The sequence below is a fragment of the Cupriavidus alkaliphilus genome (assembly GCF_900094595.1).
Lineage (GTDB): Bacteria > Pseudomonadota > Gammaproteobacteria > Burkholderiales > Burkholderiaceae > Cupriavidus > Cupriavidus alkaliphilus.
Map to the genome: position 1 here is coordinate 225,166 of NZ_FMAD01000005.1, position 112,664 is coordinate 337,829.

Genomic DNA, 112,664 nt, shown 5'->3' on the forward strand with positions numbered 1-112,664 from the left:
GGCACGTTGAAGTTGCCGTTGTAGACGGTGCCGTTGGCCATGGTCACACCCGTGGTTGGCCACTTGCCGCCCTGCTTGGGACCGTACATCGTCCACGTGGTGGTGTCGAAATAGAAGTCGCCGTCCACGCCGATGTCGTCGGTCGGTGCGCCGCTGCCGTACAGGACATGGCCGCCATTGCCGACCGTGGTGCCACCGGTGCCGCCCGTGCCGCCGCTGCCGCCTGGCTGGCTGACCAGCGAGACCCCTGCCGGCCATACGCCGTCTGCCTTCGGCCCGTACAGCGTCCAGGTGCTGGTGTCGAGGTAGTAGTCGCCATTGTTGCCGAGGCTGTTCGCCGGCGCGCCGGTTCCCGACAGCACCGTGCCGCCGCTGGGTGGCGGCGTGCCGGTGGCGTTGCCGAGCGGCACGCCGGCGGGCCAGGTGCCGTTCGCCTTGGGACCGAACAGCGTCGAGGTCGAGGTGTTGATGTAGTAATCGCCGTTGTTGCCGACGCTGTCGGTCGGATCGACCGAGCCGGACAGGATGGTGCTCCCCGCCGCACCGGTGTTGCCGCCGGGACCCGCCAGCGAAACCCCGGCAGGCCACACGCCATTGGCCTTGGGCCCGAACATCATCCACGTCACGGTGTTCAGGTAGTAGTCCCCGTCCTTGCCGATCTCCGGCCCCGGATCGGTGGTGCCGGACAGCATCGCACTGCTGGTCGCAGCGGCCGGCGCGGGCGACGAAGGCGCGGCCGGTGCCGGGTTGGCGGGCGACGTGCCTGGCGAGGTGCCAGGTGAAGTGCCCGGGCTGGCGGTAGCGCTGGTGGAGGCCGGTTCGCCCCCTCCGCCACCGCCGCAGCCGGCGAGCGTGATGACAAGGCAGGCGAATGGCACGGCGGCCAGCTTGATGTGGGCGTTTTTCATGGGCTCCCCTTCCTCGGACTCTGCGGTCGTAAAGGTCGACGGCAGCGAAGGCGCCATCGATGCACCCAATCTAGTTGGCGGAAATGGAATGGAATATCGGCTCGATGGATGACCGAGGTATGTGTCCGGGATGAAACACTGCCGGCGATGGGCGCGGGCCCGCCGGTACCGCCATTGCCCCTCTCCGGCTCTCCTGGCGAGGCTCTTATTCTTGAAACAGGCTCAAAAGTATTTGACCGATACAAGGCTTACTCAACAAATATAAACCGCGCAAACTGCGGTCCATCGAAGCACGCCCGGCACCCCGCGGCCACGCAGCCGATGGCAGTGCCCTTTCTGATCGAGGTCCTCAAATGACTCTGCTGTTCAAGCCCTTCACCCTGGGCGGGCGCCAGCTCGCCAACCGGATCGCCATGGCACCGCTGACCCGTTCCCGCAACCCGGACGGGGTGCCCAACGACCTCAACGCGCTCTATTACAGCCAACGCGCCGACGCCGGACTGATCGTGACCGAAGGTACCGTGATCTCTCCCAGCGCGCAGGGCTTCCTGTTCAACCCCGGCCTTTACACCCCGCAGCAGGTGCAGGGCTGGCGCAAGGTCACGGACGCCGTCCATGCGAAGGGCGGCACCATCTTCACCCAGCTCTGGCATGTCGGCCGCGTCAGCCATGTGTCGATCCAGCCCGGCGGCATCCAGCCGGTAAGTGCCACCGGCCAGGTCGCGAAAGACACCAAGGCCTGGGGCTATACCGCCGACGGCACGCCGGGTGCGGTCGATGCCTCCGCCCCCCGTGCACTGACCACCGGGGAGGTCTATGGAGTGATCGCCGATTTTGCCGAAGCGGCGGCCAATGCGGTCGAGGCCGGCTTTGACGGGGTCGAGCTGCATGGCGCCAATGGTTACCTGATCGAACAGTTCCTGAACCCGACCGTGAACGACCGCACCGATGAATTCCGCGGCGACACGCTGGCAAGCCGCACCCGTTTCGCACTGGCCGCCATCGATGCGGTGGTGGCGCGCATCGGTGCGCATCGCACCGCCATCCGGCTGTCTCCCTATGGCGGCCTCGGCGACATGGGCAACTATGCCGAACTCGAGGACACCTACCTCCATCTGGCTGATGAACTCTCGCGGCGGAAGATTGCGTACGTCCACCTGATGGACCAGAGCACGCGCGGCAGCTCGGCCATGCCGGACGATTTCCTCGCCAAATTCCGCCGCCGCTTCAAGGGCGTGCTGATCCTTGCGGGTGGCATGACGCGCGCGCGTGCCGAGGCATTTATCGCCGATGGCGTCATCGACATGGCGGCATTCGGTGAGCCGTTCATCGCCAATCCTGACCTCGTCGCACGGCTGCGGAACGACTGGCCGCTGGCCGCGTCGATCCGCGCGCTCCACTACGGCGGCGGTGCCGAGGGCTACACCGACTATCCCACCTACGACGGCCGCGCCGCGGCCTGATCGGGAGGTCACGGCTGAAGCCTTGGAGGGGAGGTTGGTAGGGGTGGGGTAACGAGGTTGATTTGGTTCGACACTGCTGACGCTACCTGGAGGTGCCTGGCGTTCGGGGGCGGATGGACGAACCCGACTTTAGGTCGGTGGCCGCCTGCTTATCACGCAATTGGTGGGACGCCTTCGGCTGCGCTGCGCGCGCTCCCTATCTCAGCTCTACTGCTCTGGCACGGAGTGCGTCGCTGCGCTCGCACGCGTTTGTGCTGGCGATGCCAAGGACTTTCGCTCCCGCATGTTTTCTCCCCTCTCCCGCTTGCGGGAGAGGGGCGGGGGTGAGGGCCGGCGCATCAACGAAGTCGACCCCATCAATCCCTGCGCATCCACATCATCCCCCGGAATTCGACGAAGAACCCCCAAAAAAAAGCCGGCCATCGCCGATGGCCGGCACCAAGCTCACAGCAGATGGAGAATGCGGCCCCGCCGCGCATCGCCGCCGCCGGACAGCGCGAGCGCGGGGCCGAGGCTCAATTTGCATCACCGCGATGGCGACGCCTTCGTCCACCCGGACTCGTCCGTTCGGGGTATGCGGAGCGCCGGCGGGTGGCTCTAGTGTTTCCCTTCCCAATGACTTTGATGAAGGAGGAGACCATGGCCAAGGCCGAGAATCTGGTGACGTCGATCCGGGTAGAGATCGATGCGCCGGTAGCGCTGGTGTGGGAAGTGCTGACCGACTTTGCGCGCTACGGCGAATGGAATACGTTCTGTCCCGGGCTGGAAACCACCGGGCGGCTCGGCGACATGGTGCACATGCAGGTGCGCATTCCCGGCACCGAGCAGGTGATCCCGGTCAACGAGTACCTGGTGGCGTGGGAACCGGAGCAGCTGCTGTCGTGGGAGCAGCGCCCGACCGACGAGAACAAGGACGCCGCGCGGCGCGACCAGTACCTGGAAGCGATCGGCCCGGGACGCACCCGCTACTTCACCACCGACCTGTTCCTGGGCCTGAACGCCGAGACCATCATGCGCGAGCACGGCGCCTGGGTGAAGCAGGGTTTCGACCAGGTGGCACGCGACGTCAAGGCGCGCGCGGAAGCGCTGCAGGCGCAGCGGCAGGCCAGCCGCAACTGAGCAGGCGGCACGTGACCGGCCCGGGGCCCGGGCCGGTCGATACGCATTGCGTTACTGGGGAGGACGCTGGCTAAGCACCACCAGCGCCGCCGCGCCGCGACTGCGCACGCAGGCGTCGTCGCAGCGCTCCAGCGCAGCTGCCGCGGCCGGCAGCGTCACCGCGGGCCGTTCCTCCTGGCTGGCATCCACCGCCAGCCCCCAGGCCACGCCCATGGCGGCGCCAGCCCCGACCAGGCATGCCGCCCAACGCAATCCGAGCCGCTTCATCGCTGTCTCCTCCGCTTGCCCTGCTTTTATCCGGGCTATTGAGAGCATCGTAGTCAGCGGCGGGCCGGACCTCTTCGTCCGAGCAGACTAAGGGGTATCCCGCATCGGCGCGGGGTCGGAAGTGGCGTGGGATCGACAAGAAGCGCGCGCGGCGGGCAGCACCGCATGGTGCTGGTACAGCCGGGCCAGCGCCGCGGCGCTGCCGGACAGCCCGGCGGGCGCCAGGTGCATTGCATGCGCGCCCAGCAGGCCCCACAGGTGCGCCAGCAGCAGGCCGGCCAGATCCGGGCTTGGCAACAGCATGGCGAAGGTGACGCGCAGCGATTCGACGCCGCGCAGCACGCGCTCGCGCAGCGGGCACAGTTCGCAGGCTTCGCCGCACTTGTGCTGCAACAGTGCGGCAATCAGGCTGACATGGCGCGCCAGTTCGTCGCCGTGCAGGAAGGCCTGCAACGCCTGCGCCAATGCCTCCGGCGCGGCGCCACCCTGCGCCAGCGGTGCAAGCCGCGCGGCGAAGTCGGCTTCGGCGCAGGACAGCAGCGCGCCCAGCAGTTCGGCGCGGGAACGGAAGTGCCCGTAGACGGCGCCGCGCGTCATGCCGATGGCGCGCGCCACGTCGTCGACGGTGACGCAGTGCAGGCCGCGGTGGCGGATCAGCTGCTGCGCGCTGGCGAGGATACGCGCGCGCGTAACGGCGGCATCCTCGCGGGTGTGGCGGGCCATCGGCGCGGCGCGCTTACACGAAATGGACGTCGTCCGGCCCCCAGTGGGCGCGCATGCTGCGGATGCGGCCGTCGTCGCCGAAGCTCATGATGTCGGTCACGTCGATGCGCGCCGGCCGCCCTTCCAGGCGCGCATGCACGGCGAAGGTCAGCGCGGCGGCGTTGCCGTGCGAGCCGCGCGGCGGCGCCACCACCTCCAGCCGCGCACCCAGCGCGGTGGCGTGCTGGTAGAACGCCAGGATCGCGGGCTTGCCGGCGATGGGCTGCGCGCCGACCGGGTCTTCCACGGTGGCGTCGTCGGCATAGAGCGCGGCAACGCCCTGCGCGTCGCCGGCATTGAAGCGCTCCACGTAGGCGAGCAGTGTCGCCTTCATCGCGGCGCTGTCGGGATGGGGATTGGGTCCCTGGGACATGGCATGCTCCTGGTGGTGGGTTTCAGCGTGCGGTGTAGCCGCCGTCGATCACCAGCTCGGCGCCGGTGACGTAGCGCCCCGCGTCGGACACCAGGTACAGGATGCCCGCCGCGATGTCGCGCGGCTGCCCCACCTTGCCCGCGGGCGTAAGGCCGCCCAGGTAGTGGAACAGCCCCTCGCCCTGCCCCGAGGCCTGGGCCACGTGTTCCAGCATCGGCGTGCGGATAAAGCCGGGATGGATCGAATTGGCGCGGATGTTCTTGCCGGCGTACAGCAGCGCATCGGTCTTGGCCATCATCCGCACCGCCGCCTTCGACGCGTGATAAGGCGGCACGTCCGGCCCGCCGGCGATGCCGTACATCGACGACACGTTGACGATGGCGCCGCCGCCGGCGCGCTCCATGTGCGCAATGGCGTGCTTGGTGCACAGGAAGGTGCCGGTCACGTTCACCGCCATCACCTGCTGCCATTGCTCCAGCGCCAGCTCATGGGTGGGCGCATTGGGCCCTTCGATGCCGGCGTTGTTCACCAGGATGCCGAGCCCGCCGAAGCGCTCGGCGATCTCGGTGAACACGCGCGCCACCTCGTCTTCGCGGGTGACGTCGAGCTTCCAGAATGCGGCCTCGCCGCCGGCCGCGCAGATCGCTTCGGCCGTGGCCTTGCCGTCTGCTTCCAGCACGTCGAGCACGGCCACCTGGGCACCAGCGGCGGCGAGCATGCGCGCGGTCTCGGCGCCGATGCCGCGCGCGGCACCGGTGATGGCCGCCACCTTGCCACGCAGGCCGAACAGGTCATACGGGTAATCCATGATGTCTCCTTGGTATTGATCTATTGGGCGGAGGCAATTATGCCGCCCCGCCCGGGGCGGTGTCGGCCAGGAAGCCCAGGCATTCGCGGTTGAAGTACGCCGCGTGCTCGACCATCACCCAGTGGCCGCAGCGGTTGATCATGACAAAGCGCGCATCGGCGCAGCCGCTCAGGAACTTCGTGGCCCCCGAGGCGGGATTGAACCGGTCCTCGGTGCCCCAGAAGCCCAGCACCGGGCAGCGGATCTCGCCCAGCCGCGCGGTCAGGTTGGGCACCTTCATCGTCGCCAGCACCTCGCGCGGCTGCTCGCGGCATACCGCCATGCGCTCGTCGACCAGCGCGTCGGTGACCAGGCTGGCGTCGTGCACCAGCAATTGCAGCAACTGGCGCATGGTGTCGGGGTTCATGTGGCCGCCGGTGAACAGCGACACCATGCGCTGGATGCCTGGCATCTCGAAATAGGTCTCGCGCTCTTCCACGCCGCCGGGCGCCATCATCACCAGGCGGCTGACATGCTCGGGGTAATCCAGCGCGTACTGCAGCGCGATGGCGCCGCCCAGCGAATTGCCCACCAGCACGCAGCGCGGCAGTTCCAGCGCCAGCAGCTGCTCGCGCAGCGCGGCGACGAAGAAGTCCAGCGTGTATTCGACATCGTCCGGCTTGGACGACAGCCCGTAGCCCGGCAGGTCCACCACCACGGTGCGGAAACCCGCCGCGGCAAACGCCGGCACGTTGTGGCGAAAGTTGCTGTGCCCGCTCGCGCCCGGCCCGCTGCCGTGGATAAAGACCACCGGCTCGCCGGCGCCGGCATCCAGGCAGTGCAGGCGCAGGCCCTTGGCGGTGGTGATGAAGCGGCCCACCGGCAGGTTGGGGCGGAGCGAGGCGGGGGGTGTCGAGGACGTGTGCTGCGAGGTAGCGGACATGAGGGCGTCTCCCTTGGTTTGCCAGCATCTTGCGCAGCGCCACCGCCCCGGGCATCGTTCATTCGGACTACGAGCCGCCGCGCCACTTCTCCTACGATGGGCGCTCCATGCAAAACGGGGCAAGCCCATGACAGGATTCGCAGCATTCGATTACACCGGCCAGACCGTGCTGGTCACCGGCGGCATGCGCGGCATCGGCCGCGCCATCAGCGAGGCCTTCCTGCGCGCCGGCGCGCAGGTGTTCGTGTGCGGCCGCACCGCGCCCGCCGACGACAGCGAACTGCCGGCCGCAAACGGCCGCAGCGCCCGCTTCATTGCCGCGGACATCCGCGACCTGGAACAGGCCGACGCCATGCTGGCGCAGATCGCGCAGGCCAGCCCGACGCTGGACGTGGTGGTCCACAACGCCGGCGGCGCGCCGTTCGCGCTGGTGGCGGAGGCCTCGCCGCGGCTGCTCGAGTCGGTGATCCGGCTCAACCTGGTGGCGCCGCTGCAGCTGGCCCAGCGCTGCAATGCGCGCATGCAGCAACAGGCCGGCGGCGGCACCCAGCTGTTCGTCGGCAGCGTCAGTGCGCTGCGCCCATCGCCCGGCACCGCCGCCTACGGCGCCGCCAAGGCCGGCATCCTCAACGCGGTGCGCACGCTCGCGGTGGAATGGGCGCCGCGCGTGCGCGTGGCCGCGGTCAGCCCGGGCATGGTGCTGACCGATACCTCGCAGCAGCAGCACTACGGCGACCCCGCGGCGTTGCGCAACATGGCGGCGACGGTGCCGCTGGGCCGGCTGGCGCTGCCGGACGACATCGCCGACGCCTGCCTGTTCCTGGCATCGCCGCAGGCCTCGTACGTGAGCGGCGCCAATCTCGTGATCGATGGCGGCGGCGAGCGGCCGGCGTTTCTCGACGCGGCCTCGGTCAATCGCGACTGAGTCGCACCTGAGCCGCACCTGAGCCGCACCTGAGCCGCTGCCCGTAGGGAAACCGCCTAGTCCGTTCTGCCGATTTGTGCGTGGCTCCCCCTCTCTACGCTTCTCGTCCAGGCGAGCGCCGATCGAAGTGCCAGGCAATGAACCAACACCGATTCCACGGGGAGACCACCATGCACCAACCACCACGCGGGCCACAGCAGCGCCGCAACCGGCTGCGGCCCATCGCCGCGGCAGCGGCCCTGACGGCGCTGGCCGCGCTGCTTGCGCAGCCCGCGCAAGCCGGCGACACCATCGACCTCGGCAACGACACCACGCTCGATTACAGCGTCACCGCTTCCTACGGCGCGGCGCTGCGCACCGGCCGCCAGAGCGACGCGCTGCTGAGCCCGGCCAATATCAACGGCGACGACGGCGACCGCAACTTCAAGCGCGGCGACATGATCGCCAACCGCGTTTCGCTGCTGGGCGAAGCCCATCTCAAGCGCAACGCCTTTGGCGTACTGCTGCGCGGCAGCGTGTTCTATGACTGGGCCTACAGCGGCACCAACTCCAACAACGCGCCGTTCACGGTCAACCACAGCGGCCCGTTCAACCAGTTCACCAGCTCCGCGCGCGACTACCACGAGCACCGCGCGCAGCTGCTCGACGCCTACGTCTACGGCGCCACCCCGATCGGCGGCACGCAGCTGAGCTTCAAGCTGGGCAACCAGGTGGTGGCCTGGGGCGAAAGCCTGTTCTTCGCCAATATTGCCGGCGCGCAGGGCCCCGCCGATGCCACCAAGGCCTTCGTGCCCGGCGCCGAGGTCAAGGACATCCTGCTGCCGGTGCCGCAGGCGTCGCTGCAGCTGCAGGTGACGCCGTCGTTCAGCGTGATGGGGTATTACCAGTTCACCTACAAGCCGAACCAGATGTTCGCCCCGGGCAGCTATTTCAGCACCACCGACGTGGTCGGTCCCGGCGCCGAGTTCATCATCGGGCCCGGCTTCAATATCCCGCGCGCCCCGGATATCCGCCCGTCCGACTGGGGCCAGTGGGGCGTGGGCGCCCGCTTCCGCGTGTTCGAGGACACCGAGATCGGGATCTATCAGCTGCGCTACCACGACAAGAACCCGAGCGTGGTCACCTCGCTGTTCCCCACGCTGCAGTACCAGCAGAAGTTCTACGGCGGCATCAACCTGACCGGCGCGAGCTTCTCGACGCAGCTGCTGGGCGCCAACGTCGCCGGTGAAGTCAGCTACAAGGACGGCGTGCCGATGCTGGTGGACGTGGCCGGCTCCCCCACCGCCTCGCGCGGCAAGGCGCTGCAGGGCCAGCTGTCGGCGATCTATTCGGTGGGGCCGACCTTCCTGGCCGGCTCGCAGTCGCTGCTGGGCGAAGTGTCGTACCTGCATGTGCTGGACGTGGATCCGGTGATGGGCTTCAGCAAGCTGTCGAACACGCGCAACTCGGCGGCGTTCCAGGTGGGCTGGTCGCTCACCTACAACAACGTGTTCGACGGCTGGGACGTCACCGTGCCGCTGACCTACGCGCAGCAGTTCAGCGGCAGGTCGGCGGTGGCCGGTGCCTTCGGCACGCTGATGGGCTATGGCGACAAGCGCGCCAGCGTCGGGCTGACCTTCAAGTACCTGAACAACCTGGAGCTCAACCTGACCTACGCCGCGTTCATCGGCGGCGCCAACATCGTCAACCGCCCGCTGGCCGACCGCGACTACGTGGCCTTCAACGCCAAGTACTCGTTCTGACCCTCGTCCCGGTCCGCGCCGCCCGCATGGCCGCGCGGACCGCTCCTTTTTCCTGTCATGAATGCCGACCTGATCACCACGCTCAGCAACGAACTCCACCAGGCGCTGGTCACGCGCACGCCGGTGCCGCCGCTCAGCGGCCGCGGCCTGGCGCTGGATATCAGCGCTGCCTACCGCATCCAGCAGGGCTTTGTCGCCCACCGGCTGGCGGCCGGCGACCGCGTCACCGGCAAGAAGATCGGCGTGACCAGCGCCGCCGTGCAGCAGATGCTGGACGTGCACCAGCCCGACTTCGGCATTTTGCTGCAGAGCATGCACTACGCCGCCGGACAGCCCATCCCGACCGCGTCGCTGATCCAGCCGCGCGCCGAGGGCGAGATCGCCTTCTTCCTGCGGCGCGACCTGCGCGGCCCGGTCGTGACGCGCGACGACGTGCTCGACGCCACCGAGGCGGTGGCGGCCTGCTTCGAGATCGTCGATTCGCGCATCCGCGACTGGCGCATCCGCATCGAGGACACGGTGGCCGACAACGCCTCCTGCGGCGTCTATGTGCTCGGCGACGAGCGCGTCAGCCCGCATGCGCTGGACCTGGCCGCCTGCGCGATAACGCTCGACAAGAACGGCGAGTGCGTCGCCACCGGCCTGGGCAGCGCCGCGCTGGGCCACCCCGCCGACGCGGTGGCGTGGCTGGCCAACACCCTCGGCAGCTACGGCATTCCCCTGCTGGCCGGCGAGACCATCCTGTCGGGCTCGCTGGCGGCGCTGATTCCCGTGCAGGCGGGCGACCGCCTGTCCATGCATATCACCGGCATCGGCGGCTGTGCCGCCGTGTTCTCCTGACTGTCTGACCCTGCAACGCGAGACCCCATGAAGAAGATCCGATGCGCCCTGATCGGTCCCGGCAATATCGGCACCGACCTGCTCTACAAGCTGCGCCGCAGCGACATCCTGGAACCGGTCTGGATGGTCGGCGTGGAGCCGACCTCCGAAGGCCTGGCGCGTGCGCGCGAACTGGGACTGAAGACCACCAGCGACGGCATCGACGGCCTGCTGCCGCACCTGGAGGCCGACGATATCCGCATCGCCTTCGATGCCACCTCGGCCTACGTCCACGCCGAGCATTCGGCCAGGCTCACGGCCCGCGGCGTGCGCGTGATCGACCTGACGCCGGCGGCGATCGGGCCGTTCTGCGTGCCGCCGGTCAACCTCGAGGCCCATATCGGCAGCAACGAGATGAACGTCAACATGGTCACCTGCGGCGGGCAGGCCACCATCCCGATGGTCTATGCGGTGTCGCGCGTGCAGCCGGTGGCGTATGGCGAGATCGTGGCGACGGTGTCGTCGCGCTCGGTCGGGCCCGGCACGCGCCGCAATATCGACGAGTTCACGCGCACCACCGCGGGCGCGATCGAGGCCGTCGGCGGCGCGCGCCAAGGCAAGGCGATCATCGTGATCAACCCGGCCGAGCCGCCGCTGATCATGCGCGACACCATCCACTGCCTGACCGAAGACGCGCCCGACGTTGCCGCGATCACCGCGTCGGTGCGCGACATGATCGCCGAGGTGCGCAAGTACGTGCCCGGCTACACGCTGAAGAACGGCCCCGTGTTCGACGGCAAGCGCGTCTCGATCTTCCTCGAGGTCGAGGGCCTGGGCGACTACCTGCCGAAATATGCCGGCAACCTCGACATCATGACCGCCTCGGCCGCCCGCACCGCCGAATGCATCGCCGCCGCCATGCGCGCCGGCAGCCCTGAAATCGCCACTGCCTGAGGAGCCCGGCCATGGCCCAACGCATCACCCTGCACGACATGACCCTGCGCGACGGCATGCACCCGAAGCGCCACCAGATCTCGCTGGAACAGATGAAAGGCATCGCCCGCGGGCTCGATGCCGCCGGTGTGCCGCTGATCGAAGTCACCCACGGCGATGGCCTGGGCGGCGCCTCGGTCAACTACGGTTTCCCCGCGCACAGCGACGAGGAATACCTGCGCGCGGTGCTGGGCGAGCTGAAGCAGGCGCACGTGTCGGCGCTGCTGCTGCCCGGCATCGGCACCGTCGACCACCTGCGCATGGCGCACGAGATCGGCGTGCAGACCATCCGCGTGGCCACGCACTGCACCGAGGCCGACGTCTCGGAGCAGCATATCGGCATGGCGCGCAAGCTCGGCATGGATACCGTCGGGTTCCTGATGATGGCGCACATGGCACCGGTGCAGACGCTGGTGCAGCAGGCGCTGCTGATGGAAAGCTACGGCGCCAACTGCCTGTACATCACCGATTCCGCCGGCCACATGCTGCCGCACGACGTTACCGAGAAGCTCACCGCGGTGCGGCAGACGCTGCGCCCCGAGACCGAGCTGGGCTTCCATGGCCACCACAACCTGGCCATGGGCGTGGCCAATTCGCTCGCCGCGATCGCCTGCGGCGCCACCCGCATCGATGCCGCGGCGGCGGGGCTGGGCGCCGGCGCCGGCAACACGCCGATGGAAGTGCTGGTGGCCGTGTGCGAGCGCATGGGCATCGAGACCGGCGTCGACGTGTTCCGCATTGCCGACGTGGCCGAGGACCTGGTGGTGCCGATCATGGACCACCCCATCCGCATCGACCGCGACGCGCTCACGCTGGGCTATGCCGGCGTGTATTCGTCGTTCCTGCTGTTTGCCAAGCGCGCCGAGGCCAAGTACCGCATTCCCGCGCGCGAGATCCTGGTGGAGCTCGGCCGGCAGCGGCTGGTGGGCGGCCAGGAAGACATGATCGAAGACACCGCGATCACGCTGGCGCGCGCGCGCGGCCTGCCCGTCGCGTAAGCACGCTTTCGATCCGGCCCGGCACGCCGGGCACTGCTTTCATCACCCACAAAGAAAGAGGAGACAGGTACCCATGTTCAGACTTCGTGCCCGCCCGCGGCTTGCCGGCTTCGCCTTTGCTGCCATGGCACTGGCCGTCGCATCCAGCCCCGCCCACGCCCTCAATATCCTGCTGACCAATGACGACGGCTGCGCCGCGCCCGGCATCACCGCGGTGCGCAAGGCCCTGCAGGACGCCGGCCACCGCGTGATCACGGTCGGCCCCGCCACCAACCAGAGCGGCTCGGGTGCGGCCTATGCCGTGCCCGACGGCCGCACCCGGCTGGTGGTGGACCCGCTCGCCGGCAGCGCCGATACCTTCTGCGTGCACCGGGTCAAGCCCGCCTTTGTCGCGGGCAGCCCGCTCAACAGCACCAATCCGGACTACATCGGCACCGGCTCGCCGGTCGACGCCACCGCCATGGGCCTGAAGATCGTCGCGCCGGAAAGCGGCTTCACGCCGGACCTGGTGGTCTCGGGCGCCAACTTCGGCGAAAACCTGTCGGATTCCATCCCGCATTCGGGCACCGTGATGAACGTGCTGTTCGCCGCGCGCCGCGGCGTGCCGGGCATCGCGCTGAGCGTGGGGGTGGACTTTGCCGAGACACGCTCAGGCTTTCCCAGCACCATCGCCGCGTTCCCCAAGGCCGGAGCCTTCCTGGCCCGCGTGGTGGCCAGCCTGGAAGCCACCCGCGCGGCCGGCCAGCCGCTGCTGCCCGTGGCCCATCCGCTCAGCATCAACTACCCCGTCGGCGCAACCCCGGCCGGCGTACGCCTGACCGTGCCCGGCACCGTCGATTCCTTCACCACGGCGTACAAGCGAAATGCCGACAATACGGTATCGATCGAAGCCGGCCCGGCGGAGACCGAACTGGCCGCGCTTGCGCGGACGGCCGAGACGCCGGCCTTCCTGGCGAAGTACATCACCATCTCGCCGCTCGACGTCGACTTCCGCCCCACGCCGCTGGCGCGCGGCCTGTTCAACCGCTCGCGCCGCGAGCTGGCCAACCTGGCTCCGTGAGCACCGATACCATGGGCAAGCAACTTCGACACTGGCGCCACCTTGTGCTCGCATGCGGGGTCGCGGCCGTCGCGGCATGCGGGGATGACCAGGCGCAGGAAGTAAGCGGCACCGCCGCCGTCGGCGCGGCACTGGCCGGCGCGACCGTGCAGGTGCGCGACACGCAAGGGCAGGTGCGCCACGCAACGGCCGATGCCGACGGCACATTCCGCCTGTCCGGCGTGCCGGATGGGGCGCTGATGGTCCGCTGCGAAGGCGGGCTCGTAAGCGGGCTCGTAAGCGGGCGCGAAGAAGGCGAACCGAACCGGCAGCGGCTGCATGGCGTGGTGCTGGGCGGGCGCACCGTGAACTGCACGCCGCTGACCGAACTGGCGCTGTGGCAGCTGACAGGCGGCCCGCCGGCCCAGGCCTTCGACGGTTTCGGCGCGGCAACCGCCAGAGGGCTGTCAGCCGAAGCCCTGGCCGAAGCGGAAACCGCCGTGCTGGCCGCGCTGGCCGCCGGTGCCGGGGTCGACATCGACCCCGCTGCCGTGCCGCGGCGCTGGCATGACACCCCGCTGCAAGCCGGCAATGCCGGCGATCCTCACGATGCCGCGCTGGACGCGCTGCGCGAAGCCATCGCCGACCAGGCTGCGATGGACTTCATGGGCGAGATGGTGGTGCACGGGCTGTGCGTGGCGGACGGGAACTGCGGGTGAGGCAGAGGATGGGGAGAGAGACCGGGGGGAGAGGGCCGGCGATGGCAATTGCGACGGCCTTCACTTCGTTGATATTCCCGCCCTCGCCCCAACCCTCTCCCGCTTTGCGGGAGAGGGAGTACACAAGCGGAAATTGGAAAGCCCGAGGTGCCGTTAGTGCCGCTGCTGGTTTTCTCCCCTCTCCCGCTTGCGGCCGAGGGGCCGGGGGAAAGGGCCGGCGGTGGCAATAGCGACAGCCTTCACTTCGTGGAAGCTCCCCTGCCCGGCAGCTGCCGTCATCACTCCGGACGCAGCACGGTCAATTCAAGCCCCGCGCTTCCCCTGGCTTGCCGCAGCACAGCCAGCTCGCCAGGGACCTCGAACCACGCCGCGAGGCAGCCCTCCAGTTCATGCAGCAAGGCTTCTCCCTGTGCCGCATCCTTGCCGCCGTCCAGAACCCACTCGCGATAACGGCTCTGGATCGCCATCACGTCTTCGGTGATCTTCCGCTTCATGGAATGCTCCCCCCGTTGCGCTTCGTCGCGCCACGCAAGTACCCGAAGGCCGTGGCCGCTTTACACCGATGGTAGCCAGGTGCGTCTCGATGCCATATCGGGCAAAGGGATGTTTCAGAAGTGAACGGGAAGACCGGCTGGGAAGCGCCGCGCCGGCAGGGCCGCGCAGCGCCGCTTTCAAGACCCCGCCGCCGGCAACATCTCGCACACCGGCAGCCGGAACATGAATTCGCTGCCGCCGCTGCGCCGGTTGCGGACCTCCAGCGTGCCGCCATGCGCCTCGATGATGGAGCGGCAGATGGCGAGGCCCATGCCCATGCCGTCTTCCTTGGTGGTGAAGAACGGCTCGAACACCTGGCCCAGCACGTCGTCGGGGATGCCCGCGCCGTGGTCCTGCACGCTGACGACGACGTTGTCCTGCTCGCGGTACGAGGTCACGATCAGCTCGCGCTGCGCGGGCGGGGTCTGCGCCATGGCGTCGAGCGCGTTGGTGATCAGGTTCAGCACCACCTGCTGCAGCTGGACGCGATCGGCTTCGACCACGGCGGATCCCGCCGCCAGGCGAGCGACGACCCTGACGTCGTGCGCATCGATGTCCAGGCGCGCCATTTCCAGCACTTCGCGCAGGACATCGTCTGGATGCAGCGGCGCCAGCACCGCCGGCGCCTGCCTGGCCAGCGCGCGCAGCGCACGGATGATGTCGGCGGCGCGCAGCGCGTACTGCTTGATGTCGGTGAAGCCGTCGAGCGCCTCGGCCACCTCCGGCCTGGGCCGGTTCAGCCAGCGCAGGCTGGCGTCGACGGTGGCGACGATGGCGGTGAGCGGCTGGTTGACTTCATGCGCGATCGATGCGGCCAGGCCGCCCATCACGGTCAGGTGCGAGGTGCGCGCCAGTGCCGAGCTGGCGCTGCGCAACCGCATTTCGGCGGCGACGCGGCGGTTGCTTTCGTCGATCAGTTGTTCGTACAGGCGCGCGGTCTCGAGCGAGATGGCCACCTGCGGCGCCAGCACCTCGAGCTCCGCGATCCGGATGGCGTCGAACACTGCCGGCGCCAGGCTGTTCTCCAGGTAGAACACGCCGGCCAGGCTGCCGCCGCGCAACAGCGGCAGGCACAGCACCGAGCGCAGGCCACTGGCAATCGCACCCCTGGTGCCGATCGACGGCGCGTCGACCATGGCGTCGTCCAGCGCCAGCGTCTGCCGGGTGCGCAGCACGCTGTTGAGCACCGCCAGCGGCAGCGCCTGCTCGGTCGGCACCGCGCTGCCGAGCGTCACCGCCACCTTGCCATCGGCCACGCGTGCCGAGGCCTCGATCATGGGCTGCCCGCCGCGCATCAGCAGCAGCAAGCCGTACTGCGCGCCGGCATGGACCACCACATGGGTCATCAGCGTTTCGATCAGCCGGTCCATCACGATCTCGCTGGACATCGCCCGGGCCGCCTTCATGCCCAGTTCCCAGCGCTGCGCGCTGAGCTTGCCGTCGGCGCCGCCGTGGTCGTGCCCCGCGGCTTCGAGGTGCGGATGGCGCGCCTCCAGCAGCATTGCCTTGTGGTCGGCGCCCCAGCGCCGGTAGCCGGCACGGGCCAGGCGCCAGTGCTGCGCGGCCGCGGTCGGCAGGCCGCGCGCCTCGCACAGCATGCCGGCCAGCTCGTGCGCGAGCGCCGCCTCATGAACGAACCCGGCCGCGGCGGCGGCCGCCGCCGCCTGCTCGTAGCCGGCGAGCGCCTGGAGCGGATCGCCGCGCAAGCGCGCCAGCTCCGCATCGACCAGCGCCAGCTTGCCGCGGAAGGTCAGCGGGTTCAGTGCCGCCCAGCGCGCAAAGCAGTCGCGATGCGCGGCCATCGCGTCGTCCGAGGCCGCGCCGGTAGTCGCGTGGGCCAGCGCAATGGCCAGATACAGCCGGCAGTCCGCGACGTTGATATGGGCCGGCGCCGACCAGATCAGTGTCTCGGCCTCGCGCAGGCTGCGCACGGCGTGCTCCCATTCCTGCCGGAACACCGCCGCCATGCCGTCGTAGAGCCAGATCCAGAACCGGGTCGGCAGCGAGTTGGCGCGTTCCAGCCGCTGCGCCGCGCTCATCTGGTGCACGGCCTCGCCTTGCGGCGGCGCTTCGTCGCCGCTGCGCAGCCGGTGCAGGAAATGGTGCTGCGAATACAGGATCAGCTCGATATCCCGGTACTGCACCAGCCGCGTCAGCGCCAGCCCGCGCCCGATCTCTTCCTCCACCAGGCGCAGGTGCTCGCCCATGGCGAGCAGGTCGGACGCGATATGGTTGCAGGCATAGCACGCCATGCCGATATCGCCGGAGGCCCGGCCCAGCGTGACCGCGCGCTGCGCATGCGCCAGCGCGTAGGACAGCGGCCGGGTCCAGGCGCTGACCTGGTCGACCGCCACCAGCGTGGCGATGCGCTCGGCTTCGTAGCCATGGCGGTCGGCCAGGTCCATCGCCGCCAGCCCGTAGGCCAGGCCGTCCTCGTATTCCTCGTACAGGCTGGCGATAAACACGCCGAACCACGACAGCCCGTATGGCGATTCCGCGGTGGCGCCGTGTTCCAGCGTCAGCTCCACCATCTTGGCCACGTGCAGGAAGCTGATGCCGTCGCGCACGAACAGCGACGAGATCAGCGTCGACAGCAGCCCCATGATGGTCTGGATGCGTATGTCTTCGGTCGCCGGCAACCGGCCCAGGCTGTCGATGGCGCGTCCGCCCAGCGCCTGCTTCACCGCGTCACAGGCCGCGCGCATGCGCGCCGGGCTGGGCCCGCGCTCCAGGTGGATATCGAGCAGCGCCAGTCCCGACAGCGCGGCGTTGATCGCGCCCTCGTAATCGGAACGCACGGTCTGCAGGCTGGCCTTGAGCCGATGCACGGCGGCCTTGTCCACCGGCGGCAGGTCGCGCGCGAGCAGCGCGTCGATCTCCTCCGAGGCCGGCTCCAGCCGCGCCTGCGCCAGCAGGCATTCGCAGTGCAGCACGCTGGCGGCGTAGGCCAGCGCGCAGTGCGTCGTCCACCATGACGGCTGCATCAGCGCGAACGCCGCGTCGGTGTAGCGCGTCGCCTGCGCCATCGCCGCGCTGCGCCTGGCGCGCCTGGCCGCGACCAGCAGCACCTGCACGAACGCCACGCGTTGCGGCTCCGGCAGCGGCTGGCCGGCGGCGCGCTCGATCTGGTTGCCGATTTCGAAGGCATGCGCGGCCAGCTCGCCCTGCCAGTGCTCGATCATGATGCCCGCGATGCGCGCATGCGCGGCCGGGCGCTCGCGCGGCGCGATCATGGCGTACGCGGCTTCCAGCACGCGGTCGTGCTGGAACGCGTAGCTGTCCGCGGTCTGTACCAGCAGGCCGGCATCGACGAAGGGGCGCAGCCGCTCGCCGAGCTGCGCTGCGCCGAGTTGTGCCACGCATGCAAGCAGGCTTTGCTCGCAGCGTATGCCCACGCACGCCAACTGCGTGAGCAACTCCGTACCCGCTTCCGGCAGCCGCGCGAAGCGGCGGGTGATCAGGTCGGTCACGCTGTCGGTGTAGCGATGCTGCGCGGCATCGGCCTCGTCCCAGTGCCAGCCGGCGCGCTCGTCGCGGTAGGCCAGCACGCCGTCGTCGACCAGCGCGCGCAACAGCTGGTACGAGAAGAACGGATTGCCGCCGGTCTTCGCATGCACCAGCTGCGCCAGCGCCTCCACGCGCGGCGCCGGCTCGTTGAGGGCGGCCGCCACCAGTTCGGTCAGTTCCCACACGGCCAGGGGCCGCACGGCGACGCGCGTGACCGGCAGCGCGCCGGCACGGCTGGCGTGCAGCAGCCACGAGAAGCGCTGCTCGACATCGTTGCCGTGGTCGCGATAGGCGGCGATCAGCAGCAGGTTGCCCGGGCGCTGCGTGGTGAAGGCTTCGAGCAGCGCAATGGTCGACGCATCGGCCCATTGCAGGTCATCGAAGCACAGCACCAGCGGCGCGCCCTGGTCGGCAAAGGTGGCGAAGGTGGCAAGGATGGCCTGCTGCGCGCGCGCCTGCGCCTGCTGGGCCGGTACCTCGGCCAGCGGCGCGGTGCGTCCCAGCACGTGCGCGGCCTCGGGCACCAGCACGGCAATGGCCCGGCCCTGCCCCGCGAGCGCGCGCAGCCAGCGCTCGCGCACCGGCGCCAGCGCGGCTTCCGGCTCGCCCAGCAGCGGCAGCGTCAGCGCACGGATCATCTGTGCGACCGGCGCGTACGGAATGTCGAGCTGCAACTGGTCGCTCTTGCCGCTGGCAAAGCGCATGCCGTGCTGCCCCGCCTGGCACGACAGCCACGCCGCCAGCGCCGACTTGCCGGTGCCGGCGGCGCCGGCGATCAGCACCAGCTCGGACTGGCCGCTGTGGCGCACGCGCGCCAGCGCATCGGCGAGCTGCGCGGTTTCGCGGGCGCGGCCAAAGAGTTCGCCGGACACGTTCAGCGTGGAGCTCGGGCCTGCGGCATCGAGCGTGAACGGGGCGATCTCGCCGCGTTCGCGCCAGTCCGCCTGGCAGCGCAGCAGGTCGGCGAGCAGCGACATGGCGCCGGCATAGCGGCCGACCGGGTCCTTGGCCAGCAGCCGGAGCACGATCGCCCCCAGCAACGGCGCGATGCCGGGTGCGCGCGCGTGCGGCGGCACGGGTTCGACGGCGAGATGGGCGTGCTGCCACGCCGCCGGCGAATCGCCGGTGAACGGCAGCGTGCCGGTCAGCATCTGGTAGAAAGTCACGCCGAGCGAATACAGGTCCGAGCGGGCGCTGGTGCGCGCCTGGTCGGCGCGGGCGACTTCGGGCGACTGGTATGGCCACGATGCGGGGCCGGGGCGCGGCACCACGGGCGGCATCGCGTCCAGCGCGGTGGCATGGTCGAAGCCGGTCAGGCGCACCCCGGCGCTGTCGTCGGAGCTGGCATCGACGAGCAGGTTGTGTGGCCGGATATCGCCATGCAGCAGGCCGTGCGCATGCGCGGCCGCCAGCGCGCGCGCGCTGCCGATGGCCAGTTCCAGGAAGCGGGCGACGTCGAGTCGGGTATCGCCAAGCGTCGCGGCGAGGGTCGATGCGAAAGCGCCGCCATACACCACCACCATGCGTTCTGCGCTGCGCAGCGTGGCCACCGGCACCGCGGCCCAGTCCGCCTGCAGGCGCCCGGCCAGCCGGGCCTCGTCCTGCAATGCCCCGCTGTCGGCCAGCGGCGCGCTCCTGGCGAAGCAGCGCAGCCCGGTGTCGGGGTCGGACAGTTGCAGGGAATCGATGCCGTCCGACACGTGCAGCACGGTCTGCGCGGCCCGCGCCAGCCAGGCGTCGTCAAAGGCCGGTGCGGGGCTTCGCTGCGCGGGAATGCCAGGCGTCATGGGGGCGGGAATGAGGGGAGGCTCGGCGCCGCGGCGAACTCAGCCGCCGACCTTGCACAGGCCGAGCTGCTGCGCCATCAGCACCAGCTCGGCAAAGGTGCGCGCCTTCATCTTGCGCATGGCCTGGCCGCGGTGGATCTTCACCGTCACCTCGCTGATGCCGATCTGAGCGGCGATTTGCTTGTTGAGCAGGCCCGCCACCGCCAGGCCCATGACCTCGCCTTCGCGCGGCGTGAGCGACTGGTAGCAAGCGCGCAACGACTCGAGCTGGCGCAGCCCCCCGCGCCGCAGCCGGTCTTTCTCCAGCGCGGCGGCGACCGCGTCGAGCAGGTCCTGGTCGCGGAACGGCTTGGGCATGAAGTCTTCGGCGCCGGCCTTCATGGCCGCGACCGTCATGGCGATATCGCCGTAGCCGGTCATGAAGATGATGGGGATGTGCACGCCCAGCTGGCCCAGCCGCGCCTGCAGGTCGAGTCCGCTCTGCCCGCGCAGCCTGACATCGAGCAGCAGGCAGCATGGCGTATCGGGCAAGGGCGTTGCCAGCAGCTCGGCGGCCGAGGCGAACAACGCCACGTTCAGGCCGACCGAGCGGAACAGGTTGCCCAGCGCCCGGCGCAGCGCGGCATCGTCGTCGACCACCAGCACCGTCGCGTCATCGTTCGCACTGGTGTCGGCTGGCTCCAGGCTCGGTGATGTCACGGTCAGATCTCCAGTGCGCTCGGAAAGGTGTTGCGGATTATAACCAGCGGGCATGTCATCGCAAGAACCGGCACGGGGTCACGGCAGTGATGCGCCGGGCACACATACCATGGTGTTAGTCGCGGACGTGTGCGACGACGGCGTGTACGCCGCGCACGGTGCACCATCCCTGGGCATCGGCGCCGCCGCCGGGTAATACGAACATACGATTTGCGTTGGCGCCGGCACCGACTAGTCTTCCCTCCGGCAGCGCTGCGGCCACGCGACCGCGCCGCCTTGCTCCGCCCCCCTCCCGCGTTACGGCCTTGCGTTGAAGCAAGGACCGCACCCGGGCTCAACCCTGTTCCCAAGGAACGACACCATGTCCAACCCGAAGCTCGAAGTCCTTACCCCGCAGAACAGCCAGCTGATCATCATCGACCATCAGCCGCAGATGGCCTTCGGCGTGCAGTCGATGGACCGGCAGGCCATGAAGAACAACGTGGTCGGCCTGGCCAAGGCGGCCAGGATCTTCAATATCCCGACGACCATCACCACCGTCGAGAGCGAGTCGTTCTCGGGCTTCACCTATCCGGAGCTGCTCGACGTGTTCCCGGACCAGAAGACCCTGGAGCGCACCTCGATGAACTCGTGGGACGACCAGAAGGTGCGCGACGCGCTCAAGGCCAACGGCCGCAACAAGGTGATCGTCGCCGGCCTGTGGACCGAGGTCTGCAATACCACCTTCGCGCTGTGCGCGATGCTGGAGGGCAACTACGAGATCTACATGGTGGCCGATGCGTCGGGCGGCACCAGCAAGGAAGCGCACGACTACGCCATGCAGCGCATGGTGCAGGCGGGCGCCGTGCCGGTGACCTGGCAGCAGGTGCTGCTGGAATGGCAGCGCGACTGGGCCCACCGCGATACTTATGACGCCGTGATGAAACTGGTCAAGGAGCATTCGGGCGCCTACGGCATGGGCGTCGACTATGCCTACACCATGGTCCACAAGGCCCCGCAACGCACCGCCACGCCGCACGAGTCGGTCGCGCCGGTACCGGCCCGCTAAGCCTGGCGATCTCGCCGCCGCCTGTCGTCCTCCTCCATCGCAAAGGTGAACCATGAGCTTTATTACTAGCAAAGACGGTACCCGGATCTTCTACAAGGACTGGGGCTCGGGCCGCCCGGTCGTGTTCTCGCACGGCTGGCCCCTCAATGCCGACGCCTGGGATGCGCAGATGCTGTTCCTGGTGCAGCAGGGCTTCCGCGTGATCGCCCATGACCGCCGCGGCCATGGCCGCTCGGACCAGCCCGCGCAGGGCAACGACATGGACACCTATGCCGACGACCTGGCGGCGCTGCTGGACGCGCTGGACCTGCAGGATGCGACGCTGGTGGGCCACTCCACCGGCGGCGGCGAGGTGGCGCACTACATCGGCCGCCATGGCACCAGGCGCGTGGCCAGGGCGGTGCTGATCGGCGCGGTGCCGCCGCAGATGCTGAAGTCCACGGCCTACCCCCACGGCCTGCCGATGGCGGTGTTCGACGGCATCCGCAAGGGCGTCGCCGACAACCGCTCGCAGTTCTACCGGGACCTGGCGGTGCCGTTCTTCGGCTTCAACCGCGACGGCGCCAGGGTCTCGCAGGGCACCATCGACGCATTCTGGGCCCAAGGCATGGCCGGCGGCATCGTCGGCCAGTACGCCTGCATCCGGGAATTCTCGGAGGTGGACTACACCGAGGACCTGAAGAAGATCGACGTGCCGACGCTGATCCTGCATGGCGACGACGACCAGATCGTGCCGATCGGCAACTCGGCGCGCCTGTCGGCCGAAATCGTGAAGGACGCCACGCTGAAGATCTACCCCGGTGCTTCGCACGGCATGTGCGTGATCAACGCCGACCAGGTCAATGCCGACCTGCTGGCCTTCCTGAACGCCTGAGCCTTATGTCAGTTACCCGCCGGCAATTCATCGCCTCCGCCGCCGCGCTCGGCGCGGCCGCCTCCTCGGAGATCTTCGCCATGTCACCAGGCACCCCCGACCTCATCCTCGTCAACGGCAAGTTCGCCACGCTCGACAAGTCCAACCCGCAGGCCGATGCCGTGGCCGTGCGCGACGGGCGCTTTGTCGGCGTCGGCACGCGCCAGGACATCATGAAGCTGGCCGGGGCGCAGACGAAGGTCATCGACCTGAATGGCCGGCGGGCCATTCCCGGGCTGATCGACAGCCACATGCACATCATCCGCGGCGGCCTGAACTACAACATGGAGCTGCGCTGGGACGGCGTGCGTTCGCTGGCCGACGCGATGCGGATGCTGAAGGACCAGGTCGCGCGGACCCCCGCGCCGCAATGGGTGCGCGTGGTGGGCGGCTTCACCGAGCACCAGTTCGCCGAAAAGCGCCTGCCCACCGTCGAGGAACTGAACGCCGTGGCGCCCGATACGCCGGTGTTCATCCTGCACCTGTACGACCGCGCCATCCTGAACGGCGCCGCGCTGCGCGCCGTGGGCTACACCAGGGACACGCCCAACCCGCCGGGCGGCGAGATCGTGCGCGATGCGCGCGGCAACCCCACCGGCCTGCTGCTGGCCAAGCCCAATGCGACCATCCTGTACGCGACGCTGGCAAAGGGCCCGAAGCTGCCGCCGGAATACCAGAAGAACTCGACCCGCCATTTCATGCGCGAGGTGAACCGGCTTGGCGTCACCGGGGTGATCGATGCGGGTGGCGGGTACCAGAACTACCCCGAGGACTACAGCATCATCGAGGAACTGCACAAGGAAGGCCAGTTGACGGTGCGGCTCGCCTACAACCTGTTCACGCAGAAGCCCAAGGAAGAGCTCAACGACTTCAAGACCTGGACCTCCAAGGTCCGGCCCGGCCAGGGCGACGACCTCTATCGCCACAATGGCGCCGGCGAGATGCTGGTCTACACCGCCGCCGACTTCGAGGACTTCCGCGTCGAGCGACCCGACATGGCGCCGTCGATGGAGGCCGACCTGGAGCCGGTGATCCGCCTGCTGGCGGAAAAGCGCTGGCCGTGGCGGCTGCATGCCACCTATGACCAGACCATCTCGCGCGCGCTCGACGTCTACGAGAAGGTCGCCAAGGAGATCCCGTTCGATGGCCTGAACTGGTTCTTCGACCACGCCGAGACCATCTCCGACCGCAATATCGACCGCATTGCCGCGCTGGGTGGCGGCATTGCCGTGCAGCACCGCATGGCGTACCAGGGCGAGTACTTCGTCGAGCGCTACGGCGCGCGCGCGGCCGAAGCGACGCCGCCGGTGAAGAAGATGCTGGAGAAAGGCGTCAAGGTCGGCGCCGGCACCGATGCCACGCGCGTGGCCTCGTACAACCCGTGGGTGTCGCTGTACTGGCTGACCACCGGCAAGACCGTGGGCGGCATGTCGATGTACCCGCAGGCCAACCTGCTCGACCGCGAGACCGCGCTGCGGCTGTGGACCGAGGCCAATACCTGGTTCTCGTCCGAAGTGGGCAAGAAGGGCCAGATCAAGGTGGGCCAGCTCGCCGACCTGGCGGTGCTGTCGGCGGATTACTTCAGCGTGCCGGGCGACGAAATCCAGGACATCGCCTCGGTGCTGACCCTGCTCGGCGGCAAGGTGGTCTATGGCGACGGCGACTTCAGCAAGCTGTCGCCGCAGCTGCCGCCGCCGATGCCGGACTGGTCGCCGGTGCGCCATGTGGGCGGCTACCAGCCGCGGCCGCAGGCACGCACACTGGCGATGAACACCGCGTGTGGCTGCGCCAGCAGTTGCGGCGTGCACGGGCACGCGCATGCCAGGGCCTGGACCTCCAGTGTGCCAACCTCGGACGAAAGCACGTTCTGGGGCGCGCTCGGCTGCTCGTGCTGGGCGTTCTGATCCCGGACCTCACTTGCCCACACCCCGACAGGAAGACCGGCCATGCCCGACCCGACTACCACGCTGACGCCGGCTGCCTGCGGCGATTCCCCCCACCGGTTGCCGCGCTGGCTGCACTGGCTGGCGCTGTTGCTGCTGTGCGCGGCCTACCTGCAGGGCGGCCTGGTCAAGCTGACGGACTTTGGCGGCGCGGTCGCGGAGATGCAGCACTTCGGCCTGTCGCCGGCGGTGCCGATGGCGCTTGCCACCATCGTGCTGGAGCTGGGCGCCTGCGCCATGATCCTGCTCGGCTGGCGCCGCTGGCTGGGAGCCCTGGCGCTGGCGGCGTTCACGCTGGCCGCGACCTTCGTCGCCAACCGCTTCTGGCAGGCGCCGCCCGAGGCCAGGTTCATGATGGCCAATGCCTTCTTCGAACACCTGGGACTGGTGGGCGGCTTCCTGCTGGTGGCCTGGCATGACCTGCGCGAACGCGCACGGCGCACGCAAGCTGCGCAAACCAAACGGTGACCCGCATGGCCGAACAAGCAGTGCGCCCCGCGCCCTCGCCCGCCAACGGCGGCACCTTCGCGCCGCTGGCGCAGGCCACCTTCGCGGTGCTGTGGGCCGCGACCATCCTCGGCAATATCGGCAGCTTCATGCGCGACGTGGCCAGCGCGTGGCTGGCCACCGACCTGTCCACCTCCCCCGCCGCGGTCGCCACGATCCAGGCCGCGGCCACGCTGCCGGTGTTCCTGCTGGCGATTCCGGCCGGCGTGCTGTCCGACATCCTCGATCGCCGGCGCTTCCTGATCGCGGTGCAGGTGGGCCTGGCCATGGTCAGCGGCACGCTGATGGTGCTGGCCTGGCGCCAGGCGCTGACGATCGAGATCCTGATCGGCATGGCCTTCCTCGGCGGCATCGGCGCGGCGATGATGGGGCCCACCTGGCAATCGATCGTGCCGGAACTGGTGCCGCAGCAAGAGCTGAAGCGCGCGGTCGCGCTCAATGCGCTCGGCGTCAACATCGCGCGCGCGATCGGCCCTGCCGCCGGCGGCCTGCTGCTGGCGGCGTTCGGCGCCGCCACGACCTATGGCGTGGACCTGGTCAGCTATGTCTTCGTGATCGCCGCGCTGCTGTGGTGGAAACGCCCGCAGCGCCCCGCCGATCCGCTGCGCGAGCATTTCCTGGGCGCGTTCCGCGCGGGGCTGCGCTTTACCCGCGCGCATAGCAAGCTGCATGTGGTGCTGGCGCGCGCGGCGGTGCATTTCGCCTTCGGCAGCAGCATCTGGGCCTTGTTGCCGCTGGTGGCGAAGCAGCTGCTGCACGGTGGCGCCAGCCTCTATGGCGTGCTGCTGGGCGCGGTCGGCCTCGGCGCCATCCTCGGCGCGCTGGTGATGCCGCGGCTGCAGCGGCGCCTCGATGCCGACGGCATGGTGCTGCTGTCGGCCATCGTCACCGCGGTGGTGATGGCGGCGCTGTGCATCGCGCCGCCGGTGTGGCTGGCGCTGCCGCTGCTGCTTTTTCTCGGCGCCGCGTGGATCACCGCGCTGACCACGCTGGGCGGCGTGGCGCAGGCGATCCTGCCCAACTGGGTGCGCGGGCGCGCGCTGGCGGTCTACCAGATGGTGTTCAACGGCGCGATGGCTGCCGGCAGCCTGGTGTGGGGCTTCGTGGCGCAGGCGCTGGGCATCTCCGGCGGGCTGCTGGTCGCCGCCGGCGGCTTGCTGGCGGCGGCGCTGCTGCTGCACCGGCTGCGGCTGCCGCGCGGCGAGGAAGACCTTGGCCCCGCCCGGCACTGGCCTGAGCCCGAAGGCGCCGACGAGATCGCGCATGACCGCGGACCGGTGATGGTGCTGATCGAGTATTGCGTCCGTGCCGACGACCGCGATGCCTTCCTGCGCGCGGTGCACCAGCTCTCGGAAGAACGGCTGCGCGACGGCGCCTTCAACTGGGGCGTGATGGAAGACCCCGCCGATCCGGAACTGCTGACCGAGTGGTTCCTGGTCGAGTCCTGGGCCGAGCACCTGCGCCAGCACCGGCGCGTGCCGCACGCCGATGCCGACCTGCAGCGCGAAATCACGCGCTTCCACGCCCGCGAAACGCCGCCGCGCGTGCGGCACCTGCTCGGCGTCGGGATGCCGGAAGCGCCGACAGCGCCGCACTGACCTGCCAACCTCACTGGGAATCCCCATGAAGCTCTACCTTGTCTCCCTGGCCGCCGGCATCCTTGTCGGCGTCATCTACGCGCTGATGCAGGTCCGTTCACCTGCCCCGCCGGTGGTGGCGCTGGTCGGCCTGCTCGGCATGCTGATCGGCGAACAGGTGGTACCGCCGATCAAGCGCATGCTGGCCGGCGAACCGGTGACCGCCGCGTGGTTCCACGCCGAGTGCATGCCCAAGATCACCGGTACCCCCGGCCCGACGTTGAACGCCGCCAGCAAGACGCCCGCCGACGATGCCACGCACTAGCCCGGCCGTCCGCGCGCTGCTGGGTGTGTGCTGCGCAATGCTGTGGGCGCCTGCGCTGGCGACGGGCAGCGTCACCGTCTACGGCCGCCTGAACACGTCGATCGAGTACAGTCACGCCAGCACCGCGACCGACGGCACCGGGTCCGGCAGTGTGGTGCGCCTGAACAACAACCGCTCGGTATTCGGCCTGCGCGGCGAAGAAGACCTGGGCGGCGCGCTCAAGGCCGTGTGGCAGGTCGAAAGCGCGCTGTCGCTGGATTCCGGCCAGGGCCAGATCGCCAGCCGCAATTCGCGCATCGGCCTGCAGGGCGGCCATGGCCTGCTGTTCCTGGGTCACTGGCACACGCCCTACACCGAGGCCACCATGGGCTACGACCCGTACTACCCGACCACCGCCGGCTATATGGCGCTGATGGGCAACGGCTCGGCCTCGAGCACTGACAATGTCGAGAACACCAGCGCGTTCGACCGGCGCCAGAAGAACATCGTGCAGTACCGCTCGCCGCGCTGGGCCGGCGTCAGCCTGTGGCTGGGCTGGGGCCTGCCCGAGGAGAAGGCCACCGTCGCGCGCAATCCCGCGCTGTACTCGGTGGCGGCGGTCTATGAGCGCGGCCCGCTCAACGCGACGCTGGCCTGGGAGCGCCACCAGCACTACCAGGCCGCCGGCCGCAACGACGACGCGCTCAAGGCCGGCCTGGCGTGGCAGCTGCTGCCCGGCACCCGTCTTGCCGGGGTGGTCGAACACCTGCACTACCGCACCGATACCGGCGACCTGCAGCGCAACGCCTACTATGTCTCGCTGGTGCAGCAGGTAGGGGCCGGCAGCGTGCGCGTCGGCGTGGCCTACGCGGCCAACGGCACCGGATCGTCGACGGACACCATCGGCTTCTTCCGAAGCGGCGCGCAGACCCACGCCACGCAGTTCACGGTCGGCTACGACTATCCGCTGTCGCGGCGCACCGCGCTGTATGCCTACTACAGCCGCATCGACAATGCGGCCAACGCGGTCTACGACTTCGCCATCAACGACCTCGGCATCCACGCCGGCGCCGATCCGCAGACGTTTGCGCTGGGGTTGCGGCACACCTTCTAGTGCCGCCAACGCAGCAAGGGGGCGTGCGTGACCCCTGCCACCGCGCACGCCTGTTCAAGGAGTTCGCGTGAATGCCACGCCCGTGATTGCCATCGTCGACGACGACGCTGCCGTGCGGCGCGCCATGGGACGGCTGCTGCGCGCCTTCGACCTGGCCGTGGAGCTCTACCCGGGCGCGGCGGAGCTGCTGGAATCGCCGTCGCTCGACCGCATTGCCTGCGTGATCGCGGACGTGAAGATGCCGGGCATGGATGGCTTTGCGCTCAGCGCCGCGCTGCGCGCGCGCGGCCTGCGCATGCCGGTGATCTTCATGACGGCCTTCGACAAGCAGGGATATGAAGCGCGCGCGCAGGCGGCGGGGGGCGCGTGCTTTATCGGCAAGCCGTTCGAGGATACCGAGATCGTCCGGTGCATCGAACGGGCACTGGGGCTGCCGGGCAACACGCGGTAGGCGGGCCGCGGTTCCATAGCTTGCCGGGAAAGACCCGATCACGCCATCGTCACCCTCAGAAGAAATGCCGGATTCCGAGCCTGAGCACACCACGACGAGATCATCGATGCGATCGCGCGCCACGATGCCGAGGCCGCGGCGGAGATCGTCCGGTCCCATATGGACCTGTCGCGCAGGCGCATGACGGAATATGTCGCGCCGGTGCGCGTGGAGGTTCCGATCGTGCTTTAGCGAGGCGCGTTTGCCAGGCGTTGATGGGGTCGGGCCTGGCGCCCCTGCGCGTCGACCCCGGGCCAGCTGCCAGCGCGGTCGCGGGCACCGCTAGAATGCACGTAACGGCGCGGCGGTGCGCGCCGGTCTGACTCCAGGAGCCGGCATGGAACCCCTCTCTTTTGAATTCGTCACCGTCGAGCAAGCCAGGAAGATCCTGGACGGCGAGCCGCCGGTGCAGGCAGCGCCGGACTGGAAGGAGCTGCGGCGCGCGCCGTCGCCGCAAGATGCGGTGCTGTCGGACGCGGCCATGCGCTGGCTGGTGTCGCTGCCGGCGGAGGCGCGTCCGCTGGTGCTGTGCCGGCGTTACCCGCGCATCGGCAACCAGCTGGCGGCGCTGTCCGCCAATCCGGCCGCGCTGCATGCGTTCCTGGTCGAGTTACTGATCGACAAGCGCGGCGGACGGCAGGGGTTCCCGGATGGCATCGCGCTGGAACTGTCGCGCTTGCATGAATACATGGTCCGGCAGTTGCCCCGCGCCGACGATGCGCCGGGCTGGCCGGATCTGACGGACTGACACGCCGGCAATTTCCTGTTTGCCGGGACGCGCGGCGGGCGCACCTGCCCGCCGCGCCCGCGCTCAGATCACCAGTTCGATCACGAACGGCCCCTTGCGCGCGTTGGCCATGCGGAACAGGTCGGCAAAGCCTTCCATGTCGGTGGCCTGCGCCCCTTCCACGCCCATGCCGCTGGCCAGCTTGACCCAGTCCAGGTCCGGGTTGCCGATGTCGAGCATGTCGAGCGCGGTCTTGCCGGGGTTGGCGCCGACGCCAGCCAGTTCCCCCAGCAGGATGGCGTACTTGCGGTTGGCCAGCAGCACCACGGTGACGTCGAGTTGCTCGCGCGCCATGGTCCACAGCGATTGCAGCGTGTACATGGCCGAGCCGTCGGCCTGCAGCGCCACCACGCGCCGGCCCGGCGCCGCCACGGCCGCGCCGAGCGCCAGCGGCAGGCCCGCGCCGATGGCGCCACCGGTCAGCTGCAGCCAGTCGTGCGGCGCGGCGTGAACCGTGCCGGGATAGAAGGCGCGGCCGAAGCTGACGCTTTCTTCCACCACGATGGCCTGCTCGGGCAGCAGCGCGGTCAGCGTGCGCGCCACCGCCTCGGAGGTGACCGCGCCGCGCGCGGGCTCCACCGGCGCGGCGGCGGAGGCGGCGGGCAGCTGCGCGTGGCCCGCGCCCAGTTCATCAGCCAGCCGCGCCAGCGCTTCGGCAAGGTCTTCTTCCGGGCGCGCCAGCACGTGCACCGCGGCATCCTCCGGATACGGGCGCGGCGACTTGCCCGGGTACGCAAAGAAGGTTACCGGCGCCGGCGCACCCACCAGGATCACGTTGCGGATGCCGGCCAGCTTGTCGCGCGCGGCATCGCCGGAATACGGTACGCGGTCCACCGCCAGGCGGCCGCGTCCGCGCGCCACGCGCGCGTTGGACATAGGCGAGATCAGCCGCGCGCCGGTGGCGGCGGCGATACGGTGCGCGTCGGCCAGCGGCGCCTCGCGCAGCGCGCTGCCGGCCAGCACGATCAGCGTGGGCTGGCCCGAGCGCAGCACGCGCGCGGCCTGCTGCACGGCATCCGGCGAAACCGTGGGCACCGGCAGCGCCGGCAGCGGCGCCGCGACCACACCGCCCGCATCCCAGCACACGTCGGACGGCAGGATCAGGCTGGCGACGCCGCCCGGCGCGGCACAGGCGGACTGCACCGCCGCCGACGCATCGGCCCCGACCGAAGCCGCCCGCGTGGCGGTGCGCGTCCATACCGAGACCGGCCGCGCCCAGCCTTCGGTGTCGGCGGTGAGCGACGCGTCCAGCGGCCGGTGGTAGGTGGCCTGGTCGCCGATGAGGTTGACCACCGGCGTCTGCGCGCGGCGCGCGTTGTGCAGGTTGGCCAGGCCGTTGGCCAGCCCCGGCCCGCAATGCAGCAGCGTGGCGGCGGGCTTGCCGGCCATGCGCGCATAGCCGTCGGCGGCGCCGGTGACCACGCCCTCGAACAGCCCCAGCACGCAGCGCATGCCGGGAATGCGGTCCAGCGCCGCGACGAAATGCATCTCGCTGGTGCCGGGGTTGGCAAAGCAGGTGTCCACGCCGTTGGCCAGCAGGGTCTTGACCAGGCTCTCGGCGCCGTTCATCGGTTGTGCGTTGTCCATCTGGGGTCCGGTGGTTGGAGGGTTGAGGGTGGGCATAGCTTGCCGGTCAGTCATGCCGGATGCGGGCGCGCGGCCAGCAGGTCGAAATCGAGGCAGACGAACTCGGTGGGGAATTCAATGCGGGCGAAATAGGCGATGCGCTCCGCGCCGGTCGCCGTGATCGACGGCACGCAGGCATAGCGGCGCAGCTCGGCCACCGGCGCGCCGCTGGAGAGGGGATCCGGCATGCGAGGGTTGCCCGGCGGGCAGATTTAGGCACTCGGGGCCGGGGTGCGGGACAGTATAAAAAGTCTATATAGGTAGGCCACTAGGGTTTACCTTGGGGAGAGGCTGTTGCACGTGCGTGTGCGCGGATTTCATCGCTGCTGATGCGATGCTGTCGGCTTTTGAACCGTGTGGCTCCGCCCTCCTGGGCGGGTCACTTTTTGGCCGAGCGCCAAAAAGTAACCAAAAAGCGCGTTTACTGCCCTGCGGGCGGCATGTCTTATCGTAGTGTGCGTGGGGGGTTTCGAACGGGGCTGGGCTTCCTCACATAGCTGGACTGCCTGCCGCAGGGGTGCACCACGGTGGCAGGGGCGTTGAAGTGTGGGTTGAACGAGCCCAGAGCGCGGAGTGGCCCCTGCTGCCGGCTTTGTCGTAGGAACGCCTACGGCTGCGCTGCGCGCCGGCAGTATCGTAGGGCTCTGGCACAGAACGCTTCGCTGCGCTCGCTTGGCGCTTTCGGTGCGTGCGCACGATCGCGTCGCTTCCGCGCACGTGGACTCCGAGGGGCGCGTTACGCGCCGGGACAGCGCGTGCGAGCGCAGCGACGCACTCCGTGCCCGAGCCCACGACCTGAGATAGGGAGCGCGCGCAGCGCAGCCGAAGGCGTCCCACCAATAACGCCGTTAGCAGGCTGCCACCGACCTAAAGTCGGGTTCGTCCATCCGACCTCGAACGCCAGGCACCTCCAGGTAGCGTCAGCAGGTTCGAACCACCAACCGCCTGACCGCAAGTCACCACCGCTGGAACCACCAACGCCGCCTTAGCCAGCCGCTTAGGCGACGCGCTTTTTGGTTACTTTTTGGCGCTCGGCCAAAAAGTGACTCGCCGGCTACGCCGGCGAAACAGACACGCGCGCCAAGCACGAAGCCCCCCATAACACCCCCCAAAAAAAAGCGCCCGAAGGCGCTCTGCAAAAACCGTTGTGCAGCGACTTACCACCGCACATCCCGTTCCCACTCCTTCATTTCTTCCTCGGCGCGCTCCTTGGTATAGCCATAGCGCTCCTGGATACGGCCGGCGAGCTGGTCGCGCTTGCCGTTGATCTGCGTAATATCGTCGTCGGTCAGCTTGCCCCACTTCTCCTTGACCTTGCCCTTGGCTTGATCCCACTTGCCTTCGATCTGATCCCAGTTCATGTCGTGCTCCTAGCGTTGAGGCAAGGGGGCGCCGCCTGCGGCGTCCCCTTGCGAGTGGTGCGGTGGACGGCCCGCCCTTGACCGGGTCGGACCGTGCTGAAGCGGCTTACTTGCCGTACTTGGCCTTCACGTCGGCCTGGCACTTGTCCTTGGAATCGCCGGACATGGCGTCGCAGCGTTCCTTGTCGGCCTTGTAGGCGGCGTCCATGGTGTCCTTCTTCGCATCGGCGCGGGCTTCGGCCACGTCGCTGCGCGAACCGGTCGCCGCGGCCTTGTCTACCTTGGCGGCGGTCAGGGCTTTTTCATGCGCGGCCTTGGCGTCCTTCTTGCAGACGTCCTTGTCGTTGCCGGTCTTGTCGTCGCACATTTCCTTGGCGACGTCATAGTCGCGGTCGGCCTTGGTCTTCTCGGCCTTGGCCATCGACTTTTGCGTGCCGTCGCGGCGCGCTTCGGCCTGTGCCTTGGCCACGTCGCGGTCGCGCTTGGCCTCGGCCTTGCAGACGTCCTTGGCGTTGTCCTTCATGCCATCGCACTTGGCAGAGGCAGCCTTGTAATCCGCGTCGGCCTGCTTCACTGCGGCGTCATAGTCGGCCCTTGCGCCGGTTGCAGCCGTTCCGGCCGTCGTTGCCGGTGCCGTCGTCTGCGCCAGGGCGAAGCCTGCGGGTGCGGCAACCATCATCGAACACACTGCTGCGGTCAGCCATTTCTTCATCATGTCGAGCTCCTTTCCGGGTGATTGCGTAAGGGTACGCATGAGAGGCCGGCGGCTATGCTGCTGGCCATGCCGTATGTACAGAGTAGGCCCGGGTGGATAGGGTCAGCAGGCGTTGGGCTCCGAAAGGAACGTCAGACTATTCCGACATAGATCCGTGCGCAGCACATGCATGACTGCATCGGGTTGCGCAGTGCTTGTGGATTGCGCCTCGCCATGAAAAACGCCGCCCGTCAACGGGCGGCGCCAGGCATCGCCATGTCTGCGATGCCAGACAGCCGGCGCGGGGGTGTGCCCGCGCGGCGCTGTCATCAGCCTGAAATCGAAGGCGTGATCCGGTTGTCGCCAGACACGGCGGCATCCTCGTCCGGCCAGTTCCGGCCCACCATCCATTCATAGAGCGTGGGCAGCACGATCAGCGTCAGCACGGTCGCGGTGATAAGCCCGCCGATGATGACGATGGCCAGCGGCCGCTGCGTTTCCGAGCCGATGGCGCGCGAGATCGCCATCGGGAACAGCCCCAGCATGGCCAGCAGCGCGGTCATCAGCACCGTGCGCAGCCGGTCCATCGAGCCGGTCAGCACGGCCTGGCGCACCGGCATGCCCTCTTCGCGCAGCTGGTTGAAGTAGGTCACCATCACCACGCCGTTGAGCACGGCCTGGCCGAACAGCGCGATAAAGCCGATCGCCGCCGACACCGACAGCGGGATGCCGGTCAGCAGCAGCGCGAACACGCCGCCGATCAGCGCGAACGGGATGTTGGAGATGATCAGCGTGGCGCTCTTGAACGACTTGAACGCATTGAACAGCAGCAGGAAGATCACCAGCACCGACAGCGGCACCACGATCGACAGCCGCGCCATGGCGCGCTCCTGGTTCTCGAACTCGCCAGACCAGCTGATCTTGACGTCGTCGGCCCTGACGTTCTTCGCCACCAGCTTCTGCATGTCCTTGACCACGCTGCCCATGTCGCGGTCATGGATGAAGATGCCGATCGAGGTGGTGCGCTGGCCGTTCTCGCGGCTGATGTTCATCGCGCCGGAAGCGGCGCGGAAGGTCACCAGCTGCGACAGCGGCACCTGCGCGCCGTCGGCGGTCTGCATGAAGATATTGGGCAGGCTGGGCAGCGCCCGTTCCGACGGCTTCAGGCGCACCGCCACGCTGAAGTGCTTCTCGCCCTCCCACAGCTCGGTGGCGGCCTTGCCCGCGAGCGCGGTTTCCATCAGCTCCTGCACGTCGGCCACGTTGATGCCGTAGCGCGCGGCCTGGGCGCGGTCGAATTCCAGCACGTACTGCGGCAGCTCGCCGTCGCGGTCGATAAAGGCGCGCATCACGCCCTTGACCGACTGCACGTTGGCCAGGATCTGGTCGGCCACCTTCTTGTTCTGCTCCAGGCTGTCGCTCTGCACCTTGATCACGATCTGGCCCTTGATCTGCGAGATGCTCTCGAGGATGTTGTCGCGCACCGGCTGCGAGAAATTGGGCTCGATGCCGGGCAGCCGGCGCAGGTTGCGGTCGATCTCGCCGATGATGGCGCGCTTGTCGAGGCCGGCGCGCCATTGCTTCTCGGGCTTGAGGTCGACCAGGATCTCGACGGTGTTGATCAGCTTGGGGTCGGTGCCGTCGTCGGGGCGGCCCACCTTGGAGATGGTGGTGTTGACTTCCGCCGTCCGGCGGATCACGCTGCGCAGCAGCCGCGCCTGGTCGCGCGCCTCGTCGATCGAGACCGATGCCGGCAGGTCGAAGCTGACCCACATCGAGCCTTCGTCCAGCTCCGGCAGGAACTCGCTGCCGAGAAACCTGCCGGCGCCCGCGGTCACCACCAGCAGGCCCAGCGCCGCACCCACCACCAGCTTCTTGTGGTCGAGCGCCCAGGCCAGCATCGGCGCGTAGAGCCGCTTGCAGTGGCGCACCAGGAAGTTGTCGTCGTGCGCGATGTTCTTCTTCAGCAGCAGGTGGCACAGCAGCGGCACCAGCGTCAGCGACAGGATCAGCGAGCCGATCAGCGCGCCCGTCACCGTGTAGGCCATCGGCGCGAAGATCTTGCCCTCGTGCCGCTGCAGCGTAAAGATCGGGATGTGCGCCGCGATGATGATGACCATCGAGAACACGGTCGGGCGGCCCACCTCGGTGGTGGCCTGCAGGATCGCGTGCAGGCGCGCCCGGCTGTCCTGGATCTGCTGCGCTTTCAGCTCGCCCAGCCGCCTGAAGATGTTCTCGACCACGATCACCGCGCCGTCGACGATGATGCCGAAGTCCATCGCCCCCAGCGACAGCAGGTTGGCCGGGATCCCCACCCAGGTCAGGCCGATGAAGGTGGACAGCAGCGCCAGCGGGATGATCAGCGCCACGATCGCCGCGGCGCGCACGTTGGCCAGGAACAGGTACAGCACCGCCATCACCAGCAGCGCACCCTCGACCAGGTTGCCGAACACCGTGTGCAGGGTCTTGTCGATCAGCGTGGAGCGGTCGTAGTACGGCACGATCTTCACGCCCTTGGGCAGGATCTGGTCGTCCAGCAGCGCAATCTTCTGTTTCAGCGCGTCCAGCACCAGCGACGGGTTTTCGCCCTTGCGCATCACCACGATGCCCGAGACGATGTCGTCCTCGTCGTCCTGGCCCATCAGGCCCTGCGGCGGCGCGCTGCCGACGCGCACCTCGGCGATGTCCTTGACCAGGATCGGGGTGCCGTTGTTCTCGGCCACCACCACGTTGGCGATATCGGCCGAGGTGCGGAAGCTGCCCAGCGAGCGCAGCAGGAACTGCTGGCGCCCGTGCGCCACCGCGCCGCCGCCGGCATTCGAGTTGGCCCGCTGCAGCGCGGTGAACAGCTGCGACAGCGAGATCCGCGCGTCGCGCATGCGCGCCAGGTTGGGGTTGACCTCATACTGCTTGATGGTGCCGCCGATGGTGACCAGGTCGGCCACGCCCGGCACCTGGCGCAAATTCTTCTCGACCACCCAGTCCTGCAGCGTGCGCAGTTCCTGCGGCGTATAGCCCTTGCCGGTCAGGCGGAAGCGGTAGATCTCGCCGATCGCGGTGGACAGCGGCGCCAGGTCCGGATGCACGCCGTCGGGCAGGTCGACGCTGCGCAGCCGCTCCAGGATCTGCTGGCGCGCGGCCACGTCGGTGGCGCGGTCGTTGAAGGTCACCATCATGAACGACAGGCCGAACTGCGTATGCGAGAACACCCGTACCGCGTTGGGCGTGCCCGCCAGCGCGGTCTCGATCGGGATCGTGACCTGGCGCTCCACTTCTTCGGCGGCGCGGCCCGGGTACAGCGTGATGACGTTGACCTGGATGTCGGACACATCCGGGAAGGCTTCGATCGGCAGGTTCTTGAACGCGGCGATGCCTCCACCGACGAAGAGGATCAGGCCCAGCCAGACGAACAGCTTCTGGTGCAGGGCAAAGCTGACGATGCGCGAAATCATGGGCGATCGTCCTCAGTTTTTTTCCGCCGCGCGCGCCGCGTTCACCGCGGTGGCATCGCGCAGGATGTCCTGCAGGTAGAGGTTGCCTTCGCTGACCACGGTCTCGCCGTCCCGCACGCCATCGAGCAGCTCGGTGGTGCCGGGCAGCGTCACGCCCACGCGCACCAGTCGGCGTTCGAAGGTGTTGGGCGCGGTGCGCACGAACACATAGTTGCGGTTGTCGGCCAGGAACACCGCCTTGGACGGCACCGCGATGCCCTGGAACGAGGCCGCCGGCAGCCTGGCGGTGACGAACATCTCCGCCTTCAGGCGGCGTTCGGGATTGGGTACGTTCAGCCGCACCTTGATGCTGCGCGCGGTCGGGTCGACATAGTCGGCAATCTTGACCACGGTGCCGGCAAAGGTTTCGCCGGGCCAGGCGGCGGTGGCCAGCTGCACTTCGACACCGGGCTTGAACAGGCTCAGGTCGGCCTCGCCCGCATCGACCTGCGCCCACAGTGTGGTCGGGTCGGTCACCAGGAACAGCGGCGCGACCGGGGGCTGGTCGGGGCGCAGCTCCATGCCGAGATTGATGTTGCGCTCGACCACCAGGCCGTCGATCGGGCTGCGCAGCGCAAAGCGCTGGTTGACACCGCCCGCGCCTGCCGCGCCCGAGCCGTACTGCGCGAGCGCCGCCTGGGTGCGCTGCAGGTCCGCCGCGGCACGCGCGGCATCGGCCTGGGCCTGCTCCAGTTCCTTTTGCGCGATGATGCCGGCACCGTACAGCTCGCGCTGGCGCGCCAGCGCCTTGGCCGCGACCGCGCTGTCGGCGGCGGCCTTGCGCGCATCGGCCTGGGCCATGCCGAAATCCGGCGAAGTCAGCGTCGCCAGCGGCTGGCCGGCCTTGACGGTGGCGCCCGGCTGCACCAGCACCCCGGTCACGCGCCCGGCAAACGGCGTCGCCACGCGCACGGTCTTGTCCTCGTTCCACACCAGCCGGCCGGGCAGGCTCAGCATGCGTTCGCCACCGGTGGTCGCGGCGTCGCCGGCGATGCCGGGCAGCGTCTTCACGCTGGCAGGGAAGCGGATGGTATTGCCGCTGACGGTGGGATCGTCATCGGCCCGCGGGGCGTCCGACCTGCCGCACGCGGCCAGCGCCAGCGCGCACAACGACATGGCGAACAGCATGGCAACAGGTGCCGGCAAAATGGCGTGGGAGGATGACATGCGACGAGACATGGGTGACAGGAAACTCATGAGGGGATCGCGGCAACGGCGGTTCAGGGGCGCGCGGCGGTGCCGGTAGCTTGGGTGGGCGTGGTGGTCGAGGTCTGCAGCGCGGCGCGGTATGCCGACAGCGCCTTGGCGTATTCGCCCTGCGCGACCACCGCGTCCAGCCGGGTCTGGCGCAGCGCGCGGCGCGCATCGAGCAAATCGAGCACACCGGTGGCGCCCTTGCGGTAGGCAAACTCCGCGCTGCCGGCGACGCTTTCCGCGGCGGGCAGCACCTCGTCGCGCATCTGCCGCAGCGACTGGCGCGCGCTCTCGAGCTGGCTGCGCAGCCGCTCGATCTCGTTGCCGGCCTCCAGCATCACGCGGTTGCGGTCGTCGAGCGCCGCGTAGTAATCGACCTCGGCGCGGCGCGCCTCGCCGCCGTTGCTGTGGCGCACCGGCAGCGGTATCTGCAGGAACACGCCAAAGCTGTTCCCCGAGCCGCCGCTGTTGGCGGGCGAGACCGGATAGTGCTCGGCCTGCGCGCCGATGGTCACATCCGGCACGCGCCCCGCGCGTGCCAGGTCACGCGCTGCCGCGGCGGCGGCCAGGCGCGCCTCGGCCGCGGTCACGTCGGGGCGACGCTGGAGGGTATCGGGGTCCGGCGGCGGCACGGCGGCGTCGAGCGCCGGCCAGTCGGCCACCAGCCGGTTGTCGGCGAGCGTGCCGGGCACGCCCATCGCCTGCGCCAGCAGGGCCTTGTCGCGGTAATGGTCGGTGACGGCCTGGCGCAGGTCGTTCTGCGCGCGCAGCGCATCGAGCTGCAGCCTGGTCACCTCGGCGCGCGCCACGTCGCCGGCCCTGAGGCGCGTCTCGCTGGCCTGGCGGGTGCGCGCGTACAGCGCCAGCGTTTCCCGCAATACGGCGACGCGTTCCTGGCTGGCCAGGGCATCGAAGAAGGCCTGCTCCACCATGCCGGCCTGTTGTGCCACTACGGCCTGCACCGATTCGCCGGCGGCGTCGCTAGCCTTGCGCGCGGCGTCGACGCGAAGGCCGCCCTTGTTGGCGGTCTCGATCAGCTGGTCCACGCGCACCGTGGAATCCACGGTCTTGCTGCGCAGGTTGCCCGCGCCGATGCCGGCATGCGGGTTGATGTTCTCGACGCCCAGGCTCAGCACGGGGTTGGGACGCTGCGATGCAATCTGGACATCGGCCTGGCTGGCTTCCACGCCGCGGCGCGCGGCGATGACGGTGCGGTTGCAGCGCAATGCGTCAAGGCGCGCCTGCGCCAGCGTCAGCGCAGCGCCCGCGGGCGGCGGCGTGCAAGGGCCATCGGCCGGGGCGACTTGCGCGGAATCAGCGGAGGAAACCGGAGCGGCGGGACGTTCGGCGGCCAGGCTCGCCATGGCCGCCAAACCCAGCAGGGAACCTACTGTAATACGGGATAAGACAACAGGCACGGTCAGTCGGGCTCGGTTCGAAAACGGTCTGCAGCGAAACGACCGTGCCCACCGAACGGTTGCACCGCGGCGCAAGAACATCATCCTGCGCCACGGTCCGCGATGCGGTCGCGCGGCGTGGCTGTCTTGGTGCGCCCTCGCCCGCTGCCCAGATGCGGTTCACGTCATAGGGACACGATCTCCCGCCCGCATTCAAACCGAACCGTTTTACAAACGGCTTTCATTCCCCTGACAAAAACCTTTAACCGCGCGAATTTACTGAACCGTCGGAAAAAACGACAAACGGCACGGCCGTTGCCAGCCGTGCCGTCGGAACATTCCTAACTGCGTTTATGCCTTCACCCGGTCATCCAGCCCCAGGCCGCGGCCGATGATCTCCTTCATGATCTCGCTGCTGCCGGCATAGATGCGCGAGATGCGCGCATCGGCATACATGCGGCAGATGCGGTATTCCTCCATATAGCCGGCGCCGCCGTGCAGCTGCACGCCCTCGTCGACCATGCGTCCCTGCAGCTCGGAGGTCAGCAGCTTGGCCGACGCCGCGGTCTCCACCGTCAGCGTGCCGGCATTGTGTTGCAGCACGCACTGGTCGACAAAGGTCTGCAGCGCATCCAGCTGCGCGCGCAGTTCGGCCAGCTTGAAGCGCGAGTTCTGGAACGTGCCGATGGCGCGCCCGAAGGCCTTGCGCTCGCGCACGTAGTCCAGCGTGATATCGAACGCCACCTGCGCCGACGCCATGTAGCCGCAGGCCCCGATCAGGCGCTCCTCGGCCAGATGGCGGGTGAGGTAGCGGAAGGCCTGGCCGGGCTCGCCCAGCACGTTGGCCTTGGGCACCTTGACGTTGTCGAAGAACAGTTCCGAGGTGTCCTGCGAGTGCAGGCCCAGCTTGCGCAGCTTGCGTCCGCGCTCGAAGCCCGGCATGCCGCGCTCGACGATGAAGAGCGTCAGGCCATGGCTGCGCTCCGGGTCGGTGCGGGCCACCACGACCACCACGTCGGCCAGCTGGCCGTTCGAGATATAGGTCTTGGCGCCGTTCAGCACCCAGTGGTCGCCATGGTCCTCGGCGCGGGTGCGGATGCCGGCCAGGTCGGAACCGGTCTGCGGCTCGGTCATGGCCACGGCAAAGATCGACTCGCCGCGCGCGGCCGCGGGCAGCAGGCGCCGGCGCTGCTCTTCATTGCCGATGCGGCCGATGTAGGGCGCCACCAGGCGCGAGTGCAGCGTGCCGAAGAAGCCGGAGTCGCCATGGCGCGCGTTTTCCTCGATCAGGATCTGCTCGTAGCGGAAGTCCTGCACGCCGGCGCCGCCGTATTGCTCGTCGGCCCACATCAGCAGGTAGCCCTGCTCGCCGGCCTTGCGGAACACCTCGCGGTCCACGCAGCCCTGCTCGCGCCAGCGCTCGCCGTGCGGGCCGACCTCGCGCTGGTAGAAGCGGCGGGCGGATTCGCGGAAGGCGTCGTGTTCGGCTTCGAAGATCAGGCGTTGCATCGGGGTCTCCAGGTGTTTGGCGATAGACCGGGTCAGTGTCGGTCGGGCAACGCCTATGAGATTCGTCGGAACAGATGATTTTTCTTACCGTGGAGGAACGGGTCGTCTTGCAGCGAAAAGCCCGTTGAATGCAATTTTATTGATATGAAGCGCAAATAACTTTCATTTACCCGCCGGCACGCTTTGTGCCAATACTGGAATCACAGATAACGATTCGATGGAGCGGGAACCATGGAAGCCATCCTCTGGATTGGGCTTGCGCTGGCACTGGTGGCGTCGGGGATCAGCGTCACCTGGCTGATCGGCACGCGAGTGCCGGAACCTGTTTTTGCGCGCGCGCAGTTGCATGGGCGCTTTGCCGGCCTGGAACCCCGCCCGCCACGCCGGGGCGGCGGCGGCCGGACGCGGCGCGTGCGGCAGTGGCGCCTGGTGGCCGTGCCCGCGCCTTCGGGTCAACTGGTGCCGGTGCGGATCTGAGCGCCGGGCACTATTGCGGGAAGTCCCAGCGCTGCGACCAGTCGGATTCTTCCCGCACGATCTCGCGCAGGATATCCACGGCTTCCCGCGCCGGTCCGGCGGGCGCCTTGGCGCAGACCAGGAACACGGGATATGAAAACTCCGGCGCGCCGGCGACGCGCGCCAGGGCCCCGCTGTCCAGGTAGCTCTGCACTACGCGCGTACGGAAATAGCCGCTGCCGCCGTACTGCAGGATGTACTGCAGCGCCAGCGGCCCCAGGTTGAAGTACAGCGACGCGCGTGCATGCTCCGGCAACGCGCTGTCATGCTGGCGGCGGAACTCCGGGCCCCAGTCGACATAGACATAGCCGCCGTCGCGCTGGGTCGAGCGGATCAGCACCAGCTTCTCTTCCATCAGCGCTTCCACGTGCATGCCGGGCGCGTATTCCGGCTGGTACACCAGCGCGGCATCGAGCGCGCCCGACTGCAGCCTGCGCTGCAACTCCGCGCCCTCGCCCACTTCCGCCCGCACCGCCTGCGCCGGCATGCGCTGGCGCAGGCGCGTCGCCCACAGCAGCACCAGCGGATTGCCCAGGCTGATCTCGGTGCCATAGCGGAACAGGCTGGCCAGCCCCGTCGGCAACGGCAGCTCGCGGCACGCCGCCTCCCAGGTCTGCACCAGCTGGCTGGCGTAGCCGAGAAAGCGCTGCCCGTCCGGCGTCAAGCGCGCCCCAGCCTTGTTGCGCTCGAACAGCCGGCAGTTCAGCTGCGCCTCCAGGCTCTTGATGCGCGCGGTGACGGCGGTCTGGGTGACATGCAGCTTGTCGGCGGCGGCCAGCAGGCTGCCGTCGCGCACGACTTGCAGGAAGGTGTGGGCGAGTTCGATGTCCATGGCGGTGACGGTTGCATGGCGATGTGGCGTATTGTAGGCAAGGATCCCAAACTGAGAATCGGGACATACACACGAGGATGTACATCTGCTTCAATGGTGCTAAGCTTTGTACCTACAGGGATGTACATGGAACTCTCAATGCCTTTCACCCGGATCTTCCGCAACGGCAACTCCCAGGCGGTGCGCATTCCCGCAGAACTGGCCTATCCCGACACGGACATGCAGTTTGAAATCGAGCGGATCGGCGATGAGCTGCGCATCCGGCCCGCGCGACGGCGCCTGACCGGACTGCTCGAGGTATTCGCCGCCTTCCCCGACGACTTCATGGCGCAAGGGCGCGAAGACCAGACCCAGGCCGATCGGGAGGGGTTCTGATGGCCCGGTATATGTTCGACACCAACATGTGCATCTACCTGATGAAGAACCAGCCGCCGCAGGTTGCCGAGCGCCTTGCACAGTGCTTCGAAGGGGATGTGGTGTTGTCCGCTGTCAGCCTGGCCGAACTGGAATACGGCATCACCGTCTCGCGCGATCCGCAGCGAGCACGGCGCGCCTTGCAGGCGCTGATCGGGCGCGTGCCGGTGCTACCACTCAATGCGGCGGCGGTGCGCGCTTACGGTCCGGTCCGTGCCGCCACGCGCGAACGCAAGGCCGATGCGCTGGACAAGCTGATTGCCGCGCATGCCATTGCCGAAGGCCTGACTGTGGTCACGCGCAACATCCGCGACTTTGGCGCCTATCCGGGCCTGCGCGTCGAAGACTGGACCGCGCCGCGCCCGGCTACAGCCACGGGTCGATAGGTCGATAGCCCCCGCCTGTTCGGCAAACTTCACGCTTGCTCAGCGCTACGGCCGTGCCCGCCCCGCCGCCGGCATGGCAACCGGCACGGCGTCCGCCATCGGCGCCACCGGCGCGTTGCGCGCCTCGCGAGGCGGCCGCAGCGGCACGATGCCTTCCGGCTCCTGCCACGCCAGGCCGTTGTCATAGCCGGTCGCGGCGGCCTCGAGGTAGCCGGGCGCAAACTTGCGCTCCGGGGTCACGGCCTGCACGGCGGGCGCCGTGGCGGCCTGCGGCGCCTCGGACTGCGCGCAGGCGACGCTGTTGAGGCATAAGCCCAGCACGCGCAGCAGCACCATGGCCTGGCGCGAACGGCGTCGGATGGCGGACGGGCGCGACGCGGCCTGCCCGTTCTGGCATGGGGATCGAGTATTCATCGGGACTCTCCGGGAAGCCATTGCTGGCAGGTGGCACAACGAGCCGCGGCGCCGCGCTCGCTGTCCATTGCGCAATGACCGTGCCACCGGGCTAATGCCGGCCAAGGCCGGCTACGGCCTGGATTGCGTCACATTCCGGGAGTGGAGTGGTGGGACCGGGCCGACGCCGGCACCATAGGTGTCGGCCGGCATCCAACATCCCTGGCTCAGGGCTTGACCGCCGCCGCCAGCACCGCCGGCATCGGCACCTCGAAGCCGCTGCCGCGCATGTAGCCGGCAACGGTGCCCCGCAGCACGGCGCGGATTTCGTCGCGGGCCTTGGGGGTCTGGGCGCGCAGCGTGGCGGCGGCGCGCACGGTGCCCTGGGCCAGCGCATCGAACAGCTGGTCGGGCGTGGAGAAGCGCCAGACCTGCGGCACGCTGCGGCAGGTCGGCATGACAAAGCCGGCCTGCTGCAAGGCGCTGCGGCAATGGCCGGGATCGCTGAACAGGAAGAAATTCGGCCCGACCGGGATATCGACATCCATCGACCCATAGGCGCGGATCGCGGCATAGACCGCGCCGAAGCCGACCGCGCGCTCGGGCGTATCCCATACCGTGAAGGCGATGCGCCCGCCCGGGCGCAACACGCGGAAGGCCTCGGCCAGCGCCGCGTCCGGGTCGGACATATGGCACAGGCCAAAGCCGTTGACCACGGCGTCGAAGCTGGCATCGCCGAACGGCAGCGCCTGCGCGTCGGCCTGCTCGTAGTGGACCTCGGGATGCAGCTTGCGCGCCAGTTGCACTTGCGCCAGCGCGAAATCGATGCCGACCGACTCGGCCCCGCGCTGCACCGCCCCCGCCGCGACGTAGCCAGAGCCGGACGCGACATCGAGCACGCGCTGCCCGCCGGCCACATGCGCGGCGTCCAGCAGGGCCTCGACTGATTGCCGGGTCACGTGCGACAGATGCTCCTGGTACCGGCTGACGACTTCCGGGTCTTCCCAGCCAGCCAGCTCAAAGGCGCGAAACGAATCTGCGGTGTGGTCCATGCCTACTCCTCGGCGTCGATGTCCAGACGGGCGGGCGTGTATTGGTGATGTTGGTGTGCGGACGCAGCGCAGATGCGTCCTGAGAACCCGGTCAAGCCAAGTATAGACAGCGCCGCGCACAGGCAGTGGCCAGGCGCCCAGGCAAGCACCCCTGCGTGGCGCTTCACCCGTTCAGGCGAAGCGCGCTGTGGCCACGCCGGCGGCAATCAGGCAGGCTGCGACCGCCTGCCCCCGCTAAAGCGGCCTCATCTTGCGCCGCTGACCCGCCAGACCGTATTGCCGACATCGTCGGCCACCAGCAAGCCGCCGCGCTTGTCGATCGCCACGCCCACCGGTCGCCCGCGCGCCTTGCCGTCGTCGTCTACAAACCCGGTCAGCACGTCGAACGGTGCGCCCTGCGGCCGGCCCTGGCTGAACGGTACGAAGATCACCTTGTAGCCCGCCAGCGGGCGCCGGTTCCACGAACCATGCAGGCCGACGAACATGCCTTCGCTGAAGCGTGCCGGCAGGCTGTTGCCGCCGGCCGCGGCCAGGCCGAGCGCGGCGGTGTGCGCGCCCACGGCATAGTCGGGCGCGATGGCCCTGGCCACCAGGTCCGGTGCCGGCGGCTTCACGCGCTGGTCCACATGCTGGCCGTAGTAGCTGTAGGGCCAGCCGTAGAAGCCGCCGTCGCGCACCGAGGTGATGTAGTCCGGCACCAGGTCGCTGCCGATCTCGTCGCGCTCGTTGACGGCGGTCCACAGCATGCCGGTGACCGGCTCCCACGCCATGCCGTTGGGGTTGCGCAAGCCGCTGGCAAAGATGCGGTGCGAGCCTGTCTTGCGGTCGACCTCCCAGATCGCGGCGCGGCCGACTTCCTTGTCCATGCCGTTCTCGCCCACGTTGCTGTTCGAGCCCACGGTCACGTACAGCTTGCTGCCATCGCGGCTGGCGATCAGGCTCTTGGTCCAGTGATGGTTGAGCGGACCGCCGGGCAGGTCGACCACCTTCTGCGGCGCGGCGGAGATTTCGGTCTGGCCGGGCTGGTAGGGGAAGCGCAGCAGCGCATCGGTGGCGGCGACGTAGAAGTCATTGCCGACCAGCGCCATGCCGAAGGGCGAATTCACATCCTTCAGGAACACCGAGCGCTGGTCGGCGACGCCGTCGCCGTTGCTGTCGCGCAGCAGCGTGATGCGGTTGGCGCTGGGCGTGCCGGCCCCGGCGCGCTTCATCACCATCTTCATGATCCAGCCCTTGAGGCCCTTGCCGTCGTCGGGCTTGGGCGGCGCGTTGCTCTCGGCCACCAGCACGTCGCCATTGGGCAGCACATAAACCCAGCGCGGATGGTCGAGCTTGTCGGCGAAGGCCGTCACCGCCATGCCTTCGGCCGGCACCGGGCGCTGGCCCGGGGCCCAGCCGATGGCCGGCGCGATCTTGACGGTGGGGATGGCAGTCTCGTGGGGCGGCGGCAGCTGCGGCGTGGGTCCGAAGCCGGCTTCGGAGGGCAGCTTGGCGGATTCGCCGCAGGCGGCGAGCGTGGCGATCACGGGCACGGCGCCCGCCAGCATGGCGGTGCGCAACAAGCGCAAGGGGGTCGGCATCGGCATGGTCCGGGCTCCTCAGGCCACGCAGGGCCGCGCGCCTGTGCCTGGACTATAGGACGTAGAGCGACCGGCGCTCTGTAGGCGCCGCGGAAGGCACCGTGTAGGACGATGCCCGACCCCGGCGCGCTCAGCCCCGATGCGGCGTATCCAGCCCCGTCACCACCGCCGGACGCTGCACGAACGCATCCAGCACGCGCCGCACATTGACGAAGTCCTTGAAGCCGACCAGGTCGCCAGCCTCGTAGAAGCCAACCAGGTTGCGCACCCACGGCAAGGTCGCGATGTCGGCAATGGTGTACTCGTCGCCCATGATCCAGGCGCGGCCTTCCAGGCGCTGCTCGAGCACCTTGAGCAGGCGCCGGCTCTCTGCTGCGTAGCGGTCGCGCGGGCGCTTGTCCTCATAGTCCTTGCCGGCAAACTTGTGGAAGAAGCCCAGCTGGCCGAACATCGGGCCAATGCCGCCCATCTGGAACATCACCCACTGGATGGTCTCGTAGCGACGCGCCGGATCGGCGGGAATCAGCTTGCCCGACTTGTCGGCCAGGTACAGCAGGATCGCGCCCGACTCGAACAGCGCCAGCGGCTTGCCGCCCGGACCCTGCGGGTCGAGGATGGCCGGGATCTTGTTGTTCGGGTTCAGCGACAGGAATTCCGGCGACAGCTGGTCGTCGGTGTCGAAGCTCACCAGGTGCGGCTCGTACGGCAGGCCGGTCTCTTCCAGCATGATCGACACCTTGACGCCGTTGGGCGTCGGCAGCGAATACAGCTGGATGCGGTCGGGATGCTGCGCCGGCCATTTGCGGGTGATAGGAAAAGCGGACAGATCGGGCACACGGGCTCCTGGTTCGGGCACTTCCACGCCATGGGGAAGCTGCCGGACAACGAAAGAGCCCGATCATAAACCGGTGTCGCCGCGCTTGCAGGGCACCCGGACCTGCAGGGTCCTGCAAAACAAAAGGGGCCCCGCGGGGCCCCTTCCTCATGCCAGCTTGCTGCGGCAGCTTACACCGTCACGCCGTCGGCCACTTCCTTGAAGTCCTCGATCTGGTCGAAGTTCATGTACTTGTAGATCTTGTCGCCATTCTGGTTGATGACGCCAATATCGGCCATGTACTCGTCCTTGGTCGGGATGCGGCCCAGGCGCGAGCAGATTGCCGCCAGTTCGGCGGAACCCAGGTACACGTTGGTGTTCTTGCCCAGGCGGTTCGGGAAGTTGCGGGTGCTGGTCGACATCACCGTGGCGCCTTCGCGCACCTGTGCCTGGTTGCCCATGCACAGCGAGCAGCCCGGCATTTCGGTGCGGGCACCGGCGGTGCCGAACACGCCGTAGTGGCCTTCCTCGGTCAGCTGCTTCTGGTCCATCTTGGTCGGCGGGGCCACCCACAGCTTGACCGGGATGTCGCGCTTGCCTTCCAGCAGCTTGGACGCTGCGCGGAAGTGGCCGATGTTGGTCATGCACGAACCGATGAAGACTTCGTCGATCTTGGCGCCAGCCACGTCGGACAGGGTCTTGACGTCGTCCGGGTCGTTCGGGCAGGCCACGATCGGCTCATGCACGTCGGCCAGGTCGATCTCGATCACGGCGGCGTATTCGGCGTCGGCGTCCGGCTCCAGCAGCTTCGGATCGGCCAGCCATGCTTCCATGGCCTTGATGCGGCGCTGCAGGCTGCGCGGGTCTTGATAGCCCTGGGCGATCATCCACTTCAGCAGCGTGATGTTGCTGTTGATGTATTCGATGATCGGGTCCTTGTTCAGGCGCACCGTGCAACCGGCGGCCGAACGCTCTGCCGACGCATCCGACAGCTCGAACGCTTGCTCGACCTTCAGGTCAGGCAGGCCTTCGATTTCCAGGATGCGGCCCGAGAAGATGTTCTTCTTGCCTTGCTTGGCCACGGTCAGCAGGCCTTGCTTGATCGCGTACAGCGGGATCGCGTTGACCAGGTCGCGCAGGGTCACGCCCGGCTGCATCTGGCCCTTGAAGCGGACCAGCACCGATTCCGGCATGTCCAGCGGCATCACGCCGGTGGCGGCGGCAAAGGCGACCAGGCCCGAACCGGCCGGGAAGCTGATGCCGATCGGGAAGCGGGTGTGCGAGTCGCCGCCGGTGCCGACGGTGTCGGGCAGCAGCATGCGGTTCAGCCACGAGTGGATCACGCCGTCGCCCGGGCGCAGCGAGATGCCGCCGCGGGTGCTGATGAACTCGGGCAGCGTATGGTGCGTCTTGACGTCGACCGGCTTCGGGTAGGCGGCGGTGTGGCAGAACGACTGCATCACCAGGTCGGCAGAGAAGCCCAGGCAAGCCAGGTCCTTCAGCTCGTCGCGGGTCATCGGGCCGGTGGTGTCCTGCGAGCCCACCGAAGTCATCTTCGGCTCGCAGTACGTGCCCGGGCGGATGCCCTTGCCTTCGGCCAGGCCACAGGCGCGGCCAACCATCTTCTGCGCCAGCGTGAAGCCCTTGCCGGTATCGGCCGGGTTCTGCGGCAGGCGGAACAGCGTCGACGGGGCCAGGCCCAGCGCCTCGCGCGCCTTGGCGGTCAGGCCACGGCCGACGATCAGCGGAATACGGCCGCCGGCGCGGACTTCGTCGAACAGCACGTCCGACTTGACCTTGAACTCGGCGATCACGGCGCCGTTCTTCAGGGCCTTGCCTTCGTACGGGCGCAGTTCGACCACGTCGCCCATTTCCATCTGCGACACGTCCAGTTCGATCGGCAGCGCGCCGGCGTCTTCCATGGTGTTGTAGAAGATCGGGGCAATCTTGTTGCCCAGGCACACGCCGCCGAAGCGCTTGTTCGGGATGAACGGGATGTCTTCACCGGTGAACCACAGCACCGAGTTGGTGGCGGACTTGCGCGAGGAACCGGTACCGACCACGTCGCCCACGTAGGCGACCAGGTGGCCCTTTTCCTTCAGCGATTCGATGAACTTGATCGGGCCGCGCTTGCCGTCTTCTTCCGGCTGGAACGCCGCGCCCTCGCGCTTGTTCTTCAGCATCGCCAGCGCGTGCATCGGGATGTCCGGGCGGGTGGTGGCGTCCGGCGCCGGCGACAGGTCGTCGGTGTTGGTTTCGCCGGGCACCTTGAACACGGTGATGGTCAGGCTTTGCGGCACTTCCGGACGGCTGGTGAACCACTCGGCGTCGGCCCAGCTCTGCAGCACGGCCTTGGCGTTGGCGTTGCCCTTGTCCGCCTTCTCCTTCACGTCGTGGAAGGCGTCGAACATCAGCAGGGTCTTCTTCAGCGCGTCGGCGGCGACGGTGCCGACTTCGGCATCGTCCAGCAGCTCGATCAGCGGCGAGATGTTGTAGCCGCCCAGCATGGTGCCCAGCAGCTCGGTGGCCTTGGCACGCGAGATCAGCGCGCACTGTTCCTTGCCCAGCGCCACGGCGGCCAGGTACGAGGCCTTGACCTTGGCGGCGTCGTCGACGCCGGCGGGAACGCGGTTGGAGATCAGCTCAACCAGGTTCTGTTCTTCGCCGGCGGGCGGGTTCTTCAGCAGTTCGATCAGCTCGGCCGTCTGCTTGGCGGTCAGGGGCAGAGGGGGGATGCCAAGCGCGGCGCGCTCGGCCACATGTGCGCGATAGTTTTCAAGCATGGGAACCTGCTGAGTAATTAGGTTTAGAAAGACTCGGTACGTCGCGATTGTAGTCCGAAGCGGCTCCTGGGTCAAATGTCTTATATCTTATATAAGAGTGTTGGAACCAAATCCCATATCAAACAATGGCTTGGAGAATGGATGAGTTGTTGTTTTGCATGGACGGCTACCCGAGTAGCGTAGTAGGGAATGCGCAAGCCTGGGCGCCGGCCAGCCGCCGCAGGGCCGGCCATAGCGTGCACCCAGACCGGCGATGTTGTGCGTCATCGCGCCGTCCCCTGCCCCGCCGCCCTCAAGTTCCCCGACCAAGCTGCGTTAACCAGCCTGCAGGCGCGCAACACAAAGGCGCCCGCTCGCTTTAGCGCCCTGCTCCCTTTCCGCTCAAATGGCCAAGCTGAAAGGGTTTCCCCCTTTTTTTCGGCCCTTTGCTGGCCTGCGATTCCGGAAGAATGGCAGGCATTCCGATACAGGCTTCTCATGGCGAACACGGCTTCCCCTCCCCGGACTGGCAACACAGGCAAGCGCGGCCGGCTGCTGCTGATCGGCGCCGGCGTGCTGGTTGTGGCACTGGGTGCCGGAGGCTTCGTGCTGGGCAGCGTGCTGAGCAACCGCCAGCCGGCGGCGCCCGCAGCGCCCGCCGCTCCGGTCATCCCGCCGCCGATCTTCGTGCCGCTGGACGCGTTCACCGTCAACCTGCGCAGCGAGGACGGCGACCGCTTCCTGCACACCGGGCTGTCGCTGAAGGTGGCTGACGCCGCCACCCAGGCGCGCCTGGCCCAGTACCTGCCCGAAGCACGCAGCCGCATCCTGCTGTTGCTGTCCGCGCGGCAGCCGGCCGAGCTGGCTACCGTCGACGGCAAGCGCAAGCTGGCCGACGACATCCGCGACACCATCAGCAAGCCGTTTGCCAGCGGCCTGCCGGCGCAACACGTGCTGGACGTGCTGTTCACCTCGTTCGTGGTGCAGTAAGCGAGAAGCCTGGGCAGCACGTTTCATCCATAACGCCGCACAAGGGGCAGGACACTAGATGGCCTACGACAAGTTCCTCTCGCAAGACGAGGTAGACGAGCTGCTCAAGGGCGTATCCGGCGAGGCCGATACGCCCAAGGCCAGCGAGACTGCGCCCGACGAGGGCGGGGTACGCCCCTACAACCTGGCGACGCAGGAACGCATTATCCGCGGCCGCCTGCATACGCTGGAAATCATCAACGAGCGCTTTGCGCGCTCGCTGCGCACGGCGCTGTTCAACTTCATCCGCCGCGGCGCGGACATCTCCGTGGGCAGCGTCAGGATCGAGAAGTTCGGCGATTTCGCGCGCAACCTGCCGATGCCGACCAACCTCAACCTGGTCCACCTGAAGCCGCTGCGCGGCACCGCGCTGTTCGTCTACGACCCCAACCTGGTCTTCCTGGTGGTCGACAACCTGTTCGGCGGCGACGGCCGCTTCCACACCCGCGTGGAAGGGCGCGACTTCACCCAGACCGAGCAACGCATCATCCAGCGCATGCTGGAGCTGACGCTGACCAGCTACGGCAATGCCTGGCGCACCGTGCATCCGATCGAGACCGAGTACATCCGCTCGGAGATGCACCCCAAGTTTGCCAACGTCGCCACGCACAACGAGGCCGTGGTGACCACCGCCTTCCACATCGAGCTGGGCGCCGTCGGCGGGCAGCTGCACGTATGCCTGCCGTACGCGATGATCGAGCCCCTCAAGGACCTGCTGATGAATCCGCTGCAGGACGAGAAAGAGGTCGACAAGGGCTGGGTTACGCAGCTGTCCACGCAGCTGCGCGCGGCCGAGGTCGAGCTGGTGGCCGAATTCGCGCACCTGCAGAGCACCGTCGCCGAAGTGCTGGCGATGCGCGCCGGCGACGTACTGCCGATCGAGCTGCCCGAGAAGGTGTTCGGCAAGGTGGACGGCGTGCCCGTGATGCAATGCGGCTTCGGCACCATGAACGGCCAGTACGCGCTGCGGGTAGAACGAATGATCAATCACCAGGACGGCGATTCCCACCTGGATACCGAGGACACCGATTATGACTGACGGCATCGAGGACAAGCCGGTCGACCCGATGGACGACTGGGCCAGCGCGCTGGCCGAGCAGACCAGCGCCACTTCCGCCGAGATCCCCGCCGCTGCCGCGCCCGCCGCCACGCCGGCGGCGGCCACGGTCTTCCCGCCGCTGGCCAAGGAAGCGCCGAGCGGCTTCCGCAACGATATCGAGATGATCCTCGATATCCCGGTGCAGCTGACCGTGGAACTGGGCCGCACCAAGGTGCCGATCAAGAACCTGCTGCAGCTGGCGCAGGGCTCGGTGGTGGAACTCGACGGCCTGGCCGGCGAGCCGATGGACGTGCTGGTCAACGGCTACCTGATCGCGCAAGGCGAAGTGGTGGTGGTCAACGACAAGTTCGGCATCCGCCTGACCGACATCATCACGCCGTCCGAACGCATCCGGAAGCTGAACAAATGACAGCCGCAACCCGCGCCCTGCTGGCTGCGCTTGCCGCGCTTCCCTGCGCCGCAACCGCCGCCGAAGGCACGCAGGCGCCCGCCATCGGCGGCGCCGCCAGCCTGGCGCAGGCCGGGCTGGGACTGTTCGCCATCATCGCGCTGATCCTGGGCCTGGCCTGGATGGCACGGCGTGCCGGCCTGGTGCGCCACGCCACCGGCGGCGCGATGAAGGTAGTCGGCAGCACCATGCTGGGCGCACGCCAGCGCCTGGTGCTGGTCGAGGTCGGCGATACCTGGCTGGTGCTGGGCGTCAGCCCCGGCGAAATCCGGCCGCTGCACACCATGGCGGCAGGATCGCCGGCCGCCGGCCAGACCGGCGCGCACGTCGTCGCCGGACCGTCGCAACCGCCCACCGGCGGCAGCTTCGCCGAGAAGCTGCTGCGCTCGATGCAGGCCCAATTCAAATCATGACTTCCCCGCTTGCCACGCCGTGGCGACTGCTGCCGCGCGCAGGCCGCGCCGCGCGCCCGGCTTCGTTGTTGCCCTCGCCGCTGCTGGCCCGGCTGTCCGTGCTGGCGCTGCTGCTGGCCCTTGCCGCGCTGGCGCCCGCTCAAGCGTGGGCCCAGGCGCTGCCAGGCGTGATCAGCAAGCCTGCCCCGGGCGGCGGCCAGATCTGGTCGCTGCCGGTGCAGACGCTGGTGCTGCTGACCTCGCTGTCGTTCCTGCCCGCGGCGATGCTGATGATGACCGGCTTCACCCGCGTCATCATCGTGCTGGGGCTGCTGCGCAACGCGCTGGGCACGGCCACCTCGCCGCCCAACCAGGTGCTGGTGGGCCTGTCGCTGTTCCTGACCTTCTTCGTGATGGCCCCGGTGTTCGACCGCGTCTACAACGACGCCTACAAGCCGCTGTCCGAGAACAAGCTCAGCCTGGAGGCCGCCGCGGCCAAGGCCGCCGAGCCGCTCAAGGCCTTCATGCTGCGCCAGACCCGCGAGAAGGACCTGGCCATGTTCGCGCAGATGGCCAAGGCGCCGGAGATGCAGGGACCGGAGGAAGTGCCGCTCAGCATCCTGGTGCCGGCCTTCGTCACCAGCGAACTGAAGACCGCGTTCCAGATCGGCTTCACCATCTTCATCCCGTTCCTGATCATCGACCTGGTGGTGGCCAGCGTGCTGATGGCGATGGGCATGATGATGGTGCCGCCCGCCACCATCTCGCTGCCGTTCAAGCTGATGCTGTTCGTGCTGGTCGACGGCTGGCAACTGCTGCTGGGATCGCTGGCGCAGAGCTTCATGAGCTGACGCCGGCCGCCAGCGCCAGCCTTTCCTTCGCAAGATCCATGACCCCAGAGACCGTAATGACCATCGCCACCCAGGCGATGAAGATGACCCTGCTGCTGGCCGCCCCGCTGCTGCTGGTGGCGCTGGCCGCCGGCCTGGTGGTCAGCCTGTTCCAGGCCGCGACCCAGATCAACGAGATGACGCTGAGCTTCATCCCCAAGCTGATCGCCCTGTTCGCCACCATGGTGCTGGCCGGCCCGTGGATGATCAACGCGATGGTCGACTACATGCGCGAGGTGTTCCAGAGCATCCCTGCGCTGGCGCACTGACGGCGGCCGCCGACGCCGCCATCCGCCGCTATCGCCACCGTTGCCGCACTTCACCCCGCCTGCCCGCTGACCCGCCGCCGTGATCGAGTTCACCTCAGCCCAGCTCTACGGCTGGCTCGCGGCTTTCCTGTGGCCGTTTTTCCGCATCCTGGCGCTGCTCGGCACCGCGCCGCTGTTCGGTGAATCGACCATCCCGCGGCGCGCCAAGATCGCGCTGTCGGCAATGATCGCGATGGTGGTCTCGCCCACCATCGCCCAGCTGCCGGTGGTGCCGGTGTACTCCTTCGACGGGCTGCTGATCATCCTCAATGAAGTCGGCATCGGCCTGGCCACGGGCTTCGTCATGCGGCTGGTGTTTGCCACCGTGCAGCAGGCCGGCGAGATCATCGGCCTGCAGATGGGCCTGTCGTTCGCGTCCTTCTTCGACCGCGCCGCCGGCGGCCAGACCATGGTGCTGTCGCGCTTCCTGAACCTGATCGCGGTGCTGCTGTTCCTGGCGCTGGACGGCCACCTGCTGATGCTGGGCGCGCTGGTCGACAGCTTCAACAGCCTGCCCATCGGCGGCACCCCGCTGTCCGCCGGCGGCGCCATGGCCGTGGCCCGCGCCGGCGGCATGGTGTTCGCCTCCGGCCTGCTGCTCGCACTGCCGATGATCGCCGCGCTGCTGATCCTGAACCTGGCCATGGGCATCCTCAACCGCGCCTCGCCGCAACTGTCGATCTTCGCGGTGGGCTTCCCGGTGACGCTGTCGGGCGGGCTGCTGGTGCTGATGCTGGTGATGCCGCAGATGGGCAGCTACATGCAGCACATGATCGAGGCGGGGCTGGAGGCGGTGGGGACGGTGCTGGGGCAGTTCGGGCGGTAGGCCGCGTGGCGGCCGGCGCGGCAAGGCGGGCTCCGCCGCCCCACTCAACCCTTCACGCACACCACCTGCCGCAGCGTATGCACCACCTCCACCAAATCCGCCTGCGCCGCCATCACCGCATCGATGTCCTTGTACGCCATCGGGATCTCGTCGATCACGGCGGCGTCCTTGCGGCATTCCACGCCTTGGGTGGCCTGCTTCTGGTCGGCCACGGTGAAGCGGCGCTTGGCTTCGCTGCGGCTCATGGTGCGGCCGGCGCCGTGGCTGCAGGAGCTGAATGACTCCGGATTGCCCTTGCCGCGCACGATGAACGAACGCGCGCCCATCGAGCCCGGGATGATGCCCAGCTCGCCGGCGCGCGCGCTGACCGCGCCCTTGCGCGTGACCAGCACGTCGGCGCCGAAGTGGTGTTCCTTCTGCACGTAGTTGTGATGGCAGTTCACCGCCTCGAGCCGGGCCTGGAACGGCTTGCGCAGCACCCGCTGCGCCGCGGCCAGCACCGCCTCCATCATCAGCTCGCGGTTGCGGCGGGCGTAGGCCTGCGCCCATGACACCGCGTAGATGTAGTCCTCGTAGTGCGAGGAGCCTTCCACCAGGTAAGCCAGGTCGCGGTCCGGCAGGTTGGCCAGGTGCTGGCGCATGTCCTGCTGCGCCAGCGTGATAAAGGTGGTGCCGATGGCATTGCCGATGCCGCGCGAGCCGCTGTGCAGCATGAACCAGACCGACTGCGCCTCGTCCAGGCACACCTCGATGAAGTGGTTGCCGGTGCCGAGCGTGCCGAGGTGGTTGCGATGGTTGGCGCGCGCCAGGTGCGGGTATTTGTCGGTGATGCGGCGAAAGCCCGGCGCCATCTCGGCCCAGGCGGCGTCGACGTGCGCCGGCGCATTGCCCCAGGCGCCCTGGTCGCGCCGCCCGCCCTGCGCGCTGCGGCCATGCGGCACGGCGTGCTCGATCGCGCTGCGCAGCTGGCCCAGGTTGTCGGGCAGGTCGGCGGCGGTCAGGGAGGTCTTCACCGCCATCATGCCGCAGCCGATATCGACACCCACCGCCGCGGGAATGACGGCGCCGACGGTCGGAATCACGGAACCGATGGTCGACCCCTTGCCCAGATGTACGTCCGGCATCACCGCCAGATGGCGGAAGATAAACGGCATCCGGGCGGTGTTCACCAGTTGCTCGCGCGCGGCGCCCTCCACCGGCACGCCGCGCGTCCACAGCTTGACCGGCTTGCCGGCGCCGGTGTCGAGTACGTCGTATTGATGCTTGTCCGCCATGTCAGCCTGCCCCCGTCGTCACGCTTTGCAGCTTAGAGGCCGGGGCTTGCCAAGGATTCCCTAGCGGCCGCCCTGTCCGACAAAGCCGGCAAACGCCCCCAGGTCCACATTCCCGCCCGACACGATGATGCCCACGCGCTTGCCCTTCACATCGAGCTTGCCATGCAGCACCGCGGCCGCGGCAAGGCAACCGGTGGGCTCGGCGACTATCTTCATGCGGCCGGCGAAGAACTTCATGGTCTCGACCAGTTCGGCGTCCGACACGGTGGCGATATCCGTCACCAGCTCGTGGATCACGGCGAAGGTGTGGTTGCCCAGGTACGGCGTCTGCGCGCCGTCGGCAATGGTGCGCGGGGTGTCGATGCGGACGATCTCGCCGCTGCGCAGGCTGCGCTGGCCGTCGTTGCCGGCCTCGGGCTCGACACCGTACACCGCGCAGCCGGGCGACATCGCCTGTGCCGCAACCGCGCAGCCGGACAGCAGGCCACCGCCGCCCAGGCACACCACCAGCATGTCCAGCGGGCCGGTTTCCTCGAACAGTTCCTTGGCCGCGGTGCCTTGCCCGGCCATCACGTGCGGATGGTCGTAGGGCGGGATCAGCGTCATGCCCCGTTCGCTCGCAATGCGCCGGCCCAGGGCCTCGCGGTCATCCCGGTAGCGGTCGTACAGCACCACCTCGGCGCCATAGCCGCGCGTGGCCTCGATCTTGATCGCGGGGGCGTCCTGCGGCATCACGATCACCGCCTGCACGCCCAGCAGGCGCGCCGACAGCGCGATGGCCTGCGCGTGGTTGCCGGAAGAGAACGCCAGCACCCCGCCCGCCTTCTGCTGCGGCGTGAACTGGGCAATGGCATTGTAGGCGCCGCGGAACTTGAAGGCGCCGATGCGCTGGAAGTTCTCGCACTTGAAGAACAGCTGCGCGCCGGTGGCGGCGTCGGCGGTGGCCGAGGTCAGCACCGGGGTGCGGTGCGCCGCCGCGCGTATCCGTTCGTGGGCGGCGGCGACGTCGTCGAAAGTAATCGGCAGGGCTGTCATGGCGTTGGCAATAAGGGGTCGGGACCGGCCAGTTTACCCGCCCCGGCGCCTGCGCGCAGCCATGCGCGCCGGCGGCTATGCGCTGGCCAGCCGGTGCGCCGTGCGCCGCGGCGCGGCCAGCGTGCCGGCGCCCACCGCCATGGTCCCCGCTTCGCCGGGCAGGCGGAAGAACGCCACCACCTCGCTCAGCTCGCGGCCCTGCTCTTCCAGCGCGCGCGAGGCATTGGCCGCCTCGCTCACCAGCGACGCGTTCTGCTGCGTGACCTGGTCGATCTGCACGATGGCCTGGTTGACCTGTTCGATGCCGCGGGTCTGCTCGGCCGACGCCGTGGCAATTTCCTCGACGATGCCGGTTACGCGCGCCACTGCCTGGGTCACCTCGGCCATGGTCTGGCCCGCCTCGCTGGCCAGCGACGAACCATCCTGCACCTGCCGGCCAGACGCCTCGATCAGTTCCTTGATCTCCTTGGCCGCGCTCGACGAGCGCTGGGCCAGCCCGCGCACCTCGCTCGCCACCACGGCAAAGCCCCGGCCCTGCTCGCCGGCGCGTGCCGCTTCCACCGCGGCGTTCAGCGCCAGGATATTGGTCTGGAAGGCGATGCCCTCGATGATGCCGGTGATCTCCGCGATCTTGTTCGAGCTGGCGCTGATGTCCTGCATCGTGCCGACCACGCGCTGCACCGTGGTGCTGCCGCGCTGCGCCACATCGGCGGCGCTGCGCGCGAGTTCGCTGGCCTGGCGCGCATTTTCGGTGTTCTGGCGCACGGTCTCGGTCAGCTCCTCCATGCTGGCCGCGGTCTGCTCCAGCGAGGCCGCCTGCTCCTCGGTGCGGCTGCTCAGGTCGGCATTGCCGCGGGCGATCTCGCTGGTGCTGATGGCGATATTGCCGCTGCTGGCGCGCACGCTGGTCACGGTGGCGGTCAGGCGCTCGTTCATGTCGCGCAGCGCCGCCAGCAGGCGGCCGGTCTCGTCATGGCGATCCACTTCGATGCGCGCGCCCAGGTCGCCGCCGGCCACGGTGCCGGCCACCTCCACGGCGCGCTGGATCGGGCGCGTGATGGCTCGCGTGATCAGCACGCCGCCGGCCAGCGCAATGACCGCGGACACCAGCGAGATCAGGATCAGCAGGTTGCGCTGGCGCTCGTAGTCCGTCTCGAGCCTGCGCTCCATTTCCTTCTGGCGGGCCTTGGTGAACTCGGCATAGGCATCGGTCGACTTGATCAGCGCCGCCAGCAACGGACGGCATTGCTTGTCGATCCGGCCGATGGCCTCCTCGATCTTGCGCTCGACCGCCAGCCCGACAATGCCGGTGGCGACCGGACCATACTGCGCCTCGACCCTGGCGACGTCCTCGACCAGCTTGCGCGCCTCATCGCTGACGCCAGGCTGGCGCACCATCTCGCTGAGCCGCGCCAGCCGGGCCTGCACGTCTTCGTGCGCGCGCAGGGCGTCGGCCTTCTCGCGCTCCAGCTCCGCCGCATCCGTCACCAGCACCAGGTTGCGCGCCGCGATGGCACGCCGGTCGACCGCGTTGCGCACCTGCGCGGCCATTTCCGCCCGTGCGTTCAACCCGTTCAGGTAGTCATTGAAACCCGCCGTCGCCTCGCCAAGCGCATGCAGCGAGTACGCCGACACCACCAGCACCACGCCCGCCAGCGTGCCGAACCCGGCCAGCAGCCGCGTGCGGATAGACAGACTCCTGAAAAAACTCATGATCACTCCCCTTACCGTCCAAGAAGACGTATGCGCTTCCGTTGTTATGGTTCTAACCCTGTTGCATGCCCGACTGCGGCATGCCACTGCGCGCCCGTTCCTGCCGGTCGACACGGTATGCGGCATCGCCAGGGCGCATGGCCCTGGCTGGCATCCGTGCTCTTTGTTGCGGGGGCTAACGGTAGGGAGCCGGTGAACTGTTCCCCACGAGAGTGGGGGACGCGTCCAATTGGCGCGAGGAAGCGAAAGGGGGTGCGCCGCAGCTCACACTCCGGCGCCACTCGCAACGGCCGGCGTATCGCGCCGCGCCAGCAGGTCCAGCGCAACATCCACGATCATGTCCTCCTGCCCGCCCACCATGCGCCGCTTGCCCAGTTCGACCAGGATGTCGACGGTGCCCAGCCCGTAGCGCGCCGCGGCGGCTTCGGCATGGCGCAGGAAGCTGGAATAGACCCCGGCGTAGCCCAGCGCCAGGGTCTCGCGGTCGACACGGACCGGGCGGTCCTGCAGCGGGCGCACGATGTCGTCGGCGGCATCCATCAGCGTGTAGAGGTCGCAGCCGTGCTGCCAGCCCAGGCGTTCGGCGGCGGCGATAAAGACCTCGAGCGGCGCGTTGCCGGCGCCGGCGCCCATACCGGCCAGGCTGGCATCGATGCGGTCGCAGCCTTCCTCCACCGCGACAATCGAGTTGGCCACGCCCAGGCTCAGGTTGTGGTGGGCATGCATGCCGGTCTGGGTTTCGGGCCGCAGCACCTCCTTGAAGGCGCGGAAGCGCTCGCGCACGTCCTGCATGCCCAGCGCGCCGCCGGAATCGACCACATACACGCACTGGGCGCCGTAGCTTTCCATCAGCTTCGCCTGCTGCGCCAGCGCCGCGGGCGTGGTCATGTGGCTCATCATCAGGAAGCCGACGGTATCCATGCCGAGCTTGCGCGCGTATTCGATATGCTGGCGCGAGACGTCGGCCTCGGTGCAGTGGGTGGCCACGCGCACCACGCGCGCACCGGCGTCGTAGGCGGCACGCAGGTCATGCACGGTGCCCACGCCCGGCAGCAGCAGCGTGGCCACGCGGGCATGGCGCACGGTTTCGGCCACGGCCGCGATCCATTCCAGGTCGGTGTGCGCGCCGAAGCCGTAGTTGAAGCTGGAGCCCGACAGCCCGTCGCCGTGCGCCACTTCGATCGAATCGACGCGGGCCGCGTCGAGCGCCGCGGCAATGCGGCGCACGTGTTCCAGGCTGTACTGGTGGCGGATCGCGTGGCTGCCGTCGCGCAGCGTCACGTCGGAGATGTAGAGCTTCTTGGTAGGTTGTGCGGTCATGTTGGTCTTCCTGCTTTCGATGCGTTCAAGGCGAGGCGCCGCGCTCAGGCCGACAGCCGGGTCTCGGCCAGGCGCTCGGCGCAGGCCAGCGCGGCGCTGGTCATGATGTCGAGGTTGCCGGCGTAGGCGGGCAGGTAATGCGCGGCGCCCTCCACCTCCAGGAAGATCGAAGTCTTGAGCCCGTGCATCGGCCCCAGTCCGGGGATGTTCAGCGGCGCCGACGCTGCGATGCGCTCGAACTGCACGCGCTGCTTGAGCCGGTAGCCCGGCACATAGGCCTGCACCGCCTGCGCCATGGCTTCGACACTTGCGGCGATTTCCGCCTCGTCGCCGTCCTCGGACAAGGTGAAGACCGTATCGCGCATCATCAGCGGCGGCTCCGCCGGGTTGAGCACGATGATGGCCTTGCCGCGCGCCGCGCCGCCCACCGAACACAGCGCCTGGCTGGTGGTTTCGGTGAACTCGTCGATATTGGCGCGCGTGCCGGGGCCGGCCGACTTGCTGGAGATCGACGCCACGATCTCGGCGTAATGCACCCTGGCCACGCGCGACACCGCTGCCACCATGGGAATGGTGGCTTGCCCGCCGCAGGTGACCATATTGATGTTGGGCGCGTCCAGGTGCTGGTCCAGGTTGACCACGGGCACCACATAGGGACCGATCGACGCCGGCGTCAAGTCGACCACGCGCACGCCGTGCTGCTGCAGCACGCGGTTGTGATGCGCATGGGCGCCGGCAGACGTGGCGTCGAAGGCAATGCGGATCTCTTCGAAACCCGGCATGCCGACCAGCCCTTCGATGCCCGCGGCGGTCGTCGGCACGCCCAGGCGCGCGGCACGGGCCAGGCCGTCCGACGCGGCATCGATGCCCGCCATCGCCCCCATTTCCAGATGGCGGCCGTGCCGCATCACCTTGATCATCAGGTCGGTGCCGATATTGCCGGACCCGATGATGGCCACCTTGTGGCGGCCGCTTGCTTTCATGTCCATGTCTCTTCCTGTTCGCTATGGCTGTTTGCGCTGCTGACGCCGCCTCAGCGGCCCAGTTCCCTGGCAGTCTTGCCGCCGATGCCAAACTGCGTCTTCGGCACTTCGGTGATCATCACGCGCACGGTTTCCACCGGCGCGCCCACTGCCTCGACCGCGGCATCGGTCAGCGCGCGGATCAGGCGCGCCTTCTGTTCTTCGGTACGGCCTTCGATCAGGAAGACCTGCATGATCGGCATGTTGTGTCTCCTTGGCAGGTTCAGGTAAAGCGCATCGACACGGTGCCCAGGTGCTGGTAGCGCACGGTGATGCTGTCGCCGGCTGCCACCGCGATGGCTTCGGTGACGCCGCCGGTCATGATGAAGGTGCCGGCCGGCAGTTCGCGCCCGCGCGCGCCCAGCATGTTGGCGAGCATGGCGACGCTGTTGGCCGGGTGCCCCAGCACCGCCGCCCCGGCGGCGGTGGCCACCACCTCGCCGTTCTTCTCCAGCACCACGCCCAGGTTCTTCAGGTCCAGCCCTTCTGTGCCGCGGTGCGTGCCGCCCACCACGAAGCGCGCCGACGAGGTGTTGTCGGCAATCACGCTCTTGAGGTCGAAGCGGAAGTTCTCGTAGCGCGAGTCGATCACCTCCACCGCCGGCACCACGAAGTCGGTCGCGGCCAGCACGTCGCCGATATGGCAGCCCGGCCCCTTGAGCGGTGCCTTCAGCACGAAGGCGATCTCGGCCTCGACCTTGGGATGGATCAGCGTGCCGGTATCGATGGCGGCGCCGTCCATGCAGGCGCCGTAGTCGGTGAGAAAGCCGTACACCGGCTCGCTCACGCCCATCTGGCGCATCTTGGCAAAGGAGGTCAGGCCCATCTTGAGGCCGGCAATACGGGTGCCGCGCGCCGCCTTGCGCGCGCGGATGGCGTCCTGGATGGCGTAGGCGTCGTCCCAGTCCATCTGGGGGTACTGGTCGGTAATCTTGCGCACCGCCTCGCGCTGCAGTTCTGCGTTTTCCAGGTGCTCGGCGAGATGGGCGATAGTGTCTTCTGTCAGGTTCATGGCTTGTGTTCCGCTGGATTGGTGAATGGAGGGCGTTCAGACAAAGCGCACCCCGGCCGAGCCGATGCCACCCAGGCTGATGCGCAGCTGGTCGCCGGCGGCCACGGGCACCATCGCGGCGAGCGAACCGGACAAGATCACCTCGCCGCGCTTCAGCCCGATGCCCAGCCGGCCCAGCGTATTGGCCAGCCACGCCACCGCATTGACGGGATGCCCCAGCGCGGCCGCGCCCGCGCCGGTGGCGACGATCTCGCCGTTCTTCTCCAGCGTCATGCCGACCGTGGCCAGGTCCACGTTGCGCGGATCCACGGCGGCGTCGCCCAGCACGAACACGCCTGACGAGGCGTTGTCCGCCACTGTGTCCTGGATGCGGATGTTCCAGTCGCGGATGCGCGAGTCGACGATCTCGAAGCACGGCAGCACCCAGGCGGTGGCGCGCAATACATCCGCGTTGGTCACGCCGGGCCCTTGCAGGTCTTCCTTCAGCACGAAGGCAATCTCGCCTTCGGCCTTGGGCGCAATCAGCGTATCGGCGGGAATCGCCGCGCCGTCGGCATAGACCATGCCCGACAGCAGGTGGCCGAAATCGGGCTGGCGCACGTCCAGCATGTCCATCACCACGCGGCTGGTCACGCCGATCTTCTTGCCGACCACGCGCTCGCCAGCGTCGAGCCGGTGCTGCACCATCGCCAGCTGGATCCGGTAGGCGTCGTCGATGGTCAGGCCTGGCCAGGATTCGGTCAGTGGCGCCAGCGGACGGCGCGTGGCAAGCGCCTGGTGCAGGCCGGCGCCGATCTCGAGGATAAGTTCGCTATGCATGATGGCACCTCACAGGCGGACGCAGACGTTGCGCAGCTCGGAATAGAACTCGAGCGAATGGACACCGCCCTCGCGGCCGATGCCTGACTGCCTGGCGCCGCCAAAGGCGGTACGCAGGTCACGCAGGAACCAGGCGTTGATCCAGCAAATGCCGACCTCCAGCGCGCTGCCCATGCGGTGCGCGGTGCCGAGGTCGCCGGTCCAGACCGTGGCAGCGAGGCCGTATGGGGTGTCGTTGGCCAGCGCGATCACTTCCTCTTCGGTGTCGAACGGGGCGATGTGGCAGCAGGGCCCGAAGATCTCCTCGCGGATCACCGCGGCGCTTTCCGGCAGGCCGGTCCAGATGGTGGGCTGCACCCACGCGCCTTCGGCGAGCGCGCCCGGCATCTGCGGCACGCCGCCGCCCGTGACCACCGTGGCACCGGCCTCGGCGGCCTTGCGGTAGTAGGCCAGCACCTTGTCGCGGTGCTCATGCGACACCAGTGGCCCCATGTTCACGCCGGGCTCGGTGGGCCGCCCCAACTTTAACCCTTCCGCCTTCGCCTTCAGCGCGGCGACAAAGCGCTCGAACACCGGCCGCTGCACGTAGACGCGCTCGGTGCCCAGGCAGACCTGGCCACTGTTCTCGAAGGCCGAGCGCGCGATGCCGGCCACGGCCTTGTCGAAGTCGGCATCGGCGAACACGATGCCGGCGTTCTTGCCGCCCAGTTCGAACGACACCGGCCGCACGCCATTGGCCGCGGCCTTCATGATGGCCTCGCCGGTGCGGGTTTCGCCGGTGAAGGTGATGCCGTTGACCTGCGGATGCGCGGTCAGGAACGCCCCGGCCGAATCCGGGCCAAAGCCATGCACGACGTTGTAGACACCCGGCGGCACGCCGGCCTCGTTCATCACCTCGCCCAGCAGCGTCGCGGTGGCCGGGGTTTCCTCCGACGGCTTGACCACCACCGTGTTGCCGCAGGCCAGCGCCGGCCCGACCTTCCACGTCATCAGCAGCAGCGGCAGGTTCCACGGGCACACCACGCCGATCACGCCGCGCGGGCTGCGCACTGCGTAGTTGATGGCCTTGCCGCCGTCCGGGGTATCCATGGCAAAGCTCTCGGTCGGCACGTTGCGAATCAGGTCGGCAAAGACCTTGAAATTGGCCGCGCCGCGCGGGATGTCGATATGGCTGGCCAGGCCGAAGGGCTTGCCGGTGTCGGCGATCTCGGCCTGCACGAATTCGTCGAAGCGCCGGTTGATGCCGTCTGCCACCGCATGCAGCAGCTCGACCCGCTGCGCCACGGTCATGCGGCCCCAGGGGCCGTGCAGCGCATTGCGCGCGGCCTGCACCGCGGCGTCGACCTCTGCCTGCCCGGCTTCGTGGACGTGGCCGATCAGGGTGTTGTCGGCGGGGTTGCGGTTCTCGAAGGTGCGCGAGGTGCCGACCCACTCGCCGTTGATGAAATTCTTGAAGTGTTTCATGTTGGTTCTCTGGTTTTGGAACAATCGCGCACTGCGATCCCCGCTCATCGTTTGGGTACTCCCTCTCCCGCTTGCGGAGAGGGAGCAAACCAGCGGAAGGCGAGCGTTCGTGCTCAGGTCAGCACGTTCAGGAACGCTTCGTTCAGCTTCCGGTCGTGATAGAAGATCGCGCGCCCGAGTTCGTTGTCGGTCCAGGTGATGGTGGGCTTGTCCGGGTAGTGGATATAGCCGCCGGAGAAGACCTCGTTGCGGTTGCCGGAGGGATCGAAGAAGTAGATCGTCGCGCCGCGCGTGATGCCATGGCGGGTGGGACCGATATCGAGCGAGACGTCTTTCTTGGAGATGATGTCGGCCGCCTTCAGCACCTCGCTCCAGCTGTCGAGCAGGAACGAGGCATGGTGGAAGCGGTTCTTCTCCGGGTGGCGGATAAAGGCGATGTCGTGCGCCTTGTTCGAGCAGGTCAGGAAGGCACCGATCAGCATCTCGCCGTCCGGCCCCGCCACCACCTGCTCCGCCAGCGAGAAGCCAAGCACCTCACGGAACAGCTTGACGGTGCCGTCGACATCGTCGCCATACAGCAGGCAATGGTCGAATCGGCTCGGCGCCATGCCGCGCAAGTCGTCGGGCCAGGGGTCGGGATTGAGGTCGCCGGTCTTGCAGCCGGGCTTGTCCTTGTCCGCGAACAGCTCGATCGCGTGCCCGGTGGGGATGGTGAAGCGGAAGCGCACGCCGGTGTGCGGGTGTTCGCCGGCGGCAATCCACTGGCAAGCGGTGGCCAGCCCGGATTGCTCGACCTCCCGCGCCAGCCGCTCCAGGGTGTGGCCGCTGTCGACACGGAAGCCCATGTAGTCCATGCCCGGGCTGTCGGCCTCGCGCAGCACCACGCTGTGGTGGTCGTGCTCGTCCCAGGCCTTCAGGAACACGCGGCCCTGGGCATCGCGCGCGGTTTCGATCAGGCCGAGCACCTCGGTATAGTGTTTCAGCGCCGGTTCCAGCTCCAGCACGCGCAGGGCCACATGCCCCGGGCGCAATACGCCTGTCAATGCCATGTCTGTCTCCTTGTGTTGGTGTTCACTGCTCGTTCATGCGGGATCGCGCGCGCCGGCATGCCGCGCCAGGCAGCGCTGCAGCAGCGCCACCGGCCGCAGCCGGATATCGCTGTCCGGATAGGTCTTGCAGGCCAGCACCAGCCCTGCACGCTGCTCGGCCTCGGACAGGCAGGCCCGGCTCATCTTGCCGACGTGGTACTGCCCCGCCTCAATCCGCACCTTGCACACGCCGCAGCCGCCACCGCGGCAGCCTGCGGGAATGCCTCTCTGGCCCAGCACTTCCATGGCACGCAGCAGGTTCTGCCCCGGCGCGCAGGCGTAGCGCTGGCCGCTGTCGGCGATTTCTACGGTATGCATGCATGGCCTCCCCGCTCAGATCTTGAACAGCGGGCTGCGCGCGCTGTCTTGCGCGTCGGCCGCCGACAGGAACTTCTCTGTGTGGATATCCGCCTCGAACAGCCGGCCCTGCATCAGCGTGCGGATGCAGGCCTCGATCATCGGCGGCGGACCGCACAGGTAGGCCTTGTGCCCGCGGAAGTCGGCGGTACCGTCATGCGCGTAGAGCTGGTGCAGCACGTCATGCACATAGCCGCGCGCGCCGCCCCAGTCACTGCCGGCGGGTTCGTCCGACAGCGCCGGCACGTAGCGGAAGTTGGGGTGGGCCTGCGCCAGCGACTGGAACTCAGTGTCGTAGTACAGCTCGGCGCGGTTGCGCGCGCCCTGCACCAGCGTGATCGGCAGGTTCTCGCCGGCGGCCAGCAGGTCCAGGATCATCGCGCGCGGGCTGGACAGTCCGGAGCCGCCCGCCAGGAAGAGCATCGGCACCTGCGCCGACTTGCGCACGAAGAAGCGGCCGTAGGGCGCGGAGAACGTCAGCTCGTCGCCGACTGCCAGCCGTTCGTGCAGGTAGCCGGTGGCCTGCCCCTCGGGCACGCGCCGCACGTGCAGCTCGACCAGTTCGTCGCCGGGCGCGTTGGCCAGCGAGAAGGCGCGCGGCTGGTCGCAGCCCGGCACCTGCAGGTTGACATACTGTCCAGCCTGGAAGGCCGCGCGCCGGCCGTCCTTGACGCGCAGCCAGATGCCCAGGATGGTGGGGGTCAGCGCGCGCGTCTCGACGACTTCGGCGCGATAGTCGGCCAGCGGCAGGCCCAGCGCATCGGCGTCTTCCTCGATATCGGCCTCGATCACGAGGTCTGACTGCGCGGTCGCGCAGCAGGCCAGGCACTGGCCGTTGTCGCGCTCGAAATCCATCAGCGCGAAGCTGGAGGCATCTCCCTGCTCGACCTCGCCGTCCACCACCTGCACCTTGCAAGTGGCGCACAGCCCGTGGCAGCAGGCGTGCGGCAGCCACACGCCATTGCGCAGGCAGGCGTCCAGCACGGTCTGCCCCGGCGCGATGGAAATGGTCTGGCCGACCGGTTCAATCGTCAGCGAATACATCTCGGTCTCCTTGCGTGCAAAGCGTGTCGCCTCAGCTGCCGCTGCCGCCGATGCCGTCCAGCCCCGGCGTGCGGAAGCGGATCACATCCTTGTGCCCCAGTCCGTTCTGTTCGAGCGTGCGGTCCAGGTCAGGCTGCCAGGGCTGGCCGCCGCGCAGCCATTGCACCTGGTCCCAGTCGATGCGGGCAAAGTCCGGGTGATAGCCGTAGACCCCGGGCAGCACCTGCTCCACCACCGCGCGCAGCGGCATCGACGGCGCGAACGGAAAGCAATGCGGGGCGCAGAACAGCAGGTGGCCGTCCCAGCCGATGTAGAGCAGGCGGTTGCCGTGGAATACGGCCTCGCGGTCGGCCGCCTCGAAGGCGTAGTCACCGATGGATACGACGGGCATGGTTGTCTCCTTGTCTTGTGATGGGGGCCGCTTCAGGCGGCGGCGCCTGCAGGCCCGATGCCCTTCCACGCGTTCCAGTTGCGCTGGTCCTGCGAGCCCTCGAAATCGAGGTTGTCCGCGCCCGGGTTCAGCCGATACCACTTGAGCACGTCGTCCAGCGTGGCACCGCCGCAGTTGCCCTGGTAGATCTGGTGCACCGGCAGCCACGCCTGCGCGTACTTGGCGGGCTCGTCATCGAAGATGTCCTTGCAGCCGTCCGAGCAGAAGTGGTACTTCATGCCGTGGTAGCTGCTTTCGCGGTAGCAGGTCTGGGTGGGATCGTCCGGCTCCGAGAACACCATCGGGATCTGGCAGGTCTGGCACAACATCGGCAGCGTGGCGTTGTAGAAGCGTTCGCCGGCCTTCTGCCGCGCCTGCCAGTGCTCCAGGCGTGGCTTGTAGTAGCGCTCGAAGGTCTGGGGATATTTCTCGGCCAGCCATGCCATCTCGTCGGCCTTGGGCATCCACGTATGGAAGGCGGCGGCGCCCGCATAGTTGTAGAACGTGGCCCAGGCCTCGTGCGTGATGCGGTCCTTGGTGCGGGTGGCCACTTCGTGGTACTTGGGCATGCGCAGGCCATAGCGCTCCAGGTCCTTGAACAGCGCGCCGCCCGCCTGCTCGAAGTACATCTCCCATGCCTCGCCCCAAGACATCACGCGCTTGGGCAGCATGTAGTCCATCATCATCCCGACCAGCGTCAGCAGGCGGAAGCCGCGCCAGAACCATTTGTCGAGCCACTTCTGCAGGATGGGGATGTTGCCGGGATCCTGCTCGCACAGGAACTTGACCACCTCCAGTCCCAGCGTCATGTGGCGCGACTCGTCCGACTGCGCCGAGAAGCCGAAGGTCACCGTGGCCATGTCGCCGTTGTAGGCCGCGCCGGACATGAACGGCATGAACAGCAGGTTGGTCAGCACGTACTCGAACGAGAACGAGATCGCGGTGATGAACTCGAACGGCCCCGCGCTCATCGCATCTTCGAAGTACGACTTGGGCACCGACAGGTACCAGACCCGGTCGTGCATGTGGCGCCACTCGCCAAAGCCGTGGAAGTACTTGTTGTAGACCGACAGCGTATGCAGCTGGGTCTGGGCGTGGCGCAGCTCGTCGATCGACTGCATCTGCGCCGCCACGCGCGCGCCGGCGCCGCGGAAATGCCGGCCCAGGTGCGCGTAGCCGCGGTGCGCGGCGTATTCCAGCGGCGTCACGCCGGTCAGGAACAGCCGCAACGCGTTCAGGTAGCGCGGATCGGATACGTTCAGGTGGCCGTTGTTCTGCACGAACGAGTCGATGATCGCGTACAGTTTGCGTTCTTTCTCCGACTGGTATTTCCAGTAGGCATCCATGGTCATGCGGAACGGGTCTTCCCATTTGTCCCAGTCGTGGATGCGGATGCCCTCGTACTTGTCGAACGGGAAGACCTTGTCCATCGGTTCGTAGGTCGTTTCCCAGGCCAGGTCCCGCGTCATCGAGGCGTACTTCTCGCGCAGGTTGAGCTTCTTGCGTGCGTCCATGATGTCTCCGTGATGTTCTGTGTGCCGCGCCGGGTCAGGCGTTCCAGCGCAGCGTGAAGGCGTCTTCGTCCTCGTCGATGTTTCCGCACAGCGAGATCAGGTTCAGGTGGATCTCCTGCAGGTCCCAGTCGCGCCCGAGCTTGCCGGCCACAAGCTCGCGCACGATGGTCAGGTGTCCGGGCGCATCGATCTTGACCATGGCGGGGAACTGCGACACCACCGCATGCGGGTTGGCTTCGGTGATGGCGTCGATGATGGGGCGGGTGTCGTCGTTGTTCTGCAGGGCGATGTAGACGTTGGCGGCGTGAGTCATGATTTGGCTCCGTGGGTCGGTCAGGTCAGGCAGCAAGGCCGATCTTGTTCAGCCGGACTTCGAGCTGCTCGCGGCACAGCGCGACCATCTGCGCGCCGTCGGCACCGGTCAGTGCGTTGGCGACCGGCACCAGCGCTTCGGACACCTGCGCGGCGGCGGCATGCGCCCAGCCGGACAGCAGCACGCGGTTGGCGTCGGACTCCGCCGCGGCGGCCTGGACCACGGCGTCGACCCAGCGCGCATGCTCGTCGCGCCAGTCGTTCATGAACTCGGTCAGCACCGCCAGCCCGGTGCCGCAGGCGCGCGCGATGACCGCATCGGCGTGCTGGTAGACCAATGGGTAAAGCAGCCCGTCGAGCACCAGGTTCTGGGCGACGAAGGTCTCGAACCAGTCCGCGGTGACAAAGGTATGTTCGACAAAGCGGCGCAGCGGCTGCCACGCGGCGCTCTCGAGCCAGGCCGCCCTGGCGCGCTCCAGCGCCACGCCGGTATTGCCGTCGAGCAGCATGCCGATGCGCGACAGGTACTGGGCAATGCCCAGGCGATCCATGGCGCAGTAGGTGCAGGCCTGCGTGATGGCGGTGCCCCAGCCGTAGTCGGCGCAGTAGAAGTTGTTCATGTTGGCGCCCCACTCCACGTGGCGCAGCGGCAGCAGGCCGGTGGCGATGCGTTCTTGCCATTCGGCCGGCAGCGCCTGCAGCAGGCCGCGCTTCTCGACGAAGGCAAAGCTCTTCTCGGCGGCGTCCTGCTGGCGCCCGCGCGCGGTCACGTAGGCGCCGTAGTAGAACTGGCGCGGGTCCTTCAACGCATACCAGTCCTCCATCACGATCGCGGTGCGGCGCTTGTCGTACAGCTCGAAGCCGGGGTCCCAGGTGGGGCGGTAGTGAAAGTTCACCTCCGACTGCACGTCGTAGGTCGCCTCCTGGTAGCGCGACGCCGGCTTGTCGCCGAAGCGGCGCGCGACATGGCCGTAGGTCTGGCGCAGCGGCTGGATCTGCTGGGTCTTGATATCGACTTGCATCGCTTGGTCTCCTGTATCCCTTCTCTCTTTGTGATGCGGTGCGGCGGGTGGACGAGCCGCGTCAGTCGTCGGCTTCGGGCTGCGGCGAGGCTTCCAGCGGGGGCAGGAAGCGCACGCGGTTGACGCAGCAGAAGGCTTCGAACATCGGCTCCGGCATGATCAGTTCGACGTTGAGCTCGGGGTCGGCCACGCTGAAGGCGAACTGCACGAACCCTTCCGGGGTACGGCCCTCGACCCGCACATAGCGCGGCGTGGCTTCGAACAGCGGGACGGACGGGGTGTTCATGGCGCGCTCCTTGGCGTGGCTGGACGCGGGCCTTACTGCGAAGACCGTGCCAGCGGGCGCAAAGCGCGCTGGGACAAGGCTTGCGGGGAAATGGCGAGGGCCGGGGTGCGCGTTAACCCGGAAAGGCCCGCGCGCAACGCCTCGATGAATTGATGAAGCTGCGCACGGGCCTTGATCAAATGATCAAAAGCCGCGCCGGGCGGGCGTTTGCGGGCAGCGTGTGCAACCGGGTGCCGTTGCCCCGCGGCGCAGCAGCGCGCATCGGCAACGTTGGTGATGGGGGTTGATCCGTCAGGGAAAATTCGCTGGCGCGGCGCAGCATCGCGCATCAGCGAGCCGATCCGCAGCCAGAAGAGACTGCATCAAATGATCAAGGGCGAAACGGAGGATTCGAGCCGCGAGGGAAGCGCGTTGGATGCGTGAGGGATTCTGATAGCCACCGGCGCGCTCCCTCTCCCGCTTGCGGGAGAGGGTTGGGGTGAGGGCCGGCTTGCCGACGAAGTGAAGACCTGCGGGCTGCCACCGCCTGCCCTCACCCCCGGCCCCTCTTTCGCAAGCGGGAGAGGAGAGCAAAGCCTCGGCAATGACAGCGGCACTGGCATCAGTTACCGTGGCCATTGCTCCCGCGCGTACCCCGTATCTTCCACCGATAAGCCAGCTGCGGCCGCGTGATGCCCAGCAGCCGCGCGGCCTGGCTCATGTTGCCGTCGGCGCGCTGCATGGCGGCCTCCATCAGCACGGTCTCGACATCGCCCAACGCCAGCTGCTGACTTGACATCTGGTCCAGCAGCGCATGGACCGCGGCTTCGCGCAGGTCCGGCAGCGTGCCGCCCGCGCCCAGCCGTGGCGCGGTGTCCAGCGGCGGGGCCACGGTGCCCGGCAGGAACAGGTGGTCGGCGCCGATCTGGCCGCCCTGGGTGGCCAGGATCACGCCGCGTTCGATCACGTTCTCCAGTTCGCGCACGTTGCCGGGCCAGTCATAGTGGCGCAGTTCGGCCAGCGCACGGTCGGTGATGCCGACGATGCGCTTGCCGTGGCGCGCGCCGTACCGGGCCACGAAGCGCTCCGCCAGCGGCCGGATATCGTCGAGCCGCTCGCGCAGCGGCGGTATCGTGACCGGGTAGACGTTGAGGCGGTAGTACAGGTCCTTGCGGAAGGTGCCCTGCTTCACCGCTTCGGCCAGGTCAACGTTGGTCGCGGCCACCAGCCGCACGTCCACCTTGCGCGCGGCGGTGCCGCCCACGCGCTCGACCTCGCCCTCCTGCAGCACGCGCAGCAGCTTGGACTGCGCCGAGGCCGAGAGCTCGCCCAGTTCATCCAGGAACAAGGTGCCGCCATGCGCGCGCTCGAAGCGGCCGGGCCGCGACTGGGTGGCGCCCGTGAAGGCACCCTTCTCGACACCGAACAGCTCGGACTCGATCAGTTCATCGGGAATCGCCGCGCAGTTCACCGCGACGAAGGGCTTGTCGGCGCGTGCGCTCACGCCGTGCAGGGCCTGCGCGAAGCGCTCCTTGCCCACGCCGGTCTCGCCCAGCAGCAGCACCGTCACGTTGCTGGCGGCAGCGCGCTGCAGCAAACCCCACGCCGCGCGAAAACCGGGCGAGGTGCCGACCAGGTCGGCCGGCGTAGCCGCGCCGCCTTGCAGCGCGCGCAGGTGCTCGACCTCGCTCTGCAGGGCGATCAGCGTCTCGATCACGGGGTCGGGCTGGTACAGCGCCAGTGCCTGCGCGCCGTCTTCCCAGGCTTCCACCGGCTTGCCGACAATGCGGCAATGCGGGTGCCCGCAGGCGATGCACTCCACCTCGCGATACAGGATGGTGCGGCCCATCAGCGCCGAGGTGTAGCCGGTGGCATAGCCGATCTGCATCCAGCAGGCAGGCTGGTCGACGATGCCGAACAGCTGCCGGTGCACGTCCCCCTCGAACGAGTCTTCCCAAAGGAATTCGCCATCGTAGATGCCGGCGGCGATGTCGATATCGACCTTGACCGGCGTGACCCGCACCACGCCCTCGATGGTATGCAGGCAGGGGCCGATCTCGAGCTGGCCGAAGTCGCTGTGGCCCGCGCGCAGTTTCCTGGCCACTTCGGCATCGCGCATGCCCGAATGAAAGCCCATGCGCGTGAACAGCCCGCGCGCGCGCTCCATGCCCAGGGTGTCCACCAGTTCCTTGCGCAGCGCGGCCAGCGCGGCGGTGTGGATCAGGATCATGCGCTGCTCGTCCAGCCAGATCGCGCCTTCCTCCATGGCGAAGCGCAGGCGGCGGGCAAGGTCGGCCAGGCCATCGCGCATGGTGGCCGAGAACTTGTCGGTTGAACTGCTCATTGTCTCCCCTCAGTGCCGGCGGATGATCCGCTCGAGTGTGCCTTTCGGCTGGCATCCTACGCACATTATGTGCCAGGGAGAGGGTCCGGGGTCATGGCATTTCCCCGGGGGAGTTCGCCGGCCAGGCGCTGGTCCGGGCCGCGATCCGTTCTCGTTGCGTCCTTGCTCCTGCCTCGACCGGACCTCAGTCCGCCCGGATACCCCGCTGCCGGATCAAGGCACCCCACTTGTCGGTTTCCTTCGCCAGGTGCTCGCGCAAGCCGGCCGGCGAACTGCCGATCGGCTCCGCGCCGATCAGCGCCAGGCGCTTCTGCACCGCGGGCTTGCGCAGCGCCTCGAGCATGGCGCGGTTGAGCGTGTCGATCACCGGCTGCGGCGTCTTCGCCGGCACGAAGGCGGCGAACCAGGGCGACAGCTCATAGCCCGGCAGGCCGGCTTCCGCCACCGTCGGCACATTGGGCAGCGCGCTGGAGCGCTTGCTGGTGGTGACCGCGATCGCCGTCAGCTTGCCCGATTCGATATGGGGACGGGCCGAGGTGATGCTGTCGAACATGTAGTCGACCTGGCCGCCGAGCAGGTCGGTCATGGCCGGGCCGCTGCCCTTGTAGGGGACATGCAGCATGTCGACGCCGGCCATCGACGTGAACAGTTCGCCCGCGAGGTGGATCGAAGTGCCGTTGCCGGCCGAAGCGTAGGTGTATTTGCCCGGCGCGGCCCTGGCATGCGCGACCACGTCCTTGATGGTGCTTTCCTGGCGCCGCGCCTTGTTGGCCACCAGCACGTTGGGCACCACCGCCAGCAGCGAGACCGGGGCGAAGTCCTTGACCGGGTCGTAGCTCAGGCGGCCGTACAGCGCCGGATTCACGGCCATGCCGTTGGCGACGATGATCAGGGTGTAACCGTCGGCGGGCGCGCGCGCCACCAGCTCGGCACCGATATTGCCGCCGGCGCCCGGGCGGTTTTCCACGACGATGGACTGGCCGAGCGTGCGCGACATCTCTTCGCCAAGCGTGCGGGCAATGTTGTCCATGGCGCCGCCCGCGGGGAACGGCACGATCCAGCGGATCGGATGGTCGGGATAGGCGGCGTGCGCGGCCGGTGCGGCCAGCGCCAGGCCGGCGGCCAGTGCCAGGGCCGCTGCGCGGCCGGTGCTTGCCAGCCGCTGGAATAGTGTCTTCATGGTCTCCTCGCTGCGTGATGCGCCGGCGCGCGCAACGCGTCCGGCGTGGAATGGCTTGCCAGCTCAGTGGCGGCGGTAGTGCGCCAGCTTGTCTTCGTCCAGCGCCAGGCCCAGGCCCGGGCCCTCTGGCAGATGCAGGCTGAAATCACGGTATTCCGGCCGCCGCTGCACGATATCGTCCTTGAGCAGCAGCGGACCGAACAGCTCGGTGCCCCACGCCAGCTGCGGCAGCGTGCAGAAGCCGTGCGCCGCGGCGATGGTGCCGACGCTGCCTTCGAGCATGGTGCCGCCATACAGCGCGATGCCCGCGGCATCGCCCACCGCGGCGGTCCGCAGCATGCCGAAAATGCCGCCGGCCTTGGCGATCTTCAGCGCGAACACGTCGGCGCCGCCGATGCGCGCCAGCTCCATGGCATCCTCCGGGCCGCACACCGCTTCATCGGCCATGACCGGCACCACGAAGCGCGCCGCCAGCCGCGCCAGCGCCATGCGCTGCTCGCGCGGGGTCGGCTGTTCGACCAGGTCGATGCCCGCGGCTTCCAGCATGGCGATACCGGTAGCGGCGTCGGCCTCGTTCCACGCCTGGTTGACGTCGACGGTGACGCGCGCGCGCTCACCCAGCGCGCGCTTGATCGCGGCCACGTGCGCCACATCGTCACGCACGCTGCGCCGGCCGATCTTCAGCTTGAAGGTGTCGTGGCGGCGCTCGGCCAGCAGTTGCTCGGCCTCGGCAATGTCGCGCGCGGTGTCGCCGCTGGCCAGGGTCCACAGCACCGGCAGCGTCGTGCGCACCGCGCCGCCCAGCAGCGTGGCCAGCGGCACGCCCAGGCGCTTGCCCTGCGCGTCCAGCAACGCGGTCTCGAGCGCGGACTTGGCAAAGCGGTTGCCGCGCGCGACCTTGCCCAGGCGTGCCATGGCGGCATGCACATTGGTGGCATCCTGGCCGGCCAGCGCCGGGGCCAGGTAAGTATCGATGGTCAGCTTGATGCCTTCGGGGCTTTCGTCGCCATAAGACAGCCCGCCGATGGTGGTGGCCTCGCCGATGCCTTCGACGCCATCGCTGCAGCGCAACCGCACGATCACCAGGGTCTGCTGCTGCATCGTCGCCATGGCCAGCTTGTGGGCCCGGATGGTGGGCAGGTCCACCAGGATGGCTTCCACCGAAGTGATAGTCGGGGTCATACCTTGTCGATGCGATTTGAAGTTGAAGCCAAGTATGCGACTTGACTTTACCGGTGTCCAAGACCGATGATGTCTCGATCAATACCTTAAAGGTATGGAAAGGGATGCCCATGGAACTCCGGCACCTGCGCTACTTCCAGGTGGTGGCGCAGGAACTGAACGTGACCCGCGCCGCCGAGCGGCTGCATATGGCGCAGCCGCCGCTGTCGCGCCAGATCCGGCAGCTGGAAGAAGAGGTCGGCGTAGCGCTGTTCGACCGCATTGGCCGCGGGCTGCGCCTGACCGAGGCGGGGCGCTTCCTGCTGGAACAGACCACGCAGCTGACGCAGCGGCTGGAAGAAACCATCGAGGGCACGCGCCGCATCGGACGCGAGGAAAAGCGCTGGTTCGGCATCGGCTTCGTGCCGTCGGTGCTGTACGGCGTGCTGCCGGAGCTGATCCGCGAACTGCGCGAATCGGACCGCAACGGCCAGCAGGTGGAAGTCGGACTGGCCGAGATGATCACCGTCGAGCAGATCGAGGCGCTCAAGGCCGGCCGCATCGACCTGGGCTTCGGCCGCATCGCGCTGAACGATCCCGCCATCCGCCAGCAGGTGGTCATGGCCGAACCGCTGGTGGCCGCGCTGCCCGCGCGCCTGCCGGCACCGCGCCGCAAGGCGCTGACGCCGCAGGCGCTGGCGGCACGTCCGTTCATTCTCTACCCGGCCCGGCCGCGGCCCAGCTACGCCGACCACCTGCTGTCGCTGTTCCGCGCGCAAGGCCTGCAGCTGCGCGTCGCGCAGGAAGCCAACGAACTGCAGACCGCGCTGGGGCTGGTGGCCGCCGGCATCGGCATCACCCTGGTGCCGGCGTCGATCCAGCGCCTGCACCGCGACGATGTGCGCTACTGCCCCATCGATGCGCCCGGCTTTGTCTCGCCGGTGATCATGAGCTATCGCGAAGGCGATACGTCGCCGTTCCTGGCGCGCGCGGTGGCGTGGGTGATGCAGCGGCGCGGGTAGGCGTGGTCAGGTGCAGGTAAAGCACGTCTTGCGCTTTACCTGCCCGGTACGACCTCGCTATGCCAGCATCCGCACCTGCGGCTCCCGGTCCCACTGCCGCGTCTTCGCCGCGGTGATAAAACGGTCCGGATCGCTGGCGGACACGATGCCCTGGTCCGGCGCCAGCCTGGCGTGGGCCAGCAGCGCATCCCCGCCCGCATCGACGGCAATCGCCTTCAGATGGGCGTAGGCAAAGCAGACGAAGTCCAGCGCCGCGCTTTCCTGCGCCAGCATCGCGGCACCGTCGGCCGACAGCACCACGGCCACGGCATCGAACATCACCGAAGGCGTGCCGGCCAACTGTCCATCCGCCGGCAGCTTCGACCCATCCGCCAGCACCGCGCCGCCCACCTTGGGCGCGACGATCTTCACCGTGGCGCCGGCGGCGCTGGCCGCCTGCCGGATCGCCTCGACCGTGGCGCCGTCCGAGCCGTCGGCGACCAGGATGCCGATCTCGCGCCCCTGCAGCGTGTCTTTCATCTTGCCGATGATCTGCAGCGCCGGCGACGGCGGCAGGTCCTGCACCGGCGCGGCGGTGGGCAGCGGCTCGGGCACCTGGTCCAGCGCCAGGCCATCGGCCACGCGGCCGCCCAGGTCGGGGTCGATATTGAGCAGGTGGGCCACCATGCGCTCGCGCACATGGACGTGCTCGACCTTCGACAGCTCGAACACCAGCGCCGAGGCGATATGCGCCTGCTCGGCGCGGGTCTGGCTGCGGTAGAACAGGCGCGCCTGGCTGTAGTGGTCGGCAAAGGTCTCGGGGCGGATGCGGCCCTTGTCGCCCTGCTCGGGCACCAGCGCGTGGCGCAAGCCCAGGTCGGGTGCCTCGCGCGGCGAGTCATCGGACAGCGAGTTGGGCTCGTACGCCACGCGTCCCTTGGGCTGCTGCATCTGCATATGGCCGTCGCGCTGGTGGTTGGCAAACGGGCACTTGGGCGCGTTCACCGGAATCTGGTTGAAGTTGGGGCCGCCGAGGCGCAGCAGTTGCGTGTCGAGGTACGAGAACAGCCGGCCCAGCAGCAGGGGATCGTTGGAGAAATCGATGCCGCGCACGATATTGGCGGGGCAGAACGCCACCTGCTCGGTCTCGGCAAAGAAGTTGTCGGGCCAGCGGTCCAGCACCATGCGGCCGATGATTTTCAGCGGCACGGTCTCTTCCGGGATGATCTTGGTGGCATCGAGATGGTCGAACGGGAACTTGGCCGCATCGGCTTCGGTGAACAGCTGCACGCCCAGTTCCCACTCGGGGAAATTGCCGGACTGGATCGCGTTGAACATGTCGCGGCGATGGAAATCCGGATCGGCGCCGGCGATCTTGACGGCCTCGTCCCACACCGTGGACTGCAGCCCCAGCTTCGGGCGCCAGTGGAACTTGACGAAGGTGGACCGGCCCTGGTCGTCGAGCAGGCGGAAGCTGTGCACGCCAAAGCCTTCGATCATGCGCAGCGAACGCGGGATGGTGCGGTCCGACATGATCCACATGACCATGTGCATCGATTCCGGCGTGAGCGAGATGAAGTCCCAGAAGGTATCGTGCGCGGTCGCCGATTGCGGGAAACCGCGGTCGGGCTCCATCTTGACCGCATGGACTACGTCGGGGAACTTGATCGCGTCCTGGATAAAGAACACCGGGATGTTGTTGCCGACCAGGTCCCAGTTGCCTTCCTTCGTATAGAACTTGACCGCGAAGCCGCGCACGTCGCGCGGCGTGTCGACCGAACCGGCACCGCCGGCCACGGTGGAAAAGCGCGCAAACACCGGCGTCTTGACGCCGACCTCGGTCAGGATGCTGGCGGTGGTGAATTGCGCCAGCGATTCGGTCAGCTCGAAGTAACCATGCGCCGCGGTGCCGCGCGCATGGACGATCCGCTCGGGAATGCGCTCATGGTCGAAGTGTGTAATTTTTTCACGGAGGATGAAATCTTCGAGCAGGGTCGGGCCGCGCGGATTGGCCTTGAGCGAGTTCTGGTTGTCCGCGATGGGCGCGCCCTGGTTGGTGGTCAAGGGGGCGTGCGTGCCGCCGGCAACCTGGTGCAGCTCTCCGCCTGTGCCGCGCTGGGCATCGCCATAACCGGCCGGAGCGCCCTGGGCTGTGGTGGCGGGTGTGGTGTTTGACGTGGGCTTGGCCTTGGCGTCGGACCTGTCGGGCATAGCGGTCTCCTGTATCGGGGTTGAACGGATGAATGGCTGCAACCCGGCAGTGCCTGCAATTGCCACGCCTGCTGCCTGACACGTTTGGTTACAAAGCCAAAGTGCCGAAAGTGCGCCCTGTCAAACATCTGACATTTGACCCGTCAACAATCGCCCGCTGTCGCGACAAGCCACGGCCATCCGCGCAGCAACCGGCCAGATCCGCTTGTCATCCGCCGCGGCGGAAGTCCATGGCGCGCAGCCGTCTGACGGCGCAAGGGCGCATGGGCGCGGCCACCGTTCTCTCCCTCAACCAAAAGAAAAGGCCCTGCACCAATGAGACCCACCTTGCTGTCGCATTCCGCCCGGCCCTGGCTGGCCGCCGGCACCCTCACCCTGGCATTGATGCTTGCCGCCTGCGGCGGCGACGACTCGCCCGGCGCCGCCGGCGGCACGCTGCAACCCAGCGCCGCCAACGGCAGCGCGCCGGACGCAGCCGGCAAGCCCGGCCACACCGGCAAGCCTGGCAACTGCAGCACGCGTTGCGCCCCCTGATGCGGGCCGCTTTCCGATCCAGCGACAGAACCACCCCACCCACGCCATGACCTTCAATCCGTCCAAGCGACAGTTCCTCAAGACCAGCCTCGGCACCGGCGCCGCCGCCGCGGTGCTGGCCAGCTTTCCGCCCAGCATCCGCCGCGCCCTGGCGATCGAGGCCAACAATGCCACCGGCACCATCCAGGACGTCAAGCACGTCGTGATGGTGATGCTGGAAAACCGCTCGTTCGACAACTACTTCGGCACCTTCAAGGGCGTGCGCGGCTATGGCGACCGCTTTGCGATCCCGCTGCCGAATGGCAAGAACGCGTTCTACCAGACCGATGCCAACGGCAATACGCTGACGCCCTACCACCTCGATGAAACCCAGGGCAACGCGCAGCGCGCCGGCGGCACGCCGCACACCTGGCCCGATGCGCAGGCCGCCTGGGACCACGGCCGCATGGATCGCTGGCCGGTGGCCAAGAAGGCGCTGTCGATGGGCTACTACGACGACGCCGAGATCCCGTTCCAGCGCGCCCTGGCTGACGCCTTCACGCTGTGCGACGCGTACCACTGCGCGATGCACACCGGCACCATCCCCAACCGCCTGTTCTACTGGACCGGCAGCAACGGTCCGACGGGCGACAACGTCGCGGTGATGATCAATGAGTTCAACGCCGGCGCCGACGTCGGTCCGTCCACCGAAGGCTGGACCTGGAAGACCTACGCCGACCGCCTGCAGGGCGCCGGGGTGAGCTGGAAGGTCTACCAGAACGTGCCGGACAACTACGGCTGCAACCAGATGATGAGCTTCCGCCACTGGCGCGCCGAGATGGAAAAGATGCCGGAGGGGCGCAAGCTGTCGAACACCGCCGGCACTGGCGTCAATCCGCCTTACAACCCGGATATCGACGACCAGTACAGCCCGTTCGCCAAGGGCTTCTGCAACACCATGCCCGACGGCGGCTTCCTGCAGTCGCTGCGCGACGACGTGCAAAACGGCAGGCTGCCCGAAGTGTCATGGATCATCCCGCCGGCCGAGTTCAGCGAGCACCCCGGCCCGTCCAGCCCGGCCAAGGGCGGCTGGTATGTGCAGGCCATCCTCGATGCGCTGACCGCATCGCCGGAGGTGTGGAGCAAGACCGTGCTGCTGATCAACTTCGACGAGAACGACGGCTTCTTCGACCACAGCCCGCCGCCGACCGCGCCGTCGCGCAACCCGGACGGCACGCTGGCCGGCAAGTCGACCCTCGACGATGCGCAGATGGCCTACGAGTACTTCAACTATCCGCCCGCCACGCCCAAGCAGCCGCCGCAGGATGGCAAGCCGTTCGGGCCGGGGCCGCGCGTGCCGCTGTGGGTGGTGTCGCCGTGGAGCCGCGGCGGCTGGGTCAATTCCGAGGTGTTCGACCACACCTCGGTGCTGCGCTTCCTGGAAGCGCGCTTCGGCGTGATGGAGCCGCAGATCAGCGCCTACCGCCGCGCCGTCTGCGGCGACCTGACCAGCGCCTTCAACTTCGCCACGCCCAACAGCGAGACGCTGCCCGTGCTGGCGGGGCGCACCACGCGCGCCGACGCCACCAGCCTGACCGCCTGGCAGCAGACGCAGCCCGCCATCCCGGTGCCGGCCACGCCCGCGCCGCCGGCGCAGGCCACCGGCTCGCGCCCGTCGCGCAAGCTGCCGTATGAACTGCATACCAGTGCGCGCGTCGATGCCGCGTCGCGCACCGTGCGCCTGCTGTTCGCCAACGGTAGCGCGCACCAGGCGGGCGCGGTGTTCCATGTCTACGACAAGCTGCACCTGGACCGCATCCCGCGCCGCTACGTGGTCGAGGCCGGCAAGGCACTGGACGATGCGTGGGACATCAATGCCGACGGCGGCAAGTACGACCTGTGGGTGCTCGGCCCCAACGGCTATCACCGCGCCTTCACCGGCGACGTCAACGAGACGGCCACCGCAGCCACCGAAATCCAGGTCTGCTACAACCCCTGCAAGAAGCCGACGATCCAGGTCAAGCTGCATAACGACAGCGATGCCGACGTGACCTTCACCGTCAAGGCACTGGCCTATCGCGACGACGGCCCGTGGACGCAGCGGGTCAAGCGGGGCAAGGTGGAAACGCTGGAATGGCCGGTGGCGGAAAGCGGCAACTGGTACGACTTCGCCGTCACCTGCGAGGCCAGCCCGGCATTCACGCGCCGCTTTGCCGGACGCATGGAGACCGGCGAGGATACCGTCAGCGATCCGGCGATGGGCGTGATCTGATGGCCCGGCAGTAAGACGCGCGGGGCGCCGGCCGCACTGCCCGCGCAAGGCCAGGGCTGTTTCGTCCGCAGGGACGAAACAGCCCGGTTCAGCCGGGCACGCGTGCGGGCTCGCCTGCAGCCGGACGATGGGATACGGCTTGGGAACTACAGGGCGCTCGCTGCGCCCCGCTGGACAGGCAAGGCAGATGCCCGCCTGCGCGGGCACGCCGCGGCTTATGCCTTGCGCCAGACCGGCGATGCCGACACCGCCACCTTGCGCGGCAGGATGCCCTGCACGGCAAAGGCATCGGCAATGCGCTGCTGCTCGGCCAGCGCGGCCGCGTCGACCGTGCGGACGGCGTAACTGCGCCGCGCGTTCGCGGCCTCCACCGTGGCGGCATCCAGGCCGATCAGCGGCGCGTGCCAGCGCGCGGCCTCGGCCGGGTTGCGCTTGACCCAATCGCCGGCGTCGCGCAGCGCGTCGAAGACCACCTCGAGCACCTCGGCATGCGTGCGCGCGAACGGCGTGGCGGCCAGGTAGAAGCGGCGATAGCTCGACAGCCCTTCGCCATCGCGCAGCACGCGCGCATTGGACTGGCGCTGCACCGCCGCCAGGAACGGATCCCAGATCACCCACGCCGCCACGCTGCCGCGCTCGAACGCCGCGCGCGCATCGGCGGGACTGAGGTAGGCCGGCTCGATATCGCGGATCGACAGTCCCGCGCGCGCCAGCGCTTCCAGCACCAGGTAGTGCGCGCCGGCCCCCTTGGCAAACGCCACGCGCTGGCCCTTGAGTTGGGCGACCTCGCGGATCGGCGAATCGGCGCGCACCACGATCGCCTGCGCCTGCGGCGACGGGGTCTCGGTCGCGTAATACGTCAGCGACGCGCCCGCGGCCAGCGCGAACGGCGGCACCGCATCGGCCACGTCGGCACTGAGGTCGATGTTGCCGAGGTTCAGCGCCTCCAGCAGCGGCAGGCCGGAGGTGAACTCATACCACTGCACCGCCACGCCCCTGGGCGCGAGCGCCTTTTCCAGCGTCTGCCGCGATTTGAGCAGGATCATCAGCGTGGAGGACTTCTGGTAGCCGATGCGCAACGCCGTCGGGCCTTGGCCCAGGCTGACGCCGGGCAGCGCACTTGCCGCGGCCGCGCCCGCCGCGGCCAGAAGCCAGCGGCGACGGGAATTGTGGGTCGGGGTCATGGCGGTGCTCCAGGAGGCAAATCGGAGCGCCAGCTTAGTCGCGCATCCGGGCCAGGCCAACGAAGATTGTCGCCAATGCTTATGCGGCGGCTATCATCCAGGATTCCCGCGCCACTCCCGCACCAGACACCATGAACCTGTCCGCCGGCATCCCCATCCTCCGGATCTTCTCGGTCGACAAGGCCAAGGAGTTCTACCTGGATTTCCTCGGCTTCACGCTCGACTGGGCGCATCGCTTCGAAGACGGGCTGCCGCTGTACGCGCAGGTCAGGCGCAGCGGCCTGACGCTGCATCTCAGCGAGCACCATGGCGATGCCACGCCGGGGTCCACCGTATTCGTGCCGGTGACGGACATCGATGCGCTGCACCAGGAACTGTCCGCCAAGGGCTATCCCTACGCCAGGCCCGGTGTCGAGGACGTGGGCTGGGGCCGGATGCTGCAGGTGGCCGACCCGTTCGGGAACCGGCTGCGCTTTTGCGAGGTGACAGAGGATTAGGCCACGGCTTCCCGCTGAGTCGGGAAGCCGTGGCCAGCCGGTGCGCTCAGTTGACCGGCTGCGGCTGCGGGAAATTCCAGGCGCCGCTCAGGACCTCGGCGCGGGGCCGATAGAGCCGCACGGTGTAGTTCCATCCCTCGACCACCGGCAGGCAGTTGGGTACCTGGCCGTCGCAGCCGCCGAACTGGATGGCGATGGCACCATTACCGCCCTTCTTTGCCGTCAGGTTGTTGACCGTGTAGGCATTGGCGGGATTTTTCTGGAAGTAGCCGGCGGCGTTGTAGACGCTGACCGACCAGAACGCATCGACGGTGGCTGCAAAGGCCAGACTGTCGCAGAGGGATGGCGAAAAGTGAATTAAGTTTCTTGGTCGGGTGATCTGAACAAAATCATCCGGGCAGGCAATCAGTCCTGCTGCGCCCCCACCACCAGAAACACCGCACTGGAACTGGCCACCGGCTTGCCGCCGGCGCTGATCAGCGCCTTCGCGAACGCCAGCCGCGAGCCCGCCTTGATGACCTCGACCCGCGATTCGAGCCAGTCGCCCAGCTTCGCCGTGCCGACATAGTCAATGCTCAGGTTCGCCGTGGTCATGCGCAGCGGCGGCTGTTGCGAGGTTGCGGTGACATAGCCCAGCGAGACATCAGCGAGCGTGGCGACCAGCCGGCCGTGCACGGTGCCCGAAGCATTGGTGTGCTTTTTCTCCACCCTGAGCGCCACCGTGAAGCCCTGCGCCAGCGGCTTGTAGAAATAAGGGCCGGTCGCGTCCAGGAACGGGCTGGTGCGGAACAGCGGTTGATAGCCTTCGGGCAGGTCGGCAGGAATGCTGTCAGGTTTCATGGTGCCCTTCCTTGGACTGGGCATCGCTGACCCGCTCATGGCGCGTAACGACGTGGGCTGTGACGAACACCACGCGGCCCAAGCTCCGGCGCACCCTCGATGTCATCTTCATGTCATCCGGGCCACCCAGAATGCCGTCCAGACAGGGCGCGGGCGCCCCTCTGCCAGCCGGCTTTTGCGGCAGCGCAGCGATGGAATGCCTTGACGCCCGCTTTTTTCCGTCTTCAATGAAAACGTTTTCATCCGGAGCCGCGAGCGTGAGTCGCAAAGATACAGCCGAAGGCAGATCCGATACAACCGGTGGCGCCACCCTGATCGACGTCGCGCAAGCCGCACGCGTGTCGCTCGCCACCGCATCGCGTGTGTTTGGCAGCCCGCATCTGGTGCGCGACAGCACGGCGCAGCGTGTGCACGAGGCCGCGCGCCGGCTGAGCTTTCGCCCCAACCTGCTGGGCAGCAAGCTGCGCGCCCAGCAGACCCGCATGATCGGCGTGATGCTGCCGACGCTGGAGAACGCGGTGTTCGCCGAATGCTGGCACGGCATCGAGGAAGCTGCGCTGGCGGGCGGGTATTCGCTGATGCTGGTCACCAGCGGCTACGATGCGGCCCGCGAACGCGAGCGTGTGGAGTACCTGCTGCGCCATCGCGTGGACGGCATGGTGCTGACCGTGGCCGACGCGGCGCGCAGCACGGTTCTGGATCAGCTCGACGGCGAGGGCGTGCCCTACGTGCTCGCGTACAACCAGGCCGGACCGCGCAGCCGGCGTCATTCGGTATCGGTGGACAACCGGCGCAGCGCCTGCGCCGGCGTGGAGGCGCTGATCGCCGCCGGGCATTGCCGCATCGCCGTGGTGTCGGGCGCTTTCGTCGCCTCGGACCGTGCGCGCCAGCGCTTCGCCGGCTATCAGGACGCCATGCGCGCGCATGGGCTGACACCGGCCGCGCCAGTCTGCCTGCCATCGCACACCGCCAGCCATGCCGAGCAGATCCGCGCGCTGGTCCGGGCGCACGATGCGCCCACCGCCCTGTTTTGCACCAATGACCTGCTGGCCATCGGCGTGATCTCGGACCTCAGGCGCCTCGGCCTGAGCGTGCCGCGCGACATCTCAGTGCTGGGCTATGACGGTACCGCGCTGGGCAACGTGGTCGAGCCGCCGTTGGCCACCGTCGTGCAGCCCAATTCGGAGATCGGCGCCAGCGCCGTCAGCCGGCTGCTGGCGCGGCTGAACGATGGCGGGCGAGCGTCGGTGGCAATGCCGCGCGTCACGCTGCTGCCGCATGCCCTGCGCATCAACGGCACCGTGGCAGCTCCGCCGAAAACATAGCCGCTTATGCATGCTGCATTCCCCCTGTCCTCAATCAAGGAGCCTCTCATGCAACCTACCCCTTTTTGGCGCCGCCCGCTGCGCTGGATTGCCCTGGCGCTAGGCGCCGCCGCGTTCAGCCAGGGCGTGGGCGCCCAGACCGCGATCTGCTACAACTGCCCGCCCGAATGGGCCGACTGGGCGGCACAGATCCGCGCTATCAAGGAAAAGACCGGCGTTCACGTGCCGCTGGACAACAAGAACTCCGGCCAGTCCCTGGCGCAGCTGGTTGCCGAGAAAGCCAGCCCGGTGGCCGACGTGGTCTACTACGGCGTGACCTTCGGCATCCAGGCGAAAAAGGACGGCGTGACCGCCGCCTACAAGCCCGCCCATTGGAACGACATTCCCGAGGGCCTGAAGGACCCGCAGGGCAACTGGTTCGCCATCCATTCCGGCACGCTGGGCTTCATGGTCAATGTCGACGCGCTGCGCGGCAAGCCGGTGCCGCAGTCATGGGCCGACCTGCTCAAGCCCGAGTACAAGGGCCTGGTCGGCTATCTCGACCCGGCCAGCGCCTTCGTCGGCTACGTGGGCGCGGTGGCGGTCAACCAGGCCATGGGCGGCACGCTCGACAACTTCGGGCCGGCCTTCAAGTATTTCAAGGACCTGCAGAAGAACCAGCCGATCGTGCCCAAGCAGACGGCTTACGCGCGCGTGCTGTCCGGTGAAATTCCGATCCTGCTCGACTACGACTTCAATGCCTATCGCGCCCGCTACAAGGATCACGCCAACGTAGCCTTCGTGATTCCCAGGGAGGGTTCGGTGATCGTTCCCTATGTGATGAGCCTGGTCAACAAGGCGCCGCATGAGGCCGAAGGCCGCAAGGTGCTCGACTTCGTGCTGTCCGACGCCGGCCAGGCGCTGTGGGCCAACGCCTACCTGCGCCCGGTGCGCGCCGGCGTGGTGCCAAAGGAAGTCCAGGCGCGCTTCCTGCCGGCCACGGAATACGCACGGGCCAAGGCGGTGGACTTCGGCAAGATGGCCGACGTGCAGAAAGCGTTCAGCGAGCAGTATCTGAAGGAGGTGCGCTGACCGGCGATAGTGTCTCCCGCCTGAAGGTTGTCTACCCGTAAACCGGGAGACAACCCCGGGCGGCCTCACCAAGCCGGGCACACCATCGCCCATCGCCACTTCACGCCGGCACTGCCATGACAAACCGATCCCCCTCCCTCTTCCTGTTCGCCTTGCCGGCACTGGTGGTCTTTCTGGCCTTCTTCTGCCTGCCGATGGCGCGGCTCCTGGCGGTCAGCATCAACGGCGAGCAAGGAGCGGGCGTGTACTGGACCGTGGTCTCCAGTCCGCGCTACCTGCACAGCCTGATGGTCACCGTGCTGCTGTCGGCAGCCGTGACACTGGCCACGCTCGTGATCGCCGGCATATCCGGCACCTTCCTGCAGCGCAACGCAGTGCCTGGCAAATCCGTGCTGGTGGCCATGCTGACCTTTCCGCTGGCGTTTCCCGGCGTGGTGATCGGCTTCATGGTCATCATGCTCGGCGGCCGCAACGGCCTGCTGGCCATGGTCGGCGACAAGCTCGCCGGCGAGCGCTGGACTTTTGCCTACGGCCTGGCCGGGCTGTTCGTCGGCTATCTGTACTTTTCGATCCCCCGCGTGATCCTGACCGTGATGGCGGCCGTGGAGAAGCTCGATGCCTCGCTGGAAGAAGCTGCGCGCTCGCTGGGCGCCAGCCCCTGGCGCGTGACGCGCGACGTGATGCTGCCCGCGCTGATGCCGGCCATGATCTCCAGCGGCGCGATCTGCTTTGCCACCAGCATGGGGGCGTTCGGTACCGCCTTCACGCTGGCCACGCAGCTCGACGTGCTGCCGCTCACCATCTACAACGAGTTCACCAACTACGCCAACTTCGGCATGGCCGCGGCGCTATCCATCCTGCTGGGCACCGTCACCTGGGCCTTGCTGGCGGTCGCGCGCTGGTTCTCTGGCGACGCCGTGGCCGCAACCGCGTAGGAGCAACCCATGACCTCGATCCATCGCCGCGCCGGCTACTGGCTGCAACTGGCGCTCACGCTGGCGGTCTGCGCCTTCATGACCGTGCCGGTCGTGCTCTCCGTGCTGGCCGGCCTGACCAACAATATCTTCGTCGGCCTGGAAAGCGGCCTGACCACGCGCTGGCTCGCGGAAGTCTGGTCGCTCTATCGCAATACCATCTTCCTGTCGCTGCTGATCGCACTGGCCTGCCTTGCCTGCACGCTGGTGCTGGGGGTGCCGGCCGCGTATTACATGGCGCTGCGGCGCAACCGCATCACCCGGCTGATCGAGGAACTGCTGATGCTGCCGGTGGCCGTTCCCGGCCTCGCGACCGCGCTTGGCCTGATCCTGCTCTACGGCACCTGGCAGGCCCTGCGCACGAGCTGGCTGTTTATCCTGATCGGCCACGTACTGTTCACCCTGCCCTTCATGGTGCGCTCGGTACTGGCCATCCTTTCCGCCATCGACATCCGTACGCTCGAAGACGCCGCCGCCAGCCTCGGCGCCAGCCGCCTGCAGCGCTTTTTTACCGTGGTGCTGCCCAACTGCCGCCAGGGCATCCTGGCCGGCGCGCTCATGGTCGTCACCTTGTCGGTGGGCGAATTCAACCTGACATGGATGCTGCACACGCCCACCACGCAGACGTTGCCGGTGGGCCTGGCCGACAGCTATGCCTCGATGCGGCTGGAGATCGGCTCGGCCTACACCATCATCTTCTTCGTCATGATCATTCCGCTGCTGGTGCTGATGCAGGCGCTCAGCGCGCTGGGCGCGCGCTCCCGCAAGTACGTTGCCGAAGCAGCGCACGCGCCCGCCGTTGCCGCCGCGCCGGCCAACCCTCATACCGAGACCCGTCATGCATGAACCCACCACCATCAGGCTGCGCCATTGCGGCAAGACGTTTGCCGACGGCACCCTGGCGCTGCAGCCGCTGGATCTCGACATCGGCGCCGCGGAAACCGTGGTGCTGCTTGGCCCGTCCGGCTGCGGCAAGACCACCACACTGCGCATCATCGCCGGGCTGGAGTATCCCGATGCGGGCGGCGAGGTCTGGTTCGGCGATAACTGTGTGACCGCGCTGCCGATCGAGCAGCGCGGCGTGGGCATGGTATTCCAGAATTACGCGCTGTTCCCCAACATGACCGTCTCCGAGAACATCGGCTACGGGCTGCGCGTGCGGCGCGTGGACGCCACCACGCGCCGCCGGCGGGTCGACGACATGCTCGCGATGATGCATCTCGCCCCCTTCGCCGACCGCCGCGTAAACCAACTCTCAGGTGGCCAGCGTCAGCGCGTGGCGCTCGCCCGCGCCATTGCCGTGCAGCCACGCGTGCTGCTGCTGGACGAGCCGCTGACCGCGCTCGACGCCAAGCTGCGCGACGCCCTGCGCGCCGACATCAACCAGTTGCTGCGCAGCCTGGGCATCACCGCCGTCTATGTCACGCATGACCAGGCCGAGGCCATGGCGCTGGGCGACCGCATTATCGTGATGGACAAGGGCCGCATCGCGCAGACGGGCACGCCGCAGGAAATCTACCGCGCGCCGGCCAATGCCTTCGTGGCGGATTTCATCGGCACCATGAACCGCCTGCCCGCCGCTGCGGCGGACGGCGCCTGGCGCGTGCCTGGCGGCGTCGTGCCGCGGGCGCACGGATCCGCGCCGGTGCCGCGCGCCGACCTGATGTTCCGCCCCGAGGATGTGGCGCTGGTGCCTGCGGACGACGCGCATCTGCACGGTAGCGTGGTCACCGCCCTTTTTCTTGGCAACTGCACGCGTCTGCTGGTGGAAGTCGGCGCATCCGCGCCCCTGATCGTCGACACCACGCGCCGCGACGACTGGCGCGCCGGAGACCGCGTCGGCCTGCGCATCGACACCGGCCATCTCATCACCCTTCCCGAAGCCGTGGCAGCATGAACACCGCCCCTTGCCCGACCTACCTGGTCGCCCACATCACCGACCTCCACATCAAGGCTGGCGGCAGGCTGTCGTACCGGCTGGTCGACACCGCCGGCGCGCTGCACCGCTGCATCGACACCCTGCTGGCTGCCCCGCAACAACCCGACGCGGTGATCGTCACCGGCGACCTGGTCGACTTCGGCGCTGAGAGCGAATACCAGTTCCTGCGCGAGATCCTGCAGCGGCTGCCCATGCCCGTGCGGCTGCTGCCGGGGAACCACGACAGCCGCGGCGCGTTGCGCCAGGTCTTTGCCGATCACGATTACCTGTTCGCCACCGGCAGCGGCGAAGACCCGGTGCATTACAGCATCGACGCGGGCCCGCTGCGGCTGGTGGCGTTCGACTGCACCGTGCCGGGCCAGCCCGGCGGGCGCGTCGATCCCGCCGCGCTGCCCTGGCTGGAAGCCGCGCTGACTGCCGACCCGGACCGCCCCACCCTGCTGTTGCTGCACCATCCGCCGTTCTTTACCGGCATCGGCCACATGGACGAGCAGGGCCTGGCCAACGCCGACGCGCTTGAAGCCGTAGTGCGCCGCCACCCGCAAGTCGAACGCGTGCTGTGCGGCCATCTGCATCGGCACATCACGCGCCGCTTCGGCGGCACGGTCGCAATGACAGCGCCCGGTCCGGCGCACCAGGTGGCGCTGGACCTGGACCGGCATGCTCCGTCGCGATTTCGCATGGAGCCACCGGGCTACCTGCTGCACTGGTGGCATCCCGCGCACGGACTGGTGACACATGCGGCAGCAATCGGCGACTATGGGGCAGCGCATCCGTTCTTTGATGCGCAGGGCAAGCTGATCGACTAGCGGTCATTGTCTGGCAGGCCCTGGGGGTCTGGTGAAGCCGGCGGCCTGAAGCACTGAAGGGCTATGCCGCGCTGTTCATGCCTGTGGCAAGTTCAGGAATCGTGAAGAGCGGGATTGGCTGAACCGCACCGCTCCCCCGGCGGCGGCATCCGATGCCGGCGCTCGCGTACCCCCGGATACTGCCGCCTCCCTCGCCGGGGCGTGTAAACTGCTGGCTTTTTAAACCCGGCGGTATGTCCCAAGAGCCCCGGCGCACAGGTTTCAGCGGTCCGGCGCTAGTCCGGCTGCTGGCGCGCCTGACCGACGCCGACGTCCCACCTCCTGTAATGTCGCTTTCCGGCCAGCTGAGCCAATGGCTGGGCTGGCCGGATGCCATCGCCCTGTCGGCCGCGTTGAAAGCCGGGCCGCCCGCGGTACCGGCCGTCGCACATGCCTCCGGCGCCACCGCTGAAGCGCAGGAATGCGCGCGCGTGCGGGCCCGGCTGGCCGGCGCCATTGCCGAAGACACGGCGCCAGGCGGCCGCAGGCGCGGCCCGTCGCGCCCGTCGGCACTGCCCGACCCGGTCGATGCGCAGGTCGACTACGCCGTCCATCGCCAGCGTTACCTGACGTTGCAGCAGGCCATGGAAACCGCCATCGGCAGCCTGCGCGCAAGCCTGCGCGCCGCGCTGTCGGCGCGCAGGCCGGCCATGGCCAAGCTGGCCATGGTCGACGCGGCGATGGAGCGCGCGCTCGGCGCGCGCGAGCAAAGCCTGCTGGGCGCGGTGCCGAATCTGCTGGAACCGCACTTCCAGCGCCTGCGCCAGGCCGAAGCCGCAGCGCTGGCGGACCAGGCCCAGGCAGCAGGACAAGCCGCGGCGGCGCGTCCCGGCGCATGGCTGGGCGTGTTCCGCAAGGATATGCAGAGCGTATTGCTCGCCGAACTCGAGATCCGCTGGCAGCCCGTCGAAGGCCTGCTGGTGGCGCTGCAAGACAGCTAACCCGGACATCATGACCCGATACTTATCCCATATTGTTGCGTTCCTGGCGGGCCTGGCGGTCGTCTGCTGGATTGGCGCGGGCTATGCCGGCACCAATTTCCTGGCCCTGGTCGTCACCCTGCTGATCGGCGGCTTCTACGTGGGCGGCGCGCTGGAACTGCTGCGCTACCGCCAGGCCACCGCCACGCTGGCGCAGGCCCTGGCCGGCCTGGCCGAAGCCCCGGCCAGCCTTGGCGGCTGGCTGGAACGCCTGCACCCGAGCCTGCGCGACAGCGTGCGCCTGCGCGTCGAAGGCGAGCGCGTCGGCCTGCCCGGCCCCGCGCTGACGCCCTACCTGGTCGGGCTGCTGGTGCTGCTGGGCATGCTCGGCACGTTCCTCGGCATGGTGGCCACCTTGCGCGGCACCGGCATCGCGCTGGAAGGCGCCACCGACCTGCAGGCGATCCGCGCTTCGCTGGCGGCGCCGGTCAAGGGGCTGGGCTTTGCCTTCGGCACCTCGGTCGCGGGCGTGGCGACCTCGGCCATGCTGGGCCTGCTGTCGGCACTGTGCCGGCGCGAGCGCATCCAGGCCGCGCAGGCGCTCGACGCCCGCATCGCCACCACGCTGCGCAGCTACTCGCGCGGCCACCAGCGCGACGAAGCCTTGCGGCTGCTGCAGCGCCAGGCCGACGTAATGCCGGCGCTGGCCGAGCAGATGCAGGCCATGATGCATGCCATGGCACAGCAGAACGACGCCCTGGCGGAACGCCTGGCGGCCAGCCAGGCCGCGTTCCACGCCAACACCGAGACAGTCTATGCGCGCCTGGCGTCATCGGTGAAGCAATCGCTGAAGGACAGCATTGCCGACAGCGCCCGCGCCGCGGGTGCCGCGATCCAGCCCGCGGTGGACGCGACCATGGCCGGCCTGGCCCGCGAAACCACGGCCCTGCGCGACACCGTCACGCAGGCGGTGCAACAGCATCTGGACGGCGTTTCGAGCCGGTTCGAGAACGCGACCGCCGGTGTCGCGGATACCTGGCACCAGGCGCTCGCCGGCCATCAGCGCACCAGTGAGGCGCTGGCGGCGGACCTGCGCACTTCGCTCGATGGCTTCAGCCAGACCTTCGAACAACGCTCGGCGAGCCTGCTGGACGGTGTCGCCAGCCGCTTCGACTCGGTCGCGGCCAGCACCGCCGAAGCCTGGCGCGAGGCGCTGTCGCAACAACAGCAGGCCGGCGAAAAGCTGGCCGGCGACAACCAGCAAGCGCTGGCCGCCGCCGCGGCAACGTTCAGCGAGCACGCCGCGGCGCTGGTGCGCACCGTGGACGCCTCGCATGCCGGCCTGCAGGCACAGCTGGCCGCGCAGGACGCGCAGCGCCTGTCGGCCTGGGCCGACACGCTCGGCGGCATGACGGCCACCCTGCGCCAGCAGCTGGAACAACTGAACGCGCATACCGTCAGCCGCCACGACGAAATCAGCGCCACGCTGGCGCGGAACGTGCGCGAGGTCTCGGCGCAGACGCAGGCGCATGCCAGCAGCACGCTGGCCGAAATCGACCGCCTGGTGCAGGCCGCTGCCGAAGCGCCGAAGGCCGCCGTCGCGCTGCAGGCAGAACTGGCGTCGCGCGATGAAGCGCGCTTTGCCGCATGGGCCGATACGCTTGGCAGCATCACGGCATCGCTGCGCCAGGAATGGCAGCAGCTGAACGCGCACACGCTCGCGCGCCAGGATGAAATCAGCGCGACGCTGGCGCAGAGCGTACAAGCGATCTCCGCGCAGACGCAGGCGCATGCCAGCCGCACCCTCGCGGAAATCGACCGCCTGGTACAGGCCGCCTCGGAAGCGCCTAAGGCCGCGGTCGCGCTGCAGGCAGAACTGGCCGAGCGCGATGAAGCGCGCTTCGCCGGCTGGACCGAGACCCTTGGCAGCATCGCCGCGACGCTGCGCCAGCAATGGGAGCAGTCCAGCGCGCACGCCGCCGCGCGCCAGCAGGAAGTCTGCGAGGCGCTGGCACAGACCGCGCGCGCGATTTCGACCGAAACGCAGGCGCACGCCAGCACCACCCTCGCCGAGATCGACCGCCTGGTCCAGGCCGCAGCCGAGGCGCCGAAGGCCGCCACCGCCCTGCAGGCGGAACTGGTGGCGCAGGACGCGCAACGCCTGGCCGCCTGGACCGAAACGCTGGGCACCATGGCGGCTTCGCTGCGCGGCGAATGGGAACGGTCCAGCGCGCACGCCACCGCGCGCCAGCAAGAGATCTGCGAAACGCTGGCCGTCACCGCGCGCGACATGGCGGCGCAGGCCCAGGCCCAGGCCACCGGCACCGTCGCAGAAGTCTCGCGCCTGCTGCAGGCCGCGAGCGAAGCGCCCCGCGCCGCCGCCGAAGTCATTGCGCAGCTGCGCGAGAAGCTGACCGAGGGCATGGCGCGCGACCACGCCATGCTGGAAGAACGCAGCCGCATGATGGAAACGCTGGGCACGCTGCTTGACGCCGTCAACCACGCCTCCACCGAGCAGCGCACCGCGGTCGACACGCTGGTCGCCACCACCGCAGACCTGCTCGAGCGCGTCGGCAGCCGCTTCACCGACAAGGTCGAGTCCGAGACCGGCAAGCTTACCGATATCGCCGCGCAGGTCACCGGCAGCGCGGTCGAGGTGGCCAGCCTGGGCGAGGCCTTCGGCGTGGCGGTGCAGCTGTTCAGCGAATCGAACGGCAAGCTGATCGACCACCTGCAGCGCATCGAGGCCGCGCTCGACAAGTCGATGACGCGCAGCGACGAGCAACTGGCCTACTACGTGGCACAGGCGCGCGAGGTGGTCGACCTGAGCATGCTGTCGCAGAAGCAGATCCTGGAAGACCTGCAGCTGCGCGCAGCCCGGCAGGCACCCAGCGCAGAGGCGGCATGAGAGAGGAACTCGACGCCGGCGTTGAGCCCACCGTGCCGGCCTGGGCGGTCTTCGGCGACCTGATGTCGGTGCTGCTGGGCGCGTTCGTGCTGGTGCTGCTGGGGGTCATCGGCGTGCAGATGGAGCTGTCGGCGCGGCTGGAAGCCGAGGTGAAACAGCGCCAGGAAGAAGCCCAGCGCCGAGAGACACTGGAAAAGGCGCTGGCCGGCCCGCTCGCCGCCGGGCGCGTGACGCTGGTAAACGGGCGCATCGGCATCAGCGGCAGCGTGCTGTTCGCGCTGAATTCCGCCGAACTGCAGCCCGAGGGCCGCGACCTGCTCAGGAGCCTGGCCCAGCCGCTGTCGGCCTACCTGCGCAGCCGCGACGAGATCCTGATGGTCAGCGGCTTTACCGATGACCAGCAGGTGCGCGAGGGCAACCGGCGCTTTGCCGACAACTGGGAACTGTCGGCGCAGCGCGCCCTGACCGTGACCCGCACGCTGATCGATGCGGGCATCCCGCCGTCGTCGGTGTTCTCGGCCGCGTTCGGCTCGCAACAGCCGGTCACCCCGAATGCCGACGCCGCCGGCCGCGCCAAGAACCGGCGCGTGGAAATCTCGCCGGTGCCGCGCGTGACCACCGGCACGGTGAAGGCGCATGGCTGAGCTCGACGCGACCGCCGACGCCCGCGCGCAACTCGACGCCTGGCAGGCCAGCGGCGCCGACCGCGCCGACCCCGTGCGCTTTCGGCTAATGCAGGCACTGGCCGCCCGCGCGGCCGCACACGGCGGCGCCGCGCGGCCGTTGCTGGAGGCGCGCCTGCAGGCACTGGTCGCCGCCTATGCCGCCATCGTGCCGGACCACGCCGATAACGCTGGCGAGACCACTTGCCAGCCGGCGCCAACGCCAGCCGTGAGCGCGCTGGGCGCACTGGTCCACGACCTCGCCGCGCGCGCCAGGCCCGCCATCGCGGCGGCTTCGAACGATGCCCGTCCGCCGTCGCCGGCACCGGCGCAAGCCATGGACACGCCGCTGGTCGACACCCTCGCCGATTACTTCCGCGAGACCTGGGCCCGGGTCAGCGTCGAGCAGCAGTTCCGCCAGTCGCTGGAGCGCGTGCCGGAGAACGCCGGACCGCTCAATACCGACCATCTCGTGCATCGCTCGCTGTCGCTGATGCGCGAGACCTCGCCCGAATACCTGAGGCATTTCCTGTCCTATGTCGAGGGCATGGCGTGGCTGGAGCAGTTGAGCGCGGCCGCGGCGGCGCAAAAGGAAGCGGCCCGCGCCGCCGCCAGGAAGAGTACGCGCGGCAAGGCTCGCTAATAGCAGCATGGCCGCGGCTCCAGCGCCGGCGGCCCTTACGCCTCTGGTTCCTCCACCGCAAACCCGTATAACGCCGCGGCGTTGCGCCATCGCAGCGCCGCGGACAAGGCCGCACCAGACTCCGCCTGCCACGCGGCGAGGCCGCGGCACTCATCCAGCCGGACCGGCGCCTCGTGGTTGGTCCAGGGCCAATCGCTACCCCACAGCAACCGGTCATCGCCTACGATGTCGCGCCATGCCTGCGCCAGCGCGGTCCAGTCGTGCTGCAATTCTTGCGGCGATGGCAGCCGGTATGGCGCGCTGATCTTCACCCACACCGGGCGGCGCGCGCGCACGGCCGTGGCGACCTCGAAGACTGCATCGGCAATGCCCGCGCTGCCAGGGCGGCCGAAGTGATCCAGCACCACCGGCGTGCCGGCATCGCCAAGGGCGGCATCAAGGCGCGCCAGCACCATGCCGCCGTCGCCGTTGCGGGTATGGAGCTCGACGTGCCAGCCCAGCGCGTCGATCCTGCGGAACAGCCCGCGCCACGGTGCGGTGGCAATGCGCTGCCAGTCCGGATCGCCGTACAGGTTGAGGCGGATCCCACGCACGCCGGCGGCCTGCAGCGTTTCCAGCTGCGGATCGGTCACCGATGGCTCGACCACTGCCACGCCGCGCAGGCGCTCGGGCCGAGCCTGCAGCGCTGCCAGCAGCGCTGAGTTGTCAGTGCCCAGGAAACTGGTCTGCACCACCACCCCATACAGGTCGCCCAGGCCGCCGAGCGTTGCCTGCCATTCGTCCAGGCCGGCGGCATAGGCCGGCCGGTAGCGCACCGAAGCCGTGGCCACGCCGGTATCGAAGACGTGGAAATGGGTATCCACCAGCGGCGAAGCGCGCCTGCTCATCATCAAGCCTCCGTGGGGCGGGTATATCCGGATATGGCATCCAGACCCGCGTCAGTATTCTAGTCCTCTAGAGGACATAAGCATTCAATCAATTTAGCACGGCTTCGGCATGCCAGACAACGCACCGCTCCAGACCACCACCGCCACCGCGGGACTGAGCCGATACGGCCAGATCGCGGCGGCACTGCAGGACAGGATCGTTTCCGGGGCCTGGACCCCGGGCAGTGCCATCCCGGCCGAAGGGGCGCTGGCCAAGGACTTCGGTATAGCGCTGGGCACCATCCGCCAGGCCATCGCCGTGCTGGTCCAGCAAGGCCTGCTCGAGCGCGTGCAGGGCAAGGGCACCTTCGTGCGCAAGGGGCTGAGCGGCGCCAGCCTGATGCGTTTCTTTCGCTTCGGCGGCGCCGACGGCGCGCCCGTGGTGCCCCGCTCTGAAATCCTGTCTTGCCGCGCCGTCCGGCTGGACAAGGCCATGGCCGCGCGCTTCGGGCTGGCAAGCGGCGCGCGCGGGCTGGCGATCTCGCGCCGCCGCTGGCTGGAAGAGACACCGCGGCTGCTGGAGTCGATCTGGCTGCCGCTGCCGCGCTGCGAAGCCCTGCAGCAACTGCCGCCGGCGCAGTGGGGCGACCTGCTCTACCCGCTGCTGGGCAGCGCCTGCGGCGTCACGGTCCATCGTGCCGTCGACGATGTGACCTTCCGCACGCTGGCGACGGACGAGGCTGCGTTGCTGTCGCTGCCCGATGCGCATCCCTGCGCGGTAGTGACCCGACACGCCTTCGACCTGGCCGGGCATTGCATCGAATACCGCCTGACGCGCGGCGACGCCTTCGCCTTCCGCTATACCGCCGATGTCCGCTGAAGGACCGTTGCCAAGGAGACAGACCCATGCACGCATGCCACGCGATTGCCGCCGCGGCCACCGCCATGATCGCCATCGCCACGCCGGCGCAGGCCGCCGACAGCGCCGCAGGCTGGCCGGCGCGTCCCATCACCATCGTGGTGACATACCCGCCGGGCGGCGGCGCTGACCTGATGGCACGGCTGATCGCGCCCGGCCTCGGGCGCGAGCTGGGGCAGACCGTGGTGGTCGAGAACCGGCCGGGTGCCGGCGGGCAGATCGGCGCGGCCTATGTCGCCAAGGCAGCGCCCGACGGCTACACACTGATGGTCGATGCCTCGTCCTATGCCGTCAATCCCAGCCTCTATCCGCGCCTGCCCTACGATCCGGACAAGGCGTTCCGGCCGCTCGGGGTGCTGGCGCGCTATCCCAATGTGCTGGTCGCCACCGCCAGCTTTCCGGCGGGCAAGGTCAGCGAAGTGGTGGCCATGGCCAGGCAGAAGCCGGGCTCGGTGGCCTTTGCGTCTTCGGGCAACGGCTCGGCGCAGCATCTGGCCGGCGTGCTGTTCGAGCAGCGCGCCGGCGTCGACCTGCTGCACGTGCCCTACAAGGGCGGCGGCCCGGCCATGACCGATGTCATTGCCGGACAGGTGCCGCTGTTCTTTGCCAACGTCGCCTCGAGCCTGCAGCACATCCAGGCCGGCAAGCTCAAGCCGCTGGCCGTGACCAGCCCGTCGCGCACCCCCGCGCTGCCGGCGGTGCCGACCATGCAGGAAGCCGGCGTGGCCAGCTACGAGGTCTATGAATGGAACGCGGCCTTCATCCCCGCCGCGACACCGGAGCCGGTCGCGGCGAAGCTTGCCGACGCACTGCAGAAGGTCATGACCAGCGCCGAGATCCGGCAGCGCGTGGCCGAGCTTGGTGGCGAAGTCGTGGCGGCACCGCCGGCACAAGCGCGCCAGTTCATCGTCGGCCAGGCACGGCTATGGGCCAAGGTGATCCGCGACGGCAACATCCGGCCCGAATAACAACCCAGTCGCCCCTATCGCCCCTATCGCCCTTGCCGCGCCACGGCGCGGCTACCGCAATCGCAAACCGCAGGAGACAAGCATGACCGCAGCCAACCCTTTCCGCCGCCAACTGCTCAAGGCCAGCGCCGCGCTGGGCGCGTGCGCGCTGGCGCCCACGCTCGCGCGCGCCCAGGCCTGGCCCGCCAAGCCGGTCCGGCTGGTAGTACCGTTCGCGCCTGGCGGCAGCTCGGAGATCGTCGCGCGCTCGACCGCGGCGGAGCTGACCAAGCTGCTCGGCGTGTCCGTATTCGTTGAGAACAAGCCGGGTGCCGCCGGCAATATCGCGATGGGCGAAGTCGCGCGCGCCGATGACAACCACACGCTGATCCTCGGCCATATCGGCACGCTGGCGGTCAATCCGTTTATCTTCCCGAAGCTGCCGTACGACCCGGTCAAGGACTTCCGCGCGATCTCGCTGCTGTCCAAGGTGCCGAGCCTGTACGTGGTCCATCCCGACGTGCCCGCGAAGAACCTGAAGGAATTCGTGGCGCTCGCCAAGAGCAAGCCCGGCAAGCTCAACTATGGTTCGGCCGGCAACGGCAGTGCCGGCCACCTGGCCTTCGAATACCTGAAGGCCGCCACCGGCACCTTCATCACCCACGTGCCATACCGCGGCAGCGGCCCGCAGATCACCGACCTGCTGTCCGGCCGGCTGGACGCCGCCGCGGTCGGCGCGCCCGCCATCCTCCAGTTCATCAAGGCCGGCAAGGTGCGCTGCATCGCCACCGGCACCACCCAGCGCATCGCGCAGTTGCCCGATGTGCCCACGGTAGCGGAGCAAGGCTATCCCGGCTTCGAGATGACGCAGTGGTATGGCCTGCTGGCGCCGGCATCGCTGCCCCAGGCCGCCGCCGACAAGCTGGCCGACGCCACCATGAAAGCCGTGAAGAGCCAGAGCTCGGTCGAGCGCCTGAGCGCGGACGCGGCCATCGTGGTGGGCGGCACGCCGGCGGAATTCTCGCGCTTCATCGCGCAGGAGCAGCAGCGCTGGAAGCCGATCATTGCGCGGGCCGGTATCAAGCCGGACTGATATCGGCCACCATTTCCCGGCGCCCCACGGCTTCTCCTGGCTGCAACGGAGCAAAGGACACGGCACTTGGCCGATCCCGGCGGCCGTCGGGTGGAAGCCGAACGCGCTACATGCACCATTTACAAACGATGCGGCTTACGGGCGCCGCAGCAACGCGCCGCGACGGTGGCCCGGAACCTGCAAGGGCTGGCTGCCCCGTTCCACCCTTCAGGAGCCCGCCATGAGCATCTTCAAGGACATCCTCAACAAGCTGCTGGGCAAGGACAAGCCCGCGGCCACCACCACCGCGACCACCACCCCACCCGCCGCCGGAACGCCGACTTCAGCGGGCGCGCCGGCCGGCACTGCACCCACCGCCGGCACCGGCGCGGCGCCCGCGGGCAACGTCCAGGGCACCACCGGTACACCGGCCGGGGCGCAAGCCACGCCGCTGTCGGGCGTCGATGTCGAGGCCATCATGGACCGAATGGTGCAGCAGAGCGGACAGACGCTGAACTGGCGCACGTCCATCGTCGATACGATGAAGGCGCTCGGGATCGACAGCAGCCTGGAACACCGCAAGGAACTGGCGCGCGAGCTGCACTACACCGGCGACATGAACGATTCCGCGGCGATGAACGTTTGGCTGCACAAGCGCCTGATGCAGGAGCTGGCCGCCAACGGCGGCAAGCTGCCGAAGGAACTGTCCTGAGCGATGCAGTGGAAGGCGGCGCCGGGCCGGCGCCGCGGCGTTCTCAGCCCGCGATGCCGGCCCAGCGCAGGTGCTTCGCCCAGTCGCCCTCGCTGATCACGCCAGACACGCCCTGGCGCTGGCCGTCGGCGCGATAGAAGTAGGTGCGCGGCATTTCACCCATCCAGTCCGGGTCGACCGCATAGCGCAGCCGCTCTTGCGGCTCGTGCCCGAACACCCACGCGTTGCGCGACAGCCTGACGCGATCGAGCACCTGTTGCACTTGCGGTGAGGCCTCGGCCCTGTCGGTCGCCAGCGTGACCACGCGCAGGTCCGGATGCCGCGCCCGCAGCTTGCCGAGCGCGTCGAAGTTGCGCTTGCAATAGACGCAATCCAGCGACCACACCACCAGCACGAAGGGCTTGCCCTGCTGGCTGGCGGCGATGCGCGCGGCGCTGGCGGAATCGAACACCGCGATGCGGTCGGCGGCCTGGCCGGCGGCATTGGCGGTGCCGAGCATTAGCGCGCATGCGGTCACGGTGGCAGCGGCGGCGGCCGCAAGCAGTTGGCGGCGCGATCGCATCATGCACCCTCCTGGCCGAGCGCGAAGACCTGGAAGCCTTCGGCCTCGGTGCGCCACAGCACGTAGGCGCGGCCAGCGTGCTCCAGCAAGTGGGGCTGGTCGGAGTCGCGTTCAGTGCCGGCCAGCTTGCGCGTCTGCCAGGTCTTGCCGCCATCGCGCGACAGCATGGCCGAAAGCCGCGTCTGCTGGCCGTCGAACGACTTCCACACCACCGCGCTGTCGTTGTCGTTCAGCGCGACGATATCCGCATGCTGCGCACGCGGGTCATCGAGCGGGCGTTGCGCCTGCAGCTTGCCGTCGCGCCAGCGCCCCACCGACACCGTCGGCTTGCCTGCGCGCACGCTGAACCAGACCATGTGCAGCGTGCCGTCCGGTGCCACCGAAGCGCCGGGGCCGTGGTGCGGGCAGGCGTCGATGCGCCAGTCGTCGAAGGTGGCGCGTTGCATCGGCGTGGCCTTGCCGTCGGCGCCCAGCAGCGCCAGCGCGTGGTCGCGCGCGTTGGGCGGAAACACATGGCGCCACAGCGCCAGCATCCTGCCGTCGGGCGTGGGCGTGAGCGCGATACGGCAGCATTCGCACGACTGGTCGGCAATCTTGTAGTCGCCCTGGAAGCTCTTGCCGTGGTCGGCCGATACGGCGTAGTAGATCGCGGCGCCGGCATACGGCTGCTTGCGCGCCTGCGCGGCGGCCACGTCGCGCTTGTCGATCCAGCTGACAAAGACGCGCCCGGCCGGATCCACCGCGATGGCGTCGAAGCGGTGCGCGATCTGGTCGCGGTTGGCATGCACCGTCAGCGGTTCGGCAAAGGTCTGGCCGCCGTCAGTGGAGCGCGCAAAGCGGATAAAGCCGGTCCATGGCTTGGGCAGCGGCTGGGTCCAGGTGACGTAGACCTGCCCGTCGGGTCCGGTGGCCACCTTGGGGCGGCTTTCATGATCGGCGGCGACGGACTCCGGCGTGGCGTTGACACGCCGCGCCGCGCCGAAGGTGCGACCATAGTCCGTCGACGCGCGCACCGCAACATGCTGGCCGTCCTTGTAGGCAATCCACAGCTTGCCGTCGCGGTCGAAGGCAGCGCCGGTACCCAGCTCGCTCGTTTTCGGCCTGTCCTGGCCGCCCTGGCCGCCGTGGCCGGCGTGCGACTGCGCGGCCGCGACCACCGGCGCCAGCGTGGCGCAGGCGACCAGTGCGGCAGCGAGCAGGCGGACAGCGCGGCGGGCGCCAGGCAGGGTTGGGGTCAGCGTGTTCACTGGCTCAGAAGGAAAGTTTGGCCTCGGCGTAGAACGTCCGGCCCGGGTACGGGTGGTAGACGTAATAGCGCTGGTCGGTGAGGTTGTCGATGCCAAGCCCGAGCCGCACATTGCGCGCGGGCTTGTAGGTCACCTTGACGTCGAAGGTCAGGAAGCTGCTGGTGCCGCCGAAGGTGTCGGGGTTGGTGTCCGAATTGTCGAGCGTATTGTACTGCCGGCCCGAATAGGTCATCGCCAGCGTGCCGGCCCACGCCGGCGTAAAGCGATAGGTGCCCGCGAGGTTGGCGCGCCACTTCGGGATGCGGTAGAAATACTTGCCCACCGAGGCCGGATTGTTGGCGTTCTCCAGCGTCTTCGAATGGTTGTAGGCGCCGCTGGCCGAGAGGTCGAAGCCGCGCACCAGCACGTCGCGCCCGTCATAGGCGAGTTCGATGCCACGCGTGCGCACCCGGTCGACATTCTGGAAGCTGGTGACGGTGGGGAATACCGTGGTGTTGGTCTGGCTGACCAGCGCATCGCGGATATCGTCCTCATACAGCGAGACCCGGAAATTCGACGCCTCCACCGTGCGCTCGAAGGTCAGGTCCTTCGAGAACGAGCGCTCCGGCCGCAGGTTGGGATCGTTGTTGATCAGCGCCGTGCCGGTGATGCGGCCCTGGAACAGCTCGCTGACCGTCGGGTAGCGATAGGCCTGGCCCAGCGACAGCCGGCCCAGCCAGTCCTGCCCGAACGCCTTCTCCAGCGCCAGCTTGGGCGACCAGTTGGATTCGCTGCGCACCGGATAGCCGATGTCCACGCCAGGCTGGCTGCGGCTGCCGTCATAGGCGCGCCAGTGCTCGTAGCGCAAGCCGGGGATCAGCTTCCAGTCCTCGGCGAAGTACCAGGCGTCCTGCGCGTAGAGCGCCTGGGTCTCGGTCTTGCCGGTGAAGGCATTGTTGAACGCGGTGATGGTGGCGGCGCGCCAGTCCGAGGTGTTGTAGGTGGTGTTGCTCAGCCGGTAGTTGTCATAGTGGTAGCCGAACGTGACCCAGTGCCCGCCCTGCAGGCGCTGCGGGCGGTAGTCGGCCTTCAGGTCGAGCGTGCGCCAGCCGGTGCCGTCGCCATAGGTGACCGTGCCCGGCCCATTGCCGACGGAATTGGCGCTGCGGCTCACGTCCTTGCTGACATCGAACAGCGACGCCACGCCGGAAAAATTCCAGCCGGTCTGGTTGCGCGTGCGCAGCGACAGGCCGTAGAGCCAGCGCGCATCCTCGCCATTGCCGGGCGCAAAGGCGTTGGCCGGAATCACGTACTGGTAGCCGCCGATGTTCACCGGTCCGCCCGACACGACGTTGCCATTGGCATCGCGCAGGTAGCTGCCGGTGGTGTTGGAGCGGTCCTGCTGCCAGTAGGCGGCGGTGAACTGGGCCTGCAGCGTGTTGGTGATGTCGTAGCCGAGCTTGAGCTTGAGCTGGTCCTGGACAGTGTGCGTGACGCCCTCGCTGTTCACGCCCATCACCACGCGGTCGCGCCCGCTCTGGTCCTGGTCCAAATAAGCGCCGGAAACCGGCGTGTCGGCCGCGCCCGCGGGCCGCGTCGAGCGCGACGCGGTATAGAAGCTCAGCGGCTGGCTCTTGCTGTCCTGCCGGTCCACGCTGACCAGCCACGAGAACGCGCCGACGCGGTCGCCCACATAGGCGTTGGCATGCACCCCGTTGAAGTTATCGTGGGTGCCGTACAGGTTGAAGCGCTGGGTGAACCACTGCACGCTGGCATCGCCTTCGAACTTCTCCGGCGTGCGCGTGGTGATCAGCACCGTCGCGCCCAGCGAATTGCCGGGATACAGCGCCGAATACGGGCCGTACAGCACGTCCATGCGCTCGATCTCGGCGGCATTGACCAGCGACCAGCGCGGCGGAAAGCTGAAGTCCGAGCCCAGCAGGTTGGACAGCAGCAGGCCGTCCGCATAGACCAGCCCGCGCGCCGACTGGCGCGAACTGGTGCTGCGCACCGAGATGATCGAATTCATATCGCCGATAAAGCGCTTGCGCACGGCGAGGTTGGGCGCGTATTTGAGGGCGTCTTCCGTATTGACCACGTTGAAGTCGGCCATGCGGGTACTGCGGATGCCGTAGGCCGGCGACGGCGTGTTGGGCGGAATCGCCGGCGTCTCGCCGCGTTCGGGGCTGGCCGATACCACCACCTCCTGCAGCGGCGCGGGCGCCTCCACCGCCTGCGCGGCGGCCACGGCGGGGCCCATCAGCACTGCCGAAACGGCCAGCGCAATGCGATTTTTCTTCACTGGAAACCTTGTTGTCGTCTTTTTCTGGCTCGCTGTCCTGCGAGCATGAGGCGCACCTCCCGCACGTCCGCCGCACGTCCACGATAGCGAGCGCTGACATTTTATGGGCCGAGGGCCGCCGCGCCGATGCGACATAGCGACGCGGACCGCCGGCGATATCAGCGTTAACCCGTATACCCAATACACGGCCTTGTCACTACATTGCCCCGACTGGCCTCCAGCCAGCGTGATGCAGGGAGAGACTGTCGCGGCGCCCGCCGCGCACGGCGCCGAAGGAGCAACCGCCCCGGAAACTCTCAGGCAAAAGGACCGGCATCACCCGTCAGTGCACTCTGAAGAATGCCGGACGCCATCGTCCGCCCGGCATACCGAAGGAGCAAGCGTGCCCGCCCCCCGCGGCGAGGCGTCGTGAATCTCTCAGGTCCAGAACAGAGGGGGCGTCCTCCACGCATATTGCGTGCGGACTCCTACCCTTCGACGTTCCTGGATCCTGCAGATCATGAAGACAATCGCTGTCATCGGCGGTGGCATCACCGGTGTCACCACGGCCTACGCGCTGGCCCGGCGCGGATTCTCCGTCACCCTGTTCGAACGGCACCGCTATGCCGCCATGGAGACCTCGTTCGCCAACGGCGGACAGCTCTCCGCCTCCAACGCCGAGGTCTGGACCCACTGGTCCACCATCGTCAAGGGGATGAAGTGGATGCTGCGCAACGATGCGCCGCTGCTGGTCAATCCCCGCCCCAGCTGGCACAAGCTGTCGTGGTTCGCCGAGTTCATCGCGTCGATTCCCCACTACCGCCGCAACACCATCGAAACCGCACGCCTTGCCATCGCCGCGCGCGAGCACCTGTTTGCGTGGGCGGCGCAGGAAGGCATCGACTTCGACCTGAAGCGCGCCGGCATCCTCCACATCTACCGTGACCGCGCCGGCTTCGAGCATGCCGGCCGGGTCTCCGCGCTGCTGGCGCAAGGCGGCCTGGAGCGGCGCGCGGTGACCCCGCAGGAGATGCGCGCGATCGAGCCGACGCTGGCGGGTTCCTACTACGGCGGCTACTTCACCGAGAGCGATGCCACCGGCGACATCCACAAGTTCACCAGCGGCCTGGCCGCCGCCGCCGCACGCCTGGGCGTGCGCTGCCTGTATGGCCAGGACGTGCGCGCGGTCAAGACCGACGGCCGGCGCGCCACCATCACCGTGCAGGATGGTAACGACAGCGCCAGTTCCACCTTCGACGGCGCCGTGATCTGCGCCGGCACTGCCAGCCGCGCGCTGGCCGCCGGGCTGGGCGACCGCGTCAACATCTACCCGGTCAAGGGCTATTCGATCACGGTCAACCTGACCGATGAAGCCAGCCGCGCCGCGGCACCGGTGGTCAGCCTGCTCGACGACGAAACCAAGCTGGTCACCAGCCGCCTGGGCGACGACCGCTTCCGCGTTGCCGGCACCGCCGAGTTCAACGGCACCAACCGCGATATCCGCGCCGACCGCATCCGCCCGCTGGTGGACTGGGTGCAGCAGTGCTTCCCCGGCGTCAGCACGCGCAGCGTGGTGCCATGGGCCGGACTGCGGCCGATGATGCCCGACATGCTGCCGCGCGTAGGGCGCGGACGCGCGGCCTGCATCTTCTACAACACCGGCCACGGGCACCTGGGATGGACCTTGTCCGCGGTGACGGCGGACATGGTGGCGGGGGTTGTAGACCAGGCACTGGGAAGCGCTGCGGCGATGGTGCCTGGCGCTGCCCTGACGCCGATGCGGGCCTGATGCCGCGGAGGTAAAGAGTTCAGCCCGCACGCGCATTTTCAAGAGTCCGCGATTTCTGAATCCGTTGCCCGGATCCAAACTTCGCGCGCCCCTGGAAATGCGACATCTCTCATCGATTCCCCGGTACCGACAAGAAATACTGGTGGCGTCATCGGACCAACCGATGATCGGGTGTGGAAAGCCCGGATGTGTGAGGTGGACATGCGTTGCGCTTGTAGCGGGCAACGCATGTGTGTTCGCACGAACCAAGCTGGCTCCCTGGCGGGCCGGGCGAGGCGGCCGCAAGGCTGACCGGTTCCCCACCTCAGACCGGCTTTCCACCCTCGTTGACTGGCCCGCCGCCCTCACGATATGCAGTAGATGCCCGGTGGTTCGTCTAGGCTACATATAACACCCCCCAATGGATGGGTGTCCAGCCGGCACAACAACTGAGAGGTGTGGTACTGACGGCATGACGCAGAGGGCCGCATCTTTGGCAAAATGTTTTCAGGTCGGCGTGGGTATGCAGCCGGCAATGATCACGGCACGATGATTGTGACCAGTGACACTAAAAAAACATCGACTATAAGAAGGGTCTTCGCCGTGGGTCGCATCAAAATCAGCCTGGCACTTGGCGCGCTGGGCTTCATCTTGTCCGGGTGCAGTGTCGTTGCACCACCTTATCCTCCATCGCTCGACAACGTCCAGACGCTCAAAAACAGCGGCGCGGCGCCCACGCGCGTCGGCACGTTCACTGAGAGCGGGCCCGGCGTCAAGCACCCCATTTCGCTGCGGGCCAACAGCCTGGTGTCACCGTATGGCAGCACGTGGTCGGCGTACCTCTCGGAGGCCGTGACGCGTGAGTTGACCATGGCCGGCAAAATGTCGCCGAACGCCGATGTCGTGATTTCCGGCACGCTGCTGCGCAACGAGATCGATCCCGCGATCGTCACCGCCTCTGGTGATGTCTCGGCACGTTTCATCGTCAAGAAGGGCGACACCGTGCGTTACGACCAGGTCAAGTCGGTCCATCGCGAATGGGAATCGTCGTTCGCTGCGGCCGTGGCAATTCCGAAAGCCGTCACCGAGTACGGCTACACGGTGCAAGCACTGCTCGCCACGCTCTACGCCGACCCCGCCTTCCTCGACGCCCTGAAGTAACGCCGATAACGGACACAAAAAGGAGATATACGATGCGTGCCTGGTTCACGATTGCTGGCCGCTGCGCGGCTGTTGCCGCGCTGATCGCGCTGGCTGGCTGTGCCCACCCGATTCAGATCGCGACCGACAAGTCCGCGCCCGCCACACCCGCGCAGAAGAAAGTCGGCAAGAACATCGGCTTCGTCATCCCGGACCCGCTACTGGCCAAGGAAGTCACCACGCCAGGCGGCGGTGGCGACAAGGTTAGCTACCTGCCATACCGCGACCTCGAGGTGCCGCTCTACAGCACCTTGTCCAACGTGTTCGCCAACGCTACCAAGCTCAAGGCACCGGATGACCGTGCGGCAATTGACAAGGCACAACTCGCCTATATCCTGACGCCCGAAATCTCGACCGATTCGTCGTCCGATAGCGCCCTCACCTGGCCACCGACCCGTTTTACGATCAACCTTACCTGCACTGTGACCGATCTCAGCGGCAAGGTCGTGTTCAAGCAGGTGGTCTCTGGCCAGGGCAACGCGGAGTTCTCGGAATTCAAGAGCAACTTCGCGCTGTCGGCCCATCGTGCCAGTGAGAACATGCTCAGCAATCTGCAGAAGGCACTCAGCGAAGCCCCCGAATTCAGCGCGACGCTGCCGGCGGCAGCAGCCGTCGCCACGGCACGCTAACCTCGCGCGGTATCGAATGCTAGGGGGCGTCATGCCCCCGTTTTGCGTTTCGCATGCCACCCCGGCAACGGTAACAAGTTGCTTGCTTCACCACCAGGAGCAGAGGTCCTCTGCGAGGTGAAAGCTACCTTGTCGATGAGGCCATCGACGTGCAGGCGTTCGGATACGCATTATCAAGATAGAGGGTACGTAATGAGGAAATTCTTCTTTGCCGCAATCCCTTTGTGGTTGCTGGCAGGCTGCGCCGGCACGCATGTGCGTCCTGATGCCAATTACGCGAAGCTGGAACCGAGCGTGACGGCGCGCTTTGCCTTCGACCAACAAGGGTGGATCTACCCACTGGACGAGTCCCAGATCCCGTGGGCAACGGCGCAATTGAGTCGGTTTGGCGAGGCGGTCGGGTTGTATGCATTCCGTCTGGATCGCCTACAGAATTCCGAAGGACACACCCCATACACCGAGGCAGAGAGAGTGCGGCGCGAGCGGGAGGCGACCGCCCACCTGAACAGCCGGCTTGCGGATGGCGACACACTTCTGATCCTGGTCCACGGATTCAACGAGAACTACGCCGACGCACGGTCTCACTACGGCGAGTTCATCTCGGCGCTTGCCCCGCTCCCTCCCACGACAAAGGTTGTAGAAGTCTTTTGGGATGGCCTGGAAGGATCCGATGCCGACCCCCTTGGGGCAGTTCGCGTCAGCTTCTGGCGCAAAGCGTTGCTCAATTCGAATCTGGCAGGCCATGTCGGCCTGCGGCCTATCCTGAACGGCATCAACAAAAGCGTGAATGTACGCTTCCTGACTTTCTCGCGCGGTGCTGCCGTTTCGCTATCCACCGTAGTTGATCCCGAGTATGACGACGGACTTGCTCCCGTTCCGAAGCCGGCACCGCTCGATAATGCGAAGTTGCAGTCGATCAAGATCGGCGCCATCGCCGCTGCAGTGGGGGATGGACACGTCAACGACAAGGCTGACTCCCTGCTCACGCGTCCGGTGGACGTGATCTCGGGAATCCACACCAAAGACTTTGCCACCAGCAAATTGTTCTTTCCTGCCGATTTTTGGGGAGACACGCGCCTCGGCTCGACGCCCGCCTACGTCGCCGATCGCATGTCGCGACCATGGTCGAAGCTGCGCCTTCAGGGGGTCAGCTTCCAAAGCCCCAAGGCGCATCACAACCTCGGCAGGTACCTCGAAAATCGCGACGCAACCGATTGCTTCTTCCAGCTTCTCGACTTGAAGCAGGGTGCGTGTGCGCCAGAAGTGCTTGTGCGGACCGCGAGCGTACCTGAGTAAACCGCGTCGGGGGTGGCAAGGCTGGGTACGACCCTGCAGGCCGGAAGGTCCGGGACCGAACAGCATAACTCTACGCCGCCTTGCCGTTCACGTCCTTCTCTCACAAAAGAAACGGACCACTCCACATCAAGCCGTGACCTTGTCCATGTCCTCGACCACCTTCTGGCCGTCGCCGAAGACCGTCACGGTCTCCCAACGCTGCGCAGTGAATAGTGGCAACACCGGAAGTACCGTACCGGTAGCAGGATTGCGCAACAGACCGTGCAACAACAGCGCGACCACGTGCGTGAGGAACGCCTTCGGCTCCAGCACCTTGTTGGCGCACGGGCCGAAGGAATGCTTCCACATCATCTGAAACAGCATCGGCGCGGTCAGGGCCAGCGTAGTCAGGTCCACGTCGGCTTCGCGGAACTCGCCTTGGGCCACGCCGCGTGCCAGGATGCGTGCAATCAACCGGTCGCAACGCTCGATCACCTCCACGTTGTAGTACCGCGCGAGATCGGGAAAATTGCCTGATTCAGCTATCAGCAGCTTGATGAGGCCTGAGCTGGGTGAATCGCCGACCAGCTCCCACCAACGCATCAGGATCTGGCGCAGCAGCGCCTCGGTGGTGCCTTCGAACGCGTCGATGAAGGCTTCGCCCTCGGCCAGCGCGGGCAACAGGTTCTGCTGCACCACGGCCTTGAACAGCTCCTCCTTGCTGGCGAAGTACAGATAAACAGTGCCCTTGGACACGCCGGCGGCTGAAGCGACATCTTCCAGACGCGTAGCCGAATAACCGCGCGCGACGAACAAGTCCACTGCGGCAGAAACCAACTCTTGCGGGCGTGCCTGTTTGCGGCGTGCCCTGCGTTTAGCGGAAGAACCGCAGCCTTGATCGTTCACGGCACTCACTCCAACAATGTATGGTCCGCTCTGTCGAACGCCTGCGGACGTGTCAGCCAACTCTGATGCTTCCGTGCCCCACGGCCAATGCGGGTCCGCTTCCCGCCTGATCATCCCTTGAGCGCACCAAGCGCTTCATCCAGCATCTTCCTGGCATCGCCGAACAGCATGCGGTTGTTCTCCTTGTAGAACAGCGGGTTGTCCACGCCTGCATAGCCCGAGGCCATCGAGCGCTTCATCACGACCGAATGCCTGGCCTTCCAGACTTCGAGCACCGGCATGCCGGCGATGGGGCTGGCCGGGTCCTCCGCGGCGCTGGGGTTCACGATGTCATTGGCGCCGATGACCATGGCCACGTCGGCATCGGCGAAGTCCTCGTTGATCTCGTCCATCTCCATCACGATGTCGTAGGGCACCTTGGCTTCGGCCAGCAGCACGTTCATATGGCCCGGCATTCGGCCCGCCACCGGGTGGATGGCAAAACGTACATCCACGCCCTTATCGCGCAGGGCCTTGGTGATCTCGCACACGGTGTGCTGGGCCTGGGCCACGGCCATGCCGTAGCCGGGGACGATGATCACGCGCTTGGCCTCGCGCAGCATCTCGGCGGTCTCCTGGGCGCTCACGGACACCACCTCGCCTTGCGGTTCGGCGGCTTCGCCCCCTCCAGCCGGTTTGTTGACCGGCGCGCCTGCGCCGAAGCCGCCAGCGATCACGCTGATGAAGTTGCGGTTCATCGCGTTGCACATGATGTACGACAGTATCGCGCCCGACGAACCTACCAGCGCGCCGGTGACGATCAGCAGGTCGTTGTTCAGCATGAATCCTGTGGCCGCGGCAGCCCAGCCCGAGTAGCTGTTGAGCATGGACACCACCACCGGCATGTCGGCGCCACCGATGGCCATGACCATGTGCACGCCGAACACCAGCGCAATCCCCGTCATCACGATCAGCGGCGTCATGCCGGCTTTCACATCGTGAGCGCCAAGAAACGCATGGCCGAGCCAGACCACCGTCAGCAGCGCAATCAGGTTGAGCCAGTGGCGCGCAGGCAGCAGCAGCGGCTTGCCGCCGATGCGGCCGGCGAGCTTGCCGAAGGCGATCAGCGAGCCCGAGAAGGTGACCGCGCCGATCAGGATGCCGACGTAGATCTCCGCCTCGTGGATATGCTTCTCCGCCCCCCGAAACTGCACCGAAGTGTCGACATAGCTTGCAAAGCCCACCAGGCAGGCCGCCAGGCCCACCAGGCTGTGCATGAGCGCAATCAGCTCGGGCATCTGGGTCATCTTCACGATCCTGGCGGCATACAGGCCGATGCCGCCCCCGATGACCAGCGCGATGACGATCCAGGCAATTCCAGAGGGGCTGACGCGCGGGCCGAATACCGTGGCCAGCACGGCCAGCGCCATGCCGACCATGCCGAGCAGGTTGCCGCGGCGCGAGGTTTCCGGGTTGGACAGCCCACCCAGGCTGAGGATGAAGAGAATGGCGGCGGCGAGATAGGCCACCGTGGCGAGACTTTGGGACATGACCGGCTTTCCTTCCTTATGCGACTTGCCGCTTATTTGCGGAACATGGCGAGCATGCGGCGTGTCACGGCAAAGCCGCCGAACATGTTGACGGCGGTGAGCACCAGCGCGGCAAAGGCCAGCCAGCGGATCAGCCCGTCGGGCCTGCCGTCCATGCCGACTTCCGGCGCCGCGATCTGCACCAGCGCGCCAATCGCGATGATGCTGGAGATGGCGTTGGTGACGCTCATCAGCGGCGTGTGCAACGCTGGAGTGACGTTCCACACCACCATGTAGCCGATGAAACAGGCCAGCACGAACACCGTGAAGTGCCCCAGGAAAGCCGCCGGCGCAAAGGCGCCGATGCACCAGAACAGCACGGCGGCGATGGCGACGGTGAGGGTGAGCGCCCTGGCGGACATGGGCGCCCTGCTGCCATGGCCGTGCCCCGCTTTCTTCTCGGGCGCAGGGGCAGCCGCTGCCTTGGGCGCCGGCGCAGGAGCGGCTTTGAGCGGCGGGGCCGGCCAGGTGATGGCGCCGTCCTGGATTACGGCAAGGCCGCGGATCGCGTCGTCCTCCATGTTGACAATCGCCTGGCCGTCCCTGGTCTTGCACAGTTCCTCGGTCAGGCGCAGCAGATTAGTCGCGTACAGCGTGGACGATTGCCTGGCCAGGCGCGAAGCCAGGTCGGTGTAGCCGATGATGGTCACGCCATGGCACACCACGGCTTCGCCAGGCACGGTCAGCTCGCAGTTGCCGCCTTGCTCGGCGGCCATGTCCACGATCACGCTGCCCGGCTTCATGCTCCGCACCATCTCGGCGGTGATGAGCTTGGGCGCTGGCTTGCCGGGGACCAGCGCGGTAGTGATGATGACGTCCGCGTCCTGGGCCTGCCGGGCATACATCTGCCGCTGCGCAGCCTGGAAACCCTCGCTCATGACCCTGGCGTAGCCGCCACCGCCCGAGCCGTCCTCGTCGTAGTCGACCTTGACGAACTCGGCGCCCAGCGACCTGACCTGGTCGGCCACCTCGGCGCGCGTGTCATTGGCACGCACGATGGCGCCCAGGTTTGCCGCCGTACCGATGGCGGCCAGGCCCGCCACGCCGGCTCCGGCGATAAAGACCCTGGCCGGAGGCACCTTCCCCGCGGCCGTGATCTGGCCGTTGAAGTAGCTGCCGAAGGCGTGGGCGGCTTCGATGACGGCACGGTAGCCGCTGACGCCGGCGGCGGAGGTCAGCGCATCCATCTTCTGGGCGCGCGAAAGCGTGCGCGGCAGGCAGTCGATGGCCAGCACCGTGGCGTTCTTCGTGGCCAGTTGCTGCATCAGCTCAGGGTTCTGAGCAGGCCAGATGAAGCCGATCAGCGTGCCGCCTTCGCGCATCAGCGCCACTTCGTCACGGCTGGGCGGGCGTACCTTGAGCACGATGTCGGACGCGGCCCAGAGCTGCGCGGCGCCGTCGATGACCTCGGCCCCAGCCGCACGGTAAGCGTCGTCGCTGAAGTCGGCGGCTGCGCCGGCGCCGGATTCGACCGCCACCTTGAAGCCGAGCTTGATAAGCTTTTCCACCACAGCGGGCACCGTGGCGACACGTTTTTCGCCGGGAAGAGTTTCCCGCGGCACGCCGATGCGCTGCGGAGCCGAACTCGGATTAGGCTGCATCAATGATTTCCTGGACGTGGGTACTCAACAGGGGGCACCGCAGAGTGCCATCCCTGTATGAAAGGCGCTTGTCAGCTTGCGCACTCGGAAGAAAAAACCTGTGGCGGACGAACATAAAGTCATCCCTACTTCCCCGGCGATCACTGCGGGGTTCGCTCCAGACCGCGAAGGGCATAACCCGGATTTAAATCGGGTTCGTTCTTTTGCGCGCGCTCCAAGGCGCAATAGGCGTAATACAACGTAACCGACATATAAGACCAGGAAAGCAACGCGAATATATAAAAAATCATCTGATCGTCGTCGCCGGGGATACGGTAGAAGTCATAGATGCTCGCAATAGCCTGCGTCGATACCAGTGCCAGGATCACACTCACAGCATTGAGGCTTTCTCCGACGCTCAGCAATCGCTTGGCAACGTAAGCGAGGTACACCGAAAACAGAGACCACATCACCAGGTAGAAATAGGGCTTGGGTGCAGTCATAAAGTCTGCTGTCCACACCACCACGGTTACCGCCAACGCTCCCACCACATACATGACATCGGCGGTGATCGATGGCTTGTATCGATGCGTAACGGCCATCATGCCCGCGACCGCGATCACGGGTACGCCGACGGCCCTGGAGAATGCGTCGCAGAAAAGCGAGATGCTATAAAAGACGTGTTCTCCGGTCAGGGCATTGATCAATAGATTCGTCGCCGAGAACGTCACAACCAGCCACTCGATCCCGAGCAGGTAGTTAAGCTTCCCGAAGAATTTCAAACCATAGATCAAGGAAGTCGCCATCAATACAAGATCGGCAAGACAATAAATGTAGGCTTTGAATTCCATGACGAATTCCAATGGCTATTTTGAATTTGCATCACCATTGCGCTTACCCACGCCAACCGCGATCCCTGCATCACCTC

The 112,664-nt window shown here is 67.9% G+C and carries 104 protein-coding genes, 2 pseudogenes and 2 riboswitches (1 of these 108 running past the window's edge); of the genes and pseudogenes, 51 read left to right on the plus strand and 55 right to left on the minus strand.

All coding sequences use genetic code 11. The annotated features are described in order from the left end of the window. Nucleotides 1–908: the 5' portion of a hypothetical protein gene (locus tag GA0116996_RS12970; RefSeq protein WP_092311793.1), read on the minus strand. It extends 361 nt beyond the left edge of the window; the window shows 908 of its 1,269 coding nt (coding positions 1–908); the start codon lies at nt 906–908; its stop codon lies off the left edge, out of view. Nucleotides 909–1,261: 353 nt separating this feature from the next. On the opposite strand from GA0116996_RS12970, the gene GA0116996_RS12975 reads away from it, so the two are divergent. Together GA0116996_RS12975 and GA0116996_RS12980 are read left to right on the plus strand one after the other, a co-directional pair. Further along, nucleotides 1,262–2,371, plus strand: a complete 1,110-nt coding sequence (locus tag GA0116996_RS12975; protein WP_092311796.1) for an alkene reductase — start codon at nt 1,262–1,264, stop codon at nt 2,369–2,371. Between the two features lie 639 nt (nt 2,372–3,010). Further along, a complete protein-coding gene (locus GA0116996_RS12980) occupies nt 3,011–3,490 on the plus strand; it encodes an SRPBCC domain-containing protein (RefSeq protein ID WP_092312305.1) in 480 nt (159 codons plus the stop codon). Between the two features lie 51 nt (nt 3,491–3,541). On the opposite strand, the gene GA0116996_RS12985 is transcribed toward GA0116996_RS12980, so the two are convergent. The 5 genes from GA0116996_RS12985 to GA0116996_RS13005 all read right to left on the minus strand — a co-directional run bounded on the left by GA0116996_RS12985 (nt 3,542) and on the right by GA0116996_RS13005 (nt 6,622). Then, the gene (locus tag GA0116996_RS12985) at nt 3,542–3,757 is read right to left on the minus strand and encodes a hypothetical protein (protein ID WP_092311799.1); all 216 of its coding nucleotides are present in this window, start codon (nt 3,755–3,757) and stop codon (nt 3,542–3,544) included. 87 nt (nt 3,758–3,844) lie between these two features. After that, nucleotides 3,845–4,480 (minus strand): TetR/AcrR family transcriptional regulator, encoded by a 636-nt coding sequence (locus GA0116996_RS12990; RefSeq protein ID WP_092311801.1) that lies wholly within the window; start codon nt 4,478–4,480, stop codon nt 3,845–3,847. 13 nt (nt 4,481–4,493) lie between these two features. Further along, nucleotides 4,494–4,892 carry a nuclear transport factor 2 family protein gene (locus GA0116996_RS12995; RefSeq protein ID WP_092311804.1) on the minus strand — a complete coding sequence of 133 codons (399 nt, stop codon included), beginning with the start codon at nt 4,890–4,892 and terminating at the stop codon, nt 4,494–4,496. A gap of 22 nt (nt 4,893–4,914) precedes the next feature. Beyond that, nucleotides 4,915–5,700 (minus strand): SDR family NAD(P)-dependent oxidoreductase, encoded by a 786-nt coding sequence (locus GA0116996_RS13000; RefSeq protein WP_092311807.1) that lies wholly within the window; start codon nt 5,698–5,700, stop codon nt 4,915–4,917. A gap of 37 nt (nt 5,701–5,737) precedes the next feature. Further along, entirely contained in the window at nt 5,738–6,622 is an 885-nt protein-coding gene (locus GA0116996_RS13005; RefSeq protein WP_092311810.1) for an alpha/beta fold hydrolase, read from the minus strand. Nucleotides 6,623–6,749: 127 nt separating this feature from the next. On the opposite strand from GA0116996_RS13005, the gene GA0116996_RS13010 reads away from it, so the two are divergent. The 7 genes from GA0116996_RS13010 (at nt 6,750) to GA0116996_RS13040 (ending at nt 13,857) form a co-directional block, all read left to right on the plus strand. After that, on the plus strand, nt 6,750–7,547 hold the full coding sequence (locus tag GA0116996_RS13010; protein WP_092311813.1) for an SDR family oxidoreductase: 798 nt from the start codon (nt 6,750–6,752) through the stop codon (nt 7,545–7,547). A gap of 170 nt (nt 7,548–7,717) precedes the next feature. Further along, entirely contained in the window at nt 7,718–9,289 is a 1,572-nt protein-coding gene (locus GA0116996_RS13015; RefSeq protein WP_092311816.1) for a DUF1302 domain-containing protein, read from the plus strand. A gap of 57 nt (nt 9,290–9,346) precedes the next feature. Next, nucleotides 9,347–10,129 carry a 2-oxopent-4-enoate hydratase gene (dmpE, locus tag GA0116996_RS13020; RefSeq protein WP_092311819.1) on the plus strand — a complete coding sequence of 261 codons (783 nt, stop codon included), beginning with the start codon at nt 9,347–9,349 and terminating at the stop codon, nt 10,127–10,129. A gap of 27 nt (nt 10,130–10,156) precedes the next feature. Further along, entirely contained in the window at nt 10,157–11,062 is a 906-nt protein-coding gene (locus tag GA0116996_RS13025) for an acetaldehyde dehydrogenase (acetylating) (protein WP_092311822.1), read from the plus strand. Between the two features lie 11 nt (nt 11,063–11,073). Next, nucleotides 11,074–12,099, plus strand: a complete 1,026-nt coding sequence (dmpG, locus tag GA0116996_RS13030) for a 4-hydroxy-2-oxovalerate aldolase (protein WP_092311825.1) — start codon at nt 11,074–11,076, stop codon at nt 12,097–12,099. A 73-nt stretch (nt 12,100–12,172) separates the two neighbouring features. Next, the gene (gene surE / locus GA0116996_RS13035; RefSeq protein WP_092311828.1) at nt 12,173–13,159 is read left to right on the plus strand and encodes a 5'/3'-nucleotidase SurE; all 987 of its coding nucleotides are present in this window, start codon (nt 12,173–12,175) and stop codon (nt 13,157–13,159) included. A gap of 11 nt (nt 13,160–13,170) precedes the next feature. Further along, the gene (locus GA0116996_RS13040; RefSeq protein WP_092312308.1) at nt 13,171–13,857 is read left to right on the plus strand and encodes a hypothetical protein; all 687 of its coding nucleotides are present in this window, start codon (nt 13,171–13,173) and stop codon (nt 13,855–13,857) included. A gap of 278 nt (nt 13,858–14,135) precedes the next feature. Here the strand turns inward: GA0116996_RS13040 and GA0116996_RS13045 are convergent, their stop codons facing one another. From GA0116996_RS13045 to GA0116996_RS13055, 3 genes are all read right to left on the minus strand, one after another. Beyond that, nucleotides 14,136–14,351 (minus strand): hypothetical protein, encoded by a 216-nt coding sequence (locus GA0116996_RS13045; RefSeq protein WP_092311831.1) that lies wholly within the window; start codon nt 14,349–14,351, stop codon nt 14,136–14,138. 177 nt (nt 14,352–14,528) lie between these two features. Continuing rightward, nucleotides 14,529–19,685: a trifunctional serine/threonine-protein kinase/ATP-binding protein/sensor histidine kinase gene (locus tag GA0116996_RS13050; protein WP_092311834.1), complete on the minus strand. Its 5,157-nt coding sequence runs from the start codon at nt 19,683–19,685 to the stop codon at nt 14,529–14,531. A 39-nt stretch (nt 19,686–19,724) separates the two neighbouring features. Beyond that, nucleotides 19,725–20,384 (minus strand): response regulator transcription factor, encoded by a 660-nt coding sequence (locus tag GA0116996_RS13055; RefSeq protein ID WP_092311837.1) that lies wholly within the window; start codon nt 20,382–20,384, stop codon nt 19,725–19,727. A gap of 361 nt (nt 20,385–20,745) precedes the next feature. On the opposite strand from GA0116996_RS13055, the gene GA0116996_RS13060 reads away from it, so the two are divergent. The 10 genes and pseudogenes from GA0116996_RS13060 to GA0116996_RS13105 all read left to right on the plus strand — a co-directional run bounded on the left by GA0116996_RS13060 (nt 20,746) and on the right by GA0116996_RS13105 (nt 29,028). Then, nucleotides 20,746–21,432, plus strand: coding sequence for a hydrolase (locus tag GA0116996_RS13060; protein ID WP_092311840.1), 687 nt, complete (start codon nt 20,746–20,748; stop codon nt 21,430–21,432). Between the two features lie 52 nt (nt 21,433–21,484). Further along, nucleotides 21,485–22,306: an alpha/beta fold hydrolase gene (locus tag GA0116996_RS13065; RefSeq protein ID WP_092311843.1), complete on the plus strand. Its 822-nt coding sequence runs from the start codon at nt 21,485–21,487 to the stop codon at nt 22,304–22,306. Between the two features lie 80 nt (nt 22,307–22,386). After that, entirely contained in the window at nt 22,387–24,249 is a 1,863-nt protein-coding gene (locus GA0116996_RS13070) for an amidohydrolase (protein WP_208601247.1), read from the plus strand. A gap of 42 nt (nt 24,250–24,291) precedes the next feature. Beyond that, entirely contained in the window at nt 24,292–24,756 is a 465-nt protein-coding gene (locus tag GA0116996_RS13075) for a DoxX family protein (protein ID WP_092311849.1), read from the plus strand. Between the two features lie 5 nt (nt 24,757–24,761). Beyond that, a complete protein-coding gene (locus GA0116996_RS13080; protein ID WP_092311851.1) occupies nt 24,762–26,393 on the plus strand; it encodes an MFS transporter in 1,632 nt (543 codons plus the stop codon). 25 nt (nt 26,394–26,418) lie between these two features. Continuing rightward, entirely contained in the window at nt 26,419–26,697 is a 279-nt protein-coding gene (locus tag GA0116996_RS13085; protein WP_092311854.1) for a XapX domain-containing protein, read from the plus strand. After that, nucleotides 26,684–27,790 carry a porin gene (locus GA0116996_RS13090; RefSeq protein WP_092311857.1) on the plus strand — a complete coding sequence of 369 codons (1,107 nt, stop codon included), beginning with the start codon at nt 26,684–26,686 and terminating at the stop codon, nt 27,788–27,790. The genes GA0116996_RS13085 and GA0116996_RS13090 overlap by 14 nt, the downstream gene beginning before the upstream one ends. A gap of 67 nt (nt 27,791–27,857) precedes the next feature. Then, nucleotides 27,858–28,241: a response regulator transcription factor gene (locus GA0116996_RS13095; protein WP_092311860.1), complete on the plus strand. Its 384-nt coding sequence runs from the start codon at nt 27,858–27,860 to the stop codon at nt 28,239–28,241. A 90-nt stretch (nt 28,242–28,331) separates the two neighbouring features. Then, nucleotides 28,332–28,472: pseudogene (locus GA0116996_RS28475) on the plus strand (GntR family transcriptional regulator); the annotation flags it as partial. A gap of 145 nt (nt 28,473–28,617) precedes the next feature. Continuing rightward, the gene (locus GA0116996_RS13105; RefSeq protein ID WP_092311862.1) at nt 28,618–29,028 is read left to right on the plus strand and encodes a hypothetical protein; all 411 of its coding nucleotides are present in this window, start codon (nt 28,618–28,620) and stop codon (nt 29,026–29,028) included. A gap of 63 nt (nt 29,029–29,091) precedes the next feature. Here the strand turns inward: GA0116996_RS13105 and GA0116996_RS13110 are convergent, their stop codons facing one another. The 8 genes and pseudogenes from GA0116996_RS13110 to GA0116996_RS13150 all read right to left on the minus strand — a co-directional run bounded on the left by GA0116996_RS13110 (nt 29,092) and on the right by GA0116996_RS13150 (nt 40,339). After that, nucleotides 29,092–30,636, minus strand: coding sequence for an acetolactate synthase large subunit (locus GA0116996_RS13110; RefSeq protein ID WP_092311865.1), 1,545 nt, complete (start codon nt 30,634–30,636; stop codon nt 29,092–29,094). A 68-nt stretch (nt 30,637–30,704) separates the two neighbouring features. Beyond that, nucleotides 30,705–30,869 (minus strand): annotated as a pseudogene (locus GA0116996_RS13115) (GntR family transcriptional regulator); the annotation flags it as partial. Between the two features lie 981 nt (nt 30,870–31,850). Further along, nucleotides 31,851–32,054: a CsbD family protein gene (locus GA0116996_RS13125; protein ID WP_092311871.1), complete on the minus strand. Its 204-nt coding sequence runs from the start codon at nt 32,052–32,054 to the stop codon at nt 31,851–31,853. A gap of 106 nt (nt 32,055–32,160) precedes the next feature. Then, nucleotides 32,161–32,769: a hypothetical protein gene (locus GA0116996_RS13130; protein WP_092311873.1), complete on the minus strand. Its 609-nt coding sequence runs from the start codon at nt 32,767–32,769 to the stop codon at nt 32,161–32,163. Between the two features lie 308 nt (nt 32,770–33,077). Further along, complete coding sequence (locus tag GA0116996_RS13135) at nt 33,078–36,200, minus strand: efflux RND transporter permease subunit (protein ID WP_092311876.1); 3,123 nt, start codon at nt 36,198–36,200, stop codon at nt 33,078–33,080. Nucleotides 36,201–36,212: 12 nt separating this feature from the next. After that, nucleotides 36,213–37,406: an efflux RND transporter periplasmic adaptor subunit gene (locus tag GA0116996_RS13140; RefSeq protein ID WP_092311879.1), complete on the minus strand. Its 1,194-nt coding sequence runs from the start codon at nt 37,404–37,406 to the stop codon at nt 36,213–36,215. 53 nt (nt 37,407–37,459) lie between these two features. After that, entirely contained in the window at nt 37,460–38,797 is a 1,338-nt protein-coding gene (locus GA0116996_RS13145) for a TolC family protein (protein WP_244159846.1), read from the minus strand. A 384-nt stretch (nt 38,798–39,181) separates the two neighbouring features. Continuing rightward, on the minus strand, nt 39,182–40,339 hold the full coding sequence (locus GA0116996_RS13150; protein ID WP_092311884.1) for an acyl-CoA dehydrogenase family protein: 1,158 nt from the start codon (nt 40,337–40,339) through the stop codon (nt 39,182–39,184). A 231-nt stretch (nt 40,340–40,570) separates the two neighbouring features. Here GA0116996_RS13150 and GA0116996_RS13155 point away from each other — a divergent pair, with 231 nt between their 5' ends. Continuing rightward, nucleotides 40,571–40,816, plus strand: a complete 246-nt coding sequence (locus GA0116996_RS13155; protein ID WP_092311887.1) for a hypothetical protein — start codon at nt 40,571–40,573, stop codon at nt 40,814–40,816. A gap of 10 nt (nt 40,817–40,826) precedes the next feature. Here GA0116996_RS13155 and GA0116996_RS13160 read toward each other — a convergent pair whose 3' ends face one another. Further along, complete coding sequence (locus tag GA0116996_RS13160) at nt 40,827–41,687, minus strand: LysR family transcriptional regulator (RefSeq protein WP_092311890.1); 861 nt, start codon at nt 41,685–41,687, stop codon at nt 40,827–40,829. A 138-nt stretch (nt 41,688–41,825) separates the two neighbouring features. Between GA0116996_RS13160 and vapB the strand changes: the two genes are divergently transcribed. Together vapB and GA0116996_RS13170 are read left to right on the plus strand one after the other, a co-directional pair. Then, nucleotides 41,826–42,062: a type II toxin-antitoxin system VapB family antitoxin gene (gene vapB / locus GA0116996_RS13165; RefSeq protein ID WP_092311893.1), complete on the plus strand. Its 237-nt coding sequence runs from the start codon at nt 41,826–41,828 to the stop codon at nt 42,060–42,062. Then, nucleotides 42,062–42,487 carry a type II toxin-antitoxin system VapC family toxin gene (locus tag GA0116996_RS13170; protein WP_092311896.1) on the plus strand — a complete coding sequence of 142 codons (426 nt, stop codon included), beginning with the start codon at nt 42,062–42,064 and terminating at the stop codon, nt 42,485–42,487. Before vapB ends, GA0116996_RS13170 begins: the two co-directional genes overlap by 1 nt. A 45-nt stretch (nt 42,488–42,532) precedes the next feature. Here GA0116996_RS13170 and GA0116996_RS13175 read toward each other — a convergent pair whose 3' ends face one another. The 5 genes from GA0116996_RS13175 to acnB all read right to left on the minus strand — a co-directional run bounded on the left by GA0116996_RS13175 (nt 42,533) and on the right by acnB (nt 49,109). Then, a complete protein-coding gene (locus GA0116996_RS13175) occupies nt 42,533–42,901 on the minus strand; it encodes a hypothetical protein (RefSeq protein ID WP_092311899.1) in 369 nt (122 codons plus the stop codon). A 206-nt stretch (nt 42,902–43,107) separates the two neighbouring features. Then, a complete protein-coding gene (locus GA0116996_RS13180) occupies nt 43,108–43,932 on the minus strand; it encodes a class I SAM-dependent methyltransferase (protein WP_092311902.1) in 825 nt (274 codons plus the stop codon). 245 nt (nt 43,933–44,177) lie between these two features. Beyond that, nucleotides 44,178–45,518 carry a PQQ-dependent sugar dehydrogenase gene (locus GA0116996_RS13185; RefSeq protein ID WP_092311905.1) on the minus strand — a complete coding sequence of 447 codons (1,341 nt, stop codon included), beginning with the start codon at nt 45,516–45,518 and terminating at the stop codon, nt 44,178–44,180. Between the two features lie 124 nt (nt 45,519–45,642). Beyond that, nucleotides 45,643–46,347: a glutathione S-transferase N-terminal domain-containing protein gene (locus GA0116996_RS13190; RefSeq protein WP_092311908.1), complete on the minus strand. Its 705-nt coding sequence runs from the start codon at nt 46,345–46,347 to the stop codon at nt 45,643–45,645. 170 nt (nt 46,348–46,517) lie between these two features. Further along, complete coding sequence (gene acnB, locus GA0116996_RS13195; RefSeq protein ID WP_092311911.1) at nt 46,518–49,109, minus strand: bifunctional aconitate hydratase 2/2-methylisocitrate dehydratase; 2,592 nt, start codon at nt 49,107–49,109, stop codon at nt 46,518–46,520. Nucleotides 49,110–49,586: 477 nt separating this feature from the next. On the opposite strand from acnB, the gene fliL reads away from it, so the two are divergent. From fliL to fliR, 7 genes are all read left to right on the plus strand, one after another. Further along, nucleotides 49,587–50,078, plus strand: a complete 492-nt coding sequence (gene fliL, locus GA0116996_RS13200) for a flagellar basal body-associated protein FliL (protein ID WP_092311914.1) — start codon at nt 49,587–49,589, stop codon at nt 50,076–50,078. A 58-nt stretch (nt 50,079–50,136) separates the two neighbouring features. Then, the gene (gene fliM, locus GA0116996_RS13205) at nt 50,137–51,156 is read left to right on the plus strand and encodes a flagellar motor switch protein FliM (RefSeq protein WP_012355214.1); all 1,020 of its coding nucleotides are present in this window, start codon (nt 50,137–50,139) and stop codon (nt 51,154–51,156) included. Further along, complete coding sequence (gene fliN, locus GA0116996_RS13210; RefSeq protein ID WP_092311917.1) at nt 51,149–51,586, plus strand: flagellar motor switch protein FliN; 438 nt, start codon at nt 51,149–51,151, stop codon at nt 51,584–51,586. Before fliM ends, fliN begins: the two co-directional genes overlap by 8 nt. Next, nucleotides 51,583–52,038 (plus strand): flagellar biosynthetic protein FliO, encoded by a 456-nt coding sequence (fliO, locus tag GA0116996_RS13215; RefSeq protein ID WP_092311920.1) that lies wholly within the window; start codon nt 51,583–51,585, stop codon nt 52,036–52,038. Before fliN ends, fliO begins: the two co-directional genes overlap by 4 nt. Beyond that, a complete protein-coding gene (gene fliP, locus GA0116996_RS13220; protein ID WP_092311923.1) occupies nt 52,035–52,868 on the plus strand; it encodes a flagellar type III secretion system pore protein FliP in 834 nt (277 codons plus the stop codon). Before fliO ends, fliP begins: the two co-directional genes overlap by 4 nt. Before the next feature lie 38 nt (nt 52,869–52,906). Continuing rightward, nucleotides 52,907–53,176, plus strand: coding sequence for a flagellar biosynthesis protein FliQ (gene fliQ / locus GA0116996_RS13225; protein WP_012355210.1), 270 nt, complete (start codon nt 52,907–52,909; stop codon nt 53,174–53,176). Nucleotides 53,177–53,255: 79 nt separating this feature from the next. Continuing rightward, on the plus strand, nt 53,256–54,041 hold the full coding sequence (gene fliR, locus GA0116996_RS13230; protein ID WP_092311926.1) for a flagellar biosynthetic protein FliR: 786 nt from the start codon (nt 53,256–53,258) through the stop codon (nt 54,039–54,041). Nucleotides 54,042–54,085: 44 nt separating this feature from the next. On the opposite strand, the gene GA0116996_RS13235 is transcribed toward fliR, so the two are convergent. The 20 genes from GA0116996_RS13235 to GA0116996_RS13330 form a co-directional block, all read right to left on the minus strand. Further along, on the minus strand, nt 54,086–55,315 hold the full coding sequence (locus GA0116996_RS13235) for an RtcB family protein (RefSeq protein WP_092311929.1): 1,230 nt from the start codon (nt 55,313–55,315) through the stop codon (nt 54,086–54,088). A 60-nt stretch (nt 55,316–55,375) separates the two neighbouring features. Further along, nucleotides 55,376–56,350 carry a threo-3-hydroxy-L-aspartate ammonia-lyase gene (locus tag GA0116996_RS13240; RefSeq protein WP_092311932.1) on the minus strand — a complete coding sequence of 325 codons (975 nt, stop codon included), beginning with the start codon at nt 56,348–56,350 and terminating at the stop codon, nt 55,376–55,378. A 75-nt stretch (nt 56,351–56,425) separates the two neighbouring features. Then, nucleotides 56,426–58,063, minus strand: a complete 1,638-nt coding sequence (locus GA0116996_RS13245) for a methyl-accepting chemotaxis protein (RefSeq protein WP_092312311.1) — start codon at nt 58,061–58,063, stop codon at nt 56,426–56,428. 264 nt (nt 58,064–58,327) lie between these two features. After that, nucleotides 58,328–59,383: a 4-hydroxy-2-oxovalerate aldolase gene (dmpG, locus tag GA0116996_RS13250; protein WP_092311935.1), complete on the minus strand. Its 1,056-nt coding sequence runs from the start codon at nt 59,381–59,383 to the stop codon at nt 58,328–58,330. A 44-nt stretch (nt 59,384–59,427) separates the two neighbouring features. Then, entirely contained in the window at nt 59,428–60,372 is a 945-nt protein-coding gene (locus tag GA0116996_RS13255; RefSeq protein ID WP_092311937.1) for an acetaldehyde dehydrogenase (acetylating), read from the minus strand. A gap of 44 nt (nt 60,373–60,416) precedes the next feature. Next, nucleotides 60,417–60,608 (minus strand): 2-hydroxymuconate tautomerase, encoded by a 192-nt coding sequence (locus GA0116996_RS13260; RefSeq protein WP_018313560.1) that lies wholly within the window; start codon nt 60,606–60,608, stop codon nt 60,417–60,419. A 20-nt stretch (nt 60,609–60,628) separates the two neighbouring features. Then, complete coding sequence (dmpH, locus tag GA0116996_RS13265; protein ID WP_092311940.1) at nt 60,629–61,417, minus strand: 2-oxo-3-hexenedioate decarboxylase; 789 nt, start codon at nt 61,415–61,417, stop codon at nt 60,629–60,631. A 36-nt stretch (nt 61,418–61,453) separates the two neighbouring features. Next, a complete protein-coding gene (gene dmpE, locus GA0116996_RS13270) occupies nt 61,454–62,236 on the minus strand; it encodes a 2-oxopent-4-enoate hydratase (protein WP_092311943.1) in 783 nt (260 codons plus the stop codon). Between the two features lie 9 nt (nt 62,237–62,245). Continuing rightward, nucleotides 62,246–63,700 carry a 2-hydroxymuconic semialdehyde dehydrogenase gene (locus tag GA0116996_RS13275; protein ID WP_092311946.1) on the minus strand — a complete coding sequence of 485 codons (1,455 nt, stop codon included), beginning with the start codon at nt 63,698–63,700 and terminating at the stop codon, nt 62,246–62,248. Nucleotides 63,701–63,813: 113 nt separating this feature from the next. Continuing rightward, a complete protein-coding gene (locus tag GA0116996_RS13280) occupies nt 63,814–64,749 on the minus strand; it encodes a catechol 2,3-dioxygenase (protein ID WP_092311949.1) in 936 nt (311 codons plus the stop codon). 33 nt (nt 64,750–64,782) lie between these two features. Further along, nucleotides 64,783–65,106, minus strand: a complete 324-nt coding sequence (locus GA0116996_RS13285; RefSeq protein WP_092311951.1) for a 2Fe-2S iron-sulfur cluster binding domain-containing protein — start codon at nt 65,104–65,106, stop codon at nt 64,783–64,785. Between the two features lie 15 nt (nt 65,107–65,121). Continuing rightward, nucleotides 65,122–66,189 carry an NADH:ubiquinone reductase (Na(+)-transporting) subunit F gene (locus GA0116996_RS13290; protein WP_092311954.1) on the minus strand — a complete coding sequence of 356 codons (1,068 nt, stop codon included), beginning with the start codon at nt 66,187–66,189 and terminating at the stop codon, nt 65,122–65,124. Between the two features lie 31 nt (nt 66,190–66,220). Beyond that, entirely contained in the window at nt 66,221–66,580 is a 360-nt protein-coding gene (locus GA0116996_RS13295; protein ID WP_092311957.1) for a phenol hydroxylase subunit P4, read from the minus strand. Nucleotides 66,581–66,612: 32 nt separating this feature from the next. Next, nucleotides 66,613–68,133 (minus strand): aromatic/alkene/methane monooxygenase hydroxylase/oxygenase subunit alpha, encoded by a 1,521-nt coding sequence (locus GA0116996_RS13300; RefSeq protein WP_092311960.1) that lies wholly within the window; start codon nt 68,131–68,133, stop codon nt 66,613–66,615. Between the two features lie 34 nt (nt 68,134–68,167). After that, on the minus strand, nt 68,168–68,449 hold the full coding sequence (locus tag GA0116996_RS13305) for an MmoB/DmpM family protein (protein WP_092312314.1): 282 nt from the start codon (nt 68,447–68,449) through the stop codon (nt 68,168–68,170). A 22-nt stretch (nt 68,450–68,471) separates the two neighbouring features. Continuing rightward, entirely contained in the window at nt 68,472–69,467 is a 996-nt protein-coding gene (locus tag GA0116996_RS13310; RefSeq protein ID WP_092311963.1) for an aromatic/alkene monooxygenase hydroxylase subunit beta, read from the minus strand. A gap of 61 nt (nt 69,468–69,528) precedes the next feature. After that, on the minus strand, nt 69,529–69,753 hold the full coding sequence (locus GA0116996_RS13315) for a phenol hydroxylase subunit (protein ID WP_092311966.1): 225 nt from the start codon (nt 69,751–69,753) through the stop codon (nt 69,529–69,531). A gap of 601 nt (nt 69,754–70,354) precedes the next feature. Continuing rightward, a complete protein-coding gene (poxR, locus tag GA0116996_RS13320; RefSeq protein WP_092311968.1) occupies nt 70,355–72,076 on the minus strand; it encodes a phenol degradation transcriptional regulator PoxR in 1,722 nt (573 codons plus the stop codon). A gap of 184 nt (nt 72,077–72,260) precedes the next feature. Beyond that, on the minus strand, nt 72,261–73,256 hold the full coding sequence (locus tag GA0116996_RS13325; protein ID WP_092311970.1) for a tripartite tricarboxylate transporter substrate binding protein: 996 nt from the start codon (nt 73,254–73,256) through the stop codon (nt 72,261–72,263). A gap of 63 nt (nt 73,257–73,319) precedes the next feature. Further along, entirely contained in the window at nt 73,320–74,438 is a 1,119-nt protein-coding gene (locus GA0116996_RS13330) for a muconate/chloromuconate family cycloisomerase (protein ID WP_092311973.1), read from the minus strand. Between the two features lie 110 nt (nt 74,439–74,548). On the opposite strand from GA0116996_RS13330, the gene GA0116996_RS13335 reads away from it, so the two are divergent. After that, nucleotides 74,549–75,439 carry a LysR family transcriptional regulator gene (locus tag GA0116996_RS13335; protein WP_092311976.1) on the plus strand — a complete coding sequence of 297 codons (891 nt, stop codon included), beginning with the start codon at nt 74,549–74,551 and terminating at the stop codon, nt 75,437–75,439. Nucleotides 75,440–75,496: 57 nt separating this feature from the next. Here GA0116996_RS13335 and GA0116996_RS13340 read toward each other — a convergent pair whose 3' ends face one another. Next, a complete protein-coding gene (locus tag GA0116996_RS13340) occupies nt 75,497–77,629 on the minus strand; it encodes a catalase (RefSeq protein ID WP_092311979.1) in 2,133 nt (710 codons plus the stop codon). Between the two features lie 327 nt (nt 77,630–77,956). Between GA0116996_RS13340 and GA0116996_RS13345 the strand changes: the two genes are divergently transcribed. Beyond that, entirely contained in the window at nt 77,957–78,163 is a 207-nt protein-coding gene (locus tag GA0116996_RS13345; protein WP_092311983.1) for a hypothetical protein, read from the plus strand. A gap of 46 nt (nt 78,164–78,209) precedes the next feature. Further along, nucleotides 78,210–80,414: a phosphocholine-specific phospholipase C gene (locus tag GA0116996_RS13350; protein WP_092311986.1), complete on the plus strand. Its 2,205-nt coding sequence runs from the start codon at nt 78,210–78,212 to the stop codon at nt 80,412–80,414. A gap of 215 nt (nt 80,415–80,629) precedes the next feature. Here GA0116996_RS13350 and GA0116996_RS13355 read toward each other — a convergent pair whose 3' ends face one another. Next, nucleotides 80,630–81,598, minus strand: a complete 969-nt coding sequence (locus GA0116996_RS13355) for an aliphatic sulfonate ABC transporter substrate-binding protein (protein WP_092311989.1) — start codon at nt 81,596–81,598, stop codon at nt 80,630–80,632. A 131-nt stretch (nt 81,599–81,729) separates the two neighbouring features. Between GA0116996_RS13355 and GA0116996_RS13360 the strand changes: the two genes are divergently transcribed. Beyond that, nucleotides 81,730–82,095 carry a glyoxalase superfamily protein gene (locus tag GA0116996_RS13360; RefSeq protein WP_092311992.1) on the plus strand — a complete coding sequence of 122 codons (366 nt, stop codon included), beginning with the start codon at nt 81,730–81,732 and terminating at the stop codon, nt 82,093–82,095. A gap of 46 nt (nt 82,096–82,141) precedes the next feature. Here GA0116996_RS13360 and GA0116996_RS13365 read toward each other — a convergent pair whose 3' ends face one another. Both GA0116996_RS13365 and GA0116996_RS13370 read right to left on the minus strand, forming a co-directional pair. Beyond that, nucleotides 82,142–82,504 carry a DUF1214 domain-containing protein gene (locus GA0116996_RS13365; protein WP_341845100.1) on the minus strand — a complete coding sequence of 121 codons (363 nt, stop codon included), beginning with the start codon at nt 82,502–82,504 and terminating at the stop codon, nt 82,142–82,144. Continuing rightward, nucleotides 82,501–82,935 carry a PaaI family thioesterase gene (locus GA0116996_RS13370; protein ID WP_092311995.1) on the minus strand — a complete coding sequence of 145 codons (435 nt, stop codon included), beginning with the start codon at nt 82,933–82,935 and terminating at the stop codon, nt 82,501–82,503. The genes GA0116996_RS13365 and GA0116996_RS13370 overlap by 4 nt, the downstream gene beginning before the upstream one ends. 227 nt (nt 82,936–83,162) lie before the next feature. On the opposite strand from GA0116996_RS13370, the gene GA0116996_RS13375 reads away from it, so the two are divergent. The 10 genes from GA0116996_RS13375 to GA0116996_RS13420 all read left to right on the plus strand — a co-directional run bounded on the left by GA0116996_RS13375 (nt 83,163) and on the right by GA0116996_RS13420 (nt 94,225). Continuing rightward, complete coding sequence (locus tag GA0116996_RS13375) at nt 83,163–84,260, plus strand: substrate-binding domain-containing protein (protein ID WP_092311998.1); 1,098 nt, start codon at nt 83,163–83,165, stop codon at nt 84,258–84,260. 48 nt (nt 84,261–84,308) lie between these two features. Next, on the plus strand, nt 84,309–85,331 hold the full coding sequence (locus tag GA0116996_RS13380) for an ABC transporter substrate-binding protein (protein WP_092312001.1): 1,023 nt from the start codon (nt 84,309–84,311) through the stop codon (nt 85,329–85,331). Nucleotides 85,332–85,447: 116 nt separating this feature from the next. Beyond that, complete coding sequence (locus tag GA0116996_RS13385; RefSeq protein WP_092312004.1) at nt 85,448–86,266, plus strand: ABC transporter permease; 819 nt, start codon at nt 85,448–85,450, stop codon at nt 86,264–86,266. Nucleotides 86,267–86,275: 9 nt separating this feature from the next. Beyond that, a complete protein-coding gene (locus tag GA0116996_RS13390; RefSeq protein WP_092312007.1) occupies nt 86,276–87,151 on the plus strand; it encodes an ABC transporter permease in 876 nt (291 codons plus the stop codon). Beyond that, nucleotides 87,144–88,202 (plus strand): ABC transporter ATP-binding protein, encoded by a 1,059-nt coding sequence (locus GA0116996_RS13395; protein WP_092312010.1) that lies wholly within the window; start codon nt 87,144–87,146, stop codon nt 88,200–88,202. The genes GA0116996_RS13390 and GA0116996_RS13395 overlap by 8 nt, the downstream gene beginning before the upstream one ends. Next, entirely contained in the window at nt 88,199–89,053 is an 855-nt protein-coding gene (locus tag GA0116996_RS13400) for a phosphodiesterase (protein ID WP_092312013.1), read from the plus strand. Before GA0116996_RS13395 ends, GA0116996_RS13400 begins: the two co-directional genes overlap by 4 nt. Before the next feature lie 233 nt (nt 89,054–89,286). Then, entirely contained in the window at nt 89,287–90,033 is a 747-nt protein-coding gene (locus tag GA0116996_RS13405) for a DUF3348 domain-containing protein (RefSeq protein ID WP_092312016.1), read from the plus strand. Nucleotides 90,034–90,043: 10 nt separating this feature from the next. After that, entirely contained in the window at nt 90,044–92,920 is a 2,877-nt protein-coding gene (locus GA0116996_RS13410; protein ID WP_092312019.1) for a DUF802 domain-containing protein, read from the plus strand. Beyond that, nucleotides 92,917–93,564 (plus strand): OmpA family protein, encoded by a 648-nt coding sequence (locus GA0116996_RS13415; RefSeq protein WP_092312022.1) that lies wholly within the window; start codon nt 92,917–92,919, stop codon nt 93,562–93,564. The genes GA0116996_RS13410 and GA0116996_RS13415 overlap by 4 nt, the downstream gene beginning before the upstream one ends. Beyond that, nucleotides 93,557–94,225, plus strand: coding sequence for a DUF2894 domain-containing protein (locus GA0116996_RS13420; RefSeq protein WP_092312025.1), 669 nt, complete (start codon nt 93,557–93,559; stop codon nt 94,223–94,225). The genes GA0116996_RS13415 and GA0116996_RS13420 overlap by 8 nt, the downstream gene beginning before the upstream one ends. A 35-nt stretch (nt 94,226–94,260) precedes the next feature. Here GA0116996_RS13420 and GA0116996_RS13425 read toward each other — a convergent pair whose 3' ends face one another. Then, complete coding sequence (locus GA0116996_RS13425; protein WP_092312317.1) at nt 94,261–95,112, minus strand: amidohydrolase family protein; 852 nt, start codon at nt 95,110–95,112, stop codon at nt 94,261–94,263. Between the two features lie 109 nt (nt 95,113–95,221). Here GA0116996_RS13425 and GA0116996_RS13430 point away from each other — a divergent pair, with 109 nt between their 5' ends. The 4 genes from GA0116996_RS13430 to GA0116996_RS13445 all read left to right on the plus strand — a co-directional run bounded on the left by GA0116996_RS13430 (nt 95,222) and on the right by GA0116996_RS13445 (nt 98,741). Further along, nucleotides 95,222–95,971 carry a GntR family transcriptional regulator gene (locus GA0116996_RS13430; protein ID WP_092312028.1) on the plus strand — a complete coding sequence of 250 codons (750 nt, stop codon included), beginning with the start codon at nt 95,222–95,224 and terminating at the stop codon, nt 95,969–95,971. A 26-nt stretch (nt 95,972–95,997) separates the two neighbouring features. Continuing rightward, the gene (locus GA0116996_RS13435; RefSeq protein WP_092312031.1) at nt 95,998–96,978 is read left to right on the plus strand and encodes a tripartite tricarboxylate transporter substrate binding protein; all 981 of its coding nucleotides are present in this window, start codon (nt 95,998–96,000) and stop codon (nt 96,976–96,978) included. An 82-nt stretch (nt 96,979–97,060) separates the two neighbouring features. Then, on the plus strand, nt 97,061–98,050 hold the full coding sequence (locus tag GA0116996_RS13440) for a Bug family tripartite tricarboxylate transporter substrate binding protein (protein WP_092312034.1): 990 nt from the start codon (nt 97,061–97,063) through the stop codon (nt 98,048–98,050). Between the two features lie 220 nt (nt 98,051–98,270). After that, nucleotides 98,271–98,741 carry a DUF3597 domain-containing protein gene (locus tag GA0116996_RS13445; protein WP_092312037.1) on the plus strand — a complete coding sequence of 157 codons (471 nt, stop codon included), beginning with the start codon at nt 98,271–98,273 and terminating at the stop codon, nt 98,739–98,741. Nucleotides 98,742–98,784: 43 nt separating this feature from the next. Here the strand turns inward: GA0116996_RS13445 and GA0116996_RS13450 are convergent, their stop codons facing one another. Genes GA0116996_RS13450 through GA0116996_RS13460 form a run of 3 tightly spaced genes read right to left on the minus strand, consistent with a single transcriptional unit; the run spans nt 98,785 to nt 102,831 of the window. Continuing rightward, entirely contained in the window at nt 98,785–99,306 is a 522-nt protein-coding gene (locus GA0116996_RS13450; protein WP_092312040.1) for a TlpA family protein disulfide reductase, read from the minus strand. Beyond that, the gene (locus GA0116996_RS13455; RefSeq protein ID WP_092312043.1) at nt 99,303–100,550 is read right to left on the minus strand and encodes a sialidase family protein; all 1,248 of its coding nucleotides are present in this window, start codon (nt 100,548–100,550) and stop codon (nt 99,303–99,305) included. Before GA0116996_RS13455 ends, GA0116996_RS13450 begins: the two co-directional genes overlap by 4 nt. A gap of 4 nt (nt 100,551–100,554) precedes the next feature. Beyond that, nucleotides 100,555–102,831 (minus strand): TonB-dependent receptor, encoded by a 2,277-nt coding sequence (locus tag GA0116996_RS13460; RefSeq protein WP_092312046.1) that lies wholly within the window; start codon nt 102,829–102,831, stop codon nt 100,555–100,557. Between the two features lie 223 nt (nt 102,832–103,054). After that, nucleotides 103,055–103,153, plus strand: a riboswitch (glycine riboswitch). Further along, a riboswitch (glycine riboswitch) is annotated at nt 103,154–103,273 on the plus strand. A gap of 57 nt (nt 103,274–103,330) precedes the next feature. Here GA0116996_RS13460 and GA0116996_RS13465 point away from each other — a divergent pair. The 4 genes from GA0116996_RS13465 (at nt 103,331) to GA0116996_RS13480 (ending at nt 107,703) form a co-directional block, all read left to right on the plus strand. Next, the gene (locus tag GA0116996_RS13465) at nt 103,331–104,599 is read left to right on the plus strand and encodes a D-amino acid dehydrogenase (RefSeq protein WP_092312049.1); all 1,269 of its coding nucleotides are present in this window, start codon (nt 103,331–103,333) and stop codon (nt 104,597–104,599) included. Nucleotides 104,600–105,127: 528 nt separating this feature from the next. Continuing rightward, on the plus strand, nt 105,128–105,739 hold the full coding sequence (locus tag GA0116996_RS13470; RefSeq protein ID WP_243419624.1) for a hypothetical protein: 612 nt from the start codon (nt 105,128–105,130) through the stop codon (nt 105,737–105,739). 32 nt (nt 105,740–105,771) lie between these two features. Next, nucleotides 105,772–106,407, plus strand: coding sequence for a hypothetical protein (locus GA0116996_RS13475; RefSeq protein WP_092312052.1), 636 nt, complete (start codon nt 105,772–105,774; stop codon nt 106,405–106,407). A 192-nt stretch (nt 106,408–106,599) separates the two neighbouring features. Then, on the plus strand, nt 106,600–107,703 hold the full coding sequence (locus GA0116996_RS13480) for a hypothetical protein (RefSeq protein WP_092312055.1): 1,104 nt from the start codon (nt 106,600–106,602) through the stop codon (nt 107,701–107,703). Between the two features lie 126 nt (nt 107,704–107,829). Here the strand turns inward: GA0116996_RS13480 and GA0116996_RS13485 are convergent, their stop codons facing one another. The 4 genes from GA0116996_RS13485 to GA0116996_RS13500 all read right to left on the minus strand — a co-directional run bounded on the left by GA0116996_RS13485 (nt 107,830) and on the right by GA0116996_RS13500 (nt 112,587). Then, nucleotides 107,830–108,597, minus strand: coding sequence for a TetR/AcrR family transcriptional regulator (locus GA0116996_RS13485; RefSeq protein WP_244159847.1), 768 nt, complete (start codon nt 108,595–108,597; stop codon nt 107,830–107,832). A gap of 101 nt (nt 108,598–108,698) precedes the next feature. After that, nucleotides 108,699–110,117, minus strand: coding sequence for a Re/Si-specific NAD(P)(+) transhydrogenase subunit beta (gene pntB, locus GA0116996_RS13490; RefSeq protein ID WP_092312061.1), 1,419 nt, complete (start codon nt 110,115–110,117; stop codon nt 108,699–108,701). Nucleotides 110,118–110,149: 32 nt separating this feature from the next. Next, nucleotides 110,150–111,757 (minus strand): Re/Si-specific NAD(P)(+) transhydrogenase subunit alpha, encoded by a 1,608-nt coding sequence (locus GA0116996_RS13495; protein ID WP_092312064.1) that lies wholly within the window; start codon nt 111,755–111,757, stop codon nt 110,150–110,152. A gap of 140 nt (nt 111,758–111,897) precedes the next feature. After that, nucleotides 111,898–112,587, minus strand: a complete 690-nt coding sequence (locus GA0116996_RS13500) for a hypothetical protein (protein WP_092312067.1) — start codon at nt 112,585–112,587, stop codon at nt 111,898–111,900. Between the last annotated feature and the right edge of the window lie 77 nt (nt 112,588–112,664).

Excerpts from the sequence above, each read along its gene's own strand:
- GA0116996_RS12975 (WP_092311796.1), top strand. The coding sequence starts at position 1,262 with ATGACTCTGCTGTTCAAGCCCTTCACCCTGGGCGGGCGCCAGCTCGCC.
- GA0116996_RS12980 (WP_092312305.1), top strand. The coding sequence starts at position 3,011 with ATGGCCAAGGCCGAGAATCTGGTGACGTCGATCCGGGTAGAGATCGAT.
- GA0116996_RS12985 (WP_092311799.1), bottom strand. The coding sequence starts at position 3,757 with ATGAAGCGGCTCGGATTGCGTTGGGCGGCATGCCTGGTCGGGGCTGGC.
- GA0116996_RS12990 (WP_092311801.1), bottom strand. The coding sequence starts at position 4,480 with ATGGCCCGCCACACCCGCGAGGATGCCGCCGTTACGCGCGCGCGTATC.
- GA0116996_RS12995 (WP_092311804.1), bottom strand. The coding sequence starts at position 4,892 with ATGTCCCAGGGACCCAATCCCCATCCCGACAGCGCCGCGATGAAGGCG.
- GA0116996_RS13000 (WP_092311807.1), bottom strand. The coding sequence starts at position 5,700 with ATGGATTACCCGTATGACCTGTTCGGCCTGCGTGGCAAGGTGGCGGCC.
- GA0116996_RS13005 (WP_092311810.1), bottom strand. The coding sequence starts at position 6,622 with ATGTCCGCTACCTCGCAGCACACGTCCTCGACACCCCCCGCCTCGCTC.
- GA0116996_RS13010 (WP_092311813.1), top strand. The coding sequence starts at position 6,750 with ATGACAGGATTCGCAGCATTCGATTACACCGGCCAGACCGTGCTGGTC.
- GA0116996_RS13015 (WP_092311816.1), top strand. The coding sequence starts at position 7,718 with ATGCACCAACCACCACGCGGGCCACAGCAGCGCCGCAACCGGCTGCGG.
- dmpE (WP_092311819.1), top strand. The coding sequence starts at position 9,347 with ATGAATGCCGACCTGATCACCACGCTCAGCAACGAACTCCACCAGGCG.
- GA0116996_RS13025 (WP_092311822.1), top strand. The coding sequence starts at position 10,157 with ATGAAGAAGATCCGATGCGCCCTGATCGGTCCCGGCAATATCGGCACC.
- dmpG (WP_092311825.1), top strand. The coding sequence starts at position 11,074 with ATGGCCCAACGCATCACCCTGCACGACATGACCCTGCGCGACGGCATG.
- surE (WP_092311828.1), top strand. The coding sequence starts at position 12,173 with ATGTTCAGACTTCGTGCCCGCCCGCGGCTTGCCGGCTTCGCCTTTGCT.
- GA0116996_RS13040 (WP_092312308.1), top strand. The coding sequence starts at position 13,171 with ATGGGCAAGCAACTTCGACACTGGCGCCACCTTGTGCTCGCATGCGGG.
- GA0116996_RS13045 (WP_092311831.1), bottom strand. The coding sequence starts at position 14,351 with ATGAAGCGGAAGATCACCGAAGACGTGATGGCGATCCAGAGCCGTTAT.
- GA0116996_RS13050 (WP_092311834.1), bottom strand. The coding sequence starts at position 19,685 with ATGACGCCTGGCATTCCCGCGCAGCGAAGCCCCGCACCGGCCTTTGAC.
- GA0116996_RS13060 (WP_092311840.1), top strand. The coding sequence starts at position 20,746 with ATGTCCAACCCGAAGCTCGAAGTCCTTACCCCGCAGAACAGCCAGCTG.
- GA0116996_RS13065 (WP_092311843.1), top strand. The coding sequence starts at position 21,485 with ATGAGCTTTATTACTAGCAAAGACGGTACCCGGATCTTCTACAAGGAC.
- GA0116996_RS13070 (WP_208601247.1), top strand. The coding sequence starts at position 22,387 with ATGTCACCAGGCACCCCCGACCTCATCCTCGTCAACGGCAAGTTCGCC.
- GA0116996_RS13075 (WP_092311849.1), top strand. The coding sequence starts at position 24,292 with ATGCCCGACCCGACTACCACGCTGACGCCGGCTGCCTGCGGCGATTCC.
- GA0116996_RS13080 (WP_092311851.1), top strand. The coding sequence starts at position 24,762 with ATGGCCGAACAAGCAGTGCGCCCCGCGCCCTCGCCCGCCAACGGCGGC.
- GA0116996_RS13085 (WP_092311854.1), top strand. The coding sequence starts at position 26,419 with ATGAAGCTCTACCTTGTCTCCCTGGCCGCCGGCATCCTTGTCGGCGTC.
- GA0116996_RS13090 (WP_092311857.1), top strand. The coding sequence starts at position 26,684 with ATGCCACGCACTAGCCCGGCCGTCCGCGCGCTGCTGGGTGTGTGCTGC.
- GA0116996_RS13105 (WP_092311862.1), top strand. The coding sequence starts at position 28,618 with ATGGAACCCCTCTCTTTTGAATTCGTCACCGTCGAGCAAGCCAGGAAG.
- GA0116996_RS13110 (WP_092311865.1), bottom strand. The coding sequence starts at position 30,636 with ATGAACGGCGCCGAGAGCCTGGTCAAGACCCTGCTGGCCAACGGCGTG.
- GA0116996_RS13125 (WP_092311871.1), bottom strand. The coding sequence starts at position 32,054 with ATGAACTGGGATCAGATCGAAGGCAAGTGGGATCAAGCCAAGGGCAAG.
- GA0116996_RS13130 (WP_092311873.1), bottom strand. The coding sequence starts at position 32,769 with ATGATGAAGAAATGGCTGACCGCAGCAGTGTGTTCGATGATGGTTGCC.
- GA0116996_RS13135 (WP_092311876.1), bottom strand. The coding sequence starts at position 36,200 with ATGATTTCGCGCATCGTCAGCTTTGCCCTGCACCAGAAGCTGTTCGTC.
- GA0116996_RS13140 (WP_092311879.1), bottom strand. The coding sequence starts at position 37,406 with ATGTCATCCTCCCACGCCATTTTGCCGGCACCTGTTGCCATGCTGTTC.
- GA0116996_RS13145 (WP_244159846.1), bottom strand. The coding sequence starts at position 38,797 with ATGGCGAGCCTGGCCGCCGAACGTCCCGCCGCTCCGGTTTCCTCCGCT.
- GA0116996_RS13150 (WP_092311884.1), bottom strand. The coding sequence starts at position 40,339 with ATGCAACGCCTGATCTTCGAAGCCGAACACGACGCCTTCCGCGAATCC.
- GA0116996_RS13155 (WP_092311887.1), top strand. The coding sequence starts at position 40,571 with ATGGAAGCCATCCTCTGGATTGGGCTTGCGCTGGCACTGGTGGCGTCG.
- GA0116996_RS13160 (WP_092311890.1), bottom strand. The coding sequence starts at position 41,687 with ATGGACATCGAACTCGCCCACACCTTCCTGCAAGTCGTGCGCGACGGC.
- vapB (WP_092311893.1), top strand. The coding sequence starts at position 41,826 with ATGCCTTTCACCCGGATCTTCCGCAACGGCAACTCCCAGGCGGTGCGC.
- GA0116996_RS13170 (WP_092311896.1), top strand. The coding sequence starts at position 42,062 with ATGGCCCGGTATATGTTCGACACCAACATGTGCATCTACCTGATGAAG.
- GA0116996_RS13175 (WP_092311899.1), bottom strand. The coding sequence starts at position 42,901 with ATGAATACTCGATCCCCATGCCAGAACGGGCAGGCCGCGTCGCGCCCG.
- GA0116996_RS13180 (WP_092311902.1), bottom strand. The coding sequence starts at position 43,932 with ATGGACCACACCGCAGATTCGTTTCGCGCCTTTGAGCTGGCTGGCTGG.
- GA0116996_RS13185 (WP_092311905.1), bottom strand. The coding sequence starts at position 45,518 with ATGCCGATGCCGACCCCCTTGCGCTTGTTGCGCACCGCCATGCTGGCG.
- acnB (WP_092311911.1), bottom strand. The coding sequence starts at position 49,109 with ATGCTTGAAAACTATCGCGCACATGTGGCCGAGCGCGCCGCGCTTGGC.
- fliL (WP_092311914.1), top strand. The coding sequence starts at position 49,587 with ATGGCGAACACGGCTTCCCCTCCCCGGACTGGCAACACAGGCAAGCGC.
- fliM (WP_012355214.1), top strand. The coding sequence starts at position 50,137 with ATGGCCTACGACAAGTTCCTCTCGCAAGACGAGGTAGACGAGCTGCTC.
- fliN (WP_092311917.1), top strand. The coding sequence starts at position 51,149 with ATGACTGACGGCATCGAGGACAAGCCGGTCGACCCGATGGACGACTGG.
- fliO (WP_092311920.1), top strand. The coding sequence starts at position 51,583 with ATGACAGCCGCAACCCGCGCCCTGCTGGCTGCGCTTGCCGCGCTTCCC.
- fliP (WP_092311923.1), top strand. The coding sequence starts at position 52,035 with ATGACTTCCCCGCTTGCCACGCCGTGGCGACTGCTGCCGCGCGCAGGC.
- fliQ (WP_012355210.1), top strand. The coding sequence starts at position 52,907 with ATGACCCCAGAGACCGTAATGACCATCGCCACCCAGGCGATGAAGATG.
- GA0116996_RS13235 (WP_092311929.1), bottom strand. The coding sequence starts at position 55,315 with ATGGCGGACAAGCATCAATACGACGTACTCGACACCGGCGCCGGCAAG.
- GA0116996_RS13240 (WP_092311932.1), bottom strand. The coding sequence starts at position 56,350 with ATGACAGCCCTGCCGATTACTTTCGACGACGTCGCCGCCGCCCACGAA.
- GA0116996_RS13245 (WP_092312311.1), bottom strand. The coding sequence starts at position 58,063 with ATGAGTTTTTTCAGGAGTCTGTCTATCCGCACGCGGCTGCTGGCCGGG.
- dmpG (WP_092311935.1), bottom strand. The coding sequence starts at position 59,383 with ATGACCGCACAACCTACCAAGAAGCTCTACATCTCCGACGTGACGCTG.
- GA0116996_RS13255 (WP_092311937.1), bottom strand. The coding sequence starts at position 60,372 with ATGGACATGAAAGCAAGCGGCCGCCACAAGGTGGCCATCATCGGGTCC.
- GA0116996_RS13260 (WP_018313560.1), bottom strand. The coding sequence starts at position 60,608 with ATGCCGATCATGCAGGTCTTCCTGATCGAAGGCCGTACCGAAGAACAG.
- dmpH (WP_092311940.1), bottom strand. The coding sequence starts at position 61,417 with ATGAACCTGACAGAAGACACTATCGCCCATCTCGCCGAGCACCTGGAA.
- dmpE (WP_092311943.1), bottom strand. The coding sequence starts at position 62,236 with ATGCATAGCGAACTTATCCTCGAGATCGGCGCCGGCCTGCACCAGGCG.
- GA0116996_RS13275 (WP_092311946.1), bottom strand. The coding sequence starts at position 63,700 with ATGAAACACTTCAAGAATTTCATCAACGGCGAGTGGGTCGGCACCTCG.
- GA0116996_RS13280 (WP_092311949.1), bottom strand. The coding sequence starts at position 64,749 with ATGGCATTGACAGGCGTATTGCGCCCGGGGCATGTGGCCCTGCGCGTG.
- GA0116996_RS13285 (WP_092311951.1), bottom strand. The coding sequence starts at position 65,106 with ATGCATACCGTAGAAATCGCCGACAGCGGCCAGCGCTACGCCTGCGCG.
- GA0116996_RS13290 (WP_092311954.1), bottom strand. The coding sequence starts at position 66,189 with ATGTATTCGCTGACGATTGAACCGGTCGGCCAGACCATTTCCATCGCG.
- GA0116996_RS13295 (WP_092311957.1), bottom strand. The coding sequence starts at position 66,580 with ATGCCCGTCGTATCCATCGGTGACTACGCCTTCGAGGCGGCCGACCGC.
- GA0116996_RS13300 (WP_092311960.1), bottom strand. The coding sequence starts at position 68,133 with ATGGACGCACGCAAGAAGCTCAACCTGCGCGAGAAGTACGCCTCGATG.
- GA0116996_RS13310 (WP_092311963.1), bottom strand. The coding sequence starts at position 69,467 with ATGCAAGTCGATATCAAGACCCAGCAGATCCAGCCGCTGCGCCAGACC.
- GA0116996_RS13315 (WP_092311966.1), bottom strand. The coding sequence starts at position 69,753 with ATGAACACCCCGTCCGTCCCGCTGTTCGAAGCCACGCCGCGCTATGTG.
- poxR (WP_092311968.1), bottom strand. The coding sequence starts at position 72,076 with ATGAGCAGTTCAACCGACAAGTTCTCGGCCACCATGCGCGATGGCCTG.
- GA0116996_RS13325 (WP_092311970.1), bottom strand. The coding sequence starts at position 73,256 with ATGAAGACACTATTCCAGCGGCTGGCAAGCACCGGCCGCGCAGCGGCC.
- GA0116996_RS13330 (WP_092311973.1), bottom strand. The coding sequence starts at position 74,438 with ATGACCCCGACTATCACTTCGGTGGAAGCCATCCTGGTGGACCTGCCC.
- GA0116996_RS13335 (WP_092311976.1), top strand. The coding sequence starts at position 74,549 with ATGGAACTCCGGCACCTGCGCTACTTCCAGGTGGTGGCGCAGGAACTG.
- GA0116996_RS13340 (WP_092311979.1), bottom strand. The coding sequence starts at position 77,629 with ATGCCCGACAGGTCCGACGCCAAGGCCAAGCCCACGTCAAACACCACA.
- GA0116996_RS13350 (WP_092311986.1), top strand. The coding sequence starts at position 78,210 with ATGACCTTCAATCCGTCCAAGCGACAGTTCCTCAAGACCAGCCTCGGC.
- GA0116996_RS13355 (WP_092311989.1), bottom strand. The coding sequence starts at position 81,598 with ATGACCCCGACCCACAATTCCCGTCGCCGCTGGCTTCTGGCCGCGGCG.
- GA0116996_RS13360 (WP_092311992.1), top strand. The coding sequence starts at position 81,730 with ATGAACCTGTCCGCCGGCATCCCCATCCTCCGGATCTTCTCGGTCGAC.
- GA0116996_RS13370 (WP_092311995.1), bottom strand. The coding sequence starts at position 82,935 with ATGAAACCTGACAGCATTCCTGCCGACCTGCCCGAAGGCTATCAACCG.
- GA0116996_RS13375 (WP_092311998.1), top strand. The coding sequence starts at position 83,163 with ATGAAAACGTTTTCATCCGGAGCCGCGAGCGTGAGTCGCAAAGATACA.
- GA0116996_RS13380 (WP_092312001.1), top strand. The coding sequence starts at position 84,309 with ATGCAACCTACCCCTTTTTGGCGCCGCCCGCTGCGCTGGATTGCCCTG.
- GA0116996_RS13385 (WP_092312004.1), top strand. The coding sequence starts at position 85,448 with ATGACAAACCGATCCCCCTCCCTCTTCCTGTTCGCCTTGCCGGCACTG.
- GA0116996_RS13390 (WP_092312007.1), top strand. The coding sequence starts at position 86,276 with ATGACCTCGATCCATCGCCGCGCCGGCTACTGGCTGCAACTGGCGCTC.
- GA0116996_RS13395 (WP_092312010.1), top strand. The coding sequence starts at position 87,144 with ATGCATGAACCCACCACCATCAGGCTGCGCCATTGCGGCAAGACGTTT.
- GA0116996_RS13400 (WP_092312013.1), top strand. The coding sequence starts at position 88,199 with ATGAACACCGCCCCTTGCCCGACCTACCTGGTCGCCCACATCACCGAC.
- GA0116996_RS13405 (WP_092312016.1), top strand. The coding sequence starts at position 89,287 with ATGTCCCAAGAGCCCCGGCGCACAGGTTTCAGCGGTCCGGCGCTAGTC.
- GA0116996_RS13410 (WP_092312019.1), top strand. The coding sequence starts at position 90,044 with ATGACCCGATACTTATCCCATATTGTTGCGTTCCTGGCGGGCCTGGCG.
- GA0116996_RS13415 (WP_092312022.1), top strand. The coding sequence starts at position 92,917 with ATGAGAGAGGAACTCGACGCCGGCGTTGAGCCCACCGTGCCGGCCTGG.
- GA0116996_RS13420 (WP_092312025.1), top strand. The coding sequence starts at position 93,557 with ATGGCTGAGCTCGACGCGACCGCCGACGCCCGCGCGCAACTCGACGCC.
- GA0116996_RS13425 (WP_092312317.1), bottom strand. The coding sequence starts at position 95,112 with ATGAGCAGGCGCGCTTCGCCGCTGGTGGATACCCATTTCCACGTCTTC.
- GA0116996_RS13430 (WP_092312028.1), top strand. The coding sequence starts at position 95,222 with ATGCCAGACAACGCACCGCTCCAGACCACCACCGCCACCGCGGGACTG.
- GA0116996_RS13435 (WP_092312031.1), top strand. The coding sequence starts at position 95,998 with ATGCACGCATGCCACGCGATTGCCGCCGCGGCCACCGCCATGATCGCC.
- GA0116996_RS13440 (WP_092312034.1), top strand. The coding sequence starts at position 97,061 with ATGACCGCAGCCAACCCTTTCCGCCGCCAACTGCTCAAGGCCAGCGCC.
- GA0116996_RS13445 (WP_092312037.1), top strand. The coding sequence starts at position 98,271 with ATGAGCATCTTCAAGGACATCCTCAACAAGCTGCTGGGCAAGGACAAG.
- GA0116996_RS13450 (WP_092312040.1), bottom strand. The coding sequence starts at position 99,306 with ATGATGCGATCGCGCCGCCAACTGCTTGCGGCCGCCGCCGCTGCCACC.
- GA0116996_RS13465 (WP_092312049.1), top strand. The coding sequence starts at position 103,331 with ATGAAGACAATCGCTGTCATCGGCGGTGGCATCACCGGTGTCACCACG.
- GA0116996_RS13470 (WP_243419624.1), top strand. The coding sequence starts at position 105,128 with ATGATTGTGACCAGTGACACTAAAAAAACATCGACTATAAGAAGGGTC.
- GA0116996_RS13475 (WP_092312052.1), top strand. The coding sequence starts at position 105,772 with ATGCGTGCCTGGTTCACGATTGCTGGCCGCTGCGCGGCTGTTGCCGCG.
- GA0116996_RS13480 (WP_092312055.1), top strand. The coding sequence starts at position 106,600 with ATGAGGAAATTCTTCTTTGCCGCAATCCCTTTGTGGTTGCTGGCAGGC.
- pntB (WP_092312061.1), bottom strand. The coding sequence starts at position 110,117 with ATGTCCCAAAGTCTCGCCACGGTGGCCTATCTCGCCGCCGCCATTCTC.
- GA0116996_RS13495 (WP_092312064.1), bottom strand. The coding sequence starts at position 111,757 with ATGCAGCCTAATCCGAGTTCGGCTCCGCAGCGCATCGGCGTGCCGCGG.
- GA0116996_RS13500 (WP_092312067.1), bottom strand. The coding sequence starts at position 112,587 with ATGGAATTCAAAGCCTACATTTATTGTCTTGCCGATCTTGTATTGATG.